Source organism: Nocardia sp. NPDC127606, assembly GCF_042671725.1.
In the GTDB taxonomy this organism is placed as follows: Bacteria; Actinomycetota; Actinomycetes; order Mycobacteriales; family Mycobacteriaceae; genus Nocardia.
Genome location: NZ_JBHXWQ010000002.1, coordinates 911,468 through 1,023,640, shown reverse-complemented (window position 1 = coordinate 1,023,640; position 112,173 = coordinate 911,468). Strand labels below are relative to the sequence as shown.

The following is a 112,173-nucleotide window of genomic DNA, read 5'->3' as shown; positions in this document are numbered from 1 at the left end:
ATGGACTGTCCCCCAGTGGCATTGGCAGGCCGTCATCGGCATCGCCGTTCCGCTCTACATCGTCACCATGGCCTCGCAGAACATTCCGGGCGTCGCGGTGATGCGCTCGTTCGACTTCCAGGTCCCGTGGCGTCCCGCCATGCTCGTCACCGGTATCGGCACCATCCTCGGCGCGGCAGCGGGCGGCCACGCGATCAACCTCGCCGCCATCAGCGCCGCCCTCGCCGCCGCACCGTCCGCGAGCCCCGACCCCAGACGCCGGTGGATCGCCGCGGCGACAGCGGGTGCCAGCTATCTCGTCCTCGGCTTGGCCTCCGCCGCCCTGGTCACCCTCATCGCCGCCGCGCCCGAGGGCACCATCGAAACCGTCGCGGGCCTCGCCCTCCTCGCCACCCTCGCCGCCGCCCTGACCGGCGCCCTCAGCGACCCCACCCACCGCATGGCAGCCCTGGTCACCTTCCTCGTCGCCGCCTCCGGCACCACCCTCTTCGGCATCGGCGGCGCCTTCTGGGCCCTCGTGGCCGGCCTGGTCGTGCGCCGCTTCCTGCCCACCGGCACCTGAGGGTCCCGCGGCAGGGCCGCGTTCAGTTCGGGCCTGCCAGTCGGTCGAGCAACGGGCCGGTGCGCGGTCCCACCAGCTCGCGCATGACCAGGGCCATATTGGTGCGCTCCACGCCGGGGATCTTCAGGATTCGGCCCGCGATGCGGTAGAGGTCGTCGGCGTCGCGCGCGACGATGCGGACAGTGAGATCGGTGGCGCCGGTCATGCCGCAGACCTCGGTGACCTCGGGGACATCGGCCAGCTCGTCCACCACGCTGTCGAGTCGGTGCTGGTCCACCACGACCGCGACGAACGCTGCCAGTGGGTAGCCGAGGGCGCGCGGCTCCACTCGGCGTTCGAAGCTGCCGAGCACCCCACCGCTGTCCCAGCGAGCCAGCCGCGCCTGCACCGTGTTGCGCGACAGGCCGAGGCGCGCCGCGAGCTCCACCCCGGTCGCACGGGGGTTGGCGATCAACTCGCGCAGCAAACGCGCGTCGGTGGCGTCGAGCGTCACGTCGGGTTCGCGACTGGTCATACAACGCAGTATGACAGTGCACACCCCCCGAAGACCGTGCATTCTGCTCATATGCGCGTGTACCGCTTGCGCACACCGCATTATGGTGGATGCTGAGTGATACACATCGCACTCAGCGGAGTGGCGTACCTGCATCGGCCCACAAGGCGCGGTAGCGAGGAGGCGATCACGATGTCGCAGAAGCAGACCTACCCGGTCCAGCTGGTTCAGCCCGACGGCCGCCGGGTGTTCGACAGAGAGCACGGCGCGCTGGTCGCCGACATCGACGCCGAGCGGTTGCGGCAGCTGTATCGGGACATGGTGATCACCCGCCGAATCGACGTCGAAGCGACAGCGCTGCAACGCCAGGGCCAGCTCGGTTTGTGGCCGCCGCTGCTCGGCCAGGAAGCCGCGCAGGTCGGCTCGGCGCACGCGCTGCACCCCGACGACTACGTGTTCTGCTCCTACCGCGAAACCGCCGTCGCCTACTGCCGCGGCGTCCCGCCCGAGCAGCTCACCGCCCTGTGGCGCGGCGTCTCGCACCACTGCTGGGACCCCGACGCGGTCAAGATGACCAATGCCAATATCGTCGTCGGATCCCAGGGGCTGCACGCGACCGGCTACGCCTTCGCCGCCCACCTCGACGGCGCCGATATCGCCACCATCGCCTATTTCGGCGACGGCGCGACGAGCCAGGGCGACCTCGCCGAGGCCCTCGGATTCGCCGCCGCGTGGAGCGCGCCGGTCGTGTTCTTCTGCCAGAACAATCAGTGGGCGATCAGCGAACCGGTGGCCGTACAGAGCCATACCCCGCTGGTCCGCCGAGCCGATGGCTACGGGATCGCGGGCGTGCAGGTCGACGGCAACGATGTGCTCGCCGTCCTCGCGGTCACCCGCCAGGCCGTCGAACGCGCGCGCACCGGCGGCGGCCCCACCTTCATCGAGGCGATGACCTACCGGATGGGCCCACACACCACCGCCGACGACCCGAGCCGCTACCGCACCGCCGCCGACACCGAGTACTGGGCCCAGCGCGATCCCATCGAGCGCGTGCGTCTGCTCCTCGACCGCGAAGGCGACCTCTCCCCCGAGTTCACCCAGCAGGTCACCGACGAGGCCGACGAGGTCGCGCGCCGACTGCGCACCGCGACGATCGAGATGCCCGACCCCGATCCGCTGCGGATCTTCGACAACGTCTACGCGACCGAGCATCCCCTGATGACCGAAGAGCGCCAACAGCTCTCGGCCTACCTCGCCGAAGGAGCGCAGTCATGATCACCACCTTCGCAGGCGCCCTCAACGTCGGCCTGCGCAGCGCGATGGAAGACGACGCCAAAGTCGTCTTGCTCGGCGAGGACATCGGCCGGCTCGGTGGCGTGTTCCGCGTGACCGACACCTTGCAGAAGGATTTCGGCGACAATCGCGTCATCGACACACCGCTGGCCGAATCCGGCATCGTCGGAACGGCTTTCGGGATGGCTTTGCGCGGATACCGCCCCGTGGTGGAGATCCAGTTCGACGGTTTCGTCTATCCGGCCTTCGACCAGATCGTTTCGCAGGTGGCCAAGATCCACAACCGCACCGACGGAAAAGTGAAGGCGCCGTTGACGATCCGCATCCCGTTCGGCGGCGGCATCGGCGCGGTCGAGCACCATTCGGAATCACCCGAGGTGTATTTCGCGCATACCGCGGGCCTTCGCGTTGTATCACCGAGTACGCCCGCCGACGCGTATTCGATGATTCGCCAGGCGATCTCACTGGACGACCCGGTCATCTTCTTCGAACCCAAACGTCGCTATTGGGACAAAGCCGACGTAGATTTCGAAGGTGAACCGGATCTGCCCCTGCACAGGGCCAGGGTCTGCACCCGCGGCGCCGACGCCACCGTCGTCGCCTATGGCGGCACCGTCGCCACCGCGCTGACCGCGGCGAAGATCGCCGCCGAGGAAGGACATTCGCTCGAGGTGATCGACCTGCGCAGTCTCTCGCCGATCGACGTCGACACGATCGCGGAATCGGTGGACAAGACCGGCAGGCTGGTCATCGTGCACGAGGCGCCCGTGTTCGCCGGGCTCGGCGCCGAGATCGCGGCCCGCGTCACCGAACGCTGCTTCTATCACCTCGAGGCGCCGGTGCTGCGCGTCGGTGGCTACGACATCCCCTACCCCCCGGCTAAGCTCGAAAAGCACCACCTGCCCGACCCCGACCGCATTCTGGCGGCGGTCGACCGCTGTCTAGCCGCGTGACGAAAGGTGCCCTCGTGCCGGAACCAGCCGCCGACGACGACGGTCATGTTCTCGAATTCCGCCTCCCCGATCTGGGTGAAGGCCTGGCCGACGGCGACCTGGTGTCCTGGGCCGTCGCGGTCGGCGACACGGTGGAGCTGAACCAGACCATCGCCGAGGTGGAGACCGCGAAGGCGGTGGTGGCGCTGCCGTCGCCGTTCTCCGGGGTTGTCGTCGAACTGCTGGCTCAGCCCGGTGACACCGTGCCGGTCGGCGCGCCGCTGATCCGGGTGCGCAACGACCTCGAGGTGTCGGCCCCGCCGACCGCGGAGCCCCGCACGAACGTGCTGGTGGGTTATGGGCCCGAGGCCGAATCGACCTCGCGGAGAACGAAAGCCACGCCGTCCATGGCCGCGAGCACCCCGAGCACCCATCGCGCCGCCGCGACCCCCGCGGCACGCAAACTGGCCAAGGAACTCGGCATCGACCTGTGGTTCGTCGCGGGGTCGGGGCCGGAGGGCGCGGTCACCGTCGACGACGTGCGCTCGGCCGTGCCGGTGACCCAGCCGCGCACCCCCGCCCGCCTCGGCGATGTCGTGCCCGCACCGTCGAACGGCCACGTCACCGACGGCGACGGCCTGATCGAGCCGACCGCCCGCGAAGAACGCACTCCCATCGCGGGCATCCGGAAACGCACCGCCGCCGCGATGCAGGCCAGTTCGCGCACGATTCCCCAGGCCAGCACCTTCGTCACGGTCGACTGCACGGCCTCGATGGAACTGCTCGACCACCTGCGCACCACCAAGTCCTTCGAAGGTCTCACGCTCACCCCGCTGGCGCTGGTCGCCAAAGCCACGCTGGCGGCGATCGCGGAGTACCCGGGGATCAACACCGCGTGGGACGAGCAGAATCAGGAGATCGTCACCAAGCACTATGTGAATCTCGGGATCGCGGTCGCCTCGGATCGCGGCCTGATGGTGCCCAATCTCAAGGAGGCGCAGTCGTTGAGCCTGCGCGAGCTGTGCCGCGAGATCGGCTGGGCGGCCGACACCGCCCGCTCCGGCAACGCCACCCCGAACGACCTGCGCGGCGGCACCTTCACCCTCACCAACGTGGGCGTCTTCGGTGTCGACAGCGGCGTCCCGCTGGTGAATCCGGGCGAGGCCGCGATCCTGTGTCTCGGCTCGATCCGCAAGCGTCCCTGGGTCTTCCGTGACGAACTGGCCGTCCGCTGGGTCACCACCCTCGGCCTCAGTTTCGATCACCGCATGGTCGACGGCGAGCTCGGCGCCCGCTTCCTCGCCACCACAGCGGGTTTCCTGGAGGACCCGTTGACGCTGCTCAGCCGCATCTGAGCACGCGTCGGGACCCGGCCGTATAGTTCGGGCCGGTGCGCGTCCGACCGGACCGCGCACCGTGCGAACGAATTTCGGCAGGTGTGTCCGAGGAAAAAGGGGGCGTCATGGGGTATCCGTATGGGCAGCAGCAAGGTCAGGGCTATCCGCCCGTCGGCCAGCAGGGCTACCACCCGTATGGCCAAGCCGCTCCCGGGTACGGCGCACCGGGCCCCGGTGTTCCCGGATACGGCATTCCCGGGCCCGGCTACGGCGCTCCCGGATACGCAACGCCCGGCGCACCCGGATACGGCTACCCCCAACCACCCGCTACCGGGGGCACGGCGATCACCGCAGCTGTTCTCGCCCTGCTGCTTTCATTGATCGGTGCGGCAGGGTTGGCGATCGGCTACGAGATCGTGGGGGACGCCGGCGCCGGCCCGCTGGTCCAGTTGCCGGACGGCAGCTTCGGGCGCAAAAACGTGCCCGTCTCTTCCATGGTGATGACCTACTTCGTGATCGGAGCCATCGTCGCCGCGCTGTGGTTCATCGGCGCGATGCTGCTGTTCCTGCGCAAATCGGCCGGCCGAGTGATCATCATCATCCTGGCGTCGCTCACCGCGCTGGGCGGCCTCGTCTCCCTCGTGTTCACTCTCGGATCCGGGGTGAGCTCGGTCGCGGGTGTGGCCATCGGCCTGATCCAAGCCGGGTTCGCGACGCTGATCCTGTGCCTGGCCGCGGCCGGGTCGACCGGACGCTGGATCCGGGCAGCACAGCAGCAACCGCACTACCCGCAGGGCGGTTACCAGCAGTATTGAACCCACCGGGTGATATATCCGACCCGCAACGCCGACGAAACACGGCGCTCACTCACGGTAAAAAACAGGGACTACAACCTGTTACATGAGTGAGGCGCATCCCGTCGACACCCGGTTGCCGTTCGCTCGGCAACTGGCGTTCGGCATCCAGCACGTCCTGATCATGTACACCGGCTGTATCACCGTGCCGCTGGTCTTCGGCGCGGCCGCGGGGCTGGACCGGGCGACGATCGCGCTGTTGATCAGTGCGGATCTGCTGGTCGCGGGCATCATCACGCTGGTGCAGAGCCTCGGTGTCGGCAAGCTGGCCGGTGCGCGGTTGCCGATCATCTGCGGCGCTACGTTCGTCGGGCTCAACCCGATGATCCTGATCGCCAAGGAGTACGGCCTCGACGCCGTGTACGGGTCGATGCTGATCGGCGGGGTGGTCGGTGTGGCGCTGGCGTGGCCGTTCGCGCGGGTGGTGCGGTTCTTCCCGCCGCTGGTCACCGGAACTGTGCTGACCGTGGTCGGGGTATCGCTGATCGGGGTCGCCGGGGGCCTGATCATCGGGACCGACCCGAAGTCGGCGAGCTTCGCCTCGCCCGCCAATATCGGGCTGGCGGCGGCGGTCGTCCTGATCGCGGTGGGCTTCGTCTGCCTCGGACGCGGCGTGTGGTCGCAGCTCGGTGTGCTGATCGCGCTGGTCGCGGGCATCGTGATCGCGCTGCCGATGGGACTGATCACCACCGCCGGGATCGGTACCGCCGACTGGATCGGCATCCCGCAGCCGTTCCACTTCGGGTCGCCGCAGTTCCCGGTGACCGCGGTGGTGGCGATGAGCATCGTGATGGCCGTGGTGTTCGCCGAGTCGACCGCGAGCATGCTGGCGATCAGCGAGATCACCGGAAAACCGCTCAGCAGGGGCGATCTCGCGCGCGGCCTGGTGGGCGACGGCCTGTCGGGTGTGCTCGGCGGCATCTTCACCGCGTTCGTCGACACGATCTTCAATCAGAACGTCGGCGCGGTCGCCACGACCCGGGTCTTCAGCCGGTATGTCACCGCGGTGAGCGGCGCGATCCTGGTGGTGCTCGGGCTGGTGCCCCGCATCGGCGAGGTGGTGGCGGTGATTCCGAAGCCGGTGGTCGGCGGGGTCGGGCTGGTGCTGTTCGCGACGGTCGCCGTCGTCGGCGTCACCACGCTGCTCAAAGCCGATCTGACGGACCGGGTCAACGCGACCGTCGCGGCCACCGCCATCGGCATCGGTCTGCTGCCGGTGTTCACCAAGGACATGTTCGACAAGTTCCCCACTTCGGCCCAGATCCTTCTCGACAGCGGCGTCACCCTCGGCGCGGCCACCGCGTTCCTGCTGAACCTGGTCTTCAACCACACCCGCCTGGGCACCCTCGCGCGCGGCTCGACCACACCACCACCGCCACCGGCTTCTCTGCCCACCACGCCGAAACCCGCCGCCGCAATCTGATCGAGCCGAGAGAACCAGTACCGCCGGCTACCGCGGCCCGCGCCGCATTCCCAGCCCGCACATCCCGACCCCGAGGAGGGATCGCCGACGAAGTCGGCGGTTCGCGCCCGCCAGGGGCGCGAACTCGAGCGCGCCAGCGCTCCAAAAGTTACTGTGCGGGGATGGAGATAGCAGGCAAGGTCGCGATCGTCACCGGCGCGGGTGCGGGCATCGGCGCCGCACTCGCCTATCGCCTCGTCGCCGGCGACGCGCGGGTCGTCGTCGCCGATCTCGACGCGGACAGCGCGGCGAAGGTAGCGGCCGACCTCGGCGACAACGCGATCGCGGTCGGTGGCGATGTGGCCGACGAGCAGGTCGTGGCCGAATTGATCGCCACCGCCGAACACGAATTCGGCCCGGTGGACCTGTATTTCGCGAACGCCGGCATCGGCGGCGGACCCGGCCTCGACAGCACAGAGGCCCAGTGGGCGAGCACCATCGAGGTGAACGTGATGGCCCACGTGCGGGCCGCGAAACTGCTCGTCCCCGGGTGGCTCGAGCGTGGCAGCGGCTATTTCGTCTCCACCGCGTCCGCCGCAGGGCTGCTCACCCAAATCGGTTCCGCCCCTTACTCGGTGACCAAACACGCCGCGGTCGGCTTCGCCGAATGGCTCTCGGTTACCTACGGCGACAAGGGCATTCGGGTGAGCTGCCTGTGTCCGATGGGCGTGGACACCCAGCTGCTCACCGGTGCGCTCATCCCCGACGACCCGGAAGCGGGCGCGCTGGCGATCAAGGCAGTGAAGACGGCGGGCGCGGTGCTCTCCCCCGAGGAAGTCGCCGACACCGTCGTCGAGGCGATGGCCGCCGAACACTTCCTGATCCTGCCGCACCCCGAGGTACTGCAGATGTACCGCAACAAGGGTTCGGACTACGACCGGTGGATTTCCGGTATGCGCCGGTTCCAGACCATGCTGCGCGCGTGAACCACGGACGGTGCGCCCGAAAAAATTCGGCGAGGTAGCGGCGAGATCGCTCGATTCCTGCCACGATGGTCTCTAGCTGCCGGTCACGATCCGCTGATCGGCGGAGGTCTACGCGGAGATCCGGCGATGGCGCACCTGATGTATTTCAAGAAGATTCGCGACGAGCTCACCGAGGTCGAATACCTCTGGGGGCCGAGCCGAGAACAACTCGACTCGTCCCTGGTGATCGACAAAACGACCTTCGCCGCCCTACCCGGGCCTCCCGGCTCGCCCGCGGGCCAGATCATCCTGCGTGCCCGCCGCGGCAGCGATTGGCCCGAGGTAGGCGTGATCGCATCCTGAGCGCTAGTCGGTGACGAGCTCCGCGGCCGCTGTCCGCACCACCTCGGGGATCGCCACCGGTTTGCGGGTGTCGGCGTCGACATAGACGTGGACGAATTCGCCGGTGGCGGCGAGCTCGAGACCGTCGTCGCCGGCACGGAAGATCGCCAGATCGTAGGTGATGCTCGAGTTGCCGAGGCGGGCGATCCGCAGGCCGACCTGGAGCTGGTCGGGAAAGCTGACCGAACCGTGGAATCGGCACGAAGTCTGCGCGACGACGCCGAGCGCGGGCAGCTCGGTGATGTCGGTGCCGGTGGCGCGCATCAGCCAGGCATTCACGGCGGTGTCGAAGTAGGAGTAGTAGGTCACGTTGTTCACATGGCCGTACTGGTCGTTGTCGGCCCACCGGGTCGGCATCGGCCACAGGACGGGATAGCTCATCGGGCCATCATGCCGCGCTCCCCTGCCGGTGGTCGCGCGGGCTCACCCCGAAGTGCCGTTTGAAGGCGGTGCTGAGGGCGAAGGCGCTGCCGTATCCCACTTGGTGAGCGATGGATTCCACGGTCGCGTCGGATTCGGCGAGCAGATCGGCCGCGAGCGAGAGCCGCCATTCGGTCAGGAAGCTCATCGGCGGTTCCCCGACCAGCTCGCTGAACCGGCGGGCCAGCGCGGCACGGGACATGCCGACCGCTTCGGCAAGGGCGACCACCGTCCACGGGTGGGCCGGATTGTGTTGGAGCAGGCGCAGCGCCTTGCCGACCAGCGGGTCGCTGTAGGCGTGGTACCAGGCGGGGGCGTCGTCGCGGGCGAACCAGGCGCGCAGGGCGGCGATGAGCAGCAGGTCGAGCAGGCGGTCGAGGACGGCGGTTTGCGCGGGCAGGTCCTTGGTCGCCTCGTCGACGAGCAGATCGAGCAGGCGGGTATCGAGCTCACCGCGCGGCAGCACCGCGACCTGCGGCAGCGCGCGCAGCAACCGCCTGCTCACCGCGCCCGCCGATTCGTAGGTCCCGGTGACCATCAGCGTCTCACCGTCGATATCGGTGCCCCACTGGCGGACACCCAGACTCAGTGTCTCGCACAGGATCTCGCCCTCGGGCGTGGTGGTGACCTGCCCCGGCTGGATGACGACCTGGGGTTCGGTCGCCGGATCGTCGGCCACCGTATACGGCTGCGGCCCACGGAAAACCGCGACATCGCCCGCGCCGAGTTGCCGCGGCGGCATGGAATCAGTACTGACCCAAGCCTTTCCGCGGATCATCGCGAGCACCGTGAGCGGGGCTTCGTCCTGCACGCGCAGCGACCACGGCGGGTTCAGCAGCGAACACATGAGGAACGCACCGCGGGCGCGTGGACCTTCGAGCAGACCGGCTAACGCATCCACCACTCCACAGTAGACGACAACCCGTAGACGACAACGCATGTTCGTGAGCGGCACGACGATGTCGCCGCAGGCCGCGCGACGGTGTACTTATCTCATGACAAACACCGCTTCTCACCAGCAGATTTCCCTCATCACCGGCGCTACCGGCAAGACCGGCAGCCGGGTGGCGGCCCTCCTCGAAGCCGCGGGCCGACCGGTCCGCCACGGCTCACGCACCGCCGCGATCCCCTTCGATTGGACCGACCGGCAGACCTGGGCGCCCGCGCTCGCCGGCGTCGACTCCGTCTATCTCGCCTTCCAGCCCGACCTCGCCGTGCCCGGCGCCCCGGACATCATCCGCGCGTTCACCGCCGCCGCCCGCACCGCGGGCGCGCGCTCGGTGGTGCTGCTGTCCGGTCGCGGCGAGCCCGAAGCGCTGGAATGCGAAGAGATCGTCAGGAATTCGGGCCTGCAGTGGACCATCGTGCGCTGTGCCTTCTTCGCGCACAACTTCAGCGAAGGCGCCTTCGTCGACGACGTGCTCGCCGGCGCGGTGGCGCTGCCCAACGGCGATGTACCGGAACCGTTCGTACACGTCGACGACATCGCCGAGGTGGCGGCGGCCGCGCTCACCGACGCACGCCACGCGGGTCAGCTCTACGAACTCACCGGCCCCCGCGCCCTGACCTTCGCCGACGCAGTCGGCGAGATCGCCGCGGCCACCGGTCGCGAGATCGCCTTCGTTCCCGTCTCCCGGCCGGAATTCGTTGCGGCGCTGAGCGAATACCAGGTTCCCGATGACGTGATCAGCCTGCTCGACTACCTGTTCGGCACCATCCTCGACGGTCGCAACACCCCCACCGCCGACGGTGTCCGCCGTGCCCTCGGCCGCGAGGCCCGTGATTTCACCGACTACGCCAAGGAGACCGCCGCCACCGGAGCCTGGACACCCCAGCAGTAGAAGTCGGCCGGTGATCCGATGGCGCGCCGCGATCCGCGGCGAGGCGAGGGATAGGCCCGGTACCGTCGAAGCGGTGAGTTCCGCGACTTCCGACCGCCGGCTTCGACCGGCCAGGGCCGCGGTGTTCGCGGCGTTCACGATGAACGGTTTCCTGCTGGCAATGTGGGTGGTTCACATTCCGGCGATCACCGACCGGACCGGGGTGTCCGCGTCGACGCTGGGCATGTTCGTCCTGTTGCTGGCGGGTACCGCGATCGTGGGGATGCGCCTGGCCGGGCCCGCGGCCGATCGGATCGGCAGCCGCACTCTGGTAGCGCTGGCCGCGTCCGCGGTGTCGGTGACGGTGCTCGGTCCCGCCCTGGCGACCGGGCCCGTCACCTTGGCCATCGCGCTGGCCTGCTTCGGCTTCGGCAACGGTGCGCTCGATGTCTCGATGAATACCCAAGCGGTGCACGTCGAACGGGCCTACGGCCGCCCGATCATGTCGGCCTTCCACGCGATGTTCTCCGGCGGCGGATTCGCCGGCTCGCTGGTCGGTGCCGCCACCCAGCGGGCGGGTTGGTCGCCGCAGGTTACGTTGACCTGTGCGGGCATCGCCGGACTCGTCGCTACCGCCGTGCTGGTACCCCACCTCGTCAGCCACCACCGGCCCGAAACCGGTTCACGGCCGGAGCAATACGACTCGGCTGCCGATGAAGGCGCACCGGCTCGGCACGATGCCTCCACTCCCCACGATGTGCCGGCACTCGACAAGGACTCCCGAAGCCGTCACGAACGCACGCGAAAGGTGGTCTCCCTCGGCGTGATCGCGTTCGTGCTGCTCCTCGCGGAGGGTGTGGCGGGCGACTGGAGCGCACTGCAGGCCCGCGAACATCTCGGCGTCTCCGAGTCCGACGCCGCCCTGGCTTTCGGCGCCTTCTCCGCGACAATGACACTCGGGCGCTTCCTGGCCGATCGGGTGAGTGGTGCGATCGGCCCGGTCGCGATCGTTCGCTACGGAAGTCTGCTCGCCGCAGCGGGATTCGCGGTGGTCATCGGATCGCCCTGGTTGCCGCTCACCCTCCTCGGCTGGGCGATGTGCGGCCTCGGCCTGGCGGGTGGTGTTCCCCAGATCTTCTCCACCGCGGGCAATCTCGGCGGCACGACAGCAGCCACGGACATGTCGCGCGTCTTCACCATCGGCTACCTCGGCCTGCTCGCGGGTCCCGCGATGATCGGCTGGCTCACCGCCGCGATCCCGCTGACCGCGGCGCTGGCCGTTCCGCTGGTGCTCACCCTGGCCTGCGCGGCCACGGCGAAGGTCGTCAGTCGGTGAAGGTGATCCGGACCGAGACCGGCGTGCTCTGCAACGCGCGGAAGGTGGCCGCGGTCAGCCCGGCGAACACCGGATTGGGTGCGAAGGTGCGCGACCGCGCGACGACATCGTCGGCCGGGCGCAGCTCCGCGGTCCCGGTTCGCCACCGCTTCCCCTGCCGGACCCGCACAGTCGGTTCCGCGCCGATATTGGCGGCCCACCCCGACCTGGTCCCGTGCTGGCTGATCACCCACGCGCCGCTGTCGTCGAACGCGACCGAGACCGGCACCACCCTGACCTGCCCGGACTTGCGTCCGATCGTCTCCAGCTCGGTCGCGAACGAGGTGCGGATGCCGATCCGGCTCAGCGCGCGGACCGCCGGGTTGGCGACATAGCGGCCCACCGCCCGCTCGACCTCGAACTTGCGTCGCTTCGGGTCCTTGTTGTTCATCGTCGATCCCCTTCTACTACGGAACGCGTCGACACCGTGATGTTTGAGCATGGCCGCCACCGTGAGCCAGGGTGTGCGGTCGGGGTCGGGCTCGTCGCCCGCACCGATCAGGTGCAACTGATCGGTGTGCCACTGCAGGTCGAGGGCGCCTTCGAGGCTCTTGACGTTGGACAGTGTGGATACCCGCGCGGGCAGGCGCAGCGAGATCTGCGGGGAATGCAGTCGCGCTGTGCGCTCGTGCAGGATGTCACCCGCGGCGTTCGGTGACACCGCACTCGGCCTGCCGAGGCCGACCACATCGCACTCTCCCGACTCGACCGCGTCGACCATGGCCACGCGCGAACGGAATCCGCCGGTGACGGCCAGCGGCACCGCCCCGGCGGCCGCGCGTACCGACTCGGCGTACTCGAGGAAGTACGCCTCGCGCGCGACAGTGCTCGCCGAACGCGCCGCCGGCCTGCCCATCATCGCGGGCGATTCGTAACTGCCGCCGCTGATCTCGATCAGATCGAGCTGCTCGGCGGCGAGGCGGCGCACCACCTCGCGTGACTCGTCCTCGGTAAAGCCGCCGCGCTGGAAGTCCGCGGAGTTGAGCTTGATCGCGACGGCGAAGGACTTCGATACCTCGGCCCTGATCGCGCGTACCGCCTCCAGCACGAATCGCGCCCGCCGCTCCGGGTCGCCGCCCCAGCGGTCGTCGCGCTGATTGGCCAGTGGTGAGAGGAACTGTGAGACGAGGTACCCGTGCGCGCCGTGGATCTGCACGCCGTCGAAGCCCGCACGCTCGGCGATCCGCGCGGTGGTGGCGAATCGGTGCACGATGTCGACGATCTCGCCGTCGGTGAGCGCGCGCGGCGCCGGGATACCGGGCAGCCCCAGCCCGATCGCCGAGGGCGCTACCGGCTGCGACCGGGTCGCGAGCGGATTCGCCTGCCGGCCCGGGTGATTGATCTGCATCCAGAGCCGGGCGCCGCCGTCCTTGGCGGTGCGCGCCCAGCGGCGCAGGTCGCCGAGGTGGCGTTCGTCGGCGATGACGACATTGCCCGGCTCGCCGAGATGGTCGTGGTCGACCATCACGTTGCCGGTGACCACCAGACCGAAACCGCCGGTGCCCCACCGGCTGTAGAGCCGCTCGAGCCGTTCGTCCGGCGCGCCGGCGGAGGTACCGAGACCTTCGCTGAGCGCGGCCTTCATCAGCCGGTTGGGCAGCACTTGGCCGCACGGCAGGGCGAGCGGATCGCTCAGGGCTGTCATCGTCGGCTCCTCGCGGATCGCGTCGAGTACACCGATCGGTGTACTTACCCGACGGTAGTACACCGATCGGTATACTTCAATCGGACCGATCGAAAGGATGTCGATGGCAGCACGCGACGGACTCGTCCAGAGCACGATCGACCTGGTGCGCCGCAACGGCGTGGCCGGGACCGGTGTCGCGAACCTGCTCGACCACAGCGGGCTCTCCCGCCGGACGATCTACCTGAACTTCCCCGGCGGCAAGTCCGAGTTGATCACCGAGGCCACCCGGGTCGCGGGCCGGGCGATGACAACGCTGATCGAGACCTTCAGTAGCAACACCAAGCCGGAGGAGACCATCGCGTCGTTCGCCGACGCGTGGAAACAGGTCGTCGAGTCCAGCGACTTCCTCGCCGGCTGCCCGATCGTGGCCGCGGCACTCGGACGCTCGGAGTCACCCGCCGCGGCCGACGCGGCAGGCGAGGCGTTCGACGACTGGGAGCGGACGCTGGAGACCCGGCTACGCGCGGAGAACATCGACCCCGACACCGCCGGCTCCTTGGCGACGACCGTCATCGCCACGATCGAGGGCGCGGTGGTGATGTCGCTCGCCAAGCACAGCACCGAGCCGCTCGACCGCGTCGGCCGTCACCTCACCGAGCTGGTCAGGGCGCACATCCGCCCGGTCGGCACGTCCTGACCAGCACGCCCGCAGCGCTAGAGGTACATGCCGACGTCGGTCGAGTGGTCGATGGTGGAGCGGATCTGGATCCCGCCGTCGCGATGGGCGACCAGTTCGGCCAGGGTCGCACCGTCGGGGAAGCTCGACTCGGCGGGGGCGCCGTCCTGGCGGGCCAGCCACTCGTCGGCTTCCGTCGCCGAGAGCCGGCCGACCTCGAGTTGGGCCAGGCAGCGGCCCGGTCGAACCACGGCGGGGTGCAGCCGGGAGAGGTCTTCGTTGGTGGTGATCGCGATCAACACATTGCGGCCCTGGCCCAGCATGCCGTCGGTGAGGTTGAGCAGACGCGAAAGCTTCTGCCCCGCCGCTTCTTTCGCCTCGCCACGGATCAGCTCGTCGCAGTCCTCCAGCACCAGCAGCCGCCAGCGGCCGTCCTCGTCGTCGCCGTCGGCGCCCGCCGCGACTTCCATCAGGTAGCCGGGATTGCTGAACAACTCTTCCGGATCGACGACACAGTCGACCTGACACCACGGCGCCCATGACCGCGCGAGCGCCCGCAGCGCGGTGGTCTTGCCGGTGCCGGGCTCACCGTGCAGCAGCACCAGCCGTCCCTTGATGTCGGCGACGCCGAGCCCCATCAATCGCTCCATGCTCGCGGACACCGAGCCGGTGTAGTTGCCACGGATCTCCGCCCACGCGGGCGCCGCGATCTGGCGTCGTCTGCGCGCGGGGCGCCGGACGTCCATGTGCCAGAATCCCATCTCGACCGTGGCTTCACTGTCACGTGACAGTGAAGCCCCCTCGGTGGCCTGTGCCAGCATGTCGACGGCGAGTTCGTCACTCACCGCGGTCACCTCGATCGTCGCCGAACCGCTCGCCCACCGCACCGCACGCAAAGCCCAGCCGTCACCGGCCGCGAGCAAGGCACTGCTGTCGTCGTCGGCGACCGAGCGCACGATCCGCGAGTCGGCGGGCCGCAGCGCCGCGTCGGGGCGCACCCGGTCGAGATGAGCCTGGCGGGCGAACGGCTGGTCGCCGCGCAGGAACGGGGCAAGGGCGAGCGCGTCGATCGCATCGCGGGTCGAATAGGTGGAGTCGATGGTCGCCGACCACGGAAACGGCTCGCCCTGATCCTGCGGCTGACGCGGCGAATCGACGAGCCTGAGCTGTTCATTACGTGTGGACACCGAGCCCATGATCGTGGTCGTCGGCCCGGAATGTCCAATGACTTACGGCGAGCACCGCCGGAAACTCGCTGGCACCGAAGGCGAATCCATCGGTACCGTCGTAGTGTGACGTCCACCCAGCACGACCAGTCCCCGCCGGAATCCACCACGAGGGCCGGGATCAAGGAGTGGATCGGACTGGCCGTCCTCGCCCTGCCGACGCTGCTCATCTCGATGGACCTGAGCGTGCTCTACCTGGCAATCCCCAGTATCAGCGAAGCCCTCGAACCCAGCAGCTCCCAATTGCTGTGGATCCTCGACATCTACGGCTTCCTGGTCGCCGGCTTCCTCATCACCATGGGCACCCTCGGCGACCGCATCGGCCGACGCAAACTCCTGATGATCGGCGCGTTGGCCTTCGGCATCGCCTCCGTGATCGCCGCGTACTCCACCAGCGCGAACATGCTGATCGGCACCCGCGCGCTGCTCGGCATCGCGGGCGCGACGCTGATGCCGTCCACGCTGGCGCTGATCCGCAACATGTTCCACGACGACCGCCAGCGCACCGCCGCGATCAGCGTGTGGATGACCAGTTTCATGGTCGGCATGGTGATCGGACCGCTTGTCGGCGGCGCGATGCTCGAGAATTTCTGGTGGGGTTCGGTCTTCCTGGTCGCGGTGCCCGCGATGGTGTTGTTGCTGGCGACCGGCCCGTTCCTGCTGCCCGAGTACAAGGACCCGAACCCGGGCAAGCTCGACATTCTCAGCGCGGTGCTGTCGCTGCTGTCGGTGATGGGTGTCATCTACGGCATCAAGGAGCTCGCCAAGGACGGCTGGTCGATCGAGGCCGTCGGCGTCCTGGTCGCCGGTCTGGTGCTCGGCACGGTGTTCGTCCTGCGCCAGAAGCGCCTGACCAACCCGCTGATCGACCTGCACCTGTTCGGCAATGTCCGGTTCAGCGGCTCGCTGGTCGCGTTGATGGTGGCCATGCTGGCGATGGGTGGACTGTTCCTGCTGCTCTCGCAGTATCTGCAACTGGTGCTGGGCCTTTCGGCATTCGAGGCCGGGCTGTGGACCGTGCCGCAGGCGGCGGCGATGGTGGTGGCCGCGGGTGTGGTGAGCGCGCTCGCCCCCAAGATCCGGCCCGCGTATCTGATGGCGGGCGGCCTGGTGATCGCGATGGCCGGGTACGCGATCTTCACCCAGCTCTCGGGCAGCGATGACCTCGCGTTGATCGTCACCGGCATGGTGGTGTTCTCGCTCGGCCTGAGTCCGATGTTCGTGCTCGGCCTCGATCTGATCGTCGGCGCGGTGGACCCGGAACGCGCCGGTGCCGCCTCGGCCATCTCCGAAACGGGTCAGGAATTGTCGGCAGCTCTCGGCGTCGCGGTGATCGGCAGCATCGGTACGGCCGTCTACCGCGGGCAGATGACCGAGCAGCTGCCCGCCGGACTTCCAGCGGAGATCACGCACACCGCCGAGGACACACTCGCGGGCGCCCTGTACGTCGCGTCAGCGCTACCCGAGCCCTTCGGCGCCGAACTGACCACGATCGCCCGCGAGGCCTACACCCATGCCCTGCAAGTGAATTCGGTGGTCGGCATCGGACTGACTGCTGTCGCCGCCGCGCTGGTCATGACTCTCTTGCGACACATCCCCGCACCGAACACGAAGGCCGCCGACACCGACTGACCACTTGGGTTCGGACACAACGAATCCCGCCCGATGCTGACCGGGCGGGATTCGTCTCTCGCTGAGTTGTCCCCTCCGCGAGGTTCGTATTCGGCCGATTCGGCCGAGGTCCTGATCGCCTACTTGGCAGCCGGGGCAGGGGTGTTCGGCATCGGGGAGTTGATGGTGGTGAAGTACTGCACCGCGGCCATGATCGCGACGGGGGCGGTGATGAAGATCTGGCCCGCGAGGGTGCCGAGCGCGCCGATGGCCATGATGCCGGCGATGCAGCCCACGGCCGCGGCCGGGATGAACGGGCCGAACATGCCGACGATGGTGGCCGAGGCGATGGTGGCGCCCGCGATGCCGCCGAGCACACAACCGACCGCGCCGCCGCCGAGGCCACCGACCAGGGTGGCGATACTGGCGCCCAGGGAGATGGTGCCGGTCATGCGGCTCCAGGCGGCCTGCTCACGGTCGTACTCGCTCTTCCACGGCGCCTTGTCCTCGAAGGGCAGCGCCACCGGCTTGTAGGTGGCGTGCGCCAGGTCGAACTGCGGGGTCAGCGTGGCGGTGCGGCCGGAGATGTCGGCGGCGATCGGGAACACGAATTCGTCTACGCGGAAGGCCAATTCGGTACCCGCGACGGTGGTGCCGTTGGCGGCCTTGATCTTGAAGACGCCGTCCTCGACCACCATCGAGCCCGCGTCGGTGCCGATGATCGTGGAGGTCTCGGTGGTGGTGGAGGTGTAGTTGATCGGCTCATCCGCGGCGGGTGCTGCGTGGCTGGTTCCGGCAGCGATGCCGAGGGCAACGCTGACGGTGGAGGCCAGCAGGGCGAACTTGGTGATTTTCACGGGGGTGAACCTTTCGTGTTCCTCGTGGTGAGTTGCGCGGCGCACAAGCTGCGGTCCGGGCGAGATGTGACCATAGCGAGGTAAGGCTCACCTATCAAGACCTTGCTTAGGCTAACCTCCAAGACGACCGAGTTTCGCCGCGAGAGAGAACCCTGATGAGAAATCCGCGTTGGTGCGGGTGGCTTCTTGCCGCATCCGCGCTGGTCGCAGTATGTGCTCTCAGCTTGCTGGTCGGCACGAAAGCCATTGCGATCGGCGAAGTCTGGCAGGCACTGTTCGGCGTGAGCACCACTCCCGATCACGTGACCGTCACCGAGTACCGCGTGCCACGCACGCTGCTCGGACTGCTGGTCGGGCTCGCGCTCGGCGTCGCGGGCTGCTTGATGCAGGGCCTGACCCGCAACCCGCTGGCAGACCCCGGCCTGCTCGGCGTCAACGCGGGCGCGGCCTTCGCGATCACCATCGCCGTCGCGATGTTCGGCGTGAGCGAGATCACCTCGTATGTCTGGTTCGGGTTCCTCGGCGCCGCCCTGGTGTCGGTGGTCGTCTACCGCGTGGGCACCGCCGGCCGATCCGGCACCGATCCGGTGCGTCTGACGCTGGCAGGTGTCGCCGCCACCGCGGTTCTCGGCGGCCTGACCAGGGGCTTGATCCTGATGCACCCCAAGGCCTTCGACGAAATGCGCCAATGGGATTCCGGCGGACTCACCGGACGCGGATTCGAGATCCTCTACGGCGCGACCCCGTTCATCGTGGTGGGCCTGATCATCGCGGCGCTGTGCGCGCGCTCGCTCAACGCGGTGGCGCTCGGCGACGATCTGGCGCACTCGCTGGGTGTGCACGTGGGGCGCACACGCTTGTTCACCGCGCTGGCGGTGGTGCTGCTGTGCGGCACCGCGACTGCCGCGGTGGGCCCGATCGCGTTCGTCGGTCTCGCGGTTCCGCATGTGGCCCGGTGGCTGATCGGACCCGATCAGCGCTGGATCTTCGCCTATTCGCTGGTGCTGGCGCCGATCCTGGTGCTGTCGGCCGACATCGTGGGCCGCCTCATCATTCGTCCCGATGAAGTCCCCGCCGGCCTGGTCACCGCGTTCCTCGGGGCGCCGGTACTGATCTGGCTGGCCCGTCGCGCAAGGGTAGGTGCCGCCGCATGAGTTCGACGATCGATTTCGGCCGCGCGATGCTGGTGGTCCGGCCGCGCGGAACCCGTTTCTCCGCCCGGATCGGCGTGCGCACCCTGGTGGTCTGCGCTGTCCTGCTCACGATCTCGGTGGTGACAGCGGTACTGGCACTCGGCAGCGGTGACTACCTGATCCCGCCACTGCGGGTGCTGCGCGCGCTGGTGATCGGCGACGAACGGTTCGACCGGCTGGTGGTGTGGGACTGGCGGCTGCCGCGCATCCTGCTCGCGCTGATCCTCGGCGCGGCACTGGGCGTGAGCGGCGCCATCCTGCAATCGGTGACCAGGAATCCGCTGGGCAGCCCGGACATCGTCGGGTTCAACACCGGCGCCTACACCGGCGCGCTGATCGCCATCCTGACCCTCGGCGGTGGACACCTGCAGACCGCGACCGGTGCGGTGATCGGCGGGCTCGGCGCCGCGTTGGTCATCCACCTACTCGCGTTCCGGCACAACGTGGCCGGGTTCCGGCTGATCATCGTCGGCATCGGCGTCAGCGCCATGCTCGCCTCGATCAACACCTGGCTGATCCTGCGCGCCGACCTGGACGCGGCGATGTCGGCGGCGGCCTGGGGCGCGGGCACGCTCAACGGACTGTCGTGGCCGCAGGTCGGTCCCGCGGTGGTGATCCTCGCGCTGCTGGCGATCGCGCTGATCCCGGCGGCACCCCGCTTGCAGATCCTCGAACTCGGTGACGACACCGCCCGGGCGTTCGGTCTGAATGTCAGCCGGGCGATGCTGTGGCTGATCGTGCTCAGCGTCGCGTTCACCGCGGTGGCGACGGCGGTCGCGGGCCCGATCGCGTTCGTCGCCCTCGCCGCACCACATCTGGCGCGCAAGCTGGCCCGCACGCCGTCGATCGCGCTCGCGCCCTCGGCGGCGATGGGAGCGATGTTGCTGATCACCTGCGACTGGATCGCCCAGCACGCGTTCGCCCCGACCACCGTGCCGGTCGGCCTCGTCACCGTCTCGGTCGGCGGCCTGTACCTGGCGTATCTGCTGGTCGCCGAGGCGCGACGGAACTAGGAAAGCGAAAAGATGAACGACACTTCACGGCTGCGCGCCGACCGGGTCCGCCTCGGCTACAAGGGCACCACGATCAGCGACCAACTGTCGGTGGATATCCCGGACGGCAAGTTCACGGTGATCATCGGCCCGAACGCGTGCGGCAAGTCCACCTTGCTGCGTGCGCTGGCCAGACTGCTCACCCCCGAATCGGGGACCGTGCTGCTCGACGACAAACCGATCAGCTCCTACCCGGCCAAGCAGGTGGCCCGGCAGATCGGTCTGCTGCCGCAGACCTCGACCGCGCCGGACGGCATCCGCGTCGCCGATCTCGTTGCGCGCGGCCGCTATCCACATCAGACGCTGCTGCGGCAGTGGTCGAAGGCCGACGAGGAGGCCGTCGCGTCGGCGATGGCGGCGACCGGCGTCACCGAGTTGTCGGCGCGGATGGTCGACGAGCTGTCGGGCGGTCAGCGCCAGCGGGTGTGGATCGCGATGGTGCTGGCCCAGGACACCCCGCTGATCCTGCTCGACGAGCCGACGACCTACCTCGACATCGCCTATCAGATCCAGTTGCTCGATCTGTGCCGGTCACTGAACCGCGAATCCGGGCGGACCGTCGTGGCCGTGTTGCACGACCTCAACCACGCCTTCCGCTACGCCGATCACCTCATCGCCATGCGCGACGGGCGGGTGGTCGCGACGGGTGCGCCCGCCGACATCGTGACCGCCGAGCTCGTCGACGAGGTCTTCTCGTTGCGGTGCCGCATCGTCGACGACCCGGAAACCGGTACGCCACTGGTGATTCCGCTGGCGCAGGACGCCGCCAAGGTGCGCTAGACCTGCGGCGATGCGGTAACCCAACGTAGGTATTCCGCAATTAGTTAAGTTAGGCTAACCTAACTGATTGTGAATGTGACGAGGGAGGGAGTTGCCGTGACCGATGGTCTCGAGTTGCCGCTGACCGGACCGCAGCTCGGCATCTGGAACGCCCAGCGCTTCGATCCCGAGTCCGGTCGCTACCTGGTCGGCGAGGTCCTGGAGATCACCGGAGACACGCCGATCGATGTCGACTCGCTGAGCGAGGCGATCCGTCGCACCGTCGCCGAGGCCGAGAACATGCGGCTGCGGTTCACCGAAACCGCTGACGGGCCGAGGCAATTCGTGAGCGATGCCGCAGCGGTGCTGCGACCGACCGTCGATCTCCGGGCGGCGGCGGAGCCGATGGCCCTGGCCTACGAGGCTGTCGCGCTGGAGCGCGCGCAGGCCGCGCAACGGTGCCGAGGCATGGTCGACCGGCAGCTCTACAACTACACCCTGATCCAGATCTCCGACCGCGTGGTCTGGTGCGTGCAGCTCTACCACCACCTCATCGTCGACGGGTACAGCGCGGCGCTGCTCTCGCGCCGGGTCGCCGCCCACTACACCTCCCTCAGACGCGGAACACCCTCGCCGAAACAAACTTTCGGAACCATCGCCGAGCTGGTCGCCGAGGAGCAGGCCTATCGGGCCGGGCCCGAATTCGAGGCCGACCGCGCCTACTGGCGCGACCAGCTCACACCGTGGCCGGATCTCGACGGTCGCGGTCGCCACCTGGGCGGTGCGGTCGAGCGGACGATCCGGGCCGAAGCCATCCTGTCCACCGAACTGCTCGCGGCACTGCGCGAGAGCGCCGAACGGCACGGGATCACGTGGGCCGACGCACTCGTCGCCTGCTACGCCGCGTTCCTGCACCGCCAACTCGGCACCGCCGACGTGGTGGTCTCGATGCTGCTGATGGGCCGGGTCGGCCGCGCCGCCCTGCGCACACCCGCCATGGCGGTGAACGTGCTTCCCCTCCGGGTCACGGTGAGCGCGGGCGACCGGCTCGGCGAGCTGGGCCCCCGCATCGCCGACACCCTGCGCGAGGTCCGCAAGCACCAGCGCTACAGCGGCGACGACCTCGCCCGCGACTTCCACGGTCACGGTGCGGGCGAACTCCTGCACGGAATCGGCATCAACCTCAAGGTTTTCGACTTCACCCTCGATTTCGACGGTGCGCGTGGTGTGCTGCGCAATGTGGCAGGCGGGCCCCCGGAGGACCTGGGGCTGACCGTCACTCCACTGCCCGACGGCACGGTGCTGCTCGGATTCGAATCCGACGCGCGAACCAACGACGCGGACACGGTGCGCGGGCGGATCGCCGGATTGGTCCGGGTGATCGAGTCTTTCACCGGGTCGGACAAGATCGCGGTAGGAGCGCTCGAACTGCTCGATCCGGCCGAGCGCACGCGGCTGCTGGCCGCGCGGTCGACGGCAATGCAGCTCCCAGACACCGAAACCCGGGCTCTGCACGACGACGAGCCGTCGGTCGCGATGGTCCCCGAGATTCTCGAACAGGTGCTCGCCGAGCAACCGGACGCCGTGGTGCTGAGTTCGGCTCGAGCCGAGTACACCGCCGCCGAACTTCGACTCCGGGTGAACCGGCTCGCGCGCTTCCTGCGCGGGGCCGGGGTCGGGCCGGACTCGATCGTCGGCCTCGCGCTACCCCGCGATGTGGAATTCGTTGTCGCGGTGCTCGCCGTCTGGCGGGCCGGTGGCGCGTATCTGCCCTTGGATCCGGAACATCCGGTCGCCCGGCTGCGAGCGACGATCGCGGATGCGGGCCCCGCTGTGGTGCTCAGCGCCGGTGAGTTCGCGGCCCAGCTCGGTGCCGACGCCCTCGCGATCGACGACGCCGACTTCCGTGCGCGCCTCGACGACCACGCGGACACCGACTTCGATCTCGCGGTGCGGCCCGAGCACGCGGCCTACGTCATCTACACCTCGGGCTCGACCGGTCAGCCGAAAGGTGTTGTCGTACAGCACGGGTCCCTGGCCGCGCTCGTCGCCGCGCACCGCGCCGGGATCCACAGCGCCGCCGCGAGCCGTGCGGGCGACCGTCAGCTGACCATCGCGCACACCACCTCCTTCGCCTTCGACGCCTCGCTCGACCCACTGCTGTGGATGACGGGCGGACATCGAATCCACGTGTACGACAGCGATACCCGGCGTGACCCTGCCGCCCTGGTCGAGGCTTTCGCCCGGGACGGCATCGACGTCGTCGACGGCACTCCGTCGTTGGTCGCCGCCCTGCTCGAACACGGCTTGACCAGCGAACTACAGTCGCTGGCACAGTCGAGCCCGGTCGGCCGGACGTCGGCGACAGCGAGCACCGAGGTGATCGGGCAGATCTCGACAGCGACGGATCTCGCGAGCGCCGACAGCGCCGATGAGGCAGCGCGCCCGCCGCTGACGCTGGTGATCGGCGGCGATGCCTGCTCGGCGGAGCTGTGGGGCGCGATCGATCGCGGCGGGTTCGCGGCGGTCAATCTGTACGGCCCGACCGAGGCGACGGTGGATGTGATCGGGGCGCCGATCGACAGCGCCGGTCCACGGATCGGGATGCCGGTCGCGGGCTCGCGGGCTCAGTTGTTGGACAACGGATTACAGGTCGTCGCCGACGGACAGGTGGGCGAGCTGTATCTCGCCGGTCCGCAGATCGCGCGGGGCTATCTCGGCCGGTTCGCCACTACCGCACAGTCGTTCGTCGCCGATCCGTACGGTCCGCCGGGAGCTCGGATGTACCGCACCGGCGACCGGGCGCGCTGGGTTCCCGGGCTCGGCTACGAATACCTGGGCCGGGTCGACAACCAGGTGAAGATCCGCGGCCACCGTGTCGAACTCGGTGATGTGGCGGCGGCACTCGACGGGCTGCCCGAGATCCGCACCGCGGCAGCCGATATCCGGGACATCGCCGGGCGCCCCACCCTGATCGGCTACGTCGTCGCCGCGACCGGCAACCTCGATACCTCGGCCGCACGCACCCGCCTGGCCGACCTGGTCCCCGAGCACATGGTGCCGGCCCGACTCGTCGTCCTCGACGCCCTGCCCACCACAGTCAACGGAAAACTCGACCGCACCGCGCTACCGGACCCGGCAACGGACGAGTCCGGACGCACACCGGCTACCGCTGCCGAACATGCTGTCCACCACGCGATCTCGACCACCCTCGGCCTCGACACCGTCAGCATGGACGACGACTTCTTCGCCGTCGGCGGCGACAGCATCACCGCCATCACCGTCAGCAGCGGCCTGCGCGCCAAGGGCCTCACCCTTCTCCCCCAGCAACTACTGACCCGGCGCAGCCTCGCCGCGCTGGCCGCGGAGGCGGCCCCCGAGCCGCGACATCCTACGACCGCCGAGAATTTCGAGTCGGCAGCCGCTGTCTCGTCGTCGCTCCCGACAGCGCCCGGTCGCCTGATCGCAGCGCTCGCGCAGAGCGACGTGGACGAGTTCAGCGCTACCTACGGACCGGTCGCCGACGTGCTCCCGCTGTCCCCCTTGCAGGAGGGATTGCTGTTCCACGCGCTGCGCGACGGCGCCGCCGACGTGTACACGATGACGGCCCGGTTCAGCCTCGACGGCGTCGTCGATCCGGAACGCATGGGTGCGGCATTCGCGAACATGCTGCGGCGGCATCCGAACCTCGGCGCGGCGTTCAGCTATGAACAGTTCGACCAGCCGGTGCAGATCGTTCCGCGGGCACCGGGGGTCTCGTGGCAGGTCGAGGATCTGCGTGCGACACCTGATCCCGAAGCGCAAGCGCGACTTTCGGTGCGGCGCGCCGGTTCCGAACCGTTCGACATCGATCACCCGCCGCTGATCCGCGGCCTCCTGATCCGCCTCACCGACACCTCGCACTGGCTGGTCCTGATCGCCCATCACCTCCTGGCCGATGGCTGGTCGGTACCGACGATGGTCCGGGAAACCCTCGCCCTCTACACCGGCGAGACCCTCTCGACCCCCGCCTACTTCGGCGACTACCTCACCTGGCTCGCCACCCGCGACACCGCGGCGACCCTGCACTGGTGGACCGAAAGCCTCACCGGCCTGCGCGCGCCGACCCTGCTCGCCGCCACCCTTACCGAGCCGACCACGAACGACGTGGGCGCACCGCGCTCGGCGGATTCGACGACGGCCCAGCGACAGCGTCCGGTCGGACTGCGGGTTCCGCTCGCCGCCGACGTGGCGACGGCCTTGGCCGAGAACGCCCGGCGACACGGGCTGACCATGAACACCGTGCTGCAGGGCGCGTGGGCGATGGTGCTCGCGGATCACTTCGGGCGGACCGATGTGGTGTTCGGGACCGTGGTTTCCGGGCGTCCCGCTGATCTCGCCGGGGTCGGCGGGATGGTCGGATTGTTCAGCAATACCGTGCCCGTGCGGGTGTCGCTGGGGACCGGTCGGCCGGTGGCCGAGCAGTTCGGGGCGTTGCAGCAGACCTCGTTCGACGGCCAGGCTCGGGGATACCTCGGGTTGGCCACCATCGAGCGGGCGCTGGGAATCGGGCGGTTGTTCGATTCGCTCGTCGTGTTCCAGAACTTCCCGAAAGCCGGTCTGTTGCAGCCGGATCCCGGTGGGGTTCAGGTGGTGGACGTCGACGTGGACGGGCTGACGGACTTCCCGGTCACGGTGACCGCGTTGCCCGGCGCCGAGTTCGCGCTGATGTTGCATCACGACGCGGCCGCGGTGCCGGGCCCGGTCGCCACGCGGCTGAGCGATCGCCTCGGCGCCGTATTGTCCACGCTGGCCGCCGATCTCGACGGTTCCGTCGAGGCAGCCATGGCCGCCGCGATGCCGTCGGAAACGCAGGGCGGCACGCTGGCCGACTGGTCGGCGACGGCGACGATCTCCGCCGATGCTCCGGCCGTCACCGCGAACGGCGTAACGATCTCGTTCGGTGAATTCGACAGCCGGGTCCATCGGCTCGCGCGCTGGCTCATCGACGAGGGCATTCGACCCGAAACTGTTGTCGCGGTGGCGATGACGCGGGGGATCGAGTCGATCGTCGCCGCGCACGCGGTGTGCCGGGCCGGCGGGGTGTACCTGCCGCTGGATCCACACAGTCCCGCGCAGCGCGCCGACAGGATCCTCGGAACATCCCGCGCGGCGCTGGTTCTCACCACCGCGGCCGACGGCTTCGCGACCGATCGCGCGCCGGTGGCGCGAGTCGAAGCATTGGATCTGTCCGGTTTCGCCGATACCCCGGTCTCCGACCTCGACCGACTCGCACCACTGCTCCCCCGCAATGCCGCGTACCTGCTGTTCACCTCGGGCTCCACCGGCGAACCCAAGGGCGTGAGCGTCTCGCACGAGGCCATCGCCAACACCTTCGAGTGGATGCAGCGACGGCACCGGTTCGGCGCGGGCGACACCGTCTTGTACCGCACCGCGGCGACGTTCGACGCCTCCCTGCTCGAGCTGTTCCTGCCGCTGCTGGTCGGTGCGCGCGTCGTCGCGGCGCCGGTGTCGGGTCGACTCGACCGCGACCCGCACTACCTGGCCGAACTGATGGCGACCGAGCGGGTCGGCATGGTCCAGCTCACCTCGTCGATGCTCACCGTGCTCGCCGAGGAGGCCGACCTGAGCGGCTGCACCGCGCTGCGCTGCGTGATCACCGGCGGCGAACCGCTACCGCCGCCGACCGCGGCGCGGATCAGAGCGCTCACCGGCGCCCGCGTCCACAACCTGTACGGGCCCACCGAGGCCGCGGTGTGCATCACCCACCACGAGACCTCCGACGCCGACCGCGGCAATGTCCCGATCGGTCTGCCCGCCACCGGCGCCGATGTGCGCGTTCTCGACACCGAGCTGCGCCCGGTCGCGGTCGGAGTGATCGGCGAGTTGTACCTCACGGGAACGCAATTGGCGCGCGGATACCTCGCCCGCCCGGCGCGGACCGCGGGTTCGTTCGTCGCCGACCCGCTGGGACACGGCGAACGCATGTACCGCACCGGCGATCTCGTGAGCTGGGGCCCGCACGGCGAACTCGACTACGTGGGCCGCGCCGACAGCCAGGTGAAGCTACGCGGTCAGCGCATCGAACTCGGCGAAATCGAGGCAGCCCTGCTGAGCTGCCCCGGCGTCGCCCACTCGGCGGTGATCCTGCGCGAAGACACCCCCGGCGATCAACGCCTCGCCGCCTACCTGGTGGCCAAGGCGGACACCGACATCGACATCGCCGCGGTCCGTTCCGGCTTGCGAGCACGGGTGCCCGCCTACATGGTCCCCGCCGCGTTCGTCGTCCTCGACCACATCCCCCGCACGACCAGCGAGAAGATCGACCGTAAGGCCCTGCCGGTCCCGGACTATGACGCCGGCCCGAGCGGAGGACCGGTAGCCGAAACAAGCACGGCGAACGACGCCGGCGGCTCCCACTTCGCGGCCGGCACCGCGACGGCGACCGGCAGCGGCCCTCACCAGGACGCCGAGCTGATCAGCACCATTCGTTCGGCGATGGCAGCCGTCCTGTCCACCAACGACATCGGTGCCGACGCCGACTTCTTCGAGGCGGGCGGTCACTCCCTGACCGCCGTCCGCGTGATGGGCAGGCTCCGACGGGCAGGTCTCGCGGTCGTCCTCGACGATGTCTTCGAGGCGCCGACCCCACGGGCGCTCGCCGATCGGATCACCCAGAGCGACAATGCCTCTCGACCGTCTTCGCGAGCACACGACGCGACGGCCGACAACGCCTGGGGCGCTCGACTCGATCATGTCCTCGAACTCCGCACCACCGGTTCGCGCGAGCCACTGTTCTGCGTTCACCCGGTCGGCGGCACCGCCTGGCAGTTCGGCCCCCTCGCGAAACTGCTGCGGGCCGACCGCCCGATCATCGGCCTACAGCTCCCGACGCTGAGCGACACCACCTTCCGTGCTCAGACCATCGATGACCTGGCCGCGTACTACGTGGCCACCATCCGCCGAATCCAACCGCACGGGCCCTACCACCTCCTCGGTTACTCCCTCGGCGGCACCGTCGCCCACGCCATGGCCGCCGCGCTGACAGCGGCGGGCGAGCAGGTCGCCTTCATCGGACTGGTCGACGCGTTCGCCCTGTCCGATCTCACCGAACAGGCGACCCGCGCCCTCACCGACCCCGCCGATCTGGACCGGCTGTTGCCCGACATCCCGGACGACGCACCAGAACTGGCGACGAAACTCCGCGATGCCGCGACCACCCTGCTCGGCATGGTCACCGCGTCCACCGCGGCCGACTACGACGGCCCGATGGCGCTCTACGCCGCCGACACCGGAACCACACCGGGCCGCACCGAAGCGCAACTGGCGGGCTGGCAGTCCGCACAGGCGCGGCTCGTGGTGCGCCGACTGCCCTACTCCCACTTCGAGATCGTGTCGCCCGCCGGCTGGGCCGAGGTCGCGGCACTTCTCGACACAGACCCGGTGATCGGCGGCTGAGCATGCAGCGCACCGCTTTTCACCGTTCGAGAAGAAAGATGAGGACAACTCCTTCCATGTTCACCACACGATCATCGGGCAGGCTCCGCGCCACCCTCGCCCTGCTGGTTCTCGCGCTGATCGCCGCGCTCACCGGCTGCAGCACCTCTTCGGGCGACACCGCCGCACCCAGCGGCCCCCGCGAGGTCCAGACTCCGAAGGGCCCGGTCTCCGTCCCCGCGGATCCGCAGCGCATCGTCGTGCTCAACGGCACCCTGGCGGGCTACCTCTACGACCTCGAGGCGCCGGTCGTCGCCGCCGACCCGCGGCTGCTCGGCGTCGCCAGCAAGCCGGGCGAGTTCCCGACCGGCTGGGCCGAGGACGCGGCGAAGCAGGGCACCAAGGCCCTGCCCACCGGTGAGAACATCAACCTGGAGTTCATCGCCGCCCAGCGCCCCGACCTGATCATCGGCGGCGGCCAGGGCTACCCGGCGCAGCAGTCGGTGAACGCCTACGACCAGCTCAGCGCGATCGCCCCGACCGTGCTGGTGCCGACCGAGACCACCTACTGGCAGGACCAGCTGCGGGTGATCGCCGACGTGGTCGGCAAGCCGTCCAAGGTCGACCAGCTGATCGCCAACTACAAGGACAAGCTGGCCAAGGCCAAGAGCTCCATCAAGGCGCCCGCGGGCAACACCGTCATCATGCAGTCGCTCAAGAGCCAGAAGCCGACCGCGTTCGTGCCCACCGCCGCACTGCCCACGCTGCTGTCGGAGGTCGGCTTCACGCTGGACCTTCAGCTCGAGAGCAAGGCGGGCAACCCCGCTCGCGAAGGTAGCGCCGACTTCATCAGCTTCAGCCCGGAGTTGCTGAACACCGCGGTCGACGCGCCCGTGCTGTTCATGATCCCGCTCAACGGCGGCCGCAGCGTGGCCGAGCTGCGGGCCGACCCGATGTACGCGTCGCTGCCCTCGTTCAAGGCGAACACCGTCTTCGAGCTGCCCGCGACCAGCTCACGTCCTGACTACCGCACGGTCATGACCACGCTCGATCTGCTCGTGGAACGCTTCAAGTGACAGCGGTCGGCGGCCTGCTCATCGACATCAGCCCGCTGCGGACCTCGCGTCCGTTCCGGTGCGCGTTCGCGGCGCGGCTGGTGTCGGTGCTGGGGCTCGGGCTGCTCATGGTGGCCCTGCCGTTGCAGGTCTATCAACTGACCGGCTCGACCCTGCAGGTCGCCGGCATCGCGACGACCACCGCGGCCGCATTGTTCGTCGGCAGCCTCGCGGGCGGTGTGATCGCCGACCGTTACGACCGGCGCAATGTGATCCAATGGTCGCGCAGCGCCGCGGGTTTCGGGTTTCTGATTCTCGGTATCAACGCGGTGTTGCCGGATCCGATGCTGTCGGTGATCTATCTGGCCGCCGTCATCGACGGACTCGCGGGCGGCGTCAGCGGCTCCGCGTTGATGGCGCTGGTCCCGATGTTGGTCGGTCGCGAGAAGATCGCGGCGGCGGGCGCTTTGACCGCGCTCACCACCGACCTCGGGACCATGATCACGCCCGCGATCGCCGGTGTGCTCGTCGCGCAGGCGGGCGTGTCGGTCGCGTTCTTCCTGTGCGCGGGCGCCACCGTCGCCACCGTCGGGCTGATCACCGCGATCGGGCCCGCGCCGCCACCGGCCCGCGACCTGCAGAACCCGGTGCGCGAACTGGCGATCGGCATTCGATTCGCGATGCAGCACAAGACGATTCGCATCATCCTGCTCACCGGCTTGCTCGCCATGCTCGTCAGCGGCCCACTGGTGCTGTTGCCGGCCTTCGCCGAGGTCGAACTCGGCGCGGGCCCCGGCACCCTCGGCCTGCTCTACGCCGCGCCGGGCGCCGGTGCGGTTCTCGGCTCGCTCACCAGCGGCTGGATGAGTCGCACCCGCTACAACGGGCTCGCCCTGCTGATCTCGCTGGCCCTCATGCCACTGGGTGTGATCGCCGCCGGACTGTGGTCGCACGCGGCGCTGGTGTTCCTCGGGCTGGCCGGATTCGGCCTGGCCAGGGCGGTGAACATCGTGCTGCGCTACACCCTGCTGCAACAGCAGGCGCCCGAGGAACTGCGCGGCCGGATGGCCGGACTTCTCATGGTGCAGTCGGTGACCGGCACCGCGATCGGTTCGATGGCCGCCGGTTTCGTCGGCCAATTCTTCGCACCGGGTTCCGCGCTCGTGTTCTACGGCGTCGCGGTCCTGGTTCTCACCGGCGTGGTGGCGCTTGCCGCCGGGCCGCTGCACGGAAAGGAACAGCAGTGACAGATCGCAGTGGCTATGCCGCGCGCATCGCCGAAGTGCTCGCCAGTGAGCACGGCGCCAAGGTCCCGTATCCGATCGGATTGCAGGAAGTGGAGGTGATCCGCACGGTCGCGGTCGGAGCCGGGCTGCTCAGGATCACCTTCGGCGGGCCCGATATCGCGTCCTTCCACAGCTATGTTCCGGATGAGCATGTGCGCCTGGTATTTCCGTGCGAGGACGGGGTGCTGCGGCTGCCCGCGCGCGACGGTCAGTCACTCGAGTGGGGCAACCCGCGCCCGGTGTCGCGCGAGTACACGGTGCGCCGCCACAGCATCGCCGACAACGAACTCGATATCGACTTCGCGATCCACCCCGGCGGCTTGGCCTCGGAGTGGGCGAGCGCGGCGACCCCGGGCACCAAGATCCACATCGCGGGCCCTCCCGGTGGCGTCGTCGTCCCGAAGTCCTACGACCGGTTCCTCTTCGTCGGTGACATCACCGCGCTGCCCGCCATCGCGCGCTGGCTGGAACGGCTGTCGCGGACCGCGCGGGGCTGGGCCTTCATCGAGGTGACCGGACCCGAGGAAGAGATCGAGATCGACGCGCCGGCAGGTGTCGAGGTGCGCTGGCTGCACCGCGGCGACCTGGAGCCGGGCACCGGAGACGCGCTGGAGAAGGCGGTCCGCGGGGTGGAAGTTCCTGCCGGGCAGCGGGTTTACGCCTGGGTCGCCGGCGAGGCGGGGTGTCTGCGTGGCATCCGCAAGGTGGTGCGCGGCGAACTCGGCATCGGGCCCAAGGACTCGCTGATCGCCGGGTACTGGAAGCGCGGCGTCGCCGATTTCGATCGAGAGGAATGAGCGATGACCGACGAACAAGTCATCTCGGACGTGGCCACAGCACTCGGCGTCGACCGATCCGAACTGGCCACCGATACCGATCTGCTGGACGCGGGCCTCGACTCGGTTCGCATCATGTCGCTCGTGGAGAAATGGCGGTCGGCCGGACATGCAGATATCGACTTCCCCACGCTCGCCGGTGATCCCGTGCTCGGGTCGTGGATCGAACTGCTGGCCTGACCGCGTGATGCGGGCCGGGGGCGGCTCGAAATCCATGCCGCCCCCGGCTCGGTCAGTTGCCGTGCGCCCCGTCGGCGAGTGCCTGCCGCAGATCCTTGCGGCTGGTCTTGCCGACGCCGGTTTCCGGGAATTCGTCGACGACCACCACCGTGTCGGGCATCTTCCACGCTGCCACTCCGCGCGAGCGCACGAACTTGCGCACCGAGATCAGCGTGGGTCGCTGTGCGGGGTCGATCGGCTGGACGAAGGCGCAGATGCGTTGCCCCAGGACAGGATCCGGTGTTCCCACGATGACGGCGTCGCGGACCGCGGGATGTTCGAGCAGGTGCGCCTCGAGCTCTTCGGCCGATACCTTCTCGCCGCCCCGGTTCACCCAGTCGCCCGCGCGACCCGCGACCACGAGATTGCCGTCGGGGCGCACGGACACGATGTCGCCGGTGCGGTACCAGCCATCGGCGGTGAAGCTGCGGGCATCGGCGTCGGGGTTGTTGTAGTAGCCGCGAATTGTGTACGGGCCCTGCGTGATCAGATTTCCGGTCGCGCCCGGCGCCACCTCGGCACCGTTGTCGTCGACGACGGCGAGCTGGTCGTACTCCGACATCGGCCGCCCCTGGGTGCTCACCACCACGTCGATCGGGTCGTCGAGCCTGGTGTAGCAGACCAGACCCTCGGCCATCCCGAACACCTGCTGCAAGGTCACGCCGAGCGCGGGACCGATCCGGCGGGCCAGCTCGTCCTGGCACCGTGCCCCGCCGACCTGGAGTACTCGCAGACTGGACAGGTCGGGGGTCGCGCCCGCCTCCGCGCGCTCGGTCCACAGCCGTGCCAGCGGGGGCACCAGGCCCGTGATGGTGACGCCGAACCGCTCGATCAGCGGGAAAGCCGTCGCCGGAGTCGGATCCGGCGTCATCGCGACCGCGCCACCCGCCCACAGTGCGCCCAGGATGCCCGGCGAACTCATCGGGAAGTTGTGCGCGACCGGCAGTGTCGCGAGATAGACAGTGGCACTGTCGAGTTCACAGATCTCGGCGCTGCGACGCACGCTGTAGAGGTAGTCGTCGTGGGTTCGCGCAATGAGCTTCGGGATGCCGGTACTGCCACCCGACAGTTGCAGGAACGCCACAGCACCGGCCGACGGACCCGCCAATTCGCTAGGGGTGTCGCGGCATTCGTCGATGCCGTGCGCGTCCTCGGGCAACGACTCACAGTCGACCAGCACCAGGTGACGCAGACTCTCGACCTCGCCGCGCACCTCGGCGGCCAGCGCCGCGTAGTCGAAACGCTGGTAAGTACCGCAGGTGATCATGGCCTTCGCCGCGGCGGCATGGGCGATCGGCACCAGCTCGGCCTTGCGATGGGCGGGCAGACAGAACACCGGCAGCGCGCCGAGCTTGAACAGCGCGAAGATCACCTCGACGAATTCCGCGCGGTTGGGGAGCTGCACCAGCACCCGGTCACCGGGCGCGATGCCGAGGCGGGCCAGACCGGTGGCGAGCGAGCGGGAACGGTGCTCGAGTTCGGCGTAGGTCCAGCTGTTCGCGTCGTCCAGGACCGCGATCCGGTCCGGCGCCGCGACCGCGCGCGCGGTGAGCACATCGCCGAATGTCTCACCGGTCCAACAGTTCTGCTCTCGATATCGTTGTGCCAGCTCAGCGGGCCACGGAGTGAATCCGGGGAGCACGGGATCGGTCAAGTCGAGCACCTCTTTCCAGCGGATCTTCGAAGTTCCTCGCCGGAAGCTGTAAGGGAAGCTAACCAACCGACGACGAAATCAGGTTAGGCTAACCTCATGCATAGTGGTGAGTCCAGCGGGCGAATCGTTGTCGTCACCGGCGCCGCCGGGGGAATCGGCGCCGCGATCGCCGCCCGTTTCGCCGGCGAAGCGGGAGTTCTCTCGCTGTGGGACCGCGACCCCGCCGTCCACAAGGTCGCCGCCGAACTGACGGCACGATCCGCGCATGGCGTCGAACTGGATGTCAGCGACCCCGCCGAAGTACAGGCCGCCTTCGACCGCCTCACCACGGAATTCGGAACACCCGATGTCGTCGTGCACGCGGCAGGGCTCATGGTCGGCGGCTCCGCACTCGAACTCGACCGACAAGAGTGGGCACGCTGCCTGACCGTCAACGCCACCGGCACGATGCTGGTCACCCAGCGCGCGGCCGCCGAGATGGTCCGCGCCGGTCGCGGCGCGATCGTGGTCGTCTCCTCGAACGCGGCCGCCACGCCACGCGTCGCGATGGCCGCCTACGGCGCCGCCAAGGCCGCCGCCACCGCGTTCACCCGGTCGCTGGCTCTGCAAGTCGCACCGCTCGGCGTGCGGGTGAACCTGGTCTCCCCCGGTTCCACCGATACTCCGATGCTGCGTGAGATGTTCGGCGGCACCGTCGACGACGCGGCCGAGAATGCGCTGCTCGACGGTGATCCGAGGGTCTATCGCCTCGGAATTCCGTTGCGCCGCATCGCCACTCCCGCCGACATCGCGGGCTCAGTCCACTTCCTGGCGTCCGAGGACGCCCGCCACATCACGATGCACGACCTGCGGGTCGACGGTGGCGCAACGCTCGACATGTGACCGAGAGGAATGATCACCATCAGTACCGACAGCTCAGACCCCGCTTTCCTGCTGTCCCGTCCGCAGCGGACCGTGTCCGCCACCGCGGGCGGGACCGTCTTCCGCTCGGCACACGACGCGATCACCGCGCTGCGCAGCGGCCGGATCAGCCACATCGTCGGCGCGCTACCGTTCACCCCCGGCGCTCCCACCGCGCTGTGGGCGCCGGACTCGGTGACGATCACCGAGGCGCCGCACCCACCCGGTTCGCGGGCGCTCCCCCGCTTCGAACTCGATGCCGCGCTGCCCGCGCCGGAGGAACACCGCCAGCGCGTCGCCACCGCTGTCGAGCTGCTCGGCGATCCCGCGCACCCGTTGCGCAAGGTGGTGCTGGCCCGCGCTGTGCGCGCTCGTACGACGAAACCTGTTCGAGCACTGGATATCCTGGATCTGATGGTCGCCTCGGACCCGATGTCCAACGGGTTCCTGGTCGACCTCTCCGCCGCGGGCGGACGTTATCCCGGCCGTCATCTGGTCGGCTCCAGCCCTGAGATCCTGGTACGCCGCAACGGAAGTCAGGTCCTGAGCCACCCGCTGGCAGGCTCGGCCCGGCGAATCCTCGACGACAGCGGCGCCGACCGCACCGCCGCCGACGCGCTGCTCGCCTCCACCAAAGACCAAGCCGAGCACCGCTTCGTGACCGACCAGGTCTCCGCCGTGCTGCGCGACCGCTGCGCCGAAGTACACACTCCCGCACCAGAACTCACGGCCACCCCCGCGATGTGGCATCTGGGCACGCCGATCACCGCGACAGTCCCGCTCGCCGGACCATCGGCACTGGAGTTGGCAGTAGCACTGCACCCGACCCCCGCGATCTGCGGCACACCCGCCGCGGCGGCCGCCCGCGTGATCGCCGAACTCGAGGGCGAACGCGGCTTCTACGCGGGCGCGGTCGGCTGGTGCGATGCCGACGGCAACGGGGAATGGATGGTGAGCATCCGCTGCGCCGAACTGTCCGCCGACGGCACCACCCTGCTCGCCCACGCGGGCGGCGGGATCGTCGCCGCCTCCGACCCCACCGCCGAATTGGCCGAGACCACCGGCAAATTCCAGCGCATCCTCGGGCCCCTCGGTATCGCCGACCTGCCCGTCACCGTCGGCTGACCCCGCCGACCCAACGCTCAACGGAGACTCCCCCCATGCCCATTCCCCCGATCGCGCCCTACCCCATGCCGACCGCGGACGAGTTCACCGCCGACCAGGTCGACTGGACCGCCGATGCCGGCCGTAGCGCCCTGCTGATCCACGACATGCAGCAGTACTTCCTCGACGCCTACGACCTCTACCGCGATCCCGCGCGCACCCTCATCGCCAATATCGCCACCCTGCGCGATCACTGCCACCGGTTCGACATCCCGGTCATCTACACGATGCAGCCCGGCGACCAGCATCCGTCGCGGCGCGGGATACTCGCCGAATTCTGGGGCACCGGCATGTCCGAGGGCGCCGATACCGAGGTGATCAACGCCATCGCCCCCGACCCACAGGACATCCAGGTCACCAAGTGGCGCTACTCCGCCTTCCAGCGCACCGATCTGCGGGAGCTACTCGGCTACTACGGTCGCGATCAACTCCTCATCACCGGCGTCTACACCCATATGGGCTGCATGCTCAGTGCCGCGGAAGCGTTCATGGGCGACGTGCGCCCCTTCCTCGTCCACGATGCCACCGCCGACTTCAGCCGCGACGAACACATCATGGCGCTGAACTATGTCGCCCGCCGCTGCGGTGCCGTCACCAGCACCGACGATCTGATCCGTCAGCTCGGCAGCACGAAGGTCGAATCCACCGAACGCCGAACCGCCTGATCGGTACCGACCAGGGCCCTGCCGTTCCGCTGAACGGCAGGGCCTTTTGCCCGCCGAGTCACTCCTGAACCTGCCCCAGAGAAGAAAAAGGAACACCTTTCATGTCAGTTCATCGAATGACGGCGCGCATGCGTGCCGCCGTCGCACTGCTGATCGTCGCGGTGGCCGCGACGGCAGCGGGCTGCGGCAGCTCCACTGCCGACCAGGCCGCCGACACCGGCACTCGCCAGGTGGAAACCGCCAAGGGCCTGGTCACCGTGCCCGCCGACCCGCAGCGCATCGTGGTCCTCAACGGCGCACTCACCGGCTACCTCTTCGACCTGGATGCCAAGGTGAAAGCCGCGGATCCGCGCATTCTGGGCATCACGCTGAAGCCCGGCGAGTTCCCCCCGTCCTGGGCAGCGGATGCCGCGGAACAGGGCACCGCGGCGGTGCCCTCCGGTGACGACCTGAACCTGGAGTTCATCGCCGCCCAGCGGCCGGACCTGATCATCGGCGGCGGACCCGGCTACCCGGGCATGCAGTCGATCAAGAACTACGACAAACTCACGGCCGTCGCGCCCACCGCGCTCGTGCCCTCCGACGCCGTCAACTGGCAGGACCAGCTGAAGTCGGTGGCCGACATCGTGAACCGCCCCGACAAGGTGGACAGCATGATCACCACCTACAACGACAAGGTCGCGAAGGTGAAGTCCGGCGTGAAGCTGCCGCAGGGCGCGACGGCCGTGATGCAGTCCCAATCGGACGGCAAGCCCATCCTGCTCGCCCCCAACACCCCGCTGGCCACACTGCTCGCCGAGGTCGGATTCACCATCGACGACAAGATCGAAGCGAAGGCAGGCAACCCGCCCCGGCCCGCGGCAGCCGACTGGGTGACCTTCAGTCCCGAACTACTGAGCACCGTCGTCGACGCTCCGGTGCTGTTCGTGATCTCGGTCGACAAAGGCCGCGATATCGCCCAGCTGAAGGCAGATCCGGCGCTCGCGATACTCCCGGCCTTCCAGAAAGGTCAGGTCTACGAGCTGCCCGCGGACAGCAAACGGCCGGACTACCGGGTTGCCCTAGCAACCCTCGACCTGCTCGCTGAGCGCTTCGAGTGAGACAGCCGTCGGCGGCCTGCTGATCTAGCGCGCCGACGAAGCCCAGGGCGCGGTGGCCGGCACTCGCTGGTCGCCGACGCGATCACCTGCGCCGGCATCCTCGGCGACGTGGGTGATCGACGTCGGGATCTTGGGAAACGCGTGGGCGTGGTGGCGCCCGATCCAGGTCAGCAACTCCTCGCGGACCGCGCAGCGCAGGGTCCACGCGTCGTCGGCATCGGCGGCCGACATCGTCGCACGGACGACGATGTCGGTCGGCGTGCTGTCGGTCACCAGCAGATTCCAGTTGCGGCCGTCCCACTCCCGGCAGTCGCGCAGGTAGGTGTGCAGGTGCTCGCGCAGCGCGGGCACCGGGGTGCTGTGGTCGAGGTGCAGCAGCACTGTGCCGGTGATCTGCGAGCCGCCCCGCGACCAGTTCTCGTAGGGCTGGCTGTTGAAGTAGGACACCGGCATGGTGAGCCTGCGGTCGTCCCAGATCCGCACGGTCAGGAAGGTGAGGGTGATCTCCTCGACCGTGCCCCACTCCCCTTCCACGACAACGGTATCGCCGATCTTGACCGAGTCGCCGAAGGCGATCTGCAGCCCGGCCATGAGATTGCTCAACGTCGACTGGGCGGCAACACCGACGATGATGCCGATCACGCCCGCCGAGGCCAACATCGACGTGCCGAGGGTCCGCAGACTCGGGAACAGCAACATGATGGCCACCGCGGCGGTGGTGACCACCAGCACCGAGGTGACGATGCGGCGCACCAGTCCGAACTGGGTGCGCAACTGGCGCACGCGCGAAATCTCGCTGGCGCGTTGGGCATAGCGGCCCAGCAGGCTGTCGGCGACCACATCGGTGGCCCGGATGACCAACCACACCGCGGCGATGATGGCCGCCGTGGCAAGGAAGTTCCGGATCACCATGTCCTGGCGCAGGTCGAGCTCGGCGAGCGGGTAGACCGCGTGCAAGGTGACCGTGCCGAGCAGAACCTGGAGCGGCAGTTGCAGTCGCCGCAGCGCTGGCAGATGGACGCTGGGACTTCGGCGCGCCGCGTAGCGCAGCAGACGCTCTACCAGCAAACCCACCGAAACCGTGACCGCCGCCGTAGCGAACAGCACGATGATCGGCCGCAATATCTCCTCCACGAGATCGAACTCCTCTCGTTGTCGGCTCGCTTCAGCTGCGGCATACCCGCTCCCACTCCCGGCAGACATGACTGTCTGATGGCGAGTCGCGGTCGGCACAACGACAAGAGGCTCCGCTGTTCGGCGAGAACAGCGGAGCCTCTTGCGGTTGTATTCGGCTGTCTTACAGCGCCTTCAGTTCCTCGGTGACCGCACCGACGGACTTCTTCGCATCACCGAACAGCATCGACGTGTGGTCGGCGTAGAACAGCGGGTTGTCGATACCGGCGAAGCCGGAGTTCATCGAGCGCTTGAGCACGATGACGCTCTTGGCCTGGTCGACGTTGAGCACCGGCATGCCGTAGATCGGGCTCGACTTGTCGTCGCGGGCCGCCGGGTTGGTGACGTCGTTGGCGCCGATGACCAGGACCACATCGGTACGGTTGAACTCACCGTTGATGTCGTCCATTTCCTTCATCGCGTCGTAGGACACCTCGGCCTCGGCCAGCAGCACGTTCATGTGACCGGGCATACGACCGGCGACCGGGTGGATCGCGTACTTGACCTCGACGCCCTTGCCCTCGAGCAGCAGCGCCATCTCCTTGACCGCGTGCTGGGCCTGGGCCACGGCCATGCCGTAGCCGGGGACCACGATCACCTGGTTGGCGTAGGCCATCTGGATCGCGGCGTCGGCGGCGGAGGTCGCCTTCGCGGTCTTGGCCTCACCGTCACCCGAACCCGCGACCGCGCCGCCGCCACCGAAGCCACCGGCCACGATCGCGGGGATGGAGCGGTTCATGGCCTTGGCCATCAGGTTGGTGAGGATGGTGCCCGAGGCGCCGACGATCATGCCCGCGACGATCATCGCGGTGTTGTTCAGCGCCAGACCCGCGGCCGCGGCCGACAGACCGGTCAGGGCGTTGAGCAGCGAGATGACGACCGGCATGTCCGCGCCACCGATGGGCAGCACGACCATGAGGCCGAGCACACCGGCGAGCACGAGCAGGCCGATCATCCACAGCTGCGAGACACCACCGTTGTCGGCACCGAGGCCGATCACGACGGCGCACACGATCGCGCCGACGAGCAGGATCAGGTTCAGCGGCTGCTGCAAGCGGCCGACGCTGATCGGCTTGCCGGACAGGAGTTCCTGCAGCTTGGCGAAGGCGATGATCGAGCCCCAGAAGGAGATCGAGCCGATCACCGCGGCGAACAGCGAACCGATGATGATGTGGATGGTCGGGGATTCGTGCAGCTCGGAAAAGCCCGCGCTGTCGACGAATTCGGCCCACGCGATCAACGCGACGGTGCCACCACCGACACCGTTGAACGCCGCGACCAGCTGCGGCATCTCGGTCATCTTGGTGCGGATGGCGGGCGGAACACCCAGTGCCACACCGACGATCAGACCGGCGGCGATGAGAATCCAGTTGAGCAGGGCCGCGTGCCGCACCGAGATCAAGGTGGCGACCACCGCGAGACCCATACCGACAGCGGCGATCTGGTTGCCGCGTACGGCCGTCTTCGGGCCGGTGAGGCCCATCAGTCCGTAGATGAACATGGAGAAGGCCACGATGTAGAGGCCGTTCACCAGGTAGGTCATGTTGTCGACTGCGTGCATCACTCGGCCGCCTTCTTCTTACCCTTGAACATGCCGAGCATGCGGTCGGTGACCACGAAACCACCGATGACGTTCAATGTTCCGAACACCACGGCGACGAACAGGATCACCTGTACCAGCAGCGAGGGGTCCTTCACATTGCCCAGGGTCACCAGGGCACCGAGCACGACGATGCCGTGAATGGCGTTGGTGCCCGACATCAGCGGGGTGTGCAGGGTGTTGGGGACCTTGGAGATCACCGCGAAGCCGACGAAGCCGGACAAAACGAGAATCGCGATATTGGCGAGCAGTTCGGTGTACATCAGGCTTCCACCTCACGGGTGACACAGGAATCCGCCAGGACCTGATCTTCGAAGTCGGGGGCGAGCTTGCCGTCGACCAGCATCAGTTCCAGCAGCGCCGAGATGTTCTTCGAGTACAGCTCGGAAGCGTGCTCGGGCATCGTGGCGGGCAGGTTCAGCGGCGAGGCGATGGTCACCTCGTGCTTGACCACGACCTCGCCGGGCTCGGTGAGCTCGCAGTTGCCACCGGTCTCACCGGCCAGGTCGACGATCACGCTGCCGGGCTTCATGCCCTCGACAGCGGCCGCGGTGACCAGGCGGGGTGCGGGGCGACCGGGCACCAGCGCGGTGGTGATCACGACGTCGAAGCCCTTGATGGCGTCTTCGAGCGCCTTCTGCTGCTGGGCCTTCTCCTCGTCGGTGAGTTCGCGGGCGTACCCACCCTCACCGGCGGCGTCGATCCCCAGATCCAGCCACTGCGCACCGACCGAGCGCACCTGATCGGCGACCTCGGGACGCACGTCGTAGCCGGTGGTCCGCCCGCCCAGACGCTTGGCCGTGGCCAGCGCCTGCAGACCGGCGACACCCACACCGAGCACCAGCACGGTGGCCGGCTTCACGGTGCCCGCGGCGGTGGTCAGCATCGGGAAGAACCGGGTCGACTCCGACGCGGCGAGCAGCACGGCCTTGTAGCCGGCCACGTTCGCCTGCGAGGACAGGGCATCCATCACCTGGGCGCGCGAGATACGCGGGATCGCCTCGACGGCGAAAGCCTGCACACCGGCGGACTTCAGCGCGCCGATCTGATTCTCGGCATTGCGCGGCGCCAGGAAACCGATCAGGGTCTGCCCGGAGGACAGCTTGCCCACCTCGGCATCGCTGGGCGGGGCGACCTTGACGACGACCTCGGCCGACCAAGGGTCACCGATGGTCGCGCCTGCCTCTACATAGGCAGCGTCGGGAATGAGAGCGCCGAGGCCGGCACCGGCTTCCACGATCACCTCGACACCCTGCTTGGACAGGGCGGGGATGATCTTGGGTACCAATGCGACTCGCCGCTCACCCGGGCCGGACTCGCGAACGACTCCGACACGCGCTCCGCGCGGCGAACCCTCGCCCACGTTTTGCGTTGTCTCCACTAGTCAGACTTCCTTTTCGTGCTGGCTTCGAGCCTGGGAACAACGGGGCGCCGAAGTTACCTGTGAGTAAGTTCGACTGAAATCCTGGCAACTGTACTCGGCTCGCGGTGAGCCTAGCGGAGATGCCCGTCACAACGGAGAACTGGACTGACGACCACAAAACGGACACCGCGGCCCTCGTCAGCCGTGACAACGAGCTCCCGACCCGGCGGACACCGGTCGGCGCCCGCACCGAGATTCGTCGCCGCAGGTGGGGACATACAAGAGCGCACATCCAGGTCGGTTACTTACCTCGACGTCCGACTCCAGGCCGGACACCCACACATCCGACCGGACGTGATGCGCGTCATGGTAGTGACCTGTTCGGACTGTTGCGCGACCCAGATCACACCGTAGGGTCGAGGCCGTGAACGACTGCGCCTTCTGTCTGATCGTGGCGGGTGCCGCACCGGCGACCATGGTCTACTCCGATGACGCGGTCTGCGCGTTCCTCGACATCCGTCCCATCACCCGTGGCCATACCCTGATCGTCCCCAAGGTCCACGCGACCGAGCTCGACGATCTCGACCCCGACCTCGGCGCCCGGATCTTCCGCACCGGCCACCGTCTGGCCCGGGCGCTGCGCCTGAGCGGGCTCGCGAGCGACGGCGCCAATCTCATCCTCAACGACGGTACCGCCGCGTTCCAGACCGTCGGCCACGTCCACCTGCACGTGGTCCCCCGCAAACACGGTGACAAACTCACCTTCGCCAAGGGTTTCCTGTTGCGTCGCCCGCACGAACCGAATTCGACCGCAGCGGCGATCCGCGCCGGCCTCACCGCGCTCGACCAGAGCGAAGCAGAAGGAGCACAGGGATGATCGAGACGCCGGGGCGCGAACAACTCACCGACCTACTCGCCGAGCAGTGGGAAGCCATCGCGCTGCTGGTCACCGACCTCGACGAAAAGGCGTGGCGCCGAACGTCCCCACTGCCCGGCTGGACCCTGTTCGACGTGGTCGCCCACGTGATCGGCACCGAGTCGTGGCTACTCGGCGAGACACCGCCGCCGCACGATCCCCTGCGACCCAAGACCGACGTGCGAACGCTGCCGCATGTGCGCAACGAAGTGGCCGTGCTCAACGAGATCTGGGTCGACCGGCTGCGCCCGCTCTCGGGCAAGCGGCTGCTCGCGCTGTTCGACGAGACCACCGAGCGTCGCCGGGCGGCACTGGCCGCCATGGACGACGACGCCTGGCAGGCGTCGACCGTCTCGCCGGTGGGGCAGGTCCCCTACGGGCGGTTCATGCGGGTGCGGCTGTTCGATTGCTGGATGCACGAACACGACCTCGCCGACGGGATCGGGCGCAGCGTGCCCGAGGGTGGCGCGCGGGCCGAGGCCGCGTTCACCGAACTGACCATCGGTCTCGGCCGTGCGGTGGTGAAAGGCGCCAAGGCGCCGGATGGTTCGCTGATCACACTGGATCTGACCGGTCCGGTGACCAGGCAGGTGCATCTGTCGGTCGCCGGTGGTCGCGGATCGGTTCTCGACGAGGTCTCCGACGAGCCGACCACCGTGATCCGCATGGACTCCGGGCTTTTCGCGCGACTGCGCGGTGGGCGCACCACCGCCGACCGGCACCCCGGCGAGGTTGCCGTCGAGGGCGATACCGCGCTCGGTGAGCGGCTCGTGCGGAATCTGGCGTTCACCATCTGATGCGACTTTTCCTGGCGTCGTACAGGTTCGGTGGTTTCGCCGATCGGCTCGTCGGGCTCGTCGGTGCGCCGGGACGGGTCGCGGTGATCCCGAACGCGTGTGACGCGTGGCCCGATGCCTGGTCGTCAGCGGTGACGAGCGATGTGAAACCGCTGGAGCAGCAGGGTTATTCACCGGACGTGCTGGATCTGCGCGAGTACGCCGGACAACCGGAGCGGCTGGAACGGCACCTGCGCGAATTCCCGATGGTCTGGGTGCGCGGCGGCAACACCTTCGTTCTACGCGCCCAATTCGCCCGCAGTGGCGCCGATTCCGTGCTGCCCGCGCTGTTGGGCGAGGACGCGCTGGTCTACGCGGGCTACAGCGCGGGCGCGTGCCTGCTCGGACCCGACCTGCACGGCCTGGAAACCATGGACGACCCCGCCGAGGTGCTGTCCGCCACCGGCATCGAACCACGCTGGGACGGACTGGGCGTGGTGGATCGTCGCCTGGTCGTCCACCTGGACTCCCCCACCGACCCGGACGGCGACTCCGCCGCGATGCTGGCCCACTGCGTCGACGAGGGCATCGCGCACTGGGCGCTCACCGACAACGACGTCGTCCTGGTCGACGGCGATCGCACCGAGGTGCTCCGGGGCTGACGCCGCCAGCACAACCGACGCGCGATCAAGCAGCGGTCGTCGCCGTCATCGCAGGCCGGCGGCGGAAGACGAGCCAGCGCATCGCGCAGTACATGTACACGGCCTCACAACCGCCCGCGAGCAATCTGGCCAGGTGGTATTCCAGGCCTAGCGCGGTGAGACCCGAGCCGACGCCGAGGATGAACGCCAGGTAGTTCACCAGGACCACGACCACATACACCGCGGCTTGCTTGCCCATCGGCGCGTGGGAGTGGAAGTTGAAGGTGCGGTTGAGCAGGAAACTCAACCCGAACGCCACGATGTAGGCGAGGGTGATCGAGAGCCAGACGGGCAAGCCGAAAACGCCGTGCAGCAGCGTGAGCAACAGCAGGTCGACACCGAAGGTGAAGCTGTTGATCAGCGCGAAGCCGAGGAACGTCGCGGGCACATACCGGTCGAGCCCCCACGGCAACCGGGCGACGACCGCCTCACACCAACGGGTGAATCGATCGGCCACCGATTCGGTGACGCTCGCCTGATGCTCCACGCGGCCAGCCTGCCAGCGGCAGATGAAGCCGGGGTGAGCAAACGGCAAACGGGCGGACCGAGAAGCTAGCGGCTGACCGCCGCGATCGGGCGAGTGTCGAACGAGGCCCACGCGGCGAGGCAGCGGCGGCGGGTGAGCTCATCGGCCTCGGCGAGCAGAGCGTCACGCAGCAATGCGGGGTCGGCCGCCCAGCGGGCGGCGATCTCGGCCATCGCACGGACATCGAACATCCCGGTCGATTCCAGCGCGGACAGCCATTCGTGATGTGCGCCGGTGTGCACACCACGCATCACCTCGGTGTCGATGCCCGCGTCGGCGAACTCCGCGGCCAGCAGAGCACCCACCAGCTCGCTGCGGTCCTGCGGTTCCTTCATCATCGCCAGTCCTCCCTACGAAAAGCGGTGCGGCGCAACAACGTCGCATGATCGATGCGCGCGGAGCGCACCCGTGGAGCAGAACTCGAAACACGCTGGGCGGCGAGGCGATTCACCGTCGAACACACCCTGTCAGGGCATTGTGACGGATTGGACGGCGTATATACCAACGGGGCGCGCCAGATCACATTGATGCGTAGATTTCCTTGTTCGGGCACACATCACATCCGGTCGATCACCAGGCATTCTCGCGCCCTGGCGCGGTTCGCGTGAACGCCCGGTGCGCGATCGACCGGGACGAACTGCCCGCGACTGACGGGGTGTGCGGGTTAGCGTGAACAGGTGGACGAGCGCAGCGGTGACCTCGATTCGTTGATTTCGGCGTTGTCGGACGGGGCGGTCGTCGTCGACCCCGATCTGCTGGCGGGCTACCGACAGGACTGGGCGCGCGATCCCGACGCGGGCACGCCGTTGGCGGTGGTGCGGGCGCGCGGCACCGCCGATGTCGCCGCCACGCTGCGGTGGGCGCACGCGAACAAGGTCCCGGTGGTGCCGCGTGGGGCCGGGACGGGCCTGTCCGGTGGGGCGACCGCGGTGGACGGCGGGATCGTGCTCAGCACCGAGTTGATGCGGGAGATCAGCGTCGACACCGTGACCCGGATCGCGGTGGCGCAGCCCGGGCTGCTCAACGCCGAGGTGAAGCGGGCTGTCGCCGCGGAGGGGCTGTGGTACCCGCCGGACCCGTCCTCGTTCGAGATCTGCTCGATCGGCGGCAACGCGGCGACCAACGCCGGCGGGCTGTGCTGCGTGAAGTACGGCGTGACCACCGACTATGTGCTCGGCATGGAAGTGGTGCTGGCCGACGGGACCGTGGTGCGGCTCGGCGGGCCGCGACTCAAGGACTCGGCCGGGTTGTCGCTGACGAAACTGTTCGTCGGGAGCGAGGGCACACTCGGCGTGATCACCGAACTCACGCTGCGCCTGCTGCCCGCACAGCCTCCGCAGTCGACCGTCGTGGCGAGTTTCGGCTCGCTCACCGCGGCGACCGACGCGATCCTGACGATCACCTCTACCCTGCGCCCCGCCATGCTCGAATTCATGGACACCGTCGCGATCAACGCCGTCGAGGACGAGATGCGGATGGGGTTGGACCGTACCGCCGCCGCGCTGCTGGTCGCCCGTTCCGACGCCCCCGGCGAATTCGCCGGGCACGAAGCACAGGTGATGGTGGGACTGTGCGAGAAGGCCGGGGCGACAGAGGTTTTCCACACCGCCGATGCCACCGAAGGTGAAGCCTTCACCGCGGCACGACGATTCGCGATCCCCGCGGTGGAGAAGATCGGGCCGCTGCTGCTCGAAGACGTCGGCGTGCCGCTGCCCCGCCTCGGCGACCTGATCGCCGGTGTCACCGACATCGGCGAACGCAACGACGTGCTCGTCTCGGTCATCGCGCACGCGGGCGACGGCAACACCCACCCGCTGATCGTGCACGACCCCACCGACCCCGACAACACCGCACGTGCCCACCGCGCCTTCGGCGAGATCATGGACCTGGCCATCGCCCTCGGCGGCACCATCACCGGCGAACACGGCGTCGGCCGCTTGAAAAAGGCCTGGCTGCCCGACCAGGTCGGCCCCGACGTGATGGCCCTGACCCGCCGCATCAAGGACGCACTCGACCCCGAAGGCATCCTCAACCCCGGCGCGGTCCTCTGACCGGGTTAGCATCCGAGGCATGACCACCAGGCTCGAGCACAACGTCGCCGACACCCGCTACGAGATCTTCCACGACGATGTCCTCGCGGGATACGCCGACTACGCCGAACGCGAAGACCCCAAGGTCCGCGACTTCCACCACACCATGACCTTCCCCGAATTCCGGGGCCGAGGAGTAGCGGCCGAAGTAGTGAAATACGGCCTCGACGACTCCCGCGAACACGGCTACCAGATCATCCCCACCTGCTGGTACGTCGAAAAATACATCGCCGAACACCCCGAATACGCCGAACTCGTCCCGTAACAGCTATTCGGCGCTGCCCGCCACATTCGTGTTGTGTACCGAACTGACCCACCAGGTGTCGTTGTGTTCGGTGAAAACCCATGTGCCGCGGTTGGTTACCGAGAAATTCGGGGTGCGTAGTGTCTGCTCGACATTGACGATCGCGTGTCCACCGGAGAGGAAGCGCGCGGCGAGAATCGTGTAGTTCGCTTCGGCGTCCGGGCTGTTCCGCATCGCGGTCCGGTGGTAGGCGTGCAGTTCATCCCAGCTCGAAAAGACAGTGCCCGCCGGGTTGATGAAAACCACGTCGGCGGTGAAGACACTGTCGAAGGCGTCGGCATCTTTTGCCGCGAGTGCGGCTTCGAGACTTCCGAACACGCCGGTGATCGCGGCTAGAGCGATGTCCTGATCCTGTGCGACTACGGCAGCCCTCGGGCGCGCGCCAGGTGCGTCAACAGTCATCGTTCCAACATACGTATGCCGCCTGCTGCCGACTCGAATCCACGTGCCCGCACAGCAATCGACCGGGTGTTCCGGCCTACGCCTCGAAAACTTCCTGGACGAGGAGCATAGGCGCTGTGGAACACCCGGTCGGTGCAGGAATCAGCCCTTGAGCAGGTTGCGGGCCATCACCAGTCGCTGGATCTGGTTGGTGCCCTCGTAGATCTGGGTGATCTTCGCGTCGCGCATCATGCGCTCGACCGGGAAGTCGGTGGTGTAGCCGGCGCCGCCGAAGAGCTGGACGGCGTTGGTGGTGACCTCCATGGCCACGTCCGAGGCGAAGCACTTGGCGGCGGCGGAGATGAAGCCGAGATTCTTCTCGCCACGCTCGGCGCGGGCGGCCGAGGTGTAGACCATCAGGCGGGCGGCCTCGATCTTCATGGCCATGTCGGCCAGCATGAACTCGGTGTTCTGGAAGCTGGCGATGGTCTTGCCGAACTGCTTGCGATACTTGGTGTAGGCGATCGCGGCGTCGAGCGCGCCCTGGGCCAGGCCGACGGCCTGTGCGCCGATGGTCGGGCGGGTGTGGTCGAGGGTCTGCAGCGCGGTCTTGAAACCGGTGCCGGGCTCGCCGACGATGCGGTCGCCGGGGATGCGGCAGTTCTCGAAGTACAGCTCGGCGGTGGGCGAACCCTTGATGCCCAGCTTGTGCTCGAGCGGGCCGACCACGAAGCCCTCGTCGTCCTTGTGGACCAGGAACGAGGAGATGCCGTTGGCGCCCTTGTCGGCGTCGGTCACGGCCATCACGGTGTACCAGGAGGACTTGCCGCCGTTGGTGATCCAGCACTTGGAGCCGTTGAGGATCCAGTCGTCGCCGTCGGCCTTGGCGCGGGTGCGCATCGCGGCGGCGTCGGAGCCGGCCTCACGCTCGGACAGCGCGTAGGAGGCCATCTCGCCGTTGACGATGTCGGCCAGGACCTTGGTCTTGAGCTCTTCGGAGCCGTTGAGGATCAGGCCCATGGTGCCGAGCTTGTTCACGGCGGGGATCAGCGAGGACGAGCCACAGACGCGGGCGACTTCCTCGATCACGATACAAGTGGCGACCGAGTCGGCGCCCTGGCCGCCGTAGGCCTCCGGCACGTGCACGGCGTTGAAGCCCGCGGCGTTCAGCGCGGTGAGCGCCTCCTCCGGGAAGCGAGCGTTGCCGTCGACGTCCTTGGCGTAAGGAGCGATTTCCTTCTCGGCGAGGCCGCGGATGGCGCCGCGCAGCTCGTCGTGGAAGTCCTCGAGCTTGAACAGATCGAAATCGGGGTTACCAGCCATCGGGGGCACACTCCTGGTCGTGGTCGTGATCGCTGCGGTCACAGCGCGTGGGGCATCGGCACGCAGTGCCAATCTACCGAGGATTATACGCGCGGCACTCTATCGCTACATGCGGATATATGGGTGGCACTCAGTGTCACCATCGAACGCTGCGGCTCGGGTGGCGCTCACAGGTTACCGAGGCGGGCAGTGAGTAGATCGGCCACCTTGCGTGGCGGCATGTCGCGGGGGAACACGGCGAGCACCATGTCGTCGGACTCCGTCGGCGCCCTGCGGCCACGCGGGATCATCGCCAGTTCAGTGCGCAGATCGGCGACCGCCGCCCCCGATTCGCCGCGCACCATCCGGCGCAGCAAGTAGTTGTGCGTGGCGGTGACGGCGGCCGTGTACTGCACCCTGACCAGATCGGGCACCTCCGGCAACCGGCCGCGCAGGAACTCGGTGAACAGCCGCTCGTACCGGAACACCGTGACGATCTCGCGCTCACGCAACGCGGGCACCCGCCGCACCACCTGATACCGCCGCGCCGCGATGTCACGCCACTGCGTGAACCGCTCGAACACCCCGATCACGGCCTCGCACACCGCTTCCCACGGATCCCCGTCGCCGACCCCCTCCAGAAATTCCTGCGCCGAGGCCAGCTGGAACTCGTGATCAGCGAAGATCACATCCTCTTTGGACCGGAACTGCCGAAAGAAGGTCCGCCGCGAGATCCCCGCCGCCACCGCGATCTCATCCACCGTCGTCGCCTCGTACCCCCGCTCGGCGAACAACCGCAACGCCTGATCAACCACCGTGAGCCGAAACTGCGCCGCATCATCGTGTGCCACGGGGAACAACCGTAGTCACTGCCATGTGGCGCGATTCAGGCAGGCGAATGCGGCGGCATCGACTGCTCGCCGAATGCGGCGACCAGTCCGGCCATCCCGCCGACGACCTGGTCGGGCGATCCACCACTCGCGAGACGGCGCAGCTGGAGGCCGATCAATGTCGCGACCGCCAGCGGCGCCGCCGATTCAGCGTCGGCGACACCTAGTGCGCGCAGGATCGACACGGCGAGGCGGTCGTAGATGTCGAAGAATTCAGCGGTCGCGGCATGCAGGGCCGGATATCTGGCGGCCTGGACGAAGAGTTCGAACCACGCGAGGTGGTCTCCGCCGAAGTCGGTATCGGTGACGATGCCGCCGAGGATCTCACCCGCCTGAGCCAGATCGATCTCACCCGCGGCGGCGCGGTCGGCGAGCTGAGTGAACTTGACGGTCTCCGCGGCGACGAAGGCGGCCATACCAGCCTCGACGAGGTCGCGCTGGGTCGAGAAATGGTAGGTGAGGGTGCCCAGCGAGATGCCCGCCTCGGTGGCGATCCGACGATTGGTCACCGCTGCCGCACCGTCGGCACCCATGATCCGAACGACGGCCCCGATGATGCGCTCCCGAGTGGGCTCCGACTGTGACATGAGTCTCGCTTCCCGCGGCTGCTCGCACCGCGCTATCGTTGATTCGTTCGTTCGTTCGAACGAACGATAACAGAGGATCGGAGCATTCGATGGCCACAGCCGTCCAGCCCACCCCCTTTCGACAGGCGCGATTCCGGGATCTTCCCGCCAGACCCGCCCGCCCGCATTCCTTTCTCCAGCTACCACCGGTGGACCTGCCGATGGACTCGTCCCGATACGGGCGGATTCGCATTCGATACCGCACCACCGGAACCGGGCCGCCATTGCTGCTCATCCACGGACTGATGACCACGTCCTACTCGTGGCGATACGTCATGGCCGACCTCGGCGCACATTTTCGTGTGGTGGCGGTAGACCTGCCGGGCTGCGGTGGCAGTGACGCGCCCGCGGGCGCCACATTCCGTTCCGCCGAGATCGGCGAATGGCTGGGCGAGTTCCAGCGCACCCTCGGCATCGAAGGGTGTGCGGTGGTGGGCAATTCGCTCGGCGGGTTGCCGGTGCTGCACCGCGCGCTCGCCGACGCCGATGCGTTCCGGAAGGTGGCGATCCTGCATTCGCCACTACTGCCGGAAATCAAGCACCGCGCGCTCGCCGCCGCGCTGGCGATACCCGGCGTCGCCACCGGGCTCGCGGCGTATGTGCGAAGACAGCCGCACCGGTGGGCACACCACCGCACGCATTATTTCGACGAAACCGTGAAGTCGCTGGAGGAGGCGAGCGAATACGGTTCCCCGCTGGCGAGTGCCGCCGGCTCACTGGCCTTCGTACGGCATCTGCGTGACGGCCTGCGCCCCGATGACTTGGCCGCTCTCGCTCGCACACTCAGCGCACTGGACAGCTTCCCGGTACCGCTGCTCGCCGTCTACGGCACCGAGCCCGATCCGATCGTGTCACCACGGGTAGCCGACACACTCGCGACCCACCTGCCGTCCGCGCGGATGGTGCGCGTCGACCGGACCTCCCACTTCGTTCAGGTCGACCGACCCGACGCGGTCATCGACACCCTCGTCGATTTCCTGCACCCCTGAAAGGGCGTGGCCGAAACGCGATCAGCCGAGGAGTTTGGTGCGCAGGGCTTCGTCCTTGTCGAGGACCATTTTTTCGAGGCCGGCCTGGAACTGTTCCATGCGGGTGCGCAGGGACTCGTCGAAGGTGCCGAGGATGCGGGCGGCCAGGAGGCCCGCGTTGCGGGCGCCGCCGATGGAGACGGTGGCTACCGGGACGCCTGCGGGCATTTGGACGATGGAGAGGAGGGAATCCATGCCGTCGAGGTATTTCAGGGGGACGGGGACGCCGATGACGGGCAGGGGGGTGGCCGAGGCGACCATGCCGGGGAGGTGGGCCGCGCCGCCCGCGCCCGCGATGATCACCTTCAGGCCGCGGCCCGCGGCGTCACGGGCGTAGTCGAGCATGCGCTGGGGGGTGCGGTGGGCGGAGACGACGCCCACTTCGAAGCGGATGCCGAATTCGGCGAGGGCCTCGGCGGCGGCTTCCATGGTGGGCCAGTCGGAGTCGCTGCCCATGATCAGGCCGACCTGGGGTCCGTTGGTGCTCACGTGGGTTCCTTAAGTGGTCGAAAGCGTTGTGGTCGAAGCGGTTTCACGCGCCGTGCGGGTCCCAGCCGTCGGTCCAGACGGCGTGCGACATCCAGTGCGCCGCCCGCTCGGCCTTTTCGCGGACCTCGGTGGCGTCGTCGCCGAGGATGTTGATGTGGCCGATCTTGCGGTCGGGCCGTTCGCCCTTGCCGTAGAGGTGCACCTTGGCCTCGGGGAGGCGAGCGAACAGGTGGTGCAGGCGTTCGTCCATCGACATCTCGGGAGCCTCGGCCGCACCGAGGATGTTCGCCATCACCGTCACCGGGGCGAGCGGCGTCGTATCACCGAGCGGGTAGTCCAGGACCGCGCGCAGGTGCTGCTCGAACTGGCCGGTGCAGGCACCGTCCATGCCCCAGTGGCCCGAGTTGTGCGGGCGCATGGCGAGCTCGTTCACCAGCAGTTCGCCGTCGTGGGTCTCGAACAGCTCGACGGCCATGACTCCCACCACACCCAGACCCGCGGCGAGCTCCAGCGCCATGGTCTCGGCGCGCGCGGCGAGGTCCTCGTCCAGGTCCTGGGCGGGGGCGATCACCACGGCGCACTGACCGTTGCGCTGCACGGTCTCCACGACCGGCCAGGTCGCGGCCTGCCCGAACGGCGACCGCGCGACCATCGCCGACAGCTCCCGCTTCAACGAGACCTTCGACTCGGCCAGCAACTGCACACCGTGCGCGAGCTGGTCGGTGACCAACCGGGTGGCCTCGGCGGCGTCGGCGGGCATCCACACCCCGCGACCGTCGTACCCGCCGCGCACGGCCTTCAGCACGAACGGCCAGCCGTGCTCGTCACCGAAGGCCACCGCGTCCGCGGGCGCGGCGACCTCGACGAACGCCGGAACCGGCAGACCCAGCGCGGACAGCTTCGTCCGCATGGCCAGCTTGTCCTGGGCGAAGATCAGCGCCTGCGGCGGCGGCGCCACATTCACTCCCTCGGCGACCAGCACCTCGAGGTGCTCGGTCGGCACGTGCTCGTGATCGAAGGTCAGCGCGTGCGAACCGCGCGCGGCCTTTCGCAGCGCGGACAGGTCGTCGTGGCTGCCGAACACGACGTCGGGGGTGACCTGGGCGGCGGGGTCGTCCGGCCGCTCGGCGAGCACCCGTAGACGCTGGCCCAGGGCTACCGCGGCCTGGTGCGTCATACGCGCGAGTTGGCCCCCACCGACCATCGTGACGGTGGGCATGGCTGACGGATCGAATGAACGTGCACTCACGTCGTGCAATGTTGTCATGTCGAATGCGAATGTTTGCGACCGGTACACTCAGAACTCGTGTCAATCGTCGACGACGTGGTCAGCGTCCTTCCCCCGCGCCTGCGAGAAATCGCGATCAGGCATAAAGAGCTGATCAAATTCGCCCTCGTCGGCGCCACGACGTTCGTGATCGACAGCGGCCTGTACTACCTCCTGAAATGGACGATTCTCGCCGACAAGCCGCTCACCGCCAAGATCATCTCGGGCGTGGTGGCGGTGATCGCTTCCTACATCCTCAATCGAGAATGGTCGTTCAAGAATCGGGGCGGCCGGGAGAAGCATCACGAGGCGCTGCTGTTCTTCGCAGTGAGCGGGATCGGGGTGGTCCTGGCCAATATCCCGCTGTGGATCTCGATCTATGGACTCGACCTCCGCGAACCCCATGTGAGCTTCCTCGTCGCGAACGTGGCCGATTTCTTCAGCGCGTTCATCATCGGCAACCTGCTGCAGATGGCGTTCCGCTTCTGGGCGATGCGGCGCTGGGTGTTCCCCGACGAGATCGACGAGATCGTCGCCGAGCTCGAGGAACTGGTCGAAGAAGAGCCCCTCGGCCAATCCTGAGTCAGCGCGGCTCGGTCAGGGTCGCGTTCTGCGGGCCTTTGAGCTTGGAACCGAGGAACACCGCGAACAGGGCCGGACGGCGACGCTGCAACTCGAGCCGACCACCGTCGGCCTCGACCAGCGCGCGGGCCAGCGCGAGACCGACACCGGTCGACCCACCCGCGGAGAAACCACGATCGAAGATGTGCGGCGCCAGCTCATCGCGCACCCCCTCGCCCTCGTCGGACACCTCCACACAGATCAGCGGGTCGCGAGAGCTCATCGTCGGGACCGTGCGCACCGAGATCGTGCAGGTGCCGCCGCCGTGCATCAGGGCATTGTCGACCAGCACCGCGACGGCCTCGCGCAGCCGCGAACCGGTGATCGGGGCCTGCAGGGACTCGTCGCCGAGCAGCAGCAGTTCGCGCCCGGTCTCGTGGAACGGGTGGGTCCACTCGGTGACGACACCGCGCAGTTCCGCCATCACCGGCACCGGGTCGCGGTCGGTGGCGTCTTCGTCGCGGGACGCGCGGACCAGGTCGTCGATGGCGTCGGTGAGCCGGTCGACCTGTGCCATCGCCTCCTCGGCCTCGTGCACCACCTCCGGGTCGGCGTGGGTGGACAACTCGTCCAGGCGCAGGCGAACGGCGGTCAGGCGGCTGCGTAGCTGGTGGGAAACGTCGGCCACCAGCGCGTGCTCGCGTTGCAGGCGACCCGCGATCTCGACGGTCGCCGAATCGAGCACATCGGAGACCCGGTCCAGTTCGGCGATGCCGTGGCGGCGCGGATCGGGCCGGAAGTCGCCCATCGCCAGCCGGGCCGCCCTGGCGGCCACATCACGCAGCGGGTCGGCGACGCGGCGCGCGGTCACCACCGCGACCGAGAACGCCGCACCGAGCGAGGCGAGCACGGCCAGCGCCACCGCGGCCACCGCCTGCTCCTGCCGGGAATGCATCGGCCCGGCGGGCACCTCGAGCCGCAGCGAACCGGACGTGCCCATCGACAGCGATTCGACCAGCGGATCCGCCACCTCCGCGACGCCGATATCGGTGCGCGCGGCATTGTCGTGCGGGGCCGGATAGACGATGGTGAGCTTGCCGCCCTCGGGCACCAGCGCGCTCATGGCGCGCACGTCGAGACCGTCGTGGACGGTCCCGTCGACGCGTTCCTGGGCGATCACCTCGGACGAGATCCGATCGAGGCGACTCTGCAGATCGTTGCGGGTGATGTCTTCGACCCACAGCCACGCGGTGTAGATCAGCGGCACGCCGAGCACCACCGTGGTGATGGTCAGCACGGTCAGGATCGAACGCAGGATGCGACGGCGCACTGCGGCGTCAGCCTCGGTGCGAGGTGGGTCCGTCGGTATTGAGCCGGAACCCCACACCGCGCACAGTGACGATGCGACGCTCCGCCATCGGGCCCTCGTCGCCGATCTTGCGACGCAACCAGGACATGTGCATGTCGAGCGTCTTGGAGCCGCGCAGGTCGGCGTCGCCCCAGACCTCGCGCAGGATGGTCTCGCGCGCCACCACCTGGCCTGCCCGGTCGATCAGGACCTTGAGCAGCTCGTACTCCTTGTTGGCCAGGTTCACCTCGGCCCCGTTGACCAGCACGCGCCGCGCCGCGGGTTCGAGCCGGATCGCGCCGACCTCCACCGCGTCGTCCCCGATCCCGCTGCGCCGCAACAGGGCTCGCACGCGGGCGAGGAGTTCGGCCAGCCGGAACGGTTTGCCCACGTAGTCGTCGGCGCCCGCGTCGAGGCCGACGACGAAGTCGACCTCGTCGGTACGGGCGGTGAGCATCAGCACGGCCAGATCGGCGCCGCTCGCACGCACCTGCCGGCACACTTCGAGCCCGTCCATGCCGGGCAGGCCGAGATCGAGGATCAGCAGGTCGTGGTTGCCCTCGAGGGCGCGGCGCAACACCGCCGGGCCGAAGCGTTCGACGGTGACGGTGTAGCCCTCACGCCCCAGTGCACGCGACAGGGGTGCGGCGATCGCCTCGTCGTCTTCGGCCAGCAGAACAGCGGTCATCTGCACAGGTTAAATGTTTCTGATCAGCGAGGACGGGCAGCTCACCGGTAGCCGCCGCCCCAGTGCTGCTCGTTGGCGGAACGTCCCGCCTCGAAGACCTGGTGGTAGAGCAGCGAATGGACCTGCTGGACCTGGGGCACGTCGTCGTACTCGAGCGGCTCCTCCGAGGAGGAGCCGATGATCAGGGTGCCGGTGCCGAGCGCCCGGTCCAGCAGGCCGTGGCGGAACTGCACACTGGAGATCCGGCTGAGCGGGATGTCGATGCCGGTGTGGGTGAGCACGCCCTGGCGCACCAGCACCCGGCGCCCGGTGACGATGAAATGCGTCGACTTCCAGGCGATCACGCGCGCGACGACGCGCCACGCGACCAGCCCGAGCCAGGCCAGCCCGATCAGGATCAGCAACACCGTGCGCACATGACCGGTGGTGTTGCGCCAGGCCAAGCCGCCGAGGAAACCGGCGATCGCGGTCACGACGATGAGAGTGACGATGGGCCACACCAACATTTTCCAGTGCGGGTGGCGGTGCAGGATCAACTGCTCGTCGGGCGCGAGGACATCCTCCGGGTAACCCATGATGCGACAGTACCGCGCTGGCACATCGAGTCCGGTGACAGTCGCACCGCATTTCTCGATGCCACGGCCGAGGCGATACTGTGGATTACACGCTAGATGCCAGGTTTTGTCCTTATCTGCTTGCTCGACACCGACAGTGGAGGCACGCGTGACCGAAGATCTGACTCAGCTCGAAATCCTCACGGCCCTCGAACCAGTGGCCGAACAGAACCTCAACCGGCACCTTTCCATCGCCAAGGACTGGAATCCGCACGATTACGTTCCGTGGGAGGAAGGCCGCAATTTCGCCGCCATGGGCGGAAGCGATTGGGAGCCATCACAATCGAGGCTCACCGATGTCGCCAAGGCGGCGATGATCACCAATCTGCTCACCGAGGACAACCTGCCGTCCTACCACCGCGAGATCGCCGAGAACTTCTCCCTCGACGGCGCGTGGGGCACCTGGGTGGGCCGCTGGACCGCCGAGGAGAACCGCCACGGCATCGTGATCCGCGACTACCTCGTCGTCACCCGCGGCGTCGACCCGGTGGCGCTGGAGGAAGCGCGGATGGTCCACATGACCCAGGGCGCGCACGCACCGGCGAACTGGGGTGGATTCCTGGTGAACGTCGCCTATGTGACGTTCCAGGAGCTGGCCACCCGGGTGAGCCACCGCAATACCGGTCGCGTGTGCGACGACCCGGTCGCCGACAAGATGCTGGCCCGCGTCGCCACCGACGAGAACCTGCACATGATCTTCTACCGCAACCTGTGCGCGGCGGCCCTCGACCTGGCCCCCGACCAGGCGATGCCCGCGATCACCAAGGTGCTCACCAATTTCCAGATGCCGGGCGCGGGCATGCCCAACTGGCGACGCAACGGCGTACTGATGGCCAAGCACGGCATCTACGACCTGCGCCAGCACCTCGACGAGGTGGTGCGCCCGGTACTCAAGCAGTGGAACGTCTTCGACCGCAACGACTTCGGTGCGCGCGGCGAGGCCGCTCGCGATGACCTCGCGCTGTTCATCGACAAGCTGGAGAAGGACGTGCTGCGGTTCGAGGAGCAGCGCGACCGGTTGCTGGCGCGCGAGCGCGAGGTGGCCGAGCGCGCGACCGCGGGTGCGGGCGCACGCTGATCCGTCTCGACGACGGGCCCGGCTTCGGGCCCGTCGTCAGTACTGTCCGCGCAGGTGGGAAACGTCGCCGGCCGACACCGCCCGCTCACCGATGAGCAGCCGCCCGGTGTCGTCGACATCGCTCGCCACCCCGGTGAGCACCGTCCCGCCGGGCAGTTCGGCACGCACTTCCATGCCGATGGTGGCGCACCGCTCACGGTATTCGGCCACCAGATCCACGGTGTCCCAGCCCGACCGCTCCCACGCGGTGAAGCGGCGCGAGAACTCGGCCAGGATCGCCGCGACCAGCGCGGTGCGGTCGACGTTCTGGGCACCGGCCAAGCTCAGCGAAGTCGCGTGGGCGACAGGCAGTTCCGATTCGGCGAGGTCGACGTTCATCCCGATGCCGACCACCACCGCGGGCGCGATTCCGGTCGCGGCGACCTCGGCCAGGATGCCCGCGAGTTTGCGGCCGTCGAGCAGGACATCGTTGGGCCATTTCAATTCCGGTGCGACACCGGCCGTGCCGCGCAGCGCGTCGACCACCGCGATGCCGGTGAGCAACGGCAACCAGCCGAGCGCGGCGGGGTCGATGCCGGGCAGGCGCACCAGGATCGACAACGAGATCTGCGCCCGGGGCGGACTCACCCACGCGCGGGCATGTCTGCCGCGACCGCTCACCTGTTCCTCGGCGAGCAGAGCCTGACGGTCGGCGGACGGGTCGGCGGCGCGAGCGACCAGGTCGGCGTTGGTCGATCCGGTCGATTCGACTACATCGATCCGGTCGTAGAACGACAGTCCCTGCGAGCTGCGCAGACGCGGTACATCGATGGGTGGCCTGTTCATTCTCGGCACGTTACTGGAGTTCTCTGTGAACGATCATGACCATACCTAGCTGGGGTTTCTCTACTGGCCGGTAAGCGAGACTGCCGTGGTGCGCGAAGGTGTCACTCGTTACACTCGCAACCCATGACGAGTGTCCAGCAGCAGCCCGCATCGGAATCGGCGGGCACCCCCGATATCCACACCACCGCCGGGAAGCTGGCTGATCTGCGGAATCGGCTGGAAGAAGCGCAACACCCGATGGGTGAGACCGCGGTCGACAAGGTGCACGCCAAGGGCAAGATGACCGCGCGCGAGCGCATCCTCGCCCTGGTCGACGAAGGCTCCTTCGTCGAGCTCGACGCCCTGGCCAAGCACCGCAGCGTGAATTTCGGCCTCGAGCACAACCGCCCGCTCGGTGACGGTGTCGTCACCGGTTACGGCACGATCGACGGCCGCGACGTGTGCATCTTCTCCCAGGACGTCACCGTGTTCGGTGGATCCCTCGGCGAGGTCTACGGCGAGAAGATCGTCAAGGTGATGGACCTGGCGATCAAGACCGGCCGTCCGCTGGTCGGCATCAACGAAGGCGCCGGCGCGCGGATCCAGGAGGGCGTCGTCTCCCTCGGGCTCTACGGCGAGATCTTCCACCGCAACGTGCAGGCCTCCGGCGTGATCCCGCAGATCTCGCTGATCATGGGCGCCGCCGCGGGCGGTCACGTGTACTCCCCCGCGCTCACCGACTTCGTGGTGATGGTCGATCAGACCTCGCAGATGTTCGTCACCGGTCCCGACGTGATCAAGACCGTCACCGGCGAAGAGGTCTCGATGGAGGACCTGGGTGGCGCGCACACCCACATGGTCAAGTCCGGTGTCGCCCACTACGTGGCCTCCGGCGAGCAGGACGCCCTCGACTACGTCAAGGAGCTGCTGGGCTACCTGCCGAGCAACAACCGCGCCGAGTCCCCGCGCCACGCGCCGACCGACCCGATCAACGGTGCGATCGAGGAGTCCCTCACCGACGAGGACATCGAGCTCGACACGATCATCCCGGACTCGCCGAACCAGCCCTACGACATGCACGAGGTCATCCGCCGTCTGCTCGACGACGACGAGTTCCTCGAGGTCCAGGCCGAGCGCGCGATGAACATCATCTGCGGCTTCGGTCGAGTGGACGGGCGCAGCGTCGGCATCGTCGCCAACCAGCCGACCCAGTTCGCCGGCTGCCTCGATATCGACGCCTCGGAGAAGGCCGCGCGCTTCGTGCGCACCTGTGACGCCTTCAACATCCCGATCATCACTCTGGTCGACGTGCCCGGCTTCCTGCCCGGCACCGGCCAGGAATACAACGGCATCATCCGCCGCGGCGCGAAGCTGCTCTATGCCTACGGTGAGGCCACTGTGGGCAAGATCACGATCATCACTCGCAAGGCCTACGGCGGCGCCTACGACGTCATGGGTTCCAAGCACATGGGTGCCGATGTGAACCTGGCGTGGCCCACCGCCCAGATCGCCGTGATGGGTGCCTCCGGCGCCGTCGGATTCGTCTACCGCAAGCAGCTGGCCGATGCCGCCAAGAACGGCGACGACGTCGATGCGCTGCGCCTCGAGCTGCAGAACGAGTACGAGGACACTCTCGTGAACCCGTACGTCGCCGCCGAGCGCGGCTACGTGGACGCGGTCATCCCGCCCTCGCACACCCGTGGCCAGATCGTGTCGGCGCTGCGGCTGCTCGAGCGCAAGATGGTGACCATGCCGCCGAAGAAACACGGCAACATTCCGCTCTGAAAACGCGATATCCCGGATAGGCCGCGCACACTTGTTGTGGAAGACAACTATTGATCGGTGCGGCCACACCGGGAATGATCGCGGCAACCGCGCTGTGAAGCGAAGTAAGTGCAGGAAGGATCTGGCACTGTGACAACTGTGGCAGAAGAAGACGTGTTGACAGTCGCCGAGCTCGAGCTCGTCGTCGAACCGCTCGTCGAAGAGGTCGAACTGCCGGCGGACACGGCGGCGCAGGCCACCGTCGACGCCGCGGGCGAACCGCTGTTCCGCATTCTCAAGGGTTCGCCCACCGATCAGGACATCGCGGCTCTGGTCGCCGTTCTGAGCGCGGCGGCGGCCAACGCGCCTGTCGGCGGATCGAACGGACCGGCCGACGCATGGGGCACATCGACGATGATGCATCGGGGCACGAACCCGTTCTCACCGTACGTGTACCCGATGCTGTCGCACCTGCGCTGAGGTGACCGAAACCGGCGCTGCGGCGACCAGGCTGGTTCTGGCGTCCGCGTCGCCCGCACGGCTCGGGATCCTGCGCACCGCGGGAATTGATCCCGTGGTGCGGGTCTCGGGCGTGGACGAGGACGCGGTATCGGCGGCACTGCCCGCCGGTACCTCCTCGCACGATGTCGTCGTCGCCTTGGCTCGCGCCAAGGCGGCCGACGTCGCCGCGTCGATTCCCGAATTCGGTGCCGACTGTGTCGTCGTCGGCTGCGATTCGATGCTGCTCGTCGACGGGCAGCTCCAGGGCAAACCGCACACCCCGGAGGTGGCGCGCGAGCGCTGGGCCACGATGGCGGGCCGCAGCGCGGATCTGATCACCGGGCACTGCGTGCTGCGGCTGCGCGACGGCGAGATCGTCGCCGAGTCGGCCGAATGCAGCAGTACCACGGTGCATTTCGCGAAGCCGACGCCGGATGAGCTCGATACCTACATCGCGTCGGGCGAGCCGTTGAAGGTCGCGGGCGCGTTCACCCTGGACGGGCTGGGCGGCTGGTTCGTCGACCGGATCGAGGGCGATCCGTCCAGCGTCATCGGGATCGGTTTACCGCTGTTGCGCCGACTGCTCGAAGACGTCGGTGTCGGTGTCACGCAGCTGTGGCGGGATCCGCGGGACTGACGGCGCGATCACGTGCTGATCCCCCGGCTCCATGGCCGGGGTGCGGTCGGGCGCGGTCATGGTCAGATCGAGCCGGGCCGTACACAGCTCGGGCTCGACGAAGGGGTGCAGCTGCACGTCCACCCGGCCACGAGCGCCGTTGCGTTCGAGCACCTCCCGCATGAGACCCATGTGCACACCGCACACCACCTCGGCGTGTGAGCGGGCCAGTTCCCGCAGCGGGCAGGCCGTCAGGTTGATCTGGACGTGCTCCGAGGTCTCCCCGGCGGGTTCCTTCTCGGGCGCGAACCCGAGCTCCGACATCAGCGACATGGTGATGTCCCTGGCATCGGCGAGGGTTTCCACCTGCTGCGTGCCGATGTCCATCCGCGCACCCCACGCGCGGCCCGCGGCCACGGCGGCGGCGGATCGGGCGACCGGATCGGGACCGAGATGGTCGGCCAGTACCTGCGCGAGCTCCTGATATCCCACCGAGCGCTGCACCGCGCGATAGCCGATGCGCGGGCGGCCGCGGCCGCGTGGCGGTTGCTGGAACTGGCGAACCAGCGATTCACGGGTGAGGACATCGAGGTGGAATCGGACGGTGGTGACGTGCTGTCCGGTGATGCGGGCCAGTTCCTGGGCATCGAGGGGCTCGGTGGCGCCACGTAGGATCGCGAGCAGTCGCCGTCGCGGCCAAGAATCGGACATAGCTCACCCCTCCTCTCCAGAGACTTTATCGGACATCCGTGCGCTTTATTCGCCCATTGTGTCGATTCGTGATGTGCCACCACACACTTACCATCGGCTGCGACCACACAGTGGTCGCACCCACCCAACTCGCGTGAAGGACCACACCGTGCCCGTCGCCCCGGATCCGCACCCCGCCTTCGGTTCCTACGCAGTCCCGCATCGATTGGTAACCACAGAATGGCTGTCCGCAAACATCGGCGTGCGTGGTTTACGAATCATCGAGTCCAACGATGACATCCTGCTCTACGACATCGGCCATGTCCCGGGCGCGGTCAAGATCGACTGGCGTGGCGACCTGAGCGACCCGGTGACCCGCGATTATGTCGACGGCAAGCGCTTCACCGAGCTGATGCGCGCCAAGGGTATCGAGCGCGACGACACCATCGTGATCTACGGCGACCGCGGCAACGCCCAGGCCGCGCACACCGCCTGGATCTTCACGCTGTTCGGCCACGAGGACGTGCGCCTGCTCGACGGCGGCCGCGACGCCTGGATCTCCGAGGAACGCGATACCACCTTCGACCAGCCCTACCCCACCCCCAGCGACTACCCCGAGGTCGTGCGCGACGACTCGGCCGCGCGCGCGTTCCGCGAGGAGGTGCTCGGCAGGCTCGGCAAGCCCCTGGTCGACGTGCGTTCGGCGCAGGAGTACTCGGGCGAGCTCGAGGACAAGCCGCTCAACCAGGAGTACGCGGCCCTGCGCGGCGGACACGTGCCGACCGCGGTGAACATCCCGTGGACCGCGGCCGCCACGATCGACGGCCGTTTCCGCTCGCGCGCCGACCTCGACGAGGTCTACGGCGCGCTTCCCGCCGACGACCTGGTCGTGTACAGCCGGGTGGGCGAGCGGTCCAGCCACACCTGGTTCGTCCTGACATTCCTGCTCGGCCGCAGGTCGGTGCGCAATTACGACGGATCGTGGATCGAATGGGGCAACTCGGTACGCGTACCTATCGCCACGGGGACCGAACCAGGTGTCGCGAATCAGATCATTTGAAACATGTTCACATCACTGGACGCCGCGTAGTGTGACCTGCGACCTACTCGACAGTAGGGCTAGCCGAGTTCGAGCAGGGTTGGCACACTGCCTACACTCGCCCGAGACGAAAGTTGTCGATACCGGGCACGGGGCCTAACCGGCGACCCGTTCCCCGACGCGACCAAAGATTGCACACAGGAGGCTCAGTGCCCAGCCATGCCAGCGCACGGATCACAAAGGTACTCGTAGCTAACCGCGGCGAGATCGCGGTTCGCGTGATCCGGGCTGCCAAGGACGCGGGAATCACCAGCGTCGCGGTGTACGCCGAGCCCGATGCCGACGCTCCCTTCGTGAAGCTCGCCGACGAGGCGTTCGCCCTCGGCGGTCAGACCTCTGCCGAGTCGTACCTCGTGTTCGACAAGATCCTCGACGCCGCGGCCAAGTCCGGCGCCGACGCGATCCACCCCGGTTACGGCTTCCTCTCCGAGAACGCCGACTTCGCCCAGGCCGTCATCGACGCCGGGCTGATCTGGATCGGCCCGTCGCCGCAGTCCATCCGCGACCTGGGTGACAAGGTCACCGCGCGCCACATCGCCGAGAAGGCGAAGGCGCCGATGGCCGCCGGTACCAAGGACCCGGTCAAGAACGCCGACGAGGTCGTCGCGTTCGCCAAGGAGTACGGCGTCCCGGTGGCCATCAAGGCCGCCTTCGGTGGCGGTGGCCGCGGCATGAAGGTCGCCCACACCATCGAGGAGATCCCCGAGCTGTTCGAGTCGGCGACCCGTGAGGCCATCGCCGCCTTCGGTCGCGGTGAGTGCTTCGTCGAGCAGTACCTCGACAAGGCCCGCCACGTCGAAGCCCAGGTCATCGCCGACCAGCACGGCAACGTGGTCGTCGCCGGTACCCGCGACTGCTCGCTGCAGCGCCGGTTCCAGAAGCTCGTCGAGGAGGCGCCCGCGCCGTTCCTGTCCGACAAGGTGCGCGCCGCGATCCACGAGTCGGCCAAGCGCATCTGCCGCGAGGCGGGCTACTACGGTGCGGGCACCGTGGAGTACCTGGTGCAGGGCGAGACCGTGTCGTTCCTCGAGGTGAACACCCGCCTGCAGGTGGAGCACCCGGTCACCGAGGAGACCGCGGGCATCGACCTGGTGCGTCAGCAGTTCGCGATCGCCAACGGCGACGAACTGTCGATCAAGGAAGACCCCACCCCGCGTGGCCACTCGTTCGAGTTCCGGATCAACGGTGAGGACGCCGGTCGCGGCTTCCTGCCCGCGCCCGGCCCGGTGAACGTCTACCGCGAGCCCTCGGGCCCTGGTGTGCGCGTCGACTCCGGTGTGGTCCAGGGCAGCGTCATCGGTGGTCAGTTCGACTCGATGCTGGCCAAGCTGATCGTCACCGGCGAGAACCGTGAGCAGGCGCTGCAGCGCGCCCGTCGCGCGCTGGCCGAGTTCGACGTCGAGGGCCTGGCGACGGTGATCCCGTTCCACCGTGCGGTCATCGAGGATCCGGCCTTCATCGGTGACGGCGAGAAGTTCGACGTCTACACCAAGTGGATCGAGAACGAGTGGAAGAACACCGTCGAGCCGTACACCGCCGGTGGCGCCTCCGACGATGACGACGACGATCTGCCCCGGCAGAAGGTTGTCGTCGAGGTCGGCGGACGTCGCGTCGAGGTGTCGCTGCCCGGTCAGTTCACCCTCGGTGGCGGTGCGGCCGGCTCGGCAGGCAACGGTGTGGTGCGCAAGAAGCCGAAGGCGCGCAAGCGTGGCGGCGCCGGTGCCGGTGCCGCGTCCGGCGACGCGGTGACCGCGCCGATGCAGGGCACCGTCGTGAAGGTCGCCGTCGAAGAGGGCCAGACCGTCGAGGCCGGTGACCTGATCGTGGTGCTCGAGGCCATGAAGATGGAGAACCCGGTCAACGCACACAAGGCCGGTGTCGTCACCGGGCTCGCCGTCGAGGCGGGTGCGGCGATCACGCAGGGCACGGTCCTGGCGGAGATCAAGTAAGAAGTTCCACCCACGGGCGCCGGTCTTTTCTTGACCGGCGCCCGTCGGCGTTCGTAGGGGTGAACGGACGGCGAAGATCACCTGTCTCCGCAGGGTGTGGGCGAAAGTTCTGTCGTATCGTGGATCGGGTGACCAGTACTGCGCACACCGATCTGGACCCGCTCTCGACGCCGGGTTCGGCAACGGTGGCCGAGGTCATCCAGGCTCGCCGGGAAACCGGTAGCCGCACTGACGGCAATCGTCTCGCGCTGGTGATCGAGGGCGGTGGCAGCCGCGGTGTGTATTCCAGCGGCATGGTGCAGGCGCTCGAGGAGCTGGGTCTGGCGAAGGTGTTCGACGCCGTGTACGGCACGTCGGCCGGGGCGATCAACGGCGCCTGGTTGCTGTGCGGGCGCGCGGCGACGGGGATGCGATCGTGGACCGATCCGGCGATCATGCGCCGCGTGGTCGACCCGGTGCGCATCTTCCGCGGTCGCCCCGTCTTCGATCTGAACTATCTGGTGCATCGCGTGTACGACGGCATCGAGCCGATGGACTTCCCCGCGATCCTGGCCAACCCCACCACCTTCCATCCCATCGCGACCGATATCCGCACGGGGCAGTCGGTGGACCTCGGGCCCTACATCACCGACAAACAGACGCTCATGACGGCGCTACGGGCCTCTGCTGGCCTTCCGCTGCTGGCGGGACCACCGGTCACCCTCGCGGGTGGCAGCTACTTCGACGGCGGCCTCACCGAAACCGTCCCGATTCGTACCGCCGTGGCCGCGGGCACCACCCACGCCCTGGTCCTGCGCACCCGCCGGACCGATGAAGTCCGCCCGCCCGCGCCCCTGCTGCACCGCGTGGTCGGCGGCGGCTACATGCGTGCCATCGCGCCCGGTGCGTTCCGGGCGTGGAGCAAGCGACCGGGCCAGCAGGCGATGGAGGACAGCTACCTCGACGGCCTCGGCGATCACGTCCTCCAGGTCCACCCACCCGCCGGTTCCCCCGCCATCGACAGCGCGGCCCGCGACACCGACCTGCTCACCCGCGCCCTCGACATCGGCCGCACGGCGGTTCACTCCCTGCTCGGTGGCGGCACCCTCCGCACGGCATGACCCGGCAATCGAACCACTAGGCTGCTCGCGTGGAACCGATCGAGATCAACGCAGGGTCCTGGTATCTGCGCGCGCTGCGCGCCGACGAGCGCATCGACGACCGACCCGCGCTGGCCGACGGCGGCATCACCGATCCCGACTACGTGGCCACCCGGTCGGCGCAGTGGGCCGATGAGTCGCACTTCTCCTGGGCGGTCTGCGTTCCGACTACGGCCGAGATGGTCGCCGAGATCGGCGTGACGCCCGGCCCCGACACCACCGCGGCGGTCACCGGGTGGGCTCGGCCCGGCGAGGACGAGGCACTGGCCGCCGGCCTGGCCTCCGTCCACCGCTTCGTCGCCGGCGCACTCGGATTGACCGCCGTGTCCGCCTGATCAGCGCCGCATCTGCCGACTGGGTCCTGCGATCACGGACGAGCGAAGACGGAAGTGGGCCGACGGCGATCGTGCCGCCGGCCCAGCCCGGAAATCCGGTGAGTTACCGACGTTCTCGCGTGAGCACCGCGTCGAGGGCGTCGACGGCCTGACTCAGCTCGTCCTCGGTGACAGTCAGCGGCGGACGGAAACGGATGCCGCGCTCCCCCGTGCCGAGCAGCAGCACGTGCTCACGTTCGCGCAGTTCCGTCACCACCCGATCGCGCAGCTCCGGCGTCGCCAGCGTCACCGCGCACATCAGCCCACGCCCACGCGCCTCGCTGACCGTGTCCGGGTGCGCGGCGGCCAGTTTGCCGAGCCGGTCGAGCAGGAACGCGCCGAGCGGTCCCACACCCTCGATCAGCCGATCCCGTTCCAGCACTTCGAGAATGCGCCGGGTGCGCACCATGTCGGTGAGGTTGCCACCCCAGGTGGAGTTGAGCCGTGAGCTCACCCGGAAGACATTGTCGACCACCTCGTCGACCCGGCCGCCTGCCATGATCCCGCAGATCTGGGTCTTCTTACCGAAGGCCACCACATCGGGCGTGACGTCCAATTGCTGGAAGGCCCAGGTGGTTCCGGTCAGGCCGACGCCGGTCTGCACCTCGTCGAGGATGAACAGCGCGTCGTTGGCATGGCACAGCCGCTGCATGGCGGCGAGGAATTCCGGCCGCAGATGACGGTCACCGCCTTCGCCCTGGATCGGTTCGGCGATGAAGCAGGCGATGTCGTGCGGGTTGTCGGCGAAGGCCTGTGCGGCCTGGGCCAGTGCCCGCGCTTCGAGGGCGGCGATGTCGGGGCCGGCGAAGGTGTGCGGTGTGTCGATGCGCGGCCAATCGAATTTCGGGAATCGCGCGGTCTTGACCGGGTCGGTGTTGGTGAGCGACAACGTATAACCGCTTCGCCCGTGGAAGGCGCCGGTCAGGTGCAGCACCTTGGTGCCGAGTTCCGGTGCGCGACCGTGCAATTCGTTGTGCCTGCTCTTCCAGTCGAAAGCGACTTTCAGCGCGTTCTCCACCGCGAGCGCGCCACCGTCGACGAAGAACAGGTGCGGCAAGCGCGGATCACCGAGCACGCGGGCGAAGGTTTCGACGAAGCGGGCCATCTCGACGGTGTAGATATCGGAATTGCTCGGCTTGTTCAGTGCGGCGGTGGCCAGTTCGGCGAGAAAACTCTCGTCGCCGGCCAGCGCGGGATGGTTCATCCCGAGCGCGTTGGAGGCGAAGAAGCCGAACATGTCGAGATAGCTGGTGCCGTCGCGTTCGTCGACGAGCGTGCGACCGTGCGATTCGTGTAGGTCGAGCACAAGCTCGAAACCGTCCGCGAGGATGTGCGAGGACAGGATTTCGTGGACCCGGTCGGCGGGGATGACCGCCGCGCCAGGGCGCTCCAGTTCGATGGTCATGAAACCGACGATACGCAAATATTTACGGAAGTTCTACGGAATCACGAATCAAATTACGGAAGATCACTACCTGTCATAGAATGTCTGCAGGATGATGGTGCTGCGGGTGTGCACGTTGGCCGTGGCCCTGATCTCCTGCAGCAGATGTTCCAGATGCCGAGGCGAGGCCACCCGCACCAGCAGGACGTAGCTCTCCTCGCCCGCCACCGAGTGGCACCCCTCGATGCCGGGGATGTGCTGCAGCAAGGCGGGCGCGTCATCGGGCTGGGACGGGTCGAGAGGAGTGATCGCCACGAACGCCGACAACAAGTGCCCGAGCGCTTCGGGGTCGACCTGCGCCGCGTATCCGCGGATCACGCCGCGCGCTTCGAGCCTGCGGACCCGCGATTGCACCGCCGAGACCGAGAGACTGGCCTTCTCCGCCAGATTCGACAATGTGGCGCGGCCGTCTGCCATCAGTTCTTTGATCAATAGTCGATCGATGTCATCGAGCTGGGGTCGAGCCGGTGTATCCGCCATCAGCGAAGGCTAACGCAGCGTGGGGCTCGCGCGGGGAAAACTTCTTTCCGTTCCCCACCGAATTCTCCCGAACTTTTCCGTGAGTCGTACCAAACAGCAGAAGGTGAGCAGAGTACCGATGACGCAGACCGTGAACTTCTCCGAGCAGCTCTCCCTGCGAGCCAGGGCGCTACTGCACGGCCTCGGCGCCGCAGTGCCGGAGCCCGGCCCGCTACTGGCGCGCACGCCGATCTCCGGCGGTGTCCTGCTGCCGCTGACCGCCGACGCCCCCGCCGACGTGGATGCCGCGATCGGCCGCGCCGCAACCGCGTTCGAGGCGTGGCGCACGGTCCCCGCGCCGGTGCGAGCGGGCCTGGTGCGCAGGCTGGCCCAATTGCTGGTGGCCCATCAGGACGAGCTGGCGGAGCTGGTGACCCTGGAGGCGGGCAAGATCGGCCCCGAGGCGCTGGGCGAAGTGCAGGAGATGATCGACGTCTGCGAGTTCGCGATCGGGCTCTCGCGCCAACTCTACGGCGCCACCATGCCTTCCGAACGTCCCGGCCATCGGCTCATGGAGACGTGGCATCCGCTCGGCGTCGTCGGGGTGATCTCGGCGTTCAATTTCCCTGTCGCGGTCTGGGCTTGGAATACCGCGATCGCCCTGGTGTGCGGCGACACAGTGGTCTGGAAGCCGTCGGAAACCACGCCGTTGACGGCGCTGGCCTGCCACACGCTGCTGCGTCGCGCGGCGGTCGACGTGGGCGCGGATCCCGCAGTGCACCAGCTGATCCAAGGTGACGCGACCGTCGGCTCGGCATTGGTCGACGACGGCCGGGTCGCCCTGGTGAGCGCGACGGGCTCGGTGCGGATGGGCGCCACCGTCGCCCCGCGGGTGGCCGGACGTTTCGGCCGGTGCCTGCTCGAGCTGGGTGGAAACAACGCCGCGATCGTCGCGCCGAGCGCCGATCTGGAACTGGCGGTGCGTGGCATCGTCTTCTCGGCGGCGGGGACAGCGGGCCAGCGGTGTACGAGTCTGCGACGGTTGATCGTGCATCGTTCGATCGCCGACCAGCTGGTCGAACGGCTCGCCGCGGCGTACAGCCAACTGCCCGTGGGTAATCCACTCGACGACGGCGTACTGGTCGGGCCGCTGATCAACGAGCGCGCCTTCGCCGGGATGCAGAAGGCGCTGGTCGGGTCGGTGGCCGAGGGCGGCGACATCATCTGCGGCGGTGAGCGAGTCGAGACACTCGGACCCGACGCCTACTACGTGCGGCCCGCCCTCGTCCGCATGCCCGCGCAGACCGAACTCGTGCGCGAGGAAACCTTCGCGCCGATTCTCTACGTGCTGACCTACGACGAACTCGACGAAGCCATCGCCTTGAACAACGGTGTGACCCAGGGACTTTCCTCGTCGATCTTCACCCTCGACCAGCGTGAGGCCGAACAGTTCCTCGCCGGTTCCGACTGCGGCATCGCCAATGTCAACATCGGCACATCGGGCGCGGAGATCGGCGGCGCCTTCGGCGGGGAGAAGAACACCGGCGGCGGTCGGGAGTCGGGCTCCGACTCCTGGAAGGCCTACATGCGCCGGGCCACCAACACCGTCAACTACTCCACCGAACTCCCGCTCGCCCAAGGCATCCATTTCGGCTGATCAGGCCAGCGATTTCGCCTTCCACCCCACCCCGTGTAAAGTGGTATTTGCAACGCGGGATGGAGCAGCTCGGTAGCTCGCTGGGCTCATAACCCAGAGGTCGCAGGTTCAAATCCTGTTCCCGCTACTACGAAGAAGGCCCCGGAGTTTCGACTCCGGGGCCTTCTTCGTTATCCGTTACCGAGTCGCAGGGTCCAGTTCCCCCGGTAGTGCAGCCGGGTGACGCTCGCGGGCGGAACATCCATGCGCCAGAACGACTTCGCCGGTGCGTCGAGCACCACGAGCAGCGCGGCGCGCACCACGGCCGGGTGCGTCACCGCCACGGTGTTACGACCCGACGAGGCGATCTCGGCCAGCCAGAAGCGCACCCGCTCGACCAGATCGGTGATGGATTCCCCACCGTGCCCACGGAATTCGGGATCGGTGAGCCAGGCGAACAACTGGTCCTGAGCGAGTTTGCCCATCTCACTGCCCCGCCACGACCCGGCATCGAGGTCCCGTAATCGCACGTCCTGTTCGCCGACCAGACCCAATTCCTCCGCCGTCTCGCGAGCCCGCCGCTCCGGTCCTGTCCGCACCAACGCTTCATCGAGCGGCACACAGGCGCGCACAGCGGCCCGCCCCGACTCGTCGAGGGGTTCATCGACAGGAAAACGCGCCTTACGCACCGCCTCGGTAAGGCCATGGCCGACAAGGTCGACTCTCAGCACCGTTTGCACGAGAGTCGAGGGTAGCGACGAATGCGATCCACGCCACAACCCGGCCTGGGCGCCTCCCCGGTCATCGCAGTGTTCGCGCTGGTCGGGGTGCGTGATGGCGCCGAAGTTGTCGGTGGGTCGGTGCACACTTGGTGCTATGGATCGGTTCTCCCCCGCGACGGCACAGTGGTTCGACGGCGCGTTCCCCGGCGCGACGTCGGCCCAGCTCGGCGCGTGGGATGCCATCGCCGCGGGCGAGAACACGCTGGTGGTCGCGCCGACGGGATCGGGCAAGACCCTATCGGCGTTCTTGTGGGCCATCGATCAACTGGCTCACCGGGACCCACCCGAGCCGGGCTCGTCCCGGGGCACGTCGGTGCTCTACGTGTCGCCGTTGAAGGCGCTGGCTGTGGATGTGGAGCGCAACCTGCGGGCACCCCTGGTAGGGGTGACGCAAACCGCGAAACGGTTGGGGCTCGACCCACCGGATATCTCGGTGGGGGTGCGCTCCGGTGACACCCCGCCCGCCCAGCGCCGGGCGATGTTGCGCACCCCACCGGACATTCTCATCACGACCCCCGAGTCGTTGTTCTTGCTGTTGACCTCTGCCGCTCGCGAGACACTGGCCCAGGTCAACACGGTGATCGTCGACGAGGTGCACGCCATCGCCGGGTCGAAGCGTGGTGCGCATCTGGCCTTGTCGCTGGCACGACTGGATCAGCTCACCGACAAGCCCGCTCAACGGATCGGCTTGTCGGCGACGGTGCGCCCGCCCGAGGAGGTCGGGCGATTCCTGGTCGGGAACGCACCGATCACCATTGTGCGGCCGCCCGCACCGAAGACCTTCGACCTGTCGGTGCGGGTGCCGGTGGCCGATATGACCGATCCTGGGGGCGACTCCGATCAGCCGGGTTCGATCTGGCCGCATGTCGACGAGGCCATCGTCGACCTGGTGCTCGAGCATCGGTCCTCGATCGTGTTCGCCAACTCCCGGCGGCTCGCCGAACGGCTGACCGCGCGGCTCAACGAGACCTACGCCGCCCGGCTCGGCGAGCCGGTGGAGACCGAGCACAAGCCACCCGCCCAGCTCGGACCGTCCACTGAGGTGATCCACGGGGCCGAGCACCTGCTGGCGCGCGCCCATCACGGGTCGGTGAGCAAGGAACAGCGCGCCATCATCGAGGACGACCTCAAGACCGGTCGGCTGCGCTGTGTGGTGGCCACCAGCAGTCTCGAGCTCGGCATCGATATGGGCGCGGTGGACCTGGTGGTCCAGGTGGAGGCGCCGCCCTCGGTGGCCAGTGGGCTGCAACGGGTCGGGCGGGCCGGACACCAGGTGGGTGAGATCTCGCGGGGCGTGTTGTTCCCCAAACACCGCACCGACGTGATCCACTGCACCGTCGCCGCCCAGCGCATGCTCACCGGTGAGATCGAGAAGCTCCAGATCCCCGCGCACCCGCTCGACATCCTCGCCCAGCAGACGGTGGCGGCCTGCGCGCTCGAACCCATCGACGTCGACGCCTGGTTCGATCTCGTCCGCTCCACCGGCAGCTACGCGAACCTGCCCCGCTCGGCCTACGAATCGGTGCTCGACCTGCTGGCCGGACGCTATCCGTCCGACGAGTTCGCCGAACTGCGTCCGCGCGTGGTGTGGGACCGCGACGCGGGCACCATCACCGGCCGTCCCGGCGCCCAGCGCCTGGCGGTGACCTCCGGTGGCGCGATCCCCGACCGTGGGATGTTCGCGGTGTTCATGGTGGGCGAAAAGGCTTCGCGGGTGGGCGAACTCGACGAGGAGATGGTCTACGAGTCGCGCGTGGGCGATGTGTTCGCGCTGGGTGCGACCAGTTGGCGGATCGAGGAGATCACCTTCGATCGGGTGCTGGTGTCACCGGCGTTCGGGCTCCCCGGCAGGTTGCCGTTCTGGCACGGTGACGGGTTGGGCCGGCCCGCTGAATTGGGTGCCGCGCTGGGCGAATTCGTTCGCACGGCCGGTCAGGTACCAGCCGACGAGTTGTCTCGGATCGTGGCGGACATGGGCTCGACCGAACCCACGAAGCCGGCCCCGGGCTCGAAGAAAGCCGGGCGCACCGCCGAGCAGAGCAAGCCCGCGGAACGGCTCGAGCAGTTGGTGCGCACCGCCGGACTCGATCAGAACGCGACAGCGAATCTGGTCGGTCTGCTCGAGGAACAGCGCAGTGCCACAGGCCAATTGCCGACCGATCGGACACTGGTCGTGGAGCGATTCCGCGACGAGCTCGGCGACTGGCGCCTGGTGCTGCATTCGCCCTACGGCACCCCGGTGCACGCACCGTGGGCGCTGGCGGTGGGTGCGCGCCTGCAGGAACAGTTCGGCATCGATGCCGCCCCGACCGCCTCCGACGACGGCATCGTGGTGCGCCTGCCCGATACGACCGACCAACCACCCGGCGCCGAACTGTTCGCCTTCGAACCCGACGAGATCGACGACATCGTCACCGAACAAGTCGGCGGCTCCGCCCTTTTCGCGTCCCGCTTCCGCGAATGCGCCGCCAGAGCGCTGCTCCTCCCGCGCCGCGACCCCGGCAAACGCGCGCCGCTGTGGCAGCAGCGGCAGCGCTCGGCCCAATTGCTGGACGTGGCACGCAAATTCCCGCAGTTCCCGATCCTGCTGGAAACCGTCCGTGAATGTCTGCGCGACGTATACGACCTGCCCGCCCTGCGCGACCTGCTCACCAAGGTGGCCCGCCGCGAGATCCGCCTGATCGAGGTCGAGACCGCGAGCCCGTCGCCCTTCGCCGGCGCCCTGCTGTTCTCCTACATCGGGCAGTTCCTCTACGACGGCGACAGCCCACTCGCCGAACGCCGAGCGGCCGCACTGGCTTTGGACTCCAGCCTGCTCGCCGAACTCCTCGGCCGCGTCGAGCTGCGCGAACTCCTCGACCCCGCCGTCATCACCCTGACCGAACAAGAACTCCAGCGCCTCACCCCCGAACGCCTGGCTCGCGACGCCGAAGGTCTGGCCGACCTGCTCCGGCTGCTCGGCCCACTCACGCCCACCGAAGTCGCGGCTCGCTGCGTTCCCCGCCCCGGCACCGCATCCGCCGCGCGCCACGCCGAAGCGATGGAGACCGGCGCCCACGCACCCGACGAACCCTCGCACAGCACACCGGGTGAGGTATTCGAGTCTGCCGACGGCGATCTACTCGCCGATTCCGATGCGCCCGCGTGGTTCGCGGAACTGCGGGATTCGCGTCGGGCGCTGGAGGTTTCGTTCGCGGGTCGTACCTGGTGGGTGGCGGTGGAGGACGCCGCTCGTCTGCGGGACGCGCTCGGAGTGCCTTTGCCGATCGGAGTGCCCGCCGCGTTCATCGAACCGGTGCCCGATCCGCTCGGCGACCTCGTCGGGCGCTACGCGCGCACCCACGCACCGTTCACCACCGCCGCGGTCGCCGACCGCTTCGGCCTCGGAACGGCCGTCGCCGCGACAGCGCTGCACCGATTGCTCGCCGAGAAACGCGTGGTGGAAGGTGAATTCACGCCGGACACCGCTGGTGGCGAGTGGTGTGACGCCCAGGTCCTTCGTCGATTGCGCCGCCGTTCACTGGCTGCCGCGCGGCACGAGGTCGAGCCGGTGTCCACCGCCGCGTTCGCTCGGTTCCTGCCGTCCTGGCAGCACGTCGGATCCGGCGAGCTACGCGGGGTCGACGGCGTGGCGACAGTGGTGGAACAGCTCGCGGGCGTGCCGATTCCGGCCTCGGCCTGGGAGTCGCTGATTCTGCCCACCCGAGTCCGCGACTACTCCCCCGCCATGCTGGACGAGCTGATGGCGACCGGCGAGGTGGTGTGGTCGGGCCACGGCGCGATCACCGCCCGCGACGGCTGGGTCGCCCTCCACCTGGCCGACCAGGCGCCCTTCACCCTGCCTCCCGCCGACGACATCGACCCCACCGACATCCAGCTCGGTGTCCTGGCCGCACTCGGCGCGAACCTGGAACCGTGGCCGGTGGTCGATCTCGACGCACCCGATCCCGGCGCCGCGAACCGTGTCCAGCGGCTGCCATCCACCTTGCGCGGCGGCGGCGCCTATTTCTTTCGCCAACTCGCCGATTCCGCGGGCTTGCTCGACGACAAAGCCGCCGGGGAGGCCCTGTGGCAGCTGGTCTGGGCCGGCTATGTCTCCGGTGACACCTTCGCCCCGGTGCGCGCCCTGCTGTCCGGCACCGCCCGCGCCACCACCGCGCACCGCACCCCGCGCCGCTCGCCCCGCGGCCGTGCGTACCTGCCGCGACCGGCGATGCCGACCCGGTCCGGTCCGCCCACAGTGGCGGGACGCTGGTCGATCCTGCCCGAACGCGTGCAGGACAACACCGTTCGCGCCCATGCCACCGCCGATCAGCTGATCGAACGCTACGGCGTGCTGACTCGCGGTTCGGTACAGAACGAAGGGATATCCGGCGGTTTCCAGCTGATGTACCGGGTGCTCACCGAGTTCGAGGACCGCGGCCGGTGCAGGCGCGGCTATTTCGTCGACACGCTCGGCGGCGCCCAGTTCTCCACCACCGACACCGTCGACCGCCTGCGCTCGTTCGACACCGACCGTGACACCACCAGAGCGGGCGTCGCGCTCGCCCTCGCGGCATGCGACCCCGCCAACCCCTATGGCGCCGCACTACCGTGGCCGAAGGGCGACGCCGAAGGCGGTCATCGGCCGGGCCGCAAAGCGGGCGCGTTGGTGGTGATGGTCGGCGGCGAACTGGTGCTCTACTCCGAGCGTGGCGGCAAGACTCTGCTCAGCTTCACCGAGGACATCGGCCTGCGCCGGGCGGCAGCGTTCGCGCTGGCCGGGCTGGTACGCGATCGCCGGGTCGACAGCTTGGTGATCGACAAGATCAATGGAGACACTGTGCACGGCAACCTCTTCGCCGAAGTCCTGACCGAAGCCGGTTTCTCGATGACCCCGAGCGGCCTGCGGCTGCGCAGGCAGGTGTAGTCGAATGCCCGAGGGCGATACCGTCTTCCGCGCCGCGCAGCGCCTGCGCACGGCGTTGGTCGGTAAAACGCTCACCCGCAGCGATTTCCGGGTTCCGCGGTACGCCACCGTGGATCTGGTCGGCGAACGTGTCGAGGAGGTCGTCAGCTACGGCAAGCACCTGTTCATCCGCACCGACCGCGTGAGCATCCACACCCACCTGAAGATGGAAGGCGTGTGGCGGGTGTTCCACCGCGGCCAGCGCTGGACCAAACCCGCGGTCACCGCGCGAGTGGTGCTTGCCAACGACGAGGTCGAGGCCGTCGGCTTCTCGCTCGGCAAGGTTCAGGTACTGCTGCGCGCCGACGAACACACGGTCATCGACCACCTCGGCCCCGATCTCCTCGGCCCGGATTGGGATGCGGCCGAGGCCTTGCGCAGGCTCACCGAATACCCGCGTCGCGCCGTCGGTCTCGCCCTGCTCGACCAGCGCAATCTGGCGGGCATCGGCAACATCTACCGCAGCGAGATCTGTTTCCTGCGCAAAGTCCACCCCGTTACCCCGGTCGGCGACATCCCCGATCTCGTGGCGCTCGTCGACGAAGCGCACCGCGTTCTCGGCAAAGCCGCACACCAACCACCGTGGCGCGCCATGGTCTACGGCCGCACTCGTCGTTCCTGCCCCCGCTGCGGCACCCCTATCGCTTCCCAGTTGCTCGGCGAAGACGACCCCGCCGACCGCATCACTCAGCGCGAACGTGGCATCTTCTTCTGCCCGAACTGCCAGCCCCCTCCGTGAAACCCGTCGCTGGACAGCTGCTCGTCCGATACGATCTCGGGATTGTTTTCCGCTGCGGGCCAGGGAAGTTCGGCGACGCTACCCGGTAGAGAGCAGGTTTCGTGATGGCATGTCGGATCAGTGAGCTCGTGCTCGGTTGCCGCGACCCGGAGGCGCTGGCCCAATTCTGGTGCGCGGTACTCGACTTCGTCGTACTCGATCGCGAGGACGACGGCACGCTGGAGATCGGCCCGCGCACAGGGTTCGGCGGTCCGCAGGCGACGATCATCCTCAGCCGCAGGCAAGAGCCCGAGCCGGGGAAATCCCGCCTGCACATCGACGTCAACCCCACCGACCGCGATCAGGACGCGGAGCTCGAACGCCTGCTCGCGCTCGGGGCGCGCCCGGCCGACATCGGGCAGACCGGCCAGGAGCAATGGCATGTGCTGGCCGATCCCGAGGGCAACGAGTTCTGCCTGCTCAAAGCCCGCATCGACCCGGTCTGAGGTTCAGCGGTCCTGTGGCACCGGTTCCAGCAACTGCGGTCGCGGCTCCGGAGCGGCGGCCCGCAGCGCGTCGGCCGACGTGTCGTCGGGTTGGGTCTGCGATTCGATCTCGGCCCGTACGCGCGCCTGGTACGTGGACACCTCGCGGTCGATCTCGTCCGCGTCCCACCCGAGAACGGGTGCCACCAGGTGGGCGACCTGCTCGGCACAGTTCGCGCCGCGATCGGAGTATTCGATCGAGATCCGGGTGCGACGGGCCAGGATGTCGTCGAGGTGCAGCGCGCCCTCCGCGGCGACCGCGTAGACCGCTTCTACCTGCAGGTAGGCCGGTGCGTCGGTAATCGGTTGCAGGAGTTCGGGTTTGCCCGCGGCCATCGCGAGCACCTCGTCGACCAGCGAGCCGTAGCGGTCGAGCAGGTGCGTCATCCGGTACGGGTGGATGCCGTAGTGCTCGGCGAGCTGCACGGTCTGGTTGACCAGCGCGAAGTAGCCGTCGGCGCCGAGCAGCGCCACCTTCTCGGTGATCGACGGCGAGACGCGTGCCGGAATGTCTTGTGCGGCTTCGTCCATCGCGTCCGCCGCCATCACCCGGTAGGTGGTGTACTTGCCGCCCGCGATGCTCACCAGTCCGGGCGCGACCCTGGCCACGGCGTGCTCGCGCGAGAGCTTGGACGTTTCGTCGTTCTCCCCCGCCAGCAGTGGGCGCAGGCCCGCGTAGACGCCGTCGATATCGGCGTGCGTGAGCGGGGTGACCAGTACCTCGTTGACCCGGTCGAGCAGGTAGTCGATATCGGCCTTGGTCGCCGCGGGATGGGCGAGGTCGAGATTCCAGTCGGTGTCGGTGGTACCGACGATCCAGTGCGCGCCCCACGGGATGATGAACAGTACCGAGGTGGTGGTGCGCAGGATGATGGCGGCATCACTGACGATGCGGTCGCGCGGCACCACGATGTGCACACCTTTGGACGCGCGCACATGGAATCGGCCGCGTTGGCGCGACAGACTCTGCACCTCATCGGTCCACACGCCCGTCGCGTTGATCAGCACATTCGCGCGCGCCTCGCCGGTGCGCCCGTCCTCGGTGTCACGCAGCTTCACCCCGACGACCCGGTCGGCTTCGCGCAGGAATCCGACGACCTGCGTGGAGGTGCGGATGACCGCACCGTAGTGCGCGGCGGTGCGGGCGACCGTCATGGTGTGGCGGGCGTCGTCGACGACGGTGTCGTAGTAGGTGACGCCGCCGATCATCGAATCCCGACGCAGGCCGGGCGCCAGCCGCATCGCGCCGTGCCGGGTCAGATGATGCTGTCCTGGAACGGATTTCGCGCCACCCATGGTGTCGTACAGGGTCAGGCCCGCGGCAACGTAGGGCCGCTCCCACACGCGATGTGTCAGCGGATAGAGGAACCGCAGCGGCTTCACCAGGTGCGGCGCGAGCGTCGACAACGCCAGCTCACGTTCCTTCAGCGCTTCCCGGACCAGGCCGAATTCGAGCTGTTCCAGGTAGCGCAGGCCACCGTGGAACATCTTGGACGAGCGGCTCGACGTGCCCGACGCGAGATCGCGGGCCTCGACCAGCGCGACCGACAGCCCCCGTGTCGCGGCGTCGAGCGCGATACCGGCGCCTACGACGCCGCCGCCGACGACCAGGACGTCGAACCGATCCTTACCCAGCCGCTCCCAGGCGGTACGCCGATGTTCTGGCCCCAGATCGCCGGGTCCGAGCCGATCCCTTTTCCCGCCCGCGACCAACTCTCCCGGGTGCAGGAACGGAAACTCCGGTGTCTGCGACATGCTCGACTCCTCGCCGCCGACCGATTCCGGCCGGTCCCAGCCGACAGTTGGGCCAGACGCCGCGTTCCCGGCGCCGCTGCGTACAGGCTAAACGTAGTCCGCACTCGTCGCTGGGGACGTGCGCGGCGAGGCGTGGGTCCGAAATTCGTCGCCGACCACAAATCTTGCGGTCGCCGGCTCCGCTTTCGGTAACCTGCATCAATGCGTCGCTATGTGGCTGCCATCGATCAGGGCACGACTTCGAGTCGGTGCATCATCTTCGATCGGCAGGGTCGGATCGTCGGAACCGCGCAGCGGGAGCATCGGCAGATCTTCCCCAAGCCCGGCTGGGTGGAGCACGATCCGGCGGAGGTGTGGCGCAATACCGAGTCGGTGCTCGGTGCGGCGCTGGGCAACAGCCGGTGTTCGGCCGGGGATCTGGCCGCGGTCGGGATCACCAATCAGCGCGAGACCACCGTGGTGTGGGATCGGGCGACCGGCGATCCCGTGTACAACGCGATCGTGTGGCAGGACACCCGCACCGATCGACTGTGCGCCGAACTCGCGGGTGATCAAGGGCCGCAGCGTTATGCGGACCGCACCGGACTTCCGCTGTCGACGTATTTCGCCGGTCCGAAACTGCGCTGGATCCTCGACAATGTCGACGGCGTGCGGGAACGCGCCGAAGCGGGCGATCTCTGTTTCGGCACCATGGACAGTTGGGTGCTGTGGAAGCTGACCGGTGAACACCTCACCGACGTCACCAATGCCTCACGCACCATGCTGATGGATCTTCGTACCCTGCAATGGGATCCACAGATCTGCGCCGATTTCGACATTCCGATGTCGCTGCTCCCACAGATCCGCAGTTCGTCGGAGGTCTACGCCGACATCACCTCCGGCCCGTTCGAGGGCATCCCGGTCGCGGGCATTCTCGGCGACCAGCAGGCGGCCACCTTCGGCCAAGCATGCCTGTCCCCCGGCGAAGCCAAGAACACTTACGGCACAGGCAATTTCATGCTGCTCAACACCGGCACCACGCCGGTGTTCAGCAAGCACGGCCTACTCACCACCGCCTGCTACCAACTCGGTGACGCGCCGGCGGTGTACGCCCTCGAAGGCTCGATCGCGGTCACGGGCTCGCTGGTCCAATGGCTGCGCGACAACCTCGGCATCATCTCCTCCGCCGAAGAAGTAGAACCGCTGGCCCGCAGCGTCGAAGACAACGGCGGCGCCCACTTCGTCCCCGCCTTCTCCGGCCTGTTCGCCCCCCGCTGGCGTCCCGACGCCCGCGGCGTCATCGCAGGCCTGACCCGCTTCGTCACCAAGGCCCACTTGGCCAGGGCAGCACTGGAATCCACCGCCTTCCAAACCCGCGAGGTAGTAGACGCCATGCGCGCCGACGCCGCCGCCCAACACCTCGACCTGGAACTCACCACCCTCAAAGTCGACGGCGGCATGACCGGCAACGACCTCCTCATGCAATTCCAAGCCGACATCCTCGACGTCCCGGTAGTCCGCCCCGTTGTCCGCGAAACCACCGCCCTCGGCGCCGCCTACGCCGCCGGCCTGGCCGTCGGCTACTGGTCCGACCTCGAAGACCTCCGAGCCAACTGGATAGCGGACCAGACCTGGACCCCCTCCATGCCCGAAGCCGAACGCACCCACCGCTACGCCGACTGGAACAAAGCCGTAGAACGCACCTACAACTGGGTCTGAGGATTCCGATAGGCACAGACTTCAGGTCGTCATCCCGGTCGCTCGGTCAAACTCCTCCTCCGCCGCCATCCGCAAGGCGACAGCTCCCAGGCCTGCCGGTATGAGACCTGTCGGAGCAATCCGTTGCCGTGCAACGTGCGCAAAGCACGTCGTGTTCGGCGGAGGGGGACAGCGGTCTCAGCGGTGATCTGGTGGTCGGTGAGCTGTCCGCCCGGGTGCAGGATTCGCAGGACGAGCGCTTGGTCGAGCAGTGTTGTCATCTGTCATTCCTCCGCTGGGATCAGGTCCGCTGAAACCGAAAACTATGGGAATACGATGCGCACCTGAACCACGCCTAGGACGTTTCAGTGGACATTTGAAAGGTCCTGCACGTCCCGAAAAGGCGCCGTATGGTTCAGGAATGACCCAGCGTTTGCACTCGGCGATGCTGTGCGCGCGGCTGGACTCGGCCGCGCTGGCCGAGGCCGTCGACGTCGACGCGAAGACCGTCAACCGATGGCTGTCGGGCAGGGTTCCGCATCGTCGAACGCGAGCCGCTGTCGCGCGGGTTCTCAACGAGTCCGAAGACCTTCTGTGGCCGCAGACGCGGCCCGACCTCACGCCCGGGGCCTCAGCCACCGCCGAGGTTCAGTCTGCCTACGCACACCGGGCCGACATTCCCAATGAGCTGTGGACTTCGTTGCTTCTCGGCGCCGACGAACAGATCGACATCGCCGGATACGCCTACCCGTTTGTGCTGGAACTCCTTCCGGACGCCGCGGACATCCTCGCATCGAAGTGCCGCGACGGAACTCGCATTCGAATGGCTTTCGCAGACCCTGACTGCCCCCCATGTCGCCGAACGTGATGCGCTGGAGCAGATGAGCGGGACGCTGCCCGGCCGGATCCGCAATGCACTGAATATGTTGGGTGAGCTGACCGATACCCCCGGCTGCGATATCGGTCTGCACACCACCCATCTCTACAACTCGGTGTTCCGGTTCGACGACCAGATGATCGTGACCCCCTACCTCATTCGGGCCCGCGGGTATCAGCACCCGGCGCTACACCTGCGGAAGCTGTCCCCCCACGGAATATTCACCTCGTTCGCCGAGCAATTCGAACAGATCTGGGGTTCGGCAACCCACTACCCAGAAGGACTCTCGCGTGAGCTCACGGCGTGACTACTACCGCGATCCCCACGCGCCGAAAGCGAACAGCCTGGTGCCTGGCGGTTCCATGCTCGTCGTGGATGGCGAAAGCCGAATCCTGATGCAGCGCAGGGGCGATTCCGGAAAATGGTCGCTGCCGGGTGGCGCGATGGAGATCGGCGAGACGCTCGAAGAGTGCGCCGTACGCGAGACAAAAGAGGAAACCGGCCTCGACACCGTGATCACAGGACTATTGGGGATCTACACCGACCCGGAGCATGTCATCGAGTACTCGGACGGCGAGGTGCGACAGGAATTCGCCGTCACCTATTTCGGTCGAGTGGTGGGCGGCGAGCTCGCTGTCAGCAGCGAGTCGACCGAGGTCCGCTTCGTCGGACCGGACGAGCTGGATGATCTACCGATGCATCCCACCGTCCGCCTGCGACTCGAGCATTTCGCCGAACGACGGCCGCGCCCATACCTCGGCTGAGCCACGGAGCGCTGGGAAGTTCTGCCCGGTGCGCGCCGGTCGCTAGCCGATCGCCGACGACAGCCTGTTGACCGCTTCGGTCAGGGTGGCCTCGTCGGAGGTGGTGAAGCAGAGACGGAGGGAACTGTCGGCGGTGCTGGAGACGGCGAAGGCTGCGCCGGGGACGTAGGCGACGCCGGCGTCGAGGGCGGTGGGGAGGAGGGTGGCGGTGTTGGTGTTGTCGGTGAATTCGGCCCAGATGAACATGCCGCCGGTGGGGTCGGTGCAGTGGAGGCGGTCGGCGAAGGTGGTGCGCAGGGCGGTGGTCAGGGCTCGGGCTCTGGTGCCGTAGGTGGTGCGGATCGCATCGATGTGGGCTGCCAGCCACGTGGTGTCGGTCAGCAGGTCGGTGGTGATCTGCTGGGTGAGCGACGATCCGCAGAGGTCGGCGCCTTGTTTGAGGAGTTCCACCGCGCGGGCGACTCTGTCGGGGGCGATCATCCAGCCGACGCGCAGGGCGGGAGACAGGATCTTGGAGACGCTGGAGAGGCGGATCACCTGGGGTGAGTACGACGCCACCGGTGCGGGGGCGGGCTGGTCGAACCACAGTTCGCCGTAGGGGTCGTCTTCGATGACCCAGAAGCCGTGCGCCTCAGCGAGTTCCGCGAGCCGGCGGCGGCGTTGCGGCGCGAGGGTGACGCCGCCGGGGTTGTGGAAGTTCGACACGGTGTGCACGAGCGCAGGGCGTTCACCCGCGGCCAGCAGGTCTTCGAGGATGTCGAGGCGCATGCCGTCGGAATCCAGGGGGACGGCGACGATTCGGGCACCCGCGGCTCGAAACACTTGCAGCGCACCGACATACGCGGGGTCTTCGACGATGACGAGGGCACCGGGATCGAGGAGGACTTCGGCCAGAAGCGAGAGCGCCTGCTGCGAGCCGTGGGTGATGAAGACTTCGTCGACGGGAACTGTGCGGCCGATCTCGGCGGATTCGCGGGCCGCGATCACCTCGCGCAGCGCCGGCCAGCCGGACGACTCCGTGTACTGCAGGACGGCGGGGTCACGCAGCGCGGCCTCGGCGGCGAGGGCGATGCGTTCGCGCGGCATCAGGGCCGCGTCGGGCAGCCCGCCCGCGAGGCTGATGATGTCGTCGCGGGCGGTGAGTTTGAGCAGATCCCTGATCGCCGAGCTCTGTAGACCGGCGAGCTTGCCCGCCAATGCTGGAATTGTCAGCGACATGGGAACCTCCGGGGACGCCGAGAGAAGCAATCATCCTACGATTGCATATCGTCCACCAGAATGTGAAATTATTGTCTCATACAATGAGACTCTACCGAGCGGTGATGGACTTGACCTGCCACTTTCCGTCGGTGTTCGTGGTGATGATCTCCTGCTTGTAGACCACGGCCGAGCCATCGGGGTGCATTTCGCGCAGTTCGACGTCGTAGCGGCCCACGCTGGTTTCGCGCATCTTCACGCAGTGGGTGGTGCCCGCGGGGATCTGACCGTCGATCGCCTGCTGGATGGTCTCGGCGGGCGAGATGTTCTCGGCGTCGGGCGCCACGAATTCGCGCACCTTCGCCCCGGAGCGGTCGGTGTAGAAGGCGTACTGGAAGCCGAGGATGGCCCTGGCGCCAGTGCTGGTGTCGCCCGGTCCGTTGCCGACGGTCACGGACTGTTCGGCGACGGACTGGCATTCGGTGCCCGACGCGACCGAGGGAACCGGCGCGGCCGTGGCACCGGGATCGGCGCCGCCACCGCGCTTGACCAGCCCGATCGTCAGGACCAGCGCCACCACGAGCAGCACCGCCGCGGCCACACCGCCGATGATCCAGCGCAGGCGCTTGTTGTCGGGTTCCTTCTCCACCGGCGCCGGAGCGGGCGGTGTCTTCGGCGCGAGACGGCGCGCGATCGGGTCGTCGGCCCACGACAGGCCGGGTTCGGCCGGTGGCTTCGGAATCCCGCCGTCATCGTCGGGGTTGTCCCACCACGCCTTGTCGGCGGCGGGCCTTGGCTTGTCGGGAACCAGCGGAGTGCGCGAGCCCTCGGGCGGGCGCACCGTGTCCGCGGCGGGCGCGCTGTCGCGTGACGGCGGCTGCGGCGCAGGGTCTTTGGGGCCGGGGCGACCACGACGGATCACCTCGGTGAGTTCACGACCGGATGTCACCGGCACGGAATCACCGAAGACCGAGTCGCCGAAGACCGAACTCTCGGCACGCGGCGGCTCGCCACCGAAACGCACAGTCGGGTCGGCGGCGGGCGGACCACCGGGGGTGGGTCCGCCGAACGGCGCGGGAGTACCCGGACGAGCGGGCGGTGGCGTGGCTACCGCGTCGCCGAAGACGGAGGTCGGCGCGGAACGGCGACCGTCGGGCAACCGAGGCGGCGCTTGGCCACTCCCCGGCACCGAGCCTTGACCGGTCGGCGTGGAGCTCGAAGGCGGAGCTGAGAGCCGCGCGGGCGGACCGGGCGGCACCGAGCCGGCGAACGGACCGGCAGGCGGCGGAGTAACGGGCGGCTGACCGGCAACGGGCCCACCGAACGGCCCCGGCGCGGGTGCACCGGCCGGCGGACCGAACGGGCCGGGCGTGGGTGCGCCGGAAGGCGGTTCGGCCGGTCGCCAACCCCGCTCCGGAACCCCGGACGGCGCGGGCGGCGGCGTGGCGGGAACGGGCCCACCGAAACCGGCGTCATCGACCGGCGGCCCGAAATCGCCTACGGGAGAGCCGAAATCCGCGGCCGATCGTTGCCGATCGCCGCGTTCGTTGTCGTCGCCCTCGGTGCCCAAGTCCAATCCTTTCCCGGGACACACGTGTGGGGCGGTCGAAGGCGACCGCCCCACACGACGTACTGCGTGTCAGTACTGGATCGAGCCACCCCACTGGGTGTTCACACCCGCGACGTTCACCGTCTGAAGCAGCTCCCCCGGCACGGGAAGTGTAGCCTTCGCGGCCGCATCGAGCGCGGCGTTGCCGCCCGGCTGCGCCTTGATCCAATTCTCCACCGCGGCCTTGGCCAGGTTGGCCTGGGTGGTGTCGAGCACGGTCACGGTGGTGTTGTCGCTGCGGCCGTCGCCACCGTTGAAGGTGGTGACCTTGACCTCGTTCGCGCCGACGTACTCGACCGAGATACCGGCGTCACCGAAACCGCCACCGGGCGTCCGGTAGCCGACCGTGCCGACGTAGCCCGAGGCGTTGTTGTAGTGGTGGGTGTTCACCAGGACCCCGGCGCCGTCGACGGTGACGCCGACTTCCTGGCGCGGGCCCTCCATCTCGACGACGGGGGCGGCGGGCGCGTTGGCCAGGCGAGGCGCCTGCCAGGCCGGCTCCTTCGGCTCCTGGACGAGGGTGTCCGGAGACTCGACCTCGGCCTCGGTACCGGTGCCCTGACCGGAAGGCACGGTGGGCTGCGTCTGCTGCTGGCCCGGCGTGGCGCCCGGCTGGCTCGGCGTGGTGCCCGTCTCCGGCTTGGTGGTGCCCGGCTGGTCGGGCGTCGCGCCCGCGCGCTCCGGCTGGACCGCGGGCTGCGCCTGACCGGGGACCGGCAGCGGCGCGACACGGGGGCTGGTGACACCCGGCTGGCTCGGCGTCGGCTTGGCGGGGGTGCCCTGCTCCGGCTGACCGGGCGCGGGGCTGGTGACACCCGGCTGGGCCGGCGTCGGCTTGGTCTCGCCCGGCTTCGTCTGACCCGGCTTGACGCTTTCCGGGGTCTCCGGGGTTTCCGTTCCCTGGGTCTCCGGAGCTTCTACTTCACCCGAAGGCTGGCCCGGCTGCGCAGGAGCCGGAGTCGCGGGCGTGGTCGGCTGGTCACTGGGGACCGCGCCGGCCGGAGCCGCGAGAAGGGTTGCCACGGCTGCCGCGGCGGCCAAAGGCAACGACGTGCTTGCCATCGCTCGCTGCGCCCGACTCGGCTTACGATGCTTCACTTTTCGTAATCCCTTTCCCGGAGGGAATCCCCCACTGCTCCACCACGCGATCACAACTGATCGCGCCTCGGCGGTGAGTCAACCACATGAGCGCGGGACAGGCAACGCAGCACCAGGTTTCGCTTTCACCGGGCTTCGCCTGCGCAAACACCTGGTGCTGCGGCTGCCGAGAAGCGACGAGCTGCGTTGGCGAACAACACAATTCGAAACCCGAAAGGCATTGTGATTCGTTTCACAATACGGTGTCAGGGGCTCAGTCGAGGTCGTCGTGGCGCATCAGCAAACGTCCGGCTTCGGTGAGCGAGCCGGTGAGCGAGGGGTACACCGAGAAGGTCTGCGCCAGGTCGGTGACCGTCAGATTGTTCTGCACCGCCAGCGCGATCGGCAGGATCAGCTCCGACGCGATCGGCGCGACCACCACACCGCCGATCACCACGCCGGTCGCCGGGCGGCAGAAGATCTTGACGAAGCCGCGTCGCAGCCCCGACATCTTCGCGCGCGGATTGGTGTTGAGCGGCAACATCACTGTGCGCGCGGGGACCTCGCCGTTGTCGATGGCGGTCTGGCTGACACCGACGGTCGCGATCTCCGGGCGGGTGAACACCGCCGAGGCCACCGTCTTCAGCCTGATCGGGCTCACGCCCTCGCCGAGCGCGTGATACATCGCGATGCGGCCCTGCATGGCGGCCACCGAGGCCAGCGGCAGCAGACCCGTGCAGTCGCCCGCGGCGTAGATACCGGGCACCGACGTGCGCGAAACCCGGTCGACACGAAGGTATCCGCCGCGATCGAGTTCGATGCCGACCCGGTCCAGGCCCAGGTTCTCGGTGTTCGGGGTGGAACCGACGGTCATCAGCGCGTGCGAACCGGTGACGGTGCGGCCATCGGACAGTTTCACCACGATGCCGTCGGCGGTGCGCTCCACCGCGTCGGCGCGGGCGTGCTTGACCAGCTCGACGCCGCGTTCGGCCAGGGCCTCCTCGAGCACGAGGGCAGCGTCGGCGTCCTCGCCGGGCAGCACGCGGTCGCGGCTCGACACGAGCTTCACCCGCACACCCATCTCGGTGTAGGCGGACACGAATTCGGCGCCGGTGACACCGGATCCGACGACCACCAGCGTCTCGGGCAGTTCCGGCAGGTCGTAGAGCTGACGCCAGTTCAGGATCCGCTCACCGTCGGGCTCGGCGCCGGGGAGCACCCGCGGGCTCGCGCCGGTCGCGATCAGCACGACCTCGGCCTCGAACTCCTCGGAGCTGCCGTCGGTCAGGTTCGCGCGCACGCGATGCGCCAAACCCGGTGCGGGCCCGACCAATTCGCCATAGCCCGGAAGTAGTTGCACACCCGCGGCCTGCAATTTGGCACGGATATCGGAGGACTGCGCCAGCGCGAGCGCCTTGACGCGCGCGTTCACCTCGGGCAGATGCACCTTGGCCTGGTCGGCATCGATATTGATGCCGAGGTCGCGCGCGCGGCGCAGGTCGGTGCGCAGGCCCGTCGAGGCGATGAAGGTTTTCGACGGCACGCAATCCCACAGCACACAGGCGCCACCGATGCCGTCGGCGTCGACCAGGGTCACCGTGGCCCCGTGCTGAGCGGCTACCAGCGCCGCCTCGTATCCGGCCGGTCCACCACCGATGATCGCAATCCGTGCCACCAGTCACGCTCCTTGTGCTCGCCTGATCGGACCTGCCCCTTGTGAGGGCTCGTCCGTGCTGTCGACTCATCATTTCAGGTGCGATGTGACACGGCCGGGTCGGATCGGTGAACAACGGTGCGCGTGTTCTACGCCACCGGTAGGTGTGACGGTCAGCCGATCTGGGAGGGAGACGGGAATTCCGCCGTGGTTATTGGCTACAGTTCGATGGTGCCGATCTATGCCGCCTACGGGTCCAACATGGACTCGACGCAGATGCTGGAACGCTGCCCGCATTCGCCCATGTCCGGGACCGGGTGGCTGGAGGGTTGGCGCCTGACCTTCGCCGGTGACGACATCGGCTGGGAAGGGCCGTTGGCCACCGTCGTCGAGGATCCCGGCTCGCGGGTATTCGTCGTGCTCTACGACGTCTCCCCCGAGGACGAAAACAGCCTCGACCGCTGGGAGGGCTCCGACTTCGGAATCCACAAGAAGATCCGGATCCGGGTCACCGGCACCCAGGGCGAGTCCCGCCTGGCGTGGCTCTACGTCCTCGACGCCTACGAAGGCGGCCTCCCCTCGGCCCGCTACATCGGCGTCATCGCCGACGCGGCCGAAAAGGCAGGCGCCCCAGAGGACTACGTCCATGCCTTGCGCACCCGCAACAGCAAGAACGTCGGGCCCGGAGCTTGAGCGGAGCCCGCGCCGGTCACGTGACCGGCGCGGGTTCGCTCAGTGTGCCTGCAGGATGATGTTGGTCAGGGTTCGCACGCCGACCGCCAGCGCGCGCTCGTCGATGTCGAACGTCGGCTGGTGCAGGTCCAGCTGCTCGCCGACACCGGACCAGACACCCAGCCTGGCCATGGCGCCGGGCACTTCCTCCAGGTACCAGGAGAAGTCCTCGCCGCCGCCCGACTGCGGGGTGTCGGCCAGCGCGTCCTCACCCATCCCCAGGATCGCGTTCTCGAACATCAGCGCCGACGTCGGATCGTTGACCACCGGCGGCACGCCACGCTTGTAGTTGAGCTGGTAGCGCACGCCCGTCGGCGCGAGCAATCCGTCGACGATCTCGCGGACCAGCGGTTCCAGCATCAACCAGGTGGCGTGATCGCCGGTGCGCACGGTGCCCGTGAGCATGCCCGTCTGCGGAATCGCGTTGGGCGCCTTGCCCGCACTCACCGCACCCCAGACCATGATCGTGCTGGTTCGAGGATCGACGCGTCGGCTCAGCAGTCCGGGCAACCCCGTGATGACGGTTCCGATCGCGTAGACCAGGTCGCTGGTCAGATGCGGCCGCGAGGTATGCCCACCGGGCGAGTCGAGCACCAACTCGACAGTGTCGGCCGCCGACGTGATGGCCCCGGTCCGCACGCCGACCTTGCCGACCTCCAGACGGGGATCGCAATGCAGCGCGAAGATCCGATCGACACCGGTCATCCCACCGGCCGCGACCACGTCGAGGGCGCCACCGGGCATCACTTCCTCGGCAGGCTGGAACACCAACCGCACCCCGACCGGCAGCTTGTCCTGCGCCTCGGCCAGCGCGAGCCCGGCACCGAGCAGCACCGTGGTGTGCGCGTCGTGCCCGCAGGCATGCGACACACCGGGCACCGTCGAGGCGAAGGTCAGACCGGTGAACTCCTGCATCGGCAGCGCGTCCATATCGGCGCGCAAGGCGACGCGCGGCCGATCGGTGGGGCCGAAGTCACAGATCAACCCGGTGCCGCCCGGCAGCACCTCCCAGGTCAGCCCGGCCTTGGTGAGCCAGCCCGACACGAACTCGGTGGTGGTGAACTCCGCCCGCGACAATTCGGGGTTGGCGTGGATATGCCTGCGCCATTGCACCAGGTCACCGGTGTGCTCGGCCAGCCATGCGTCAACGATCTCGGTTCCCGACATCAGAGTTGGTTCGGTGTCCGGCGTGGTCGGACACGCTGCGGTCTCGCGCGCCATCGAGTGGGTACCCACACCCATCGATAGCGCGTCGGAGCCTGCGCGTGCGGTGCCCGGATGGCCGGAAATGGTCACCGAATGTCCTCCTGTCGTTCGATCAGCCGTTGCAACAACCTGTCCCTGTGTACTTCATCGCCCGCGATAGCGACAGCGGTACGCGCCAACGCCAGTGCGCCGTCGAGTACCGCCCGGTCCGCCGAGGCATTCACCGCGGCGGCGGCGAACGCGGGCTGGTGGGTTGCCGCACCGCCCGCATCGATGCCGATCACCGGGTGGATACCGGGGACGACGTTGGTGACGTTGCCCATGTCGGTGCTCCCGAGCGGCCGCAGCACCTCGAGCTCGGGCGCGATCGGCACCCGTCCCAGTCCGGTGATCTGCGCGCGGTAGGCAGCGGAGAGAACCGGATCGGGGGTGAGCTCGGTATAGGTGGGCGCGAGCGTCCGTATGTCATGGGTGCAGCCGGTTGCCAGGGCGCCCGCTTCGAAACACGCCTTCGCTCGGCGCATCAGGTCGTCGAGGGAGTCGGAATCGGCCGCGCGGAGGTAGTACAGCAACTCCGCGCGTCCGGGCACGATGTTGGGGGCTACGCCACCGTCGGACACTATACCGTGCAGCTGCTGGCCGGGTCGCAGATGCTGACGTAGCAAGCCGACAGCAACCTGGGTCAGGGTCACCGCGTCGCCGGCGTTGCGGCCCAGTTCGGGCGCGGCGCTGGCATGCGCCTCGCGGCCGTGGAAGACGATGGCGAGGTCGGCCAGTGCCAGTGAGCGCGCGCCGACGATGTCGGTGGGCCCAGGATGGACCATCATCGCCATCGCGATGTCGTCGAAGGCGCCCGCTTCCAGCATGAGCACCTTGCCGCCGCCGCTCTCCTCCGCGGGCGTGCCGAGCACCACCACGGTCAGGCCGAGCGCGTCGGCCACGGCGGCCAGCCCGATGGCCGCGCCGACAGCGGACGCGGCGATGATGTTGTGCCCGCAGGCGTGCCCGATCTCGGGCAGCGCGTCGTATTCGGCGCAGATGCCGACGGTGAGCGGGCCGCTGCCGTACACCGCGCGAAACGCCGTCGACAGCCCGGCGACGCCCGTTGTGACGGCGAATCCGCGCTCGACCAGCGGCGCGAGGACCTTGGCGACGCTACGTGTTTCGGCGAAGGCCAGCTCCGGTTCGGCGTGAATCGCGTGCGAGAGCCCGATCAGCTCGTCCGCGGCAGCCAGAATCGCGGCGTCGGAGGCGGTGGCTGTGAGTTCGCCGGTGCGCGAGGGTGCCATACCCCCAGTCTTGCATCAGTGCCCGACAGCGGCGCACCGGCGAGCGAGGTCAGTTGCCGAAGGGAAGGTTCTCCGGGGTGACCGGCGTGGCCAGCGCGGCGAGGGTCTCCGCGTGCAGCGCGGTCTTGATGATCGGGGTGATCGGCTTGCGCAGGCTGGTGAGCGCGGCGGCGCGGGCGATCGCGGCGGGCAGCACCTCGTCGGCGTCGGCCTTGGCATCGGCGATGCCGGCGGCGATGGCCTCGTCGGCGCCGAAACGGTGGCCGGTGGTCATCGCCTTGACGCACACCTGGTTGCTCAGGCGACCCTTCAGCAAGCCGTTCATGCCGATCGTGAACGGCATGCCCAGGTGCACCTCGGGCAGCGACCAGAAGCCGCGGTCACCGCGCATCACGCGGAAATCGTGGGAGGTGGCCAGCATGGCGCCCGCGCCGAACGCGTGGCCGTTGACCGCGGCGATCGTGGGCATCGGGAAGGTCAGCAGGCGGGTGTAGAGCGAGTGCACCCGGTCGAGGTAGCCGTGGATCTTGTCGAGGTTGCCGAAGACGTAATCGGTGTCGAGGCCGTTGCTGTAGTACTTGCCGGTCGCGACGGTGACCAGCGCGGCAGCGCCCTCGGACGCCTCGACCTTGTCGAGTGCGGCGTGGAAGGCATCGATCCAGTCCGGCGAGAAACGGTTCTCGTTGTCTGTCTCACCCTCGTTGCCGAGGTACAGGACGAAAACATCACCAGAGCGCTCCAAATACGGCATGCAGGGAGAATAAACCGCGACGGAAGGCGCACCTACTCGCGGGTACGACACGTGGGGACCGCATCGTGGTGCCACTGCCGCTCCGGCCGGGGACACCCACCGCCCACGCGGCTTAGACTCCCTTCATGACTGCCGAACAGGCCGCTGCGGCGATTGCCGAACGTACGGGGGTGCCGCGTCATCGCGTGGCCGTGGTGCTGGGATCGGGGTGGCAGGAGGCAGCAGCCGAGATCGGCGCGCCGCATGCCTCGATCCCGATGACGGAGCTACCCGGCTTCGGTAAACCCAGTGCGCAGGGGCACGGCGGCATGGTGCATTCGGTCACCGTGAACGACAACAATGTGCTGCTGCTGATGGGCCGCCAGCACCTGTACGAGGGCTACACGCCGCAGCAGGTGGTGCACCCGGTGACCGCGGCGATCGCGGCGGGCGCCGAGATCGTGCTGCTCACCAATGCCGCGGGCGGGCTCAGGCCGGGCCTGCGGGTGGGTGAGCCGGTGCTGATCGCCGACCACATCAACCTCACCGCGCGCACCCCGCTGGTGGGCGCGCGATTCGTCGACCTGGTCGATGCCTGGGATCCCGAATTGCGGGCGCTGACAAGGGAAATCGACCCGAGCCTGACCGAGGGCGTGTACGCCGGGCTCATCGGTCCGCAGTACGAGACGCCTGCCGAGATCCGCATGCTCGCGACCATCGGCGCCGACCTGGTCGGCATGTCGACGGTGCTCGAGGCGATCGAGGCACGTTCGCTCGGCGCGAAGGTGCTCGGCATCTCGCTGGTCACCAATTCGGCCGCGGGCGTTACCGGCGAACATCTTTCGCACGCGGAGGTACTGGCCGAGGGGCAGGCCGCGGCGCCCCGGTTGGGCAAGTTGCTGCGCGGCATTCTGGAGCGCGTGTAGATGCTGCGCTTCGGGACCGCAGGCCTGCGTGGACCGTTGCGCGAGGGCCCGGACGGTATGAACGTGACGACGGTGTCGCGGGCCACGGCCGGGCTGGCCGACTGGCTGCGCGAGCGGTGCCTCGGCGGTGGCGCCGTGGTGGTCGGGCGGGACGCGCGGCACGGGTCGGCGGAGTTCGCCACGGCGACCGCTGAGATCTTCACCGCCGCGGGCTTTCCCGTGACGGTACTGCCGGATCCGGTGCCGACTCCGGTGGTCGCGTTCGCGGTGCGCGAGCTGGGTGCGGTGGCGGGGGTGCAGATCACCGCCTCGCACAATCCGCCTGCCGACAACGGTTACAAGGTGTACCTCGACGGTGGGTCGCAGTTGATCGCTCCTGCCGACAGCGAGATCGAGAAGCGCATCGAGGCTGTTGCCGAACCTGTCGCACGGGAAGCTGTTTCGACTTCCGGCGCCGATCTGGTCGATCGCTATCTCGAGCGTGTCGGGCAATTGCCCCGGCTGCTGGGCGGTCCCGGCGAACGGGCGGACGTGCGGATCGCGCTCACCGCGCTGCACGGGGTCGGCGGTGAGCTCGCGGTGCGCGCGCTGGCCGCGGCGGGGTTCACCGATGTGCGGGTGGTCGAGGAGCAGTTCGCCCCCGACCCCGACTTCCCCACCGTCTCCTTCCCCAATCCGGAAGAGCCGGGCGCCGCCGATCTGCTGCTCGCGCTGGCCGAGCGGATCGATGCCGACGTGGCGATCGCGCTCGATCCCGATGCCGATCGGTGCGCGCTCGGAGTCCCCGGCCCGACGGGTTGGCACATGCTGCGCGGCGACGAAACCGGTGTACTGCTGGCCGACTACGTGCTGCGCACGCACCCCACCGACCCGCTGGTCGCCACGACCATCGTCTCCTCGCGCCTGCTGTCGAAGCTGGCCGCCGCGCGCTCGGCCCGCTACGCCGAGACCCTCACCGGCTTCAAATGGCTGGCCAGGGCGGGCGACGGACTCGTCTACGCCTACGAGGAGGCCATCGGACACTGCGTCGACCCGTCGAAGGTCCGCGACAAGGACGGCATCTCGGCCGCGGTGGCCGCCGCCGACCTCGTCGCCCTGCTGAAGGCTCAGGGCAAGACGCTGCAAGGCGAACTCGACTCCTACGCTGTCGAATTCGGCCTGCACGCGGGCGGCCAGGTCTCCCTGCGCCTACCCGACCAGGCCGCCGCGAGCGTGCTGGTGGCCGCCCTGCGCGCTAACCCACCCAGCGACATCGCAGGTACCCCGGTGAAATTCACCGACCAGGCGCAGGTGCGCGGCCGACTCCGCACCGACGCGCTGATCTTCGACGCCGACGACTTCCGCATCGTCGTGCGCCCCTCGGGCACCGAACCCAAACTCAAGTGCTACCTGGAGGTTTTCGCCCCGGTCGCCGACCGGGACGACCTGAACGACGCGAAACAGGCCGCCGCCCAGCGTCTCTCCCAGCTCACCACGTTCTGCCGGTCGCTGGCAGACAGCGCGGAATAGTTCAGCGGGGGCCGAACTGGCGGTCGCCCGCGTCGCCGAGGCCGGGGACGATGTAGGCGTTCTCGTTGAGTTTCTCGTCGATGGCGGCGGTGATCAGGCGGACCGGGAGGCCCGAGGCCGCGAGGGCGGCAACGCCTTCGGGGGCCGAGACGACGCAGATGGCGGTGATGTCGGTCGCGCCACGGGCGACGAGGAGTTCGATCGTGTGGCGCATGGAACCGCCGGTCGCCAGCATCGGGTCGAGGACGAAGACGGGCAGGCCGGTGAGGTCGGCGGGCAGTGACTCGAGGTAGGGCACCGGCTCGTGTGTCTGCTCGTCGCGGGCGATGCCCACGAAGCCGACGCGGGCTTCGGGCACGAGTTCGGCTGCGGCGTAGACCATGCCGAGCCCGGCGCGCAGCACCGGTACCAGCAGCGGGGGCGCCGCCAAACGGACGCCGTCGGTGACCGCGACCGGCGTGTCGATGGGCTCGCGCACCACTGGCGCGTCGCGCAGCGCCTCGTACATGAGGATGCCGGTGAGATCGGCCAGAGCATTGCGGAAAGTGGCGTTGTCGGTCCGGGCGTCCCGCATGGTGCTGAGCAGGGCCGCGGCGAGTGGATGGTCGACGGTGTCGGTGCGCATGAAAAGACGATAGGGTCGCTTGGCGCTTCGCGCCTACGACCGCTGGGGAAATTTTCGCGGCAGTAGGGAACCGAATGCGGAGTCGGTGCGTCCAAGATACTGAGTGACGTACTCTGCCCGGGAACTCGAGGATTGGGGGAAGTTCGATGACGAAAAAAATGTCGGCCGATGCCGAAGGCATCGTCGCGTACAGCGCAGCTGCTGAGGTGATGGCCACGGAACTGGCCACGGCGGCGGCTGGTTCGGCTGCCTCCGACCCCTCCCTGCTCGGCCCCATCATGGGTCTCATCGGCGGCGATTTCACCGCCGCCTACTCCGCCGCGCACGCCGGTCACGTGGCGTCGATCGCCCAGCTGTCGGCGGTCATGGGGAGCATGGGGCTGGCCACCGCCAGCGCCGCGACCACCCTGGTCGAGACCGATCTGAACAACGCGGCCGGGATCACCGCGACCGCGGGCGATCTCGGTACCGACGCATGATCGACCTCACCGGGCTGGCTCAGCCCCTCCTCGATCTGCTGTCGAGCTTCGGCACCGGCGTACTCGGCACCGGCGGCGCGTCCGACGGCTTGCGCTCGACCTCGACCAACCTCGACCAGATCTATCAACAGGGTCGCAACAGCATCAACAACGTGAACACCGCGTGGGACGGCCAGGCCGTCGACGCGGCCACCTCCAAGGCGTTGCGCGTGCAGACCTCCTCGGCCACCCTGAGCGACAACGGCGCCGAGATGGCGACCGTCGTCGACCAGGCCGCGGCCTATGTGGAGACCGGGCAGAAAGAGCTCGACGGCATCGTCAACTCGTTCCTGTCGCAGGTGTCCGCGCTCAGCCCCACCCTGGGCACCCCGGCCGGCCTGACCGCCGTGGTGAGCTCGGCGATCGACCACATCGGTCAGGGCATGGGCGTCGTCGGCCGGGTGCAGGACGAAATGAGCACCCAGACCGCCGCGATCCAGGAACTCACCCCCGCGCCGTCGAGCACATCGCTGGCGAGCGTCTCGTCCGGCGCGAGCAACCTCGTGTCCTCGGCGTCGAGTTCCGGTCTGCTCTCGACCGCGGCGAGCACCGGCAGCACGGTGCTCAGTGCCATGGGCTCCGGTCTGTCGACGGCGATGGGTGGCAGCAACAGCAGCAGCTCGAAGTCGACCACCACCGGCGGCACGGGCGCGGGCACGGGAACGGGCGGATCGACGGGGTCATCGGCCGGTTCGTCGACCGGGTCCGGCACCGGAGTCAAGATCACCCTGCCCGACGGCAGCACCGTCGAGGCGCCCAACGAGAAGGCCGCGACCGCGGTCCGCTCGGCCATCGGCGCGGTCGGCACCCCGTACGTGTGGGGTGGCAACGACCCCCAATCGGGCATCGACTGCAGTGGGCTCACCAAGTACGCCTACGGCGAGGCCGGGGTCGAACTGCCACGGTTGGCGCAGGAACAGCACATCGGCAATCCTCAGGTATCCCCCGGTGACCTGATGCCGGGCGATCTGGCCGTGTGGGACGGCCATGTCGCCATGGTCGTCGGCAACGGGCAGCTCGTCGAGGCGGGCGATCCGGTTTCGATCAGTTCCATCCGAACGGAGAACAGTGGCATGGAGTTCTACGGCTTCTACAGGCCTACCGAATGAGCGGCACGCCGATTCCCGAGGTCCCCAATGTGGAGTCCGCGGTCAGCAGTAACCGGTCCGGCACGATCTCGGTCCGCGCGACCAGCATGGGTCTGCCGATCGCGCTCAAGTTCGAACGCAGCGAATACCAGTTCGGCGCCCAGGCGCTGGCCGACGAGATCCTGCGCCTGACCCGGCGCTCGACCATCGCCGCCGCCGCACGCCTGCGCGAGGTCTACAGCGAGCAAGCGCAGATCCCCGACGAACTGCTCGACAAGATGAACCTGCCCACCCGGCGTCAGGCGGTCGACGAGCTCGATCGCATCGACGACGCCGACACCGGTCAGACGAGTTGGATGAGGCCACTGTGAGTGCGGAAATGGATGCCCTGGTCGCGGGCGTCACCGGAAAACTCGAGGCGCTCGAGGCCGCGCTGTACGGGTTGAAGCAGGTCAACGGGCGGTTCACCACCGAGGACGGGCTGGTCACCGCCGAGGTGAACAGCGACGGCGCCCTCGTCGCCCTGACGCTGGACGAAGCCATCACCACGCTGGCGCCCACCGAGGCCGCCGCGCTCATCCTGTCGGCCTGCAAACAGGCCACCGAGACCGCCGGTGAGGCACGTTCCAACATCATTGCGACACTGAACGAATCGCTCGTCGGTCCGACTGCACAGCCCGACGGGCAATTAGCACCCGGGCCGGATAGTGCCCGGCGCTCGAGCTAGCTAGGCTTCGCGTCATGGCTTCTGGAGACATCGTCCCGATCGAGCTCGGTCTGACCGATGGCGATCTCGTCACCCTGTGGGCACCGCGCTGGCGCGACGGTGACGACGAGTGGGAGGCGTTCCTCGGTCACGAGGACGACCTCTACGGATTCGAGTCCGTTGCGGAGCTGGCGGCGTTCATCCGCACCAACTCCGACAACGACCTCGTCGACCACCCGTCCTGGGCGGTCATCGCCGGTCTTTCGGCCGCTGAGCTGGAGCCGGAGGAGAATTTCAGCTTCGATCTGGTCTCCGTGCCGGAACTGGCGGCGGGCGAGCCGGACGTCGACGTCGTCGGCGAGCTCGAGGACACCCTGGCGATGGTGCGCAATATCGCCGAGGTGTGCGAGCTCGACGTGGTGACCAAGTTCTTCGGGAACAACCCGGTGCTCGGTGCCTTGGCCAGCGGGGCGAGCACATTCGTCGGCCGCGACGGTGAAGAGCTGTGGGACCAGGTCGGTGCCGCGATCGTCAAGGGCTGGGACGACGTGCTCGACGCGATCGACAGCGTCGTCAGCACCCCCGATGTCGACGCGGCCGCGGTGGCCGTCGCCGAGGCGGAGCTGCTGGCGGCCGAGGAGAACGAGGTCGACGCCGACGACGCGGCCGAGGAGGAGGAAGAGTTCGAGAACGTCGACCTCACCGCCTCCGACGAGGACGAAGAGGAGTCCTTCTGGGACGAGGTCGGCATCGACCCCGTCAAGATCGTCACCTCCGACGGCGAGCAGTTCACCCTGCGCTGCTACCTCGACGACGAGCCGATCTTCCTCGGTGACGGCCGCACCATCACCGTCTTCGGTTCCGAGCGCGCACTGGCCCGCTACCTGGCCGACGATCACGAGCACGAGCTGTCGCGGGTGTCGACCTACGCCGAGGTGCAGACCGCGGCGGTGGACGGTTCGCTCGAGGTCGAGGTGACCGACGAGAACGTCTACGTGCTCACCGGCTTGGTCGACGATCTGGCCGAGGGCCCCGAGGCGGTCGATATCGAACAGCTCGATCTCGCGGTCGAACTGTTCAGCGACGCGGCCGACTACGCCGATGACGACAGCGTGGAAACGGCTCTCGCACAGTCGAACCCGCTCGGCTGGTACGTCTCGTACCTGCTCAACCCGGATCCGAACCGGATGGCGCCGAACCCGCCGTACGCGTCGGAGGCCCAGCAGTTCCGCGACCTGCAGCGTGCGTTCGAAGCGCGACTCGTCAGCGAATAAGAGGTCCCTCAGTCGGCAGTGAGGACATGGGTAACTCATCGGGGACGAGCGAACCCGACCCCCAGCGTTACCGGTAGCCGCGTCGCTACCGGTAACGCACTTGAGTCTGGCTAGAAGTCGCGGAGAGGCGGGACAGCCTAGCCGAGCAGTACCGCGTAACCCGGCTTGATCACTTCGTCGATGATCTTCAGCCGGTCCGGGAACGGGATGAAGGCCGATTTCATGGCGTTGATGGTGAAGCGTTCCAGGTCGCTCCAGCCGTAGCCGAAGGTGTCGACCAGTTTGAGCATCTCCTCGCTCATGGAGGTGTCGCTCATCAGGCGGTTGTCGGTGTTGACGGTGACCCGGAAGCGCAGGCGGGCCAGCAGGTCGAACGGATGCTTGTCCAGCGAGGGCACCGCACCGGTCTGCACGTTCGACGAGGGACACAGTTCCAGCGGCACCCGCATATCGCGCACGTAGTTCGCGACCAGCCCGAGCTGCGCGTCTTCGATGTCGCCCGGGACGCTGATGTCGTCGGTGATGCGCACTCCGTGGCCCAGCCGATCGCAGCCGCAGAAGGCGAGCGCCTCGTGAATCGACGGCAGGCCGAACGCCTCACCCGCGTGAATCGTGAAGTGCGCGTGATTGGCTCGCAGATACTCGAACGCGTCCAGGTGCCGGGTGGGAGGGAAACCCGCCTCGGCGCCCGCGATGTCGAACCCGCCCACCCCGGCATCCCGGAACCGCACGGTCAACTCCGCGATCTCCCGCGACCTCGCCGCATGCCGCATCGCCGTGAGCAGGCACGTCACCCGAACGACGTTGCCCTGCTCGGCCGCGATCGCCTCGCCCTCACGGAATCCGGCGAGCGTGTGCTCGACCACCTCGTCGAGCGTGAGGCCCTTCTCCAGATGCTGCTCGGGCGCGAACCGCACCTCCGCGTACACGACCCCGTCGGCGGCGAGATCGATCGCGCACTCCCGCGCCACCCTGCGCAGACCCTCCGGGGTCTGCATCACCGCGACCGTGTGCGCGAACGTCTCCAGATATCGCTCGAGCGATCCGCTGTCGGCGGCGTCGCGAAACCACGCCCCCAAACTCTCGGCATCGGAAGCGGGTAATTCGTCATAACCGCAATCAGCGGCCAGCTCTAGCACCGTCGAGGGCCGCAGACCACCATCGAGGTGATCATGCAGCAAGGCCTTCGGTGCGCGTCGGATCGAAGCAAGGTCAAGGGGCGCCGGTCCAGTCATGTAAAGACGGTAGCCGCCCGCGCCGATCCCGGCAGCGAAGTTCCCACGTGGCAACCGTCTCGTTGATTACCCGCCCCGCTCAGGACTAGCGCGGGCCACCCGCACTCCACACTCCGTGCACCCAGCCCGTCCCCCTCCTCAACAAGACCGTCCTGGACTGCCGAACTCCGGTCACCCGATCCGCCCGAGCACCAACTCTCCCGGCTTCCCATCAGGCGCGGACTCGATCGCCACAGCCCCCTCGAGGGCCGCCAAGGCCCCAGCAAACGCATCCGGCGTATCCGTACGCAGCGTCAACAACGGCTGCCCCACCACCACCGAATCCCCCGGCTTGGCATGCATCTCTATCCCAGCCCCCGCCTGCACGCTCTCCCCCTGCCGAGCACGCCCGGCACCGAGCCGCCAAGCGGCAACCCCCACCCCCATCGCATCGAGCCGGGTCAGCACCCCACTCGATTCCGCCCGCACGATCTCGCTGTGCCGAGCAACAGCCAGCGCGGCATCCGGATCCCCACCCTGCGCCTGAATCATCGTGCGCCAGTGGTCCATGGCCCGACCGTCGGCGAGCACATCGGCGGGATCGATGTGCAGCCCGGCTTGCGCGACCATCTCCCGAGCCAGCGTCAAAGTCAGCTCGACCACATCCGCAGGCCCCCCACCAGCGAGAACCTCCACCGACTCGGCCACTTCCAGCGCATTGCCCGCAGTCCGCCCGAGCGGAGTATCCATCGCGGTCAGCAAAGCGACCGTGTTCACCCCCGCGTCGCGCCCGAGTTCGACCATCGCTGTGGCGAGTTCGCGAGCGCCGTCGAGGGTCTTCAAGAACGCCCCCGACCCGACCTTCACATCGAGAACCAGCGCCGCCGTCCCCTCGGCGATCTTCTTGCTCATGATCGAACTCGCGATCAGCGGAATCGACTCGACCGTCCCCGTCACATCCCGCAGCGCGTAGAGCCGCTTGTCGGCAGGCGCCAGATCAGCACCCGCCGCGCAGATCACCGCGCCGATCGCCGGGTCGGCCAGGATTTCCCGCATCCGCGGCACGGTCACGTCGGCCTGCCACCCGGGGATCGACTCGAGCTTGTCCAGCGTCCCACCGGTGTGCCCGAGCCCTCGCCCGGACAACTGCGGCACCGCGGCCCCACACGCGGCCACCAGTGGAGCCAACGGGAGGGTGATCTTGTCGCCGACCCCACCGGTCGAATGCTTGTCGACAGTCGGCCGCGGCAGGTCGGTGAAGTCCATCCGGCTACCCGACCCGATCATCGCCGCTGTCCACCGCGCGGTCTCGCGCCGGGTCATCCCCCGCCACACGATCGCCATGGCCAGCGCCGACATCTGCTCGTCGGCCACGATCCCCCGGGTGAACGCGTCCACCACCCAGTCGATCTGTGCGTCGGACAGCTCTGCGCCGTCGCGCTTACCGGTAATGATCGAAACCGCATCCAGTGCCGTCATGGCCCAAGTCTGGCACTGCGATCCGACTACTGCTGTCCGGCCGCCAGATCATCCGGCCCGAAGGCGTAGGGCAGCAGCTCCGACAGTGGCTTCGGGCCGTCGGCGTGGTCCACCAGCAGTTCGCCCCCGCCGTGTTCGAACAGCAGCTGACGACAGCGCCCACACGGCATCAGGATTTCGCCGCGAGAATCGGTCACGGAGACGGCGATGAGACGGCCGCCACCCGACGCAAATAAGTTACCGACGAGTACGCATTCGGCACACAGGGTTAGCCCATATGAGACATTTTCCACATTGCATCCGCTCACAATTCGGCCATCCGCGCTGAGAGCAGCGGCGCCGACGGGGAAACCCGAGTACGGGGCGTATGCCGACCCCATTGCCCGAATTGCCATGTCATGCAACGTATTCCAGTCAATTTCGGGCACCGAGAACCTCCAGCCGATCCCGCCGAACACCGGGAAACAGGGGCCGGAACACCAGTATCCGGCATCGAGAAAGGTAAACCTAACTCGCCTGTTTTACGCGCAACGCACGGCACGCCGAATTAGTTCCGCGAAACAGAGGGGATTAGAGTTCACCGAAGATCGGTTCAGGTTCCCGGCGGCGGGCCAGCGCTCGAGAATACAGCGCAGCCACCTGGGCATTTGCCTCTCCACGCATGCCGGCGTCGGATCTGTGACCGGGTCCATCAACGACGTTGGAGGCACCGCACTCTATGACCACGATAGAAGCTCCGGCTCCGGCCCAGCCGAAGCGGAAGACGCTGTACCGCGGCGACCCTGGCATGTGGTCGTGGGCGCTGCACCGGATCACCGGTGTCACGCTGTTCTTCTTCCTCTTCGCGCATGTGTTGGACACGGCACTCGTCCGGGTCAACCCGGATACCTACGACCACGCGATCGAGCTCTACAAGAACCCCGTCGTGGCGTTGATGGAGATGGGTCTCGTCGTCGCCGTCCTGTTCCACGCCCTCAACGGTGTCCGGGTCATCCTGGTCGACTTCTGGTCCCAGGGTCCGCGATTCCAGAAGCAGATGCTGTGGGTCGTCCTCACCATCTGGGTTCTGGTCTCCGCCGCGGGCGTCGGCCGCCAGTTCTTCTACCTGCTGACGGAGCACTGATATGTCTGCACCTGTCCTCGGCAAGTCCTACGATCGCCCGGCCAGCCTCGACTCCCCGCGTTCGCCGCGTGGCAAGTCCAACGGCAACTTCGAGAAGTACGCATGGCTGTTCATGCGCATCTCGGGCCTGTTCCTGATCGTCCTCGTGCTCGGCCACATGTTCATCATGCTGATGATCGATGGCGGCGTGAATCGCCTGAACTTCGCGTTCGTGGCCGGTCGCTGGTCCAGCCCGTTCTGGCAGTTCTGGGATCTGTCCATGCTGTGGCTGGCTCAGCTGCACGGCGGCAACGGTCTGCGCGTCATCATCGATGACTACTCGCGCAAGGACTCCACCCGGTTCTGGCTGAAGGTCATCCTCGTGCTGTCGATGATCCTGGTCGTCGCCGTCGGCACGTACGTCATCTTCACCTTCGACCCCAACATCACAGGTTAGGAACAGGCCACCTCGCATGAGTGAATCCCGTCCGATTCAGGAGCATCGCTACGACGTGGTCATCGTCGGCGCCGGTGGCGCGGGCATGCGCGCGGCGATCGAGGCCGGCCCGCGCGCTCGCACCGCGGTCCTGACCAAGCTGTACCCGACCCGTAGCCACACCGGCGCGGCCCAGGGTGGCATGTGCGCCGCGCTGGCCAACGTCGAAGAAGACAACTGGGAATGGCACACCTTCGACACCGTCAAGGGTGGCGACTACCTCGTCGACCAGGACGCCGCGGAGATCATGGCCAAAGAGGCCATCGACGCGGTCATGGACCTGGAGAAGATGGGCCTGCCGTTCAACCGCACGCCCGAAGGCAAGATCGACCAGCGTCGTTTCGGTGGCCACACCCGTGACCACGGCAAGGCGCCCGTGCGTCGCGCGTGTTATGCCGCCGACCGCACCGGTCACATGATCCTGCAGACGCTCTACCAGAACTGCGTCAAGCACGACGTCGAGTTCTACAACGAGTTCTACGTGCTCGACCTGGTGATGACCGAGTCCGATCGTGGCCCCGTCGCCACCGGCGTCGTCGCCTACGAGCTCTCGACCGGCGACATCCACATCTTCCACGCGAAGTCGATCGTGTTCGCCACCGGCGGCTCGGGCCGCATGTACAAGACCACCTCGAACGCGCACACGCTGACCGGTGACGGCATGGCGATCGTGTTCCGCAAGGGCCTGCCGCTCGAGGACATGGAGTTCCACCAGTTCCACCCGACAGGCCTCGCCGGCCTGGGCATCCTCATCTCCGAGGCTGTGCGTGGTGAGGGCGGCATCCTGCGCAACGCCTCCGGTGAGCGCTTCATGGAGCGCTACGCCCCCACCATCAAGGACCTCGCGCCGCGTGACATCGTCGCCCGCTCGATGGTGCTCGAGGTGGCCGAGGGCCGTGGCGCCGGCCCGAACAAGGACTACGTCTACATCGACGTGACCCACCTCGGCGCCGACGTGCTCGAGGAGAAGCTGCCCGACATCACCGAGTTCGCGCGCACCTACCTCGGCGTCGACCCGGTTTCGGAGCTCGTGCCGGTCATGCCGACCTGCCACTACGTGATGGGCGGTATCCCCACCCGCATCCGTGGCGAGGTCCTGCGCAACAACACCGACGTGGTCCCCGGCCTCTACGCCGCCGGTGAGTGCGCGTGCGTGTCGGTGCACGGCGCGAACCGTCTCGGCACCAACTCGCTGCTCGACATCAACGTGTTCGGCCGTCGCGCCGGCATCGCGGCCGCCGAGTACGCCAACCGCACCGAGTTCGTCGAGATGCCGGAGAACCCGTCGCAGATGGTGATGGACTGGCTCGCGCTGATCCTGTCCGACCACGGCAACGAGCGCGTGGCCGACATCCGCACCGAGCTGCAGGCCACGATGGATGCGAACGCGGGCGTGTTCCGCACCGAGGAAACCCTCAAGAAGGTCCTCACCGACATCCACACGCTCAAGGAGCGCTACACCCGGATCACGGTGCAGGACAAGGGCAAGCGCTACAACAGCGACCTGCTCGAGGCCGTCGAGCTGGGCTTCCTGCTCGAGCTGGCCGAGGTCACCGTCGTCGGCGCGCTCAACCGCAAGGAATCGCGTGGCGGCCACGCCCGCGAGGACTACCCGGACCGCGACGACGTGAACTTCATGCGGCACACGATGGCGTACAAGGAGGGCCCGGAGCTCATCTCCGAGATCCGCCTCGACTTCAAGCCGGTGGTGCAGACCCGCTACGAGCCGATGGAGCGTAAGTACTGATGACTGCTGTTATCGAACCCACCAAGCAGAAGCCGGCGCCGGTCCCCGAGGGCTCGGTCATGGTCACCGTCAAGATCGCCCGGTTCAGCACCGAGGACGACAAGGGCGCGCACTGGGACACGTTCCAGGTGCCGGTCCTGCCGACCGACCGCTTCCTCAACGTGCTCATCTACATCAAGTCCTACCTGGACGGCACCCTCACCTTCCGGCGCTCGTGCGCCCACGGTGTGTGTGGCTCCGATGCCATGCGGATCAACGGTGTGAACCGGCTGGCCTGCAAGGTGCTGATGAAGGACATGCTGCCCAAGGGCGACAAGACCCTCACCATGACCGTCGAGCCGATCCGCGGCCTGCCCGTGGAGAAGGACCTCGTGGTCGACATGGAGCCGTTCTTCGACGCGTTCCGCGCCGTGAAGCCCTACCTGATGACCTCGGGTAACGAGCCCACCCGCGAACAGATCCAGAGCCAGGCCGACCGGGCCCGCTTCGATGACACCACCAAGTGCATCCTGTGCGCCTGCTGCACCACGTCGTGCCCCGTGTACTGGACCGACGGCAGCTACTTCGGCCCGGCCGCGATCGTGAACGCCCACCGCTTCATCTTCGACAGCCGTGACGAAGGCGCCCGCGAGCGTCTCGACATCCTCAACGACGTCGAAGGTGTCTGGCGCTGCCGCACCACCTTCAACTGCACCGACGCGTGCCCTCGTGGCATCGAGGTCACCAAGGCGATCCAGGAAGTCAAGCGGGCTCTGCTCTTCACCCGCTGACCTACTCGCTGCACAGGCCGTCCACACCGAAAGGTGGGGGCGGCCTTTGTCGTTGGTCGGCACTTGTGGGGAATGACGACAGGGTGGATAGTGTTACTATCCATAGTAGATAGTGTCAGTATCCATTCTGGGAGTACTTATGATCACCCTCGTCGCTCTGGTCGGCTCGCTCGTCGTCTTTCGCACCCTCGGGGCGCTCGGCGTGACCCGATTCGCCTCGTGGTCCGTCAGCGCCGCCCACGCACTGGCCGTCATGCTGGTGATGACGGGAACCGCGCACTTCATGCCAGCGAGCGTCACCGTGATGCCCAACTACGCCGACATGGTCGCCATGATCCCGCCCTTCGTGCCGTTTCCCGGCTTCATGGTCCTGGCCAGCGGCGTCCTGGAACTTCTCGCCGCCCTCGGCCTGATTCTCACCCGCACCCGCTGGGTCGCGGGCTGGGCCCTGGTTCCACTGTTCCTGCTGCTGTTGCCCGCCAACATCTACGCCGCGCTCAACGACATCCCCTTCGCGGGAGAGCCTGCTTCACCCCTGTGGCAGCGAATCCCGGAGCAGGTCCTGTACATCGGGTTCGCCGTGTGGGCGACCCGTTCGGCACCTCATGTCCTGCCCGTGATGCGGCGACGGGAACCGTTGACGGTCTGAATTCCGATCCACCCGAGGCCGTCACCGTCGAACGATGGTGGCGGCCTCGGCCTTTCCTCGCATGAACTAGAGGTAGTGGGCCGCGGCGTCCAGGACGGCGGTTCGGTAGGAGCGGCCGAAGAGGACGGCGTGGGCCAGGAGGAGGTGGAGTTGGTGGAGGGGGATGCGGGTTTGCCAGTCGGGGGCCAGGGGGTGGACTTCGTTGTAGGCGGCGATGATTCGGGGGAGGTAGGGGGCGCCGCCGAAGAGGGACAGGGTGGCCAGGTCGGTTTCGCGGTGGCCGCCGTGGGCGGCGGGGTCGATCAGCCAGGGGGTGTCGGATGGGCCCCAGAGGATATTGCCGGGCCAGAGGTCGCCGTGGATTCGGGCGGGGGGTTCGGCGGGGGCTTCGATGTGGATTGATTCGAGGTAGGTGGCGTCGGCGGGGTCGAGGGCGCCGGTGTCGACGGCGAGTTTCAGGTACGGCAGAATTCGGCGCTCGCGATACCAAGTGGACCAGTCGTCGCCGGGGGCATTGTCGAGGGGCAGTCCCGCGAGGAAACCCGGAGTGGCAGCGCCGAATTCGGGGGCGCCCGCATCGTGGGTGACCGCCAATCCCGCACCGAATCGTTCGGCGGCAGCAGCGGCGGGCTCGGCATGGTCGACCCACTGCATCAACAGCAGTTCGTCGGTCTGCGCGTACAACTCCGGGACCGCGACCCCACCCGCCTCCCGCAGCCAGCGAAGCCCGTGCGCTTCCGCCGCGAAAAGCCCGGGCGGAGCGGGCGCGGGCTCGGCGGTCGGGGCGGCGGACACCCCGCCGGGCCAGGTCTTCAGGAACAGATGCGTCCCATCGTCGAGCGCGATCCGCTCGGCGACGCTGATCGATCCACCCGCGACAGGCGTCGTCCGCAGCCGCTGATGAGCGAGGAACGTCGGCAGCAGGTGCGGGTTCGCACGCAGAAACGGCAGGTCCACGCCGCCATCTTGCCCAGGACGGCCGGTGGTGGTCGGCGAATCGGGAGATCCCGGGCCCGGCTCACGCGTCCCGAGCCCATCGACCCAGTTTGTGAACGGGTATTACTAAACACTGTTCATAAACAGCGTCGACGTGGTTTCATCGTGGAGAACGTGTTCCACATCACGGTGCGACATCCGCGCACCGGATCGAAGGAGGCTGCCGTGACCAGCACAAACATCCCCGCGGGATTCGATTTCACCGATCCCGATCTCCTCGCCAGCCGCTTGCCGATCGAGGAGTTCGCGCAGTTGCGGCGCACCGCGCCGGTCTGGTGGTGCGCGCAGCCCGACCGCGCCAGCGGGTTCGACGACGGCGGGTACTGGGTGGTGTCCAAACTGGCCGACATCAAGGAGATCTCGAAGAATCCGGAGGACTTCTCCTCGCACGAGAACACGGCGATCATCCGGTTCAACGAGGAGACCACGCGCGAGCAGATCGACATGCTCGGCAACATGCTCATGCTGAACCTGGATCCGCCGCAGCACACCAAGATCCGGCGCATCGTGTCGAAGGGATTCACCCCGCGCGCGGTGGAGAACCTGCGGGCCGCGCTCACCGAGCGGGCCGAGAAGATCGTGTGGGAGGCCAAGAAGTCCGGTCGCGGCGACTTCGTCGAGCAGATCGCGTGCGAGCTGCCGCTGCAGGCCATCGCCGAGCTGATCGGCGTGCCGCAGGAGGACCGCATGAAGCTGTTCGACTGGACCAACCAGATGATCTCCTACGACGATCCGGAATTCGAGGGCAACCACCACACCGCGACCGCCGAGGTGATGGGCTACGCCTGGAACATGGCCGAACAGCGCCGCGGCTGTCCGGCCTCCGACATCGTCACCCAGCTGGTCAACGCCGACGTCGACGGTGAGCACCTCGGTTCGGACGAGTTCGCGTTCTTCGTCATCCTGCTCGCGGTGGCGGGCAACGAGACCACCCGCAATTCGATCACCCACGGCATGAAGGCCTTCGTGGACAACCCCGATCAGTGGGAGCTGTACAAGGAGCAGCGTCCGCGCACCGCGCCCGACGAGATCGTGCGCTGGGCGACGCCGGTGACCGCGTTCCAGCGCACCGCGACGCGCGACCTGGAACTGGGCGGGCAGCAGATCAAGAAGGGCCAGCGGATCGGATTGTTCTACAGCTCGGCCAATTTCGACGAGGGCGCCTTCGCCGACCCGTTCCGGTTCGACGTCCTGCGCGATCCCAACCCGCACGTCGGCTTCGGCGGCACCGGAACGCACTACTGTGTCGGCGCGAATCTGGCCCGCCTGGAGATCGATCTGATGTTCAATGCCATTGCCGACGCGATGCCGAACCTGCGCCAGGTCTCCGATCCGGTGCGGCTGCGCAGCGGCTGGCTGAACGGCATCAAGCGGTGGGAAGTCGAATACGCTTGAACCGACACAGGATCGAAGGGGTGGCCGCTTGACGGGCAAGGCGCGTGGCCGTGCGCCTGTCGTGACCGATGCCGATATCCGGCGGGTCACGCGGGCGTTGCTGGCCGAGCAAGGCCCCGATTCGGTCACCCTGCGGGCGATCGCGCGCGAACTCGGCGTCACCGCGCCCGCGCTGTACCGGCACTATTCGTCGCGCGACGAACTGATCGAGCGGATGCGGGTGGAGTTCTGCGCCGATCTGGCCGAGTTCCTCTCGACCGAGATCGAGCCGCTGCCCGACGACGGCGCGGTGCAGTTCCTGGCCATCTGCCGGGGCTTCCGGCACTGGGCGCTGGCGAATCCCAGGGAATTCACCCTGGTGTTCGCCTCGCCCACCTCGGGGCGGTCGATGATGCGCCGCTTCGACGAACCCTTCGGCCGGATCTTCCTCGCCGCGGCGGGCGGGCTGCTGGCCAACTTCGAGATCGCCACCCCACCGGGCGAGACCATCCCGGCCGCGCTGCGCGAGGACCTCATCGGCTTCCAGACCGAACTGCTCGCCATGCTCTCGGAGTCGGGACAGAAGTTCCCCGCCGAGAAGCTGGACCTGGGCGTGACGTACCTGATGGTGCAGATCTGGGCCCGGCTGTTCGGCCACGTCACTCTCGAGGTGTTCGGCAACTACCCGATCCCCTTGGCCGACCCGGAGATCATGTTCGACGCCATGCTCGCGGATCTGGCTCGCACCACCGGTTTCGCCGGCTGAGCGCACCGCTCAAGGGAAAGGCGGTGCGGTGGACCAGGTTTCGCCCGCGACCACGATGTGGTCGAGGTAGCGCAGGCCGACCGTGCGGGCGGCTTGGTGGAGCAGGGTGCTGGCTCGGCGGTCGTCGGGGCTGGGGGCCGGGTCGCCGGAGGGGTGGTTGTGGACCACGGCGAAGGCTCGGCCGTCGTGGCGCAGGACGGTATTGAGGATTTCCCGGACGGGGACGGCTACGTGGTCGATGGCGCCTTCGGCGACGAAAGCGCGGTGGCGCAGACGGTTCTGAGTGTCGCAGACGAGCACGAGAAGCCGCTCTACGCGGGCGCCCGCGAAGAGCGGGATCGCCACTGCCGCGATGTCTTCGGGGGTGGTGAGCTGAGGTAGCGAATCGGTGGGCGTGCGTGAGCGGGTGCCGAGGTGGAAAGCCGCGACGACCGTGGCGGCTCTGGCCGGGCCGATGCCCGCGCGGGCGGCCAGTTCTTCGGGGCGGGCGGCGGAGAGTGCGGCCAATCCGCCGTAGTCGCAGATCAATTGGGCGGCGACCTCCAACGCGGATCGGCCGCGAGTCCCCTGACCGAGCAGCAGCGCCAGTAGCTCGCCGTCGCTGAGCGCGTGCGGACCGAGCATGAGCAGCCGCTCGCGCGGGCGTTGGGCGACAGGCAAACTCGCGATCGGAACCGACATCGTTTCCCCCTGCGGATCGGTGACTGACTGTCGATGATCGCAGGGGGTACCGACAAGTCCGGACTACCCCTCGGCCACCACAACGGTGACGAAACCCGAACCCGGATCCACCCGCTAGGTGGGCTCCGCGCTGAAGACCGAATCGGCCATCAGCCGTTCCAAATTGCGAAGCTGGCGTTCGTGCACCACGATGCGGCGCAGCGCCTCGTTGACGGTGGCATTGCTGTCGGCGGTGCCCATAATGTCGGCGGCAGCGGCCAGCAGGCGCTGATCGAGATCTATTCGCAGGTTGCGCACGCATCCTCCTCTTCTACGATCGCAATCTTGCGTGATGGCCGCTCGGCTCGTCGGCTAATTCACCGCGTCGTTACCGAAACCACGCGTTCGCAAGTCCGCACAGCGACGGTGGGCATCGGACAGCAAGCACACAGAAAACACAGTTCACCGCCGGAATCCGACGGTGACCAACCCTGCAACTGTGCAGTTTGCGTAGTTGTCGGCGTGGTTGTTGTCGCGACGGGAATGCGGTGCTTGCCTGGAGTCATGTTCACCGAGGCCCAGCTCTACTCGCCGGTGACGCGCGAGCGTGACGGCGATGTGACGGTGCATCTGAGCGATGACCACCCCGGCGTGCACGACGAGCACTACCGCGCGCGCCGCAACGCCATCGCCGCGCTCGCACTCGACTACTCCCCCGGCGCCCCCGTACCCCACATCGACTACACCGACGACGAGCAGCGGGTATGGCGGATCGCCTCGGCGGAGCTGGCCCGCAAGCACGAGATCTACGCCTGCCGTGAGGTCAGGGAGGCAGCCGACAATCTCGCCCTCCCGCGTGATCACATCCCGCAGCTCGACGAGGTGTCACGGCTGCTCACCCCCCTCACCGGTTTTCGGTACGCGCCCGCCGCCGGCCTCGTTCCGCTGCGCGAGTTCTTCGGTTCGTTCGCCGGGCGCACCTTCCACTCCACCCAGTACATCCGCCACCATTCCGCCCCGCTGTACACCCCGGAACCCGACGCGATCCACGAGATCATCGGCCACGCCAACCAGATCGCCAGCCCACGGTTCTCGGTGCTGTACGAGACGGTCGGCGCCGCGGTGGCGCGGCTGGAGACCGACAGCGCGCTGAAATTCCTCGCCGATGTCTTCTGGTTCTCACTCGAGTTCGGCGTGGTCAGAGAGAACGACGAAATCCGTTGCTATGGCGCCGGACTGCTGTCGTCCTATGGCGAGATCGACGAATTCCGGCACGCGCGGTTACGTCCGCTCGATGTCGCGGAGATGGGCACCATCGCCTACGACATCACCCATTACCAGCCGGTGCTGTTCTGCGCGGATTCGGTGGATCAGATCGTCGGCGTGCTCGGCGAATTCTTCGCGACCATGGATGACGAAACACCGGCCAGGCTCGGTCACCCCACCCAGGCTGTCTCATAGCTATCTCCGAAAACCTTGTTACAGAACACAGTTCAACTTTTTGTGTTTCTCACTTGTTGAGACCCGACACGCGCGACCGATGCGCGACTGTTACCTTCGACCCGTTCTTCGAGCTTTTTGAAAGGGTCGGGTAGACCGAAAATGACTGTGGACGCGACAGATACGCAGGCCGAGCAGAACCCGGAACCGGAGGCGCCCCTGTGGCTGCAGGGCCGGGAAGCCGTGATCGCCGCCGCGGCGCCGGAGGAATGGCGCGGCAACGTTCCCGACTACGAACTGAGCCACGAGGTGATCCCGCGCGAGCGCAGCGTCGAGCACGCGCCCGGTTCACTCGAGGCGATCGTCGAGGACCTGGTGAAGGTCTTCGAGATGGAGGTCTCGCACAAGGCCGACCCCGCGACATGGCTGTCGGTGGTGGCCGATCAGTACCGCGGCCGGGTCAACGGCGGGACGTGGCAGGACGCCGAGGAGTTCGCTCGTATCGGCAGCTACAACATCCTGATCGGCGACAACCCGTACTACGACGCCGAGAACGAGACCTTCGATTCCTCGCACCACATCTTCCACACCGCCTTCCCCGGCGGGTTCTTCTGGGAGGTCCAGGAAGTGCTGTCGGGCCCGCCGTCGGTGAGCTTCCGCTGGCGGCACTGGGGCAAGTTCGAGGGCGAGTACAAGGGCCACCAGCCCACCGGTGAGCAGATCGAGATGTTCGGTGTGACCATCGCGCGCGTCAGCGAGGATCTGCGCATTCTCGAGCTGGAGCACTTCTATGACAACAACAAGCTGCTCGGCCCGCTGGCGCACGGCTGCCCGGTGCAGCACGGCAAGTCGGAGTAATCAGGCCTGATCGTCGAACGGCAGGCCCGCCTGCAGGAATGTCAGGGCGGCACTGACGTTGGTGACATTCATCGGAGTGGCGGGCGCGATGGCGAGCATGGAGCCGATCATCGCGCCCGCGGCTACCCGCACATCGAAATCGTCCGCGGACCGACCCGTGTAGTCGGCCAGCATCTGGGCAGCGAGTTCGATACTGCGCAGAAATTCCAAACCGATCGCCGAGCGTAGTTCCGGCACGTGGAACAGCAGCGCCTGCCGTTCCTGCTCGAAGGCGAGGTCGGCGGGCGACATCCTGCCGAACACCGCCGCGGTCGCGGTGCGGATGGCGGTGATCGGATTCAGGCCGCGCGGGAGCGTGGCCAGCTCCTCGATCATCACCGGGTCCTGGTCGTCGGCGATGACCAGCTGTTCCTTGGTCGGGAAGTAGCGGAAGAAGGTGCTGGGCGAGACCTCGGCCGCCGCCGCGATCTGCTCCACCGTGGTCTCGGTGTAGCCCTGTTCCCGGAACAGCCGGAACGCCTCGACCCTGATGGTTCGGCGGGTCCGCTCCTTCTTCCGCTCGCGTAGCGACATCTCAACCGACATGTATCGATTCTGCCGCATCCGAGGCGGTAACCGGTGCCGTCGGTCGCCGCAGCCACAGCGCGGTCACCAGTCCGGCGAGCAGACACACCGCCGCGCACAGCCCGAGCATGGTGTCCATGCCCGCCACGAAGGCCTGCTGCACCTGCGCCAGCATCGCCGGATCACCGGCCTCGCGCGCGAGAGCGGCGCCCGCGTTGACACCGTCGGAGATCGGCGCGCGGTCGAGCGCGCCGAGCTCGGCCCGGTAGCGGGTGGCCAGCACGGTGCCGAGCACCGCGACGCCGATGGTGCCGCCCGCCTGCCGAAGTGCTTGCAGCAGTGCCGAACCCGAGCCCGAACGTTCGGCGGTCAGTTCACCCATGGCCAAGCCGACCGCGGCGGGCATCACCAGGCCCATCCCGGCACCGAGCACCGTCGTCCACAGCGCGGTGAGCCAGTAACCGCTCTCGACCGTGGTGAACGC

Annotated in this window: 108 protein-coding genes and 1 tRNA gene (2 of these 109 only partly in view); 64 read left to right on the top strand and 45 right to left on the bottom strand. The window is 68.0% G+C overall.

Features of this window, described 5'->3' with window-relative positions; all coding sequences use genetic code 11:
* On the top strand, positions 1–562 hold the 3' portion of the coding sequence (locus ACFVJ5_RS15380; RefSeq protein ID WP_379220534.1) for a benzoate/H(+) symporter BenE family transporter. Its footprint begins 641 nt before the window's first position; only the last 562 of its 1,203 coding nucleotides appear in the window; its start codon lies off the left edge, out of view; the stop codon is at positions 560–562.
* Positions 563–584: 22 nt separating this feature from the next.
* Here the strand turns inward: ACFVJ5_RS15380 and ACFVJ5_RS15375 are convergent, their stop codons facing one another.
* Positions 585–1,076, bottom strand: a complete 492-nt coding sequence (locus tag ACFVJ5_RS15375; protein ID WP_378996239.1) for an Lrp/AsnC family transcriptional regulator — start codon at positions 1,074–1,076, stop codon at positions 585–587.
* Between the two features lie 171 nt (positions 1,077–1,247).
* Here ACFVJ5_RS15375 and pdhA point away from each other — a divergent pair, with 171 nt between their 5' ends.
* The 7 genes from pdhA to ACFVJ5_RS15340 all read left to right on the top strand — a co-directional run bounded on the left by pdhA (position 1,248) and on the right by ACFVJ5_RS15340 (position 8,201).
* Positions 1,248–2,330: a pyruvate dehydrogenase (acetyl-transferring) E1 component subunit alpha gene (pdhA, locus tag ACFVJ5_RS15370; RefSeq protein WP_379220532.1), complete on the top strand. Its 1,083-nt coding sequence runs from the start codon at positions 1,248–1,250 to the stop codon at positions 2,328–2,330.
* Positions 2,327–3,301 carry an alpha-ketoacid dehydrogenase subunit beta gene (locus tag ACFVJ5_RS15365; RefSeq protein ID WP_379220530.1) on the top strand — a complete coding sequence of 325 codons (975 nt, stop codon included), beginning with the start codon at positions 2,327–2,329 and terminating at the stop codon, positions 3,299–3,301. Before pdhA ends, ACFVJ5_RS15365 begins: the two co-directional genes overlap by 4 nt.
* Positions 3,302–3,315: 14 nt before the next feature.
* Positions 3,316–4,635 carry a dihydrolipoamide acetyltransferase family protein gene (locus ACFVJ5_RS15360; RefSeq protein ID WP_379220529.1) on the top strand — a complete coding sequence of 440 codons (1,320 nt, stop codon included), beginning with the start codon at positions 3,316–3,318 and terminating at the stop codon, positions 4,633–4,635.
* 107 nt (positions 4,636–4,742) lie between these two features.
* Complete coding sequence (locus tag ACFVJ5_RS15355; protein ID WP_379220527.1) at positions 4,743–5,432, top strand: hypothetical protein; 690 nt, start codon at positions 4,743–4,745, stop codon at positions 5,430–5,432.
* 85 nt (positions 5,433–5,517) lie between these two features.
* A complete protein-coding gene (locus ACFVJ5_RS15350; RefSeq protein WP_379220525.1) occupies positions 5,518–6,894 on the top strand; it encodes a uracil-xanthine permease family protein in 1,377 nt (458 codons plus the stop codon).
* A 161-nt stretch (positions 6,895–7,055) separates the two neighbouring features.
* Positions 7,056–7,859, top strand: a complete 804-nt coding sequence (locus ACFVJ5_RS15345; RefSeq protein ID WP_379220523.1) for an SDR family oxidoreductase — start codon at positions 7,056–7,058, stop codon at positions 7,857–7,859.
* A 126-nt stretch (positions 7,860–7,985) separates the two neighbouring features.
* On the top strand, positions 7,986–8,201 hold the full coding sequence (locus ACFVJ5_RS15340) for a hypothetical protein (protein ID WP_379220521.1): 216 nt from the start codon (positions 7,986–7,988) through the stop codon (positions 8,199–8,201).
* 3 nt (positions 8,202–8,204) lie between these two features.
* Here ACFVJ5_RS15340 and ACFVJ5_RS15335 read toward each other — a convergent pair whose 3' ends face one another.
* Together ACFVJ5_RS15335 and ACFVJ5_RS15330 are read right to left on the bottom strand one after the other, a co-directional pair.
* Positions 8,205–8,621 (bottom strand): acyl-CoA thioesterase, encoded by a 417-nt coding sequence (locus ACFVJ5_RS15335; protein WP_379220519.1) that lies wholly within the window; start codon positions 8,619–8,621, stop codon positions 8,205–8,207.
* Positions 8,622–8,628: 7 nt separating this feature from the next.
* A complete protein-coding gene (locus ACFVJ5_RS15330; RefSeq protein WP_378995486.1) occupies positions 8,629–9,561 on the bottom strand; it encodes an AraC family transcriptional regulator in 933 nt (310 codons plus the stop codon).
* 94 nt (positions 9,562–9,655) lie between these two features.
* On the opposite strand from ACFVJ5_RS15330, the gene ACFVJ5_RS15325 reads away from it, so the two are divergent.
* On the top strand, positions 9,656–10,501 hold the full coding sequence (locus ACFVJ5_RS15325) for an NAD(P)H-binding protein (RefSeq protein ID WP_379220517.1): 846 nt from the start codon (positions 9,656–9,658) through the stop codon (positions 10,499–10,501).
* A gap of 31 nt (positions 10,502–10,532) precedes the next feature.
* Complete coding sequence (locus ACFVJ5_RS15320; RefSeq protein WP_379220660.1) at positions 10,533–11,816, top strand: MFS transporter; 1,284 nt, start codon at positions 10,533–10,535, stop codon at positions 11,814–11,816.
* Here the strand turns inward: ACFVJ5_RS15320 and ACFVJ5_RS15315 are convergent.
* Positions 11,806–13,500 (bottom strand): nitroreductase family deazaflavin-dependent oxidoreductase, encoded by a 1,695-nt coding sequence (locus tag ACFVJ5_RS15315; protein WP_379220515.1) that lies wholly within the window; start codon positions 13,498–13,500, stop codon positions 11,806–11,808. The two genes, ACFVJ5_RS15320 and ACFVJ5_RS15315, sit on opposite strands and share 11 nt — an antisense overlap.
* Before the next feature lie 103 nt (positions 13,501–13,603).
* On the opposite strand from ACFVJ5_RS15315, the gene ACFVJ5_RS15310 reads away from it, so the two are divergent.
* Positions 13,604–14,179, top strand: a complete 576-nt coding sequence (locus ACFVJ5_RS15310) for a TetR/AcrR family transcriptional regulator (protein ID WP_379220513.1) — start codon at positions 13,604–13,606, stop codon at positions 14,177–14,179.
* A gap of 17 nt (positions 14,180–14,196) precedes the next feature.
* Here ACFVJ5_RS15310 and ACFVJ5_RS15305 read toward each other — a convergent pair whose 3' ends face one another.
* Positions 14,197–15,354, bottom strand: a complete 1,158-nt coding sequence (locus ACFVJ5_RS15305; RefSeq protein ID WP_379220511.1) for a DUF5925 domain-containing protein — start codon at positions 15,352–15,354, stop codon at positions 14,197–14,199.
* Between the two features lie 96 nt (positions 15,355–15,450).
* Between ACFVJ5_RS15305 and ACFVJ5_RS15300 the strand changes: the two genes are divergently transcribed.
* Positions 15,451–17,016: an MFS transporter gene (locus ACFVJ5_RS15300; protein ID WP_379220509.1), complete on the top strand. Its 1,566-nt coding sequence runs from the start codon at positions 15,451–15,453 to the stop codon at positions 17,014–17,016.
* A gap of 119 nt (positions 17,017–17,135) precedes the next feature.
* Here the strand turns inward: ACFVJ5_RS15300 and ACFVJ5_RS15295 are convergent, their stop codons facing one another.
* Positions 17,136–17,852, bottom strand: coding sequence for a hypothetical protein (locus tag ACFVJ5_RS15295; RefSeq protein ID WP_379220508.1), 717 nt, complete (start codon positions 17,850–17,852; stop codon positions 17,136–17,138).
* 155 nt (positions 17,853–18,007) lie between these two features.
* On the opposite strand from ACFVJ5_RS15295, the gene ACFVJ5_RS15290 reads away from it, so the two are divergent.
* The 8 genes from ACFVJ5_RS15290 to ACFVJ5_RS15255 all read left to right on the top strand — a co-directional run bounded on the left by ACFVJ5_RS15290 (position 18,008) and on the right by ACFVJ5_RS15255 (position 31,650).
* Positions 18,008–19,006 (top strand): iron chelate uptake ABC transporter family permease subunit, encoded by a 999-nt coding sequence (locus ACFVJ5_RS15290; protein WP_379220507.1) that lies wholly within the window; start codon positions 18,008–18,010, stop codon positions 19,004–19,006.
* The gene (locus ACFVJ5_RS15285; RefSeq protein ID WP_378635657.1) at positions 19,003–20,058 is read left to right on the top strand and encodes a FecCD family ABC transporter permease; all 1,056 of its coding nucleotides are present in this window, start codon (positions 19,003–19,005) and stop codon (positions 20,056–20,058) included. Before ACFVJ5_RS15290 ends, ACFVJ5_RS15285 begins: the two co-directional genes overlap by 4 nt.
* Before the next feature lie 12 nt (positions 20,059–20,070).
* Positions 20,071–20,877, top strand: coding sequence for an ABC transporter ATP-binding protein (locus ACFVJ5_RS15280; RefSeq protein WP_379220506.1), 807 nt, complete (start codon positions 20,071–20,073; stop codon positions 20,875–20,877).
* A gap of 96 nt (positions 20,878–20,973) precedes the next feature.
* Entirely contained in the window at positions 20,974–28,314 is a 7,341-nt protein-coding gene (locus ACFVJ5_RS15275; protein ID WP_379220505.1) for an amino acid adenylation domain-containing protein, read from the top strand.
* A 56-nt stretch (positions 28,315–28,370) separates the two neighbouring features.
* A complete protein-coding gene (locus ACFVJ5_RS15270) occupies positions 28,371–29,369 on the top strand; it encodes an ABC transporter substrate-binding protein (protein WP_379220504.1) in 999 nt (332 codons plus the stop codon).
* A complete protein-coding gene (entS, locus tag ACFVJ5_RS15265; RefSeq protein WP_379220503.1) occupies positions 29,366–30,595 on the top strand; it encodes an enterobactin transporter EntS in 1,230 nt (409 codons plus the stop codon). The genes ACFVJ5_RS15270 and entS overlap by 4 nt, the downstream gene beginning before the upstream one ends.
* The gene (locus tag ACFVJ5_RS15260; RefSeq protein ID WP_379220502.1) at positions 30,592–31,431 is read left to right on the top strand and encodes a siderophore-interacting protein; all 840 of its coding nucleotides are present in this window, start codon (positions 30,592–30,594) and stop codon (positions 31,429–31,431) included. Before entS ends, ACFVJ5_RS15260 begins: the two co-directional genes overlap by 4 nt.
* 3 nt (positions 31,432–31,434) lie before the next feature.
* The gene (locus ACFVJ5_RS15255) at positions 31,435–31,650 is read left to right on the top strand and encodes a phosphopantetheine-binding protein (RefSeq protein ID WP_379220501.1); all 216 of its coding nucleotides are present in this window, start codon (positions 31,435–31,437) and stop codon (positions 31,648–31,650) included.
* A 52-nt stretch (positions 31,651–31,702) separates the two neighbouring features.
* Here the strand turns inward: ACFVJ5_RS15255 and ACFVJ5_RS15250 are convergent, their stop codons facing one another.
* A complete protein-coding gene (locus tag ACFVJ5_RS15250) occupies positions 31,703–33,352 on the bottom strand; it encodes a (2,3-dihydroxybenzoyl)adenylate synthase (protein ID WP_379220500.1) in 1,650 nt (549 codons plus the stop codon).
* Between the two features lie 87 nt (positions 33,353–33,439).
* Here ACFVJ5_RS15250 and ACFVJ5_RS15245 point away from each other — a divergent pair, with 87 nt between their 5' ends.
* From ACFVJ5_RS15245 to ACFVJ5_RS15230, 4 genes are all read left to right on the top strand, one after another.
* Positions 33,440–34,225, top strand: coding sequence for an SDR family oxidoreductase (locus ACFVJ5_RS15245; RefSeq protein ID WP_379220499.1), 786 nt, complete (start codon positions 33,440–33,442; stop codon positions 34,223–34,225).
* A gap of 9 nt (positions 34,226–34,234) precedes the next feature.
* Complete coding sequence (locus ACFVJ5_RS15240) at positions 34,235–35,368, top strand: isochorismate synthase MenF (RefSeq protein ID WP_379220498.1); 1,134 nt, start codon at positions 34,235–34,237, stop codon at positions 35,366–35,368.
* Between the two features lie 35 nt (positions 35,369–35,403).
* A complete protein-coding gene (locus ACFVJ5_RS15235) occupies positions 35,404–36,072 on the top strand; it encodes an isochorismatase family protein (protein ID WP_379220497.1) in 669 nt (222 codons plus the stop codon).
* A gap of 101 nt (positions 36,073–36,173) precedes the next feature.
* Entirely contained in the window at positions 36,174–37,172 is a 999-nt protein-coding gene (locus ACFVJ5_RS15230) for an ABC transporter substrate-binding protein (protein WP_379220496.1), read from the top strand.
* A 24-nt stretch (positions 37,173–37,196) separates the two neighbouring features.
* Here ACFVJ5_RS15230 and ACFVJ5_RS15225 read toward each other — a convergent pair whose 3' ends face one another.
* The 4 genes from ACFVJ5_RS15225 to ACFVJ5_RS15210 all read right to left on the bottom strand — a co-directional run bounded on the left by ACFVJ5_RS15225 (position 37,197) and on the right by ACFVJ5_RS15210 (position 41,326).
* Positions 37,197–38,306 carry a mechanosensitive ion channel family protein gene (locus ACFVJ5_RS15225; protein WP_379220495.1) on the bottom strand — a complete coding sequence of 370 codons (1,110 nt, stop codon included), beginning with the start codon at positions 38,304–38,306 and terminating at the stop codon, positions 37,197–37,199.
* Positions 38,307–38,469: 163 nt separating this feature from the next.
* Complete coding sequence (locus ACFVJ5_RS15220; RefSeq protein WP_379220658.1) at positions 38,470–39,888, bottom strand: NAD(P)(+) transhydrogenase (Re/Si-specific) subunit beta; 1,419 nt, start codon at positions 39,886–39,888, stop codon at positions 38,470–38,472.
* 17 nt (positions 39,889–39,905) lie between these two features.
* Positions 39,906–40,208: an NAD(P) transhydrogenase subunit alpha gene (locus ACFVJ5_RS15215; RefSeq protein ID WP_056818017.1), complete on the bottom strand. Its 303-nt coding sequence runs from the start codon at positions 40,206–40,208 to the stop codon at positions 39,906–39,908.
* Positions 40,208–41,326, bottom strand: a complete 1,119-nt coding sequence (locus ACFVJ5_RS15210; RefSeq protein WP_379220494.1) for a Re/Si-specific NAD(P)(+) transhydrogenase subunit alpha — start codon at positions 41,324–41,326, stop codon at positions 40,208–40,210. Before ACFVJ5_RS15210 ends, ACFVJ5_RS15215 begins: the two co-directional genes overlap by 1 nt.
* A 406-nt stretch (positions 41,327–41,732) precedes the next feature.
* On the opposite strand from ACFVJ5_RS15210, the gene ACFVJ5_RS15205 reads away from it, so the two are divergent.
* From ACFVJ5_RS15205 to ACFVJ5_RS15195, 3 genes are read left to right on the top strand one after another with little or no spacing between them, the layout of a single operon-like run.
* Positions 41,733–42,185, top strand: coding sequence for an HIT family protein (locus tag ACFVJ5_RS15205; RefSeq protein WP_378635626.1), 453 nt, complete (start codon positions 41,733–41,735; stop codon positions 42,183–42,185).
* Positions 42,182–43,021, top strand: coding sequence for a maleylpyruvate isomerase N-terminal domain-containing protein (locus ACFVJ5_RS15200; protein ID WP_379220493.1), 840 nt, complete (start codon positions 42,182–42,184; stop codon positions 43,019–43,021). The genes ACFVJ5_RS15205 and ACFVJ5_RS15200 overlap by 4 nt, the downstream gene beginning before the upstream one ends.
* Positions 43,021–43,662, top strand: a complete 642-nt coding sequence (locus tag ACFVJ5_RS15195) for a Type 1 glutamine amidotransferase-like domain-containing protein (RefSeq protein ID WP_379220492.1) — start codon at positions 43,021–43,023, stop codon at positions 43,660–43,662. Before ACFVJ5_RS15200 ends, ACFVJ5_RS15195 begins: the two co-directional genes overlap by 1 nt.
* Positions 43,663–43,687: 25 nt before the next feature.
* Here ACFVJ5_RS15195 and ACFVJ5_RS15190 read toward each other — a convergent pair whose 3' ends face one another.
* Positions 43,688–44,188, bottom strand: a complete 501-nt coding sequence (locus ACFVJ5_RS15190; RefSeq protein WP_379220491.1) for a GtrA family protein — start codon at positions 44,186–44,188, stop codon at positions 43,688–43,690.
* A gap of 65 nt (positions 44,189–44,253) precedes the next feature.
* Positions 44,254–44,565, bottom strand: a complete 312-nt coding sequence (locus tag ACFVJ5_RS15185) for a hypothetical protein (protein ID WP_379220490.1) — start codon at positions 44,563–44,565, stop codon at positions 44,254–44,256.
* Between the two features lie 339 nt (positions 44,566–44,904).
* Between ACFVJ5_RS15185 and ACFVJ5_RS15180 the strand changes: the two genes are divergently transcribed.
* The gene (locus ACFVJ5_RS15180; RefSeq protein WP_379220489.1) at positions 44,905–46,278 is read left to right on the top strand and encodes an FAD-binding oxidoreductase; all 1,374 of its coding nucleotides are present in this window, start codon (positions 44,905–44,907) and stop codon (positions 46,276–46,278) included.
* A gap of 19 nt (positions 46,279–46,297) precedes the next feature.
* Positions 46,298–46,582, top strand: a complete 285-nt coding sequence (locus tag ACFVJ5_RS15175) for a GNAT family N-acetyltransferase (RefSeq protein ID WP_379220488.1) — start codon at positions 46,298–46,300, stop codon at positions 46,580–46,582.
* Between the two features lie 3 nt (positions 46,583–46,585).
* Here the strand turns inward: ACFVJ5_RS15175 and ACFVJ5_RS15170 are convergent, their stop codons facing one another.
* The 4 genes from ACFVJ5_RS15170 to ACFVJ5_RS15155 form a co-directional block, all read right to left on the bottom strand.
* Complete coding sequence (locus tag ACFVJ5_RS15170) at positions 46,586–47,023, bottom strand: SgcJ/EcaC family oxidoreductase (RefSeq protein WP_379220487.1); 438 nt, start codon at positions 47,021–47,023, stop codon at positions 46,586–46,588.
* A 141-nt stretch (positions 47,024–47,164) separates the two neighbouring features.
* The gene (locus ACFVJ5_RS15165) at positions 47,165–48,325 is read right to left on the bottom strand and encodes an acyl-CoA dehydrogenase family protein (protein ID WP_379220486.1); all 1,161 of its coding nucleotides are present in this window, start codon (positions 48,323–48,325) and stop codon (positions 47,165–47,167) included.
* Positions 48,326–48,492: 167 nt separating this feature from the next.
* Positions 48,493–49,155: a TetR family transcriptional regulator gene (locus tag ACFVJ5_RS15160; RefSeq protein WP_379220485.1), complete on the bottom strand. Its 663-nt coding sequence runs from the start codon at positions 49,153–49,155 to the stop codon at positions 48,493–48,495.
* A gap of 35 nt (positions 49,156–49,190) precedes the next feature.
* On the bottom strand, positions 49,191–49,781 hold the full coding sequence (locus ACFVJ5_RS15155; protein ID WP_379220484.1) for a TetR/AcrR family transcriptional regulator: 591 nt from the start codon (positions 49,779–49,781) through the stop codon (positions 49,191–49,193).
* 200 nt (positions 49,782–49,981) lie between these two features.
* On the opposite strand from ACFVJ5_RS15155, the gene ACFVJ5_RS15150 reads away from it, so the two are divergent.
* Positions 49,982–50,809, top strand: coding sequence for an alpha/beta fold hydrolase (locus ACFVJ5_RS15150; RefSeq protein WP_379220483.1), 828 nt, complete (start codon positions 49,982–49,984; stop codon positions 50,807–50,809).
* A gap of 21 nt (positions 50,810–50,830) precedes the next feature.
* Here the strand turns inward: ACFVJ5_RS15150 and purE are convergent, their stop codons facing one another.
* Together purE and ACFVJ5_RS15140 are read right to left on the bottom strand one after the other, a co-directional pair.
* A complete protein-coding gene (gene purE, locus ACFVJ5_RS15145; RefSeq protein ID WP_379220482.1) occupies positions 50,831–51,337 on the bottom strand; it encodes a 5-(carboxyamino)imidazole ribonucleotide mutase in 507 nt (168 codons plus the stop codon).
* Positions 51,338–51,380: 43 nt separating this feature from the next.
* Positions 51,381–52,604 carry a 5-(carboxyamino)imidazole ribonucleotide synthase gene (locus tag ACFVJ5_RS15140; RefSeq protein ID WP_379220481.1) on the bottom strand — a complete coding sequence of 408 codons (1,224 nt, stop codon included), beginning with the start codon at positions 52,602–52,604 and terminating at the stop codon, positions 51,381–51,383.
* A gap of 39 nt (positions 52,605–52,643) precedes the next feature.
* Between ACFVJ5_RS15140 and ACFVJ5_RS15135 the strand changes: the two genes are divergently transcribed.
* Positions 52,644–53,186 carry a GtrA family protein gene (locus ACFVJ5_RS15135; protein WP_379220480.1) on the top strand — a complete coding sequence of 181 codons (543 nt, stop codon included), beginning with the start codon at positions 52,644–52,646 and terminating at the stop codon, positions 53,184–53,186.
* A gap of 1 nt (position 53,187) precedes the next feature.
* On the opposite strand, the gene ACFVJ5_RS15130 is transcribed toward ACFVJ5_RS15135, so the two are convergent.
* The 3 genes from ACFVJ5_RS15130 to ACFVJ5_RS15120 are packed head-to-tail and all read right to left on the bottom strand — an operon-like array spanning position 53,188 to position 55,776.
* Positions 53,188–54,495 (bottom strand): sensor histidine kinase, encoded by a 1,308-nt coding sequence (locus tag ACFVJ5_RS15130; RefSeq protein WP_379220479.1) that lies wholly within the window; start codon positions 54,493–54,495, stop codon positions 53,188–53,190.
* A 7-nt stretch (positions 54,496–54,502) separates the two neighbouring features.
* Entirely contained in the window at positions 54,503–55,201 is a 699-nt protein-coding gene (locus ACFVJ5_RS15125) for a response regulator transcription factor (RefSeq protein ID WP_056818039.1), read from the bottom strand.
* Between the two features lie 41 nt (positions 55,202–55,242).
* Complete coding sequence (locus tag ACFVJ5_RS15120) at positions 55,243–55,776, bottom strand: PH domain-containing protein (protein WP_378635591.1); 534 nt, start codon at positions 55,774–55,776, stop codon at positions 55,243–55,245.
* A 148-nt stretch (positions 55,777–55,924) separates the two neighbouring features.
* Here ACFVJ5_RS15120 and ACFVJ5_RS15115 point away from each other — a divergent pair, with 148 nt between their 5' ends.
* Positions 55,925–56,893: an acyl-ACP desaturase gene (locus tag ACFVJ5_RS15115; RefSeq protein ID WP_379220478.1), complete on the top strand. Its 969-nt coding sequence runs from the start codon at positions 55,925–55,927 to the stop codon at positions 56,891–56,893.
* A gap of 36 nt (positions 56,894–56,929) precedes the next feature.
* Here ACFVJ5_RS15115 and ACFVJ5_RS15110 read toward each other — a convergent pair whose 3' ends face one another.
* Entirely contained in the window at positions 56,930–57,718 is a 789-nt protein-coding gene (locus ACFVJ5_RS15110; protein WP_378662289.1) for a biotin--[acetyl-CoA-carboxylase] ligase, read from the bottom strand.
* 123 nt (positions 57,719–57,841) lie between these two features.
* Here ACFVJ5_RS15110 and ACFVJ5_RS15105 point away from each other — a divergent pair, with 123 nt between their 5' ends.
* The 3 genes from ACFVJ5_RS15105 (at position 57,842) to ACFVJ5_RS15095 (ending at position 60,599) form a co-directional block, all read left to right on the top strand.
* Positions 57,842–59,482, top strand: a complete 1,641-nt coding sequence (locus tag ACFVJ5_RS15105; RefSeq protein WP_379220477.1) for an acyl-CoA carboxylase subunit beta — start codon at positions 57,842–57,844, stop codon at positions 59,480–59,482.
* A 129-nt stretch (positions 59,483–59,611) separates the two neighbouring features.
* Positions 59,612–59,941, top strand: coding sequence for an acyl-CoA carboxylase epsilon subunit (locus ACFVJ5_RS15100; protein WP_379220476.1), 330 nt, complete (start codon positions 59,612–59,614; stop codon positions 59,939–59,941).
* Position 59,942: 1 nt separating this feature from the next.
* Entirely contained in the window at positions 59,943–60,599 is a 657-nt protein-coding gene (locus tag ACFVJ5_RS15095; protein WP_379220475.1) for a nucleoside triphosphate pyrophosphatase, read from the top strand.
* Here ACFVJ5_RS15095 and ACFVJ5_RS15090 read toward each other — a convergent pair.
* A complete protein-coding gene (locus ACFVJ5_RS15090; RefSeq protein WP_379220474.1) occupies positions 60,525–61,289 on the bottom strand; it encodes a helix-turn-helix transcriptional regulator in 765 nt (254 codons plus the stop codon). The two genes, ACFVJ5_RS15095 and ACFVJ5_RS15090, sit on opposite strands and share 75 nt — an antisense overlap.
* Positions 61,290–61,437: 148 nt before the next feature.
* On the opposite strand from ACFVJ5_RS15090, the gene ACFVJ5_RS15085 reads away from it, so the two are divergent.
* From ACFVJ5_RS15085 to ACFVJ5_RS15070, 4 genes are all read left to right on the top strand, one after another.
* The gene (locus ACFVJ5_RS15085) at positions 61,438–62,328 is read left to right on the top strand and encodes a sulfurtransferase (protein WP_379220656.1); all 891 of its coding nucleotides are present in this window, start codon (positions 61,438–61,440) and stop codon (positions 62,326–62,328) included.
* A gap of 188 nt (positions 62,329–62,516) precedes the next feature.
* On the top strand, positions 62,517–64,316 hold the full coding sequence (locus ACFVJ5_RS15080) for an acetyl/propionyl/methylcrotonyl-CoA carboxylase subunit alpha (RefSeq protein WP_379220473.1): 1,800 nt from the start codon (positions 62,517–62,519) through the stop codon (positions 64,314–64,316).
* Positions 64,317–64,444: 128 nt separating this feature from the next.
* Positions 64,445–65,416: a patatin family protein gene (locus tag ACFVJ5_RS15075; RefSeq protein WP_379220472.1), complete on the top strand. Its 972-nt coding sequence runs from the start codon at positions 64,445–64,447 to the stop codon at positions 65,414–65,416.
* A gap of 29 nt (positions 65,417–65,445) precedes the next feature.
* Positions 65,446–65,790 (top strand): hypothetical protein, encoded by a 345-nt coding sequence (locus ACFVJ5_RS15070; protein WP_379220471.1) that lies wholly within the window; start codon positions 65,446–65,448, stop codon positions 65,788–65,790.
* A gap of 103 nt (positions 65,791–65,893) precedes the next feature.
* Here the strand turns inward: ACFVJ5_RS15070 and lat are convergent, their stop codons facing one another.
* Positions 65,894–67,234, bottom strand: a complete 1,341-nt coding sequence (lat, locus tag ACFVJ5_RS15065; RefSeq protein ID WP_379220470.1) for an L-lysine 6-transaminase — start codon at positions 67,232–67,234, stop codon at positions 65,894–65,896.
* 66 nt (positions 67,235–67,300) lie between these two features.
* Positions 67,301–67,753 (bottom strand): Lrp/AsnC family transcriptional regulator, encoded by a 453-nt coding sequence (locus tag ACFVJ5_RS15060; protein ID WP_056818059.1) that lies wholly within the window; start codon positions 67,751–67,753, stop codon positions 67,301–67,303.
* Between the two features lie 118 nt (positions 67,754–67,871).
* Here ACFVJ5_RS15060 and ACFVJ5_RS15055 point away from each other — a divergent pair, with 118 nt between their 5' ends.
* The gene (locus tag ACFVJ5_RS15055) at positions 67,872–69,389 is read left to right on the top strand and encodes an aldehyde dehydrogenase family protein (RefSeq protein WP_379220469.1); all 1,518 of its coding nucleotides are present in this window, start codon (positions 67,872–67,874) and stop codon (positions 69,387–69,389) included.
* 53 nt (positions 69,390–69,442) lie between these two features.
* A tRNA-Met gene (locus tag ACFVJ5_RS15050) sits at positions 69,443–69,516 on the top strand.
* Between the two features lie 43 nt (positions 69,517–69,559).
* On the opposite strand, the gene ACFVJ5_RS15045 is transcribed toward ACFVJ5_RS15050, so the two are convergent.
* Positions 69,560–70,108, bottom strand: coding sequence for a histidine phosphatase family protein (locus tag ACFVJ5_RS15045; protein WP_379220468.1), 549 nt, complete (start codon positions 70,106–70,108; stop codon positions 69,560–69,562).
* Between the two features lie 136 nt (positions 70,109–70,244).
* Here ACFVJ5_RS15045 and ACFVJ5_RS15040 point away from each other — a divergent pair, with 136 nt between their 5' ends.
* From ACFVJ5_RS15040 to ACFVJ5_RS15030, 3 genes are all read left to right on the top strand, one after another.
* Complete coding sequence (locus ACFVJ5_RS15040) at positions 70,245–75,059, top strand: DEAD/DEAH box helicase (RefSeq protein WP_379220467.1); 4,815 nt, start codon at positions 70,245–70,247, stop codon at positions 75,057–75,059.
* A 4-nt stretch (positions 75,060–75,063) separates the two neighbouring features.
* Positions 75,064–75,837, top strand: a complete 774-nt coding sequence (locus ACFVJ5_RS15035) for an Fpg/Nei family DNA glycosylase (protein ID WP_379220466.1) — start codon at positions 75,064–75,066, stop codon at positions 75,835–75,837.
* 104 nt (positions 75,838–75,941) lie between these two features.
* Positions 75,942–76,322 carry a VOC family protein gene (locus ACFVJ5_RS15030; RefSeq protein WP_379220465.1) on the top strand — a complete coding sequence of 127 codons (381 nt, stop codon included), beginning with the start codon at positions 75,942–75,944 and terminating at the stop codon, positions 76,320–76,322.
* Positions 76,323–76,325: 3 nt separating this feature from the next.
* Here the strand turns inward: ACFVJ5_RS15030 and glpD are convergent, their stop codons facing one another.
* On the bottom strand, positions 76,326–78,116 hold the full coding sequence (gene glpD, locus ACFVJ5_RS15025) for a glycerol-3-phosphate dehydrogenase (RefSeq protein ID WP_379220464.1): 1,791 nt from the start codon (positions 78,114–78,116) through the stop codon (positions 76,326–76,328).
* A 201-nt stretch (positions 78,117–78,317) separates the two neighbouring features.
* On the opposite strand from glpD, the gene glpK reads away from it, so the two are divergent.
* The 4 genes from glpK (at position 78,318) to ACFVJ5_RS15005 (ending at position 81,434) form a co-directional block, all read left to right on the top strand.
* The gene (gene glpK, locus ACFVJ5_RS15020) at positions 78,318–79,814 is read left to right on the top strand and encodes a glycerol kinase GlpK (RefSeq protein WP_379220463.1); all 1,497 of its coding nucleotides are present in this window, start codon (positions 78,318–78,320) and stop codon (positions 79,812–79,814) included.
* Positions 79,815–80,226: 412 nt separating this feature from the next.
* Positions 80,227–80,661: a hypothetical protein gene (locus tag ACFVJ5_RS15015; protein ID WP_379220462.1), complete on the top strand. Its 435-nt coding sequence runs from the start codon at positions 80,227–80,229 to the stop codon at positions 80,659–80,661.
* A 13-nt stretch (positions 80,662–80,674) separates the two neighbouring features.
* Positions 80,675–80,977: a hypothetical protein gene (locus tag ACFVJ5_RS15010; protein ID WP_379220461.1), complete on the top strand. Its 303-nt coding sequence runs from the start codon at positions 80,675–80,677 to the stop codon at positions 80,975–80,977.
* Positions 80,961–81,434 (top strand): NUDIX domain-containing protein, encoded by a 474-nt coding sequence (locus tag ACFVJ5_RS15005; protein WP_379220460.1) that lies wholly within the window; start codon positions 80,961–80,963, stop codon positions 81,432–81,434. The genes ACFVJ5_RS15010 and ACFVJ5_RS15005 overlap by 17 nt, the downstream gene beginning before the upstream one ends.
* A 42-nt stretch (positions 81,435–81,476) precedes the next feature.
* Here the strand turns inward: ACFVJ5_RS15005 and ACFVJ5_RS15000 are convergent, their stop codons facing one another.
* The 4 genes from ACFVJ5_RS15000 to ACFVJ5_RS14985 form a co-directional block, all read right to left on the bottom strand.
* Positions 81,477–82,652 carry a PLP-dependent aminotransferase family protein gene (locus ACFVJ5_RS15000; RefSeq protein ID WP_379220459.1) on the bottom strand — a complete coding sequence of 392 codons (1,176 nt, stop codon included), beginning with the start codon at positions 82,650–82,652 and terminating at the stop codon, positions 81,477–81,479.
* A 91-nt stretch (positions 82,653–82,743) separates the two neighbouring features.
* Positions 82,744–84,201 (bottom strand): hypothetical protein, encoded by a 1,458-nt coding sequence (locus tag ACFVJ5_RS14995; RefSeq protein WP_379220458.1) that lies wholly within the window; start codon positions 84,199–84,201, stop codon positions 82,744–82,746.
* Between the two features lie 69 nt (positions 84,202–84,270).
* A complete protein-coding gene (locus ACFVJ5_RS14990; RefSeq protein WP_379220457.1) occupies positions 84,271–85,302 on the bottom strand; it encodes a hypothetical protein in 1,032 nt (343 codons plus the stop codon).
* A gap of 289 nt (positions 85,303–85,591) precedes the next feature.
* Positions 85,592–86,992: an NAD(P)H-quinone dehydrogenase gene (locus ACFVJ5_RS14985; protein ID WP_379220456.1), complete on the bottom strand. Its 1,401-nt coding sequence runs from the start codon at positions 86,990–86,992 to the stop codon at positions 85,592–85,594.
* Positions 86,993–87,202: 210 nt separating this feature from the next.
* Here ACFVJ5_RS14985 and ACFVJ5_RS14980 point away from each other — a divergent pair, with 210 nt between their 5' ends.
* Complete coding sequence (locus tag ACFVJ5_RS14980) at positions 87,203–87,664, top strand: gamma-glutamylcyclotransferase (protein ID WP_379220455.1); 462 nt, start codon at positions 87,203–87,205, stop codon at positions 87,662–87,664.
* A 39-nt stretch (positions 87,665–87,703) separates the two neighbouring features.
* Here the strand turns inward: ACFVJ5_RS14980 and ACFVJ5_RS14975 are convergent, their stop codons facing one another.
* From ACFVJ5_RS14975 to ACFVJ5_RS14965, 3 genes are all read right to left on the bottom strand, one after another.
* A complete protein-coding gene (locus ACFVJ5_RS14975) occupies positions 87,704–88,870 on the bottom strand; it encodes a M20 family metallopeptidase (protein ID WP_379220655.1) in 1,167 nt (388 codons plus the stop codon).
* Between the two features lie 125 nt (positions 88,871–88,995).
* Positions 88,996–90,198 (bottom strand): M20 family metallopeptidase, encoded by a 1,203-nt coding sequence (locus ACFVJ5_RS14970; RefSeq protein WP_379220454.1) that lies wholly within the window; start codon positions 90,196–90,198, stop codon positions 88,996–88,998.
* 49 nt (positions 90,199–90,247) lie between these two features.
* Positions 90,248–90,949 carry an enoyl-CoA hydratase-related protein gene (locus ACFVJ5_RS14965; RefSeq protein ID WP_379220453.1) on the bottom strand — a complete coding sequence of 234 codons (702 nt, stop codon included), beginning with the start codon at positions 90,947–90,949 and terminating at the stop codon, positions 90,248–90,250.
* A 125-nt stretch (positions 90,950–91,074) separates the two neighbouring features.
* Between ACFVJ5_RS14965 and ACFVJ5_RS14960 the strand changes: the two genes are divergently transcribed.
* Entirely contained in the window at positions 91,075–91,854 is a 780-nt protein-coding gene (locus tag ACFVJ5_RS14960; RefSeq protein WP_379220452.1) for a purine-nucleoside phosphorylase, read from the top strand.
* Positions 91,855–93,363: a phospho-sugar mutase gene (locus ACFVJ5_RS14955; RefSeq protein WP_379220451.1), complete on the top strand. Its 1,509-nt coding sequence runs from the start codon at positions 91,855–91,857 to the stop codon at positions 93,361–93,363. It begins immediately after the preceding gene.
* Position 93,364: 1 nt separating this feature from the next.
* Here ACFVJ5_RS14955 and upp read toward each other — a convergent pair whose 3' ends face one another.
* Positions 93,365–93,988, bottom strand: a complete 624-nt coding sequence (upp, locus tag ACFVJ5_RS14950) for a uracil phosphoribosyltransferase (RefSeq protein ID WP_379220450.1) — start codon at positions 93,986–93,988, stop codon at positions 93,365–93,367.
* 146 nt (positions 93,989–94,134) lie between these two features.
* Here upp and ACFVJ5_RS14945 point away from each other — a divergent pair, with 146 nt between their 5' ends.
* From ACFVJ5_RS14945 to ACFVJ5_RS14925, 5 genes are read left to right on the top strand one after another with little or no spacing between them, the layout of a single operon-like run.
* Complete coding sequence (locus ACFVJ5_RS14945; RefSeq protein ID WP_379220449.1) at positions 94,135–94,467, top strand: hypothetical protein; 333 nt, start codon at positions 94,135–94,137, stop codon at positions 94,465–94,467.
* Positions 94,464–95,615, top strand: a complete 1,152-nt coding sequence (locus ACFVJ5_RS14940) for an NlpC/P60 family protein (RefSeq protein WP_379220448.1) — start codon at positions 94,464–94,466, stop codon at positions 95,613–95,615. Before ACFVJ5_RS14945 ends, ACFVJ5_RS14940 begins: the two co-directional genes overlap by 4 nt.
* On the top strand, positions 95,612–95,965 hold the full coding sequence (locus ACFVJ5_RS14935) for a hypothetical protein (RefSeq protein WP_067447900.1): 354 nt from the start codon (positions 95,612–95,614) through the stop codon (positions 95,963–95,965). Before ACFVJ5_RS14940 ends, ACFVJ5_RS14935 begins: the two co-directional genes overlap by 4 nt.
* The gene (locus ACFVJ5_RS14930) at positions 95,962–96,321 is read left to right on the top strand and encodes a YbaB/EbfC family nucleoid-associated protein (protein ID WP_379220447.1); all 360 of its coding nucleotides are present in this window, start codon (positions 95,962–95,964) and stop codon (positions 96,319–96,321) included. Before ACFVJ5_RS14935 ends, ACFVJ5_RS14930 begins: the two co-directional genes overlap by 4 nt.
* A 14-nt stretch (positions 96,322–96,335) precedes the next feature.
* Positions 96,336–97,574, top strand: a complete 1,239-nt coding sequence (locus tag ACFVJ5_RS14925) for a primosomal protein (RefSeq protein WP_379220446.1) — start codon at positions 96,336–96,338, stop codon at positions 97,572–97,574.
* A 137-nt stretch (positions 97,575–97,711) separates the two neighbouring features.
* On the opposite strand, the gene ACFVJ5_RS14920 is transcribed toward ACFVJ5_RS14925, so the two are convergent.
* The 3 genes from ACFVJ5_RS14920 to ACFVJ5_RS14910 form a co-directional block, all read right to left on the bottom strand.
* Positions 97,712–98,809, bottom strand: a complete 1,098-nt coding sequence (locus ACFVJ5_RS14920) for an adenosine deaminase (protein WP_378635512.1) — start codon at positions 98,807–98,809, stop codon at positions 97,712–97,714.
* 171 nt (positions 98,810–98,980) lie between these two features.
* A complete protein-coding gene (locus ACFVJ5_RS14915; RefSeq protein WP_379220445.1) occupies positions 98,981–100,267 on the bottom strand; it encodes a thymidine phosphorylase in 1,287 nt (428 codons plus the stop codon).
* A 26-nt stretch (positions 100,268–100,293) separates the two neighbouring features.
* A complete protein-coding gene (locus tag ACFVJ5_RS14910; protein ID WP_379220444.1) occupies positions 100,294–100,695 on the bottom strand; it encodes a cytidine deaminase in 402 nt (133 codons plus the stop codon).
* Positions 100,696–100,985: 290 nt separating this feature from the next.
* Between ACFVJ5_RS14910 and sdhC the strand changes: the two genes are divergently transcribed.
* Genes sdhC through ACFVJ5_RS14890 form a run of 4 tightly spaced genes read left to right on the top strand, consistent with a single transcriptional unit; the run spans position 100,986 to position 104,382 of the window.
* Positions 100,986–101,390, top strand: coding sequence for a succinate dehydrogenase, cytochrome b556 subunit (gene sdhC, locus ACFVJ5_RS14905; RefSeq protein WP_379220443.1), 405 nt, complete (start codon positions 100,986–100,988; stop codon positions 101,388–101,390).
* 1 nt (position 101,391) lies between these two features.
* Positions 101,392–101,826 (top strand): succinate dehydrogenase hydrophobic membrane anchor subunit, encoded by a 435-nt coding sequence (locus tag ACFVJ5_RS14900; protein WP_378996741.1) that lies wholly within the window; start codon positions 101,392–101,394, stop codon positions 101,824–101,826.
* Between the two features lie 16 nt (positions 101,827–101,842).
* Positions 101,843–103,612 (top strand): succinate dehydrogenase flavoprotein subunit, encoded by a 1,770-nt coding sequence (gene sdhA, locus ACFVJ5_RS14895; protein WP_379220442.1) that lies wholly within the window; start codon positions 101,843–101,845, stop codon positions 103,610–103,612.
* The gene (locus ACFVJ5_RS14890) at positions 103,612–104,382 is read left to right on the top strand and encodes a succinate dehydrogenase iron-sulfur subunit (protein WP_378635503.1); all 771 of its coding nucleotides are present in this window, start codon (positions 103,612–103,614) and stop codon (positions 104,380–104,382) included. Before sdhA ends, ACFVJ5_RS14890 begins: the two co-directional genes overlap by 1 nt.
* Positions 104,383–104,868: 486 nt before the next feature.
* Here the strand turns inward: ACFVJ5_RS14890 and ACFVJ5_RS14885 are convergent, their stop codons facing one another.
* Positions 104,869–104,952 carry a CxxxxCH/CxxCH domain-containing protein gene (locus tag ACFVJ5_RS14885; RefSeq protein WP_379220653.1) on the bottom strand — a complete coding sequence of 28 codons (84 nt, stop codon included), beginning with the start codon at positions 104,950–104,952 and terminating at the stop codon, positions 104,869–104,871.
* 145 nt (positions 104,953–105,097) lie between these two features.
* Entirely contained in the window at positions 105,098–105,988 is an 891-nt protein-coding gene (locus ACFVJ5_RS14880) for a fructosamine kinase family protein (protein ID WP_379220441.1), read from the bottom strand.
* Between the two features lie 204 nt (positions 105,989–106,192).
* Between ACFVJ5_RS14880 and ACFVJ5_RS14875 the strand changes: the two genes are divergently transcribed.
* Together ACFVJ5_RS14875 and ACFVJ5_RS14870 are read left to right on the top strand one after the other, a co-directional pair.
* Entirely contained in the window at positions 106,193–107,422 is a 1,230-nt protein-coding gene (locus tag ACFVJ5_RS14875; RefSeq protein ID WP_379220440.1) for a cytochrome P450, read from the top strand.
* Between the two features lie 28 nt (positions 107,423–107,450).
* The gene (locus ACFVJ5_RS14870) at positions 107,451–108,167 is read left to right on the top strand and encodes a TetR/AcrR family transcriptional regulator (RefSeq protein ID WP_379220439.1); all 717 of its coding nucleotides are present in this window, start codon (positions 107,451–107,453) and stop codon (positions 108,165–108,167) included.
* A gap of 9 nt (positions 108,168–108,176) precedes the next feature.
* Here the strand turns inward: ACFVJ5_RS14870 and ACFVJ5_RS14865 are convergent, their stop codons facing one another.
* Both ACFVJ5_RS14865 and ACFVJ5_RS14860 read right to left on the bottom strand, forming a co-directional pair.
* Positions 108,177–108,848, bottom strand: coding sequence for a RadC family protein (locus ACFVJ5_RS14865; RefSeq protein ID WP_379220438.1), 672 nt, complete (start codon positions 108,846–108,848; stop codon positions 108,177–108,179).
* A gap of 114 nt (positions 108,849–108,962) precedes the next feature.
* Positions 108,963–109,145, bottom strand: coding sequence for a type II toxin-antitoxin system VapB family antitoxin (locus tag ACFVJ5_RS14860; RefSeq protein WP_378635482.1), 183 nt, complete (start codon positions 109,143–109,145; stop codon positions 108,963–108,965).
* Positions 109,146–109,391: 246 nt separating this feature from the next.
* Here ACFVJ5_RS14860 and ACFVJ5_RS14855 point away from each other — a divergent pair, with 246 nt between their 5' ends.
* Together ACFVJ5_RS14855 and ACFVJ5_RS14850 are read left to right on the top strand one after the other, a co-directional pair.
* Positions 109,392–110,288: a phenylalanine 4-monooxygenase gene (locus tag ACFVJ5_RS14855; RefSeq protein ID WP_379220437.1), complete on the top strand. Its 897-nt coding sequence runs from the start codon at positions 109,392–109,394 to the stop codon at positions 110,286–110,288.
* A gap of 141 nt (positions 110,289–110,429) precedes the next feature.
* Positions 110,430–111,125 carry an ester cyclase gene (locus ACFVJ5_RS14850; RefSeq protein WP_379220436.1) on the top strand — a complete coding sequence of 232 codons (696 nt, stop codon included), beginning with the start codon at positions 110,430–110,432 and terminating at the stop codon, positions 111,123–111,125.
* Here ACFVJ5_RS14850 and ACFVJ5_RS14845 read toward each other — a convergent pair whose 3' ends face one another.
* Both ACFVJ5_RS14845 and ACFVJ5_RS14840 read right to left on the bottom strand, forming a co-directional pair.
* Entirely contained in the window at positions 111,126–111,710 is a 585-nt protein-coding gene (locus ACFVJ5_RS14845) for a TetR family transcriptional regulator (protein ID WP_379220435.1), read from the bottom strand.
* Positions 111,700–112,173, bottom strand: partial view of a DHA2 family efflux MFS transporter permease subunit gene (locus ACFVJ5_RS14840; RefSeq protein WP_379220434.1) — the final stretch only. The gene runs 1,038 nt beyond the window's last position; 474 of the gene's 1,512 nt are visible here — the last part of the coding sequence; its start codon lies beyond the right edge, outside the window; it ends in the stop codon at positions 111,700–111,702. The genes ACFVJ5_RS14845 and ACFVJ5_RS14840 overlap by 11 nt, the downstream gene beginning before the upstream one ends.

What these genes read in the sequence shown, in the direction of transcription:
- ACFVJ5_RS15375 (WP_378996239.1), bottom strand. Translation starts at nt 1,076, where the DNA reads ATGACCAGTCGCGAACCCGACGTGACGCTCGACGCCACCGACGCGCGT.
- pdhA (WP_379220532.1), top strand. Translation starts at nt 1,248, where the DNA reads ATGTCGCAGAAGCAGACCTACCCGGTCCAGCTGGTTCAGCCCGACGGC.
- ACFVJ5_RS15365 (WP_379220530.1), top strand. Translation starts at nt 2,327, where the DNA reads ATGATCACCACCTTCGCAGGCGCCCTCAACGTCGGCCTGCGCAGCGCG.
- ACFVJ5_RS15355 (WP_379220527.1), top strand. Translation starts at nt 4,743, where the DNA reads ATGGGGTATCCGTATGGGCAGCAGCAAGGTCAGGGCTATCCGCCCGTC.
- ACFVJ5_RS15350 (WP_379220525.1), top strand. Translation starts at nt 5,518, where the DNA reads ATGAGTGAGGCGCATCCCGTCGACACCCGGTTGCCGTTCGCTCGGCAA.
- ACFVJ5_RS15345 (WP_379220523.1), top strand. Translation starts at nt 7,056, where the DNA reads ATGGAGATAGCAGGCAAGGTCGCGATCGTCACCGGCGCGGGTGCGGGC.
- ACFVJ5_RS15340 (WP_379220521.1), top strand. Translation starts at nt 7,986, where the DNA reads ATGGCGCACCTGATGTATTTCAAGAAGATTCGCGACGAGCTCACCGAG.
- ACFVJ5_RS15335 (WP_379220519.1), bottom strand. Translation starts at nt 8,621, where the DNA reads ATGAGCTATCCCGTCCTGTGGCCGATGCCGACCCGGTGGGCCGACAAC.
- ACFVJ5_RS15325 (WP_379220517.1), top strand. Translation starts at nt 9,656, where the DNA reads ATGACAAACACCGCTTCTCACCAGCAGATTTCCCTCATCACCGGCGCT.
- ACFVJ5_RS15315 (WP_379220515.1), bottom strand. Translation starts at nt 13,500, where the DNA reads ATGACAGCCCTGAGCGATCCGCTCGCCCTGCCGTGCGGCCAAGTGCTG.
- ACFVJ5_RS15310 (WP_379220513.1), top strand. Translation starts at nt 13,604, where the DNA reads ATGGCAGCACGCGACGGACTCGTCCAGAGCACGATCGACCTGGTGCGC.
- ACFVJ5_RS15305 (WP_379220511.1), bottom strand. Translation starts at nt 15,354, where the DNA reads ATGGGCTCGGTGTCCACACGTAATGAACAGCTCAGGCTCGTCGATTCG.
- ACFVJ5_RS15290 (WP_379220507.1), top strand. Translation starts at nt 18,008, where the DNA reads ATGAGAAATCCGCGTTGGTGCGGGTGGCTTCTTGCCGCATCCGCGCTG.
- ACFVJ5_RS15285 (WP_378635657.1), top strand. Translation starts at nt 19,003, where the DNA reads ATGAGTTCGACGATCGATTTCGGCCGCGCGATGCTGGTGGTCCGGCCG.
- ACFVJ5_RS15280 (WP_379220506.1), top strand. Translation starts at nt 20,071, where the DNA reads ATGAACGACACTTCACGGCTGCGCGCCGACCGGGTCCGCCTCGGCTAC.
- ACFVJ5_RS15270 (WP_379220504.1), top strand. Translation starts at nt 28,371, where the DNA reads ATGTTCACCACACGATCATCGGGCAGGCTCCGCGCCACCCTCGCCCTG.
- ACFVJ5_RS15255 (WP_379220501.1), top strand. Translation starts at nt 31,435, where the DNA reads ATGACCGACGAACAAGTCATCTCGGACGTGGCCACAGCACTCGGCGTC.
- ACFVJ5_RS15245 (WP_379220499.1), top strand. Translation starts at nt 33,440, where the DNA reads ATGCATAGTGGTGAGTCCAGCGGGCGAATCGTTGTCGTCACCGGCGCC.
- ACFVJ5_RS15240 (WP_379220498.1), top strand. Translation starts at nt 34,235, where the DNA reads ATGATCACCATCAGTACCGACAGCTCAGACCCCGCTTTCCTGCTGTCC.
- ACFVJ5_RS15235 (WP_379220497.1), top strand. Translation starts at nt 35,404, where the DNA reads ATGCCCATTCCCCCGATCGCGCCCTACCCCATGCCGACCGCGGACGAG.
- ACFVJ5_RS15230 (WP_379220496.1), top strand. Translation starts at nt 36,174, where the DNA reads ATGTCAGTTCATCGAATGACGGCGCGCATGCGTGCCGCCGTCGCACTG.
- ACFVJ5_RS15220 (WP_379220658.1), bottom strand. Translation starts at nt 39,888, where the DNA reads ATGACCTACCTGGTGAACGGCCTCTACATCGTGGCCTTCTCCATGTTC.
- ACFVJ5_RS15215 (WP_056818017.1), bottom strand. Translation starts at nt 40,208, where the DNA reads ATGTACACCGAACTGCTCGCCAATATCGCGATTCTCGTTTTGTCCGGC.
- ACFVJ5_RS15200 (WP_379220493.1), top strand. Translation starts at nt 42,182, where the DNA reads ATGATCGAGACGCCGGGGCGCGAACAACTCACCGACCTACTCGCCGAG.
- ACFVJ5_RS15195 (WP_379220492.1), top strand. Translation starts at nt 43,021, where the DNA reads ATGCGACTTTTCCTGGCGTCGTACAGGTTCGGTGGTTTCGCCGATCGG.
- ACFVJ5_RS15185 (WP_379220490.1), bottom strand. Translation starts at nt 44,565, where the DNA reads ATGATGAAGGAACCGCAGGACCGCAGCGAGCTGGTGGGTGCTCTGCTG.
- ACFVJ5_RS15175 (WP_379220488.1), top strand. Translation starts at nt 46,298, where the DNA reads ATGACCACCAGGCTCGAGCACAACGTCGCCGACACCCGCTACGAGATC.
- ACFVJ5_RS15170 (WP_379220487.1), bottom strand. Translation starts at nt 47,023, where the DNA reads ATGACTGTTGACGCACCTGGCGCGCGCCCGAGGGCTGCCGTAGTCGCA.
- ACFVJ5_RS15165 (WP_379220486.1), bottom strand. Translation starts at nt 48,325, where the DNA reads ATGGCTGGTAACCCCGATTTCGATCTGTTCAAGCTCGAGGACTTCCAC.
- ACFVJ5_RS15155 (WP_379220484.1), bottom strand. Translation starts at nt 49,781, where the DNA reads ATGTCACAGTCGGAGCCCACTCGGGAGCGCATCATCGGGGCCGTCGTT.
- ACFVJ5_RS15150 (WP_379220483.1), top strand. Translation starts at nt 49,982, where the DNA reads ATGGACTCGTCCCGATACGGGCGGATTCGCATTCGATACCGCACCACC.
- ACFVJ5_RS15140 (WP_379220481.1), bottom strand. Translation starts at nt 52,604, where the DNA reads ATGACAACATTGCACGACGTGAGTGCACGTTCATTCGATCCGTCAGCC.
- ACFVJ5_RS15125 (WP_056818039.1), bottom strand. Translation starts at nt 55,201, where the DNA reads ATGACCGCTGTTCTGCTGGCCGAAGACGACGAGGCGATCGCCGCACCC.
- ACFVJ5_RS15120 (WP_378635591.1), bottom strand. Translation starts at nt 55,776, where the DNA reads ATGGGTTACCCGGAGGATGTCCTCGCGCCCGACGAGCAGTTGATCCTG.
- ACFVJ5_RS15110 (WP_378662289.1), bottom strand. Translation starts at nt 57,718, where the DNA reads ATGAACAGGCCACCCATCGATGTACCGCGTCTGCGCAGCTCGCAGGGA.
- ACFVJ5_RS15105 (WP_379220477.1), top strand. Translation starts at nt 57,842, where the DNA reads ATGACGAGTGTCCAGCAGCAGCCCGCATCGGAATCGGCGGGCACCCCC.
- ACFVJ5_RS15090 (WP_379220474.1), bottom strand. Translation starts at nt 61,289, where the DNA reads ATGTCCGATTCTTGGCCGCGACGGCGACTGCTCGCGATCCTACGTGGC.
- lat (WP_379220470.1), bottom strand. Translation starts at nt 67,234, where the DNA reads ATGACCATCGAACTGGAGCGCCCTGGCGCGGCGGTCATCCCCGCCGAC.
- ACFVJ5_RS15060 (WP_056818059.1), bottom strand. Translation starts at nt 67,753, where the DNA reads ATGGCGGATACACCGGCTCGACCCCAGCTCGATGACATCGATCGACTA.
- ACFVJ5_RS15055 (WP_379220469.1), top strand. Translation starts at nt 67,872, where the DNA reads ATGACGCAGACCGTGAACTTCTCCGAGCAGCTCTCCCTGCGAGCCAGG.
- ACFVJ5_RS15040 (WP_379220467.1), top strand. Translation starts at nt 70,245, where the DNA reads ATGGATCGGTTCTCCCCCGCGACGGCACAGTGGTTCGACGGCGCGTTC.
- ACFVJ5_RS15035 (WP_379220466.1), top strand. Translation starts at nt 75,064, where the DNA reads ATGCCCGAGGGCGATACCGTCTTCCGCGCCGCGCAGCGCCTGCGCACG.
- ACFVJ5_RS15030 (WP_379220465.1), top strand. Translation starts at nt 75,942, where the DNA reads ATGGCATGTCGGATCAGTGAGCTCGTGCTCGGTTGCCGCGACCCGGAG.
- glpD (WP_379220464.1), bottom strand. Translation starts at nt 78,116, where the DNA reads ATGTCGCAGACACCGGAGTTTCCGTTCCTGCACCCGGGAGAGTTGGTC.
- glpK (WP_379220463.1), top strand. Translation starts at nt 78,318, where the DNA reads ATGCGTCGCTATGTGGCTGCCATCGATCAGGGCACGACTTCGAGTCGG.
- ACFVJ5_RS15010 (WP_379220461.1), top strand. Translation starts at nt 80,675, where the DNA reads ATGAGCGGGACGCTGCCCGGCCGGATCCGCAATGCACTGAATATGTTG.
- ACFVJ5_RS15000 (WP_379220459.1), bottom strand. Translation starts at nt 82,652, where the DNA reads ATGTCGCTGACAATTCCAGCATTGGCGGGCAAGCTCGCCGGTCTACAG.
- ACFVJ5_RS14990 (WP_379220457.1), bottom strand. Translation starts at nt 85,302, where the DNA reads ATGGCAAGCACGTCGTTGCCTTTGGCCGCCGCGGCAGCCGTGGCAACC.
- ACFVJ5_RS14975 (WP_379220655.1), bottom strand. Translation starts at nt 88,870, where the DNA reads ATGTCGGGAACCGAGATCGTTGACGCATGGCTGGCCGAGCACACCGGT.
- ACFVJ5_RS14970 (WP_379220454.1), bottom strand. Translation starts at nt 90,198, where the DNA reads ATGGCACCCTCGCGCACCGGCGAACTCACAGCCACCGCCTCCGACGCC.
- ACFVJ5_RS14965 (WP_379220453.1), bottom strand. Translation starts at nt 90,949, where the DNA reads ATGCCGTATTTGGAGCGCTCTGGTGATGTTTTCGTCCTGTACCTCGGC.
- ACFVJ5_RS14960 (WP_379220452.1), top strand. Translation starts at nt 91,075, where the DNA reads ATGACTGCCGAACAGGCCGCTGCGGCGATTGCCGAACGTACGGGGGTG.
- ACFVJ5_RS14955 (WP_379220451.1), top strand. Translation starts at nt 91,855, where the DNA reads ATGCTGCGCTTCGGGACCGCAGGCCTGCGTGGACCGTTGCGCGAGGGC.
- upp (WP_379220450.1), bottom strand. Translation starts at nt 93,988, where the DNA reads ATGCGCACCGACACCGTCGACCATCCACTCGCCGCGGCCCTGCTCAGC.
- ACFVJ5_RS14945 (WP_379220449.1), top strand. Translation starts at nt 94,135, where the DNA reads ATGACGAAAAAAATGTCGGCCGATGCCGAAGGCATCGTCGCGTACAGC.
- ACFVJ5_RS14940 (WP_379220448.1), top strand. Translation starts at nt 94,464, where the DNA reads ATGATCGACCTCACCGGGCTGGCTCAGCCCCTCCTCGATCTGCTGTCG.
- ACFVJ5_RS14935 (WP_067447900.1), top strand. Translation starts at nt 95,612, where the DNA reads ATGAGCGGCACGCCGATTCCCGAGGTCCCCAATGTGGAGTCCGCGGTC.
- ACFVJ5_RS14925 (WP_379220446.1), top strand. Translation starts at nt 96,336, where the DNA reads ATGGCTTCTGGAGACATCGTCCCGATCGAGCTCGGTCTGACCGATGGC.
- ACFVJ5_RS14920 (WP_378635512.1), bottom strand. Translation starts at nt 98,809, where the DNA reads ATGACTGGACCGGCGCCCCTTGACCTTGCTTCGATCCGACGCGCACCG.
- ACFVJ5_RS14915 (WP_379220445.1), bottom strand. Translation starts at nt 100,267, where the DNA reads ATGACGGCACTGGATGCGGTTTCGATCATTACCGGTAAGCGCGACGGC.
- sdhC (WP_379220443.1), top strand. Translation starts at nt 100,986, where the DNA reads ATGACCACGATAGAAGCTCCGGCTCCGGCCCAGCCGAAGCGGAAGACG.
- ACFVJ5_RS14900 (WP_378996741.1), top strand. Translation starts at nt 101,392, where the DNA reads ATGTCTGCACCTGTCCTCGGCAAGTCCTACGATCGCCCGGCCAGCCTC.
- sdhA (WP_379220442.1), top strand. Translation starts at nt 101,843, where the DNA reads ATGAGTGAATCCCGTCCGATTCAGGAGCATCGCTACGACGTGGTCATC.
- ACFVJ5_RS14890 (WP_378635503.1), top strand. Translation starts at nt 103,612, where the DNA reads ATGACTGCTGTTATCGAACCCACCAAGCAGAAGCCGGCGCCGGTCCCC.
- ACFVJ5_RS14885 (WP_379220653.1), bottom strand. Translation starts at nt 104,952, where the DNA reads ATGTACAGGACCTGCTCCGGGATTCGCTGCCACAGGGGTGAAGCAGGC.
- ACFVJ5_RS14865 (WP_379220438.1), bottom strand. Translation starts at nt 108,848, where the DNA reads ATGTCGGTTCCGATCGCGAGTTTGCCTGTCGCCCAACGCCCGCGCGAG.
- ACFVJ5_RS14855 (WP_379220437.1), top strand. Translation starts at nt 109,392, where the DNA reads ATGTTCACCGAGGCCCAGCTCTACTCGCCGGTGACGCGCGAGCGTGAC.
- ACFVJ5_RS14850 (WP_379220436.1), top strand. Translation starts at nt 110,430, where the DNA reads ATGACTGTGGACGCGACAGATACGCAGGCCGAGCAGAACCCGGAACCG.
- ACFVJ5_RS14845 (WP_379220435.1), bottom strand. Translation starts at nt 111,710, where the DNA reads ATGTCGGTTGAGATGTCGCTACGCGAGCGGAAGAAGGAGCGGACCCGC.